The 111,716-nt window shown below is 69.0% G+C and carries 109 protein-coding genes and 1 riboswitch (1 of these 110 running past the window's edge); of the genes, 58 read left to right on the top strand and 51 right to left on the bottom strand.

The genetic code is table 11. The features are described from left to right. The 6 genes from C8P69_RS00545 to C8P69_RS00520 all read left to right on the top strand — a co-directional run. Positions 1-386, top strand: partial view of a UxaA family hydrolase gene (locus tag C8P69_RS00545; RefSeq protein WP_245901811.1) — the final stretch only. 898 nt of this gene lie to the left of the window's left edge; 386 of the gene's 1,284 nt are visible here — the last part of the coding sequence; its start codon lies off the left edge, out of view; its stop codon occupies positions 384-386. After that, positions 383-889, top strand: coding sequence for a GNAT family N-acetyltransferase (locus C8P69_RS23700; RefSeq protein ID WP_170118072.1), 507 nt, complete (start codon positions 383-385; stop codon positions 887-889). Before C8P69_RS00545 ends, C8P69_RS23700 begins: the two co-directional genes overlap by 4 nt. Beyond that, positions 886-1,923, top strand: a complete 1,038-nt coding sequence (locus tag C8P69_RS00535; protein ID WP_108173916.1) for a YeiH family protein — start codon at positions 886-888, stop codon at positions 1,921-1,923. Before C8P69_RS23700 ends, C8P69_RS00535 begins: the two co-directional genes overlap by 4 nt. 9 nt (positions 1,924-1,932) lie before the next feature. Next, on the top strand, positions 1,933-2,868 hold the full coding sequence (locus C8P69_RS00530) for a hydroxyacid dehydrogenase (protein WP_108173915.1): 936 nt from the start codon (positions 1,933-1,935) through the stop codon (positions 2,866-2,868). Then, positions 2,865-3,857, top strand: a complete 993-nt coding sequence (locus tag C8P69_RS00525) for an Ldh family oxidoreductase (protein ID WP_108173914.1) — start codon at positions 2,865-2,867, stop codon at positions 3,855-3,857. The genes C8P69_RS00530 and C8P69_RS00525 overlap by 4 nt, the downstream gene beginning before the upstream one ends. A 113-nt stretch (positions 3,858-3,970) precedes the next feature. Continuing rightward, complete coding sequence (locus C8P69_RS00520) at positions 3,971-5,218, top strand: pyridoxal-phosphate-dependent aminotransferase family protein (RefSeq protein ID WP_108173913.1); 1,248 nt, start codon at positions 3,971-3,973, stop codon at positions 5,216-5,218. Between the two features lie 25 nt (positions 5,219-5,243). Here the strand turns inward: C8P69_RS00520 and C8P69_RS00515 are convergent, their stop codons facing one another. Continuing rightward, on the bottom strand, positions 5,244-6,260 hold the full coding sequence (locus C8P69_RS00515; protein WP_108173912.1) for an NADP-dependent oxidoreductase: 1,017 nt from the start codon (positions 6,258-6,260) through the stop codon (positions 5,244-5,246). A 510-nt stretch (positions 6,261-6,770) separates the two neighbouring features. On the opposite strand from C8P69_RS00515, the gene C8P69_RS00510 reads away from it, so the two are divergent. Beyond that, positions 6,771-7,985 (top strand): DEAD/DEAH box helicase, encoded by a 1,215-nt coding sequence (locus C8P69_RS00510; RefSeq protein WP_108173911.1) that lies wholly within the window; start codon positions 6,771-6,773, stop codon positions 7,983-7,985. A gap of 34 nt (positions 7,986-8,019) precedes the next feature. Then, positions 8,020-8,229 (top strand): cold-shock protein, encoded by a 210-nt coding sequence (locus C8P69_RS00505; RefSeq protein WP_106747540.1) that lies wholly within the window; start codon positions 8,020-8,022, stop codon positions 8,227-8,229. Between the two features lie 80 nt (positions 8,230-8,309). On the opposite strand, the gene C8P69_RS00500 is transcribed toward C8P69_RS00505, so the two are convergent. From C8P69_RS00500 to C8P69_RS00485, 4 genes are all read right to left on the bottom strand, one after another. Beyond that, a complete protein-coding gene (locus tag C8P69_RS00500; RefSeq protein ID WP_108173910.1) occupies positions 8,310-8,579 on the bottom strand; it encodes a hypothetical protein in 270 nt (89 codons plus the stop codon). Between the two features lie 232 nt (positions 8,580-8,811). After that, positions 8,812-9,171, bottom strand: coding sequence for a hypothetical protein (locus C8P69_RS00495; RefSeq protein ID WP_108173909.1), 360 nt, complete (start codon positions 9,169-9,171; stop codon positions 8,812-8,814). A 217-nt stretch (positions 9,172-9,388) separates the two neighbouring features. Further along, a complete protein-coding gene (ileS, locus tag C8P69_RS00490) occupies positions 9,389-12,367 on the bottom strand; it encodes an isoleucine--tRNA ligase (RefSeq protein WP_108173908.1) in 2,979 nt (992 codons plus the stop codon). Positions 12,368-12,570: 203 nt separating this feature from the next. After that, positions 12,571-13,317: a hypothetical protein gene (locus C8P69_RS00485; protein WP_108173907.1), complete on the bottom strand. Its 747-nt coding sequence runs from the start codon at positions 13,315-13,317 to the stop codon at positions 12,571-12,573. A 130-nt stretch (positions 13,318-13,447) separates the two neighbouring features. On the opposite strand from C8P69_RS00485, the gene C8P69_RS00480 reads away from it, so the two are divergent. Both C8P69_RS00480 and C8P69_RS00475 read left to right on the top strand, forming a co-directional pair. After that, a complete protein-coding gene (locus C8P69_RS00480; RefSeq protein ID WP_108173906.1) occupies positions 13,448-13,831 on the top strand; it encodes a hypothetical protein in 384 nt (127 codons plus the stop codon). 68 nt (positions 13,832-13,899) lie between these two features. Next, positions 13,900-14,469, top strand: a complete 570-nt coding sequence (locus tag C8P69_RS00475) for a type 1 glutamine amidotransferase domain-containing protein (RefSeq protein WP_108173905.1) — start codon at positions 13,900-13,902, stop codon at positions 14,467-14,469. A gap of 73 nt (positions 14,470-14,542) precedes the next feature. Here C8P69_RS00475 and gcvPB read toward each other — a convergent pair whose 3' ends face one another. The 5 genes from gcvPB to C8P69_RS00450 all read right to left on the bottom strand — a co-directional run bounded on the left by gcvPB (position 14,543) and on the right by C8P69_RS00450 (position 20,135). Then, positions 14,543-16,117, bottom strand: coding sequence for an aminomethyl-transferring glycine dehydrogenase subunit GcvPB (gcvPB, locus tag C8P69_RS00470; RefSeq protein WP_108173904.1), 1,575 nt, complete (start codon positions 16,115-16,117; stop codon positions 14,543-14,545). 11 nt (positions 16,118-16,128) lie between these two features. Next, on the bottom strand, positions 16,129-17,484 hold the full coding sequence (gene gcvPA / locus C8P69_RS00465; RefSeq protein ID WP_108173903.1) for an aminomethyl-transferring glycine dehydrogenase subunit GcvPA: 1,356 nt from the start codon (positions 17,482-17,484) through the stop codon (positions 16,129-16,131). 59 nt (positions 17,485-17,543) lie between these two features. Further along, entirely contained in the window at positions 17,544-17,918 is a 375-nt protein-coding gene (gene gcvH / locus C8P69_RS00460) for a glycine cleavage system protein GcvH (RefSeq protein ID WP_108174541.1), read from the bottom strand. A gap of 30 nt (positions 17,919-17,948) precedes the next feature. After that, complete coding sequence (gene gcvT / locus C8P69_RS00455; protein WP_108173902.1) at positions 17,949-19,094, bottom strand: glycine cleavage system aminomethyltransferase GcvT; 1,146 nt, start codon at positions 19,092-19,094, stop codon at positions 17,949-17,951. Between the two features lie 197 nt (positions 19,095-19,291). Further along, positions 19,292-19,398, bottom strand: a riboswitch (glycine riboswitch). A 92-nt stretch (positions 19,399-19,490) separates the two neighbouring features. Next, on the bottom strand, positions 19,491-20,135 hold the full coding sequence (locus tag C8P69_RS00450; protein ID WP_146167252.1) for a hypothetical protein: 645 nt from the start codon (positions 20,133-20,135) through the stop codon (positions 19,491-19,493). A 204-nt stretch (positions 20,136-20,339) separates the two neighbouring features. Here C8P69_RS00450 and C8P69_RS00445 point away from each other — a divergent pair, with 204 nt between their 5' ends. The 3 genes from C8P69_RS00445 (at position 20,340) to C8P69_RS00435 (ending at position 23,372) form a co-directional block, all read left to right on the top strand. Further along, the gene (locus tag C8P69_RS00445) at positions 20,340-21,521 is read left to right on the top strand and encodes a pyridoxal phosphate-dependent aminotransferase (RefSeq protein ID WP_108173900.1); all 1,182 of its coding nucleotides are present in this window, start codon (positions 20,340-20,342) and stop codon (positions 21,519-21,521) included. 124 nt (positions 21,522-21,645) lie between these two features. After that, positions 21,646-22,764 carry a PAS domain-containing sensor histidine kinase gene (locus tag C8P69_RS00440; RefSeq protein WP_281260021.1) on the top strand — a complete coding sequence of 373 codons (1,119 nt, stop codon included), beginning with the start codon at positions 21,646-21,648 and terminating at the stop codon, positions 22,762-22,764. Next, entirely contained in the window at positions 22,761-23,372 is a 612-nt protein-coding gene (locus tag C8P69_RS00435) for a response regulator transcription factor (protein WP_245901809.1), read from the top strand. The genes C8P69_RS00440 and C8P69_RS00435 overlap by 4 nt, the downstream gene beginning before the upstream one ends. Positions 23,373-23,381: 9 nt before the next feature. On the opposite strand, the gene cobT is transcribed toward C8P69_RS00435, so the two are convergent. Continuing rightward, positions 23,382-24,410 carry a nicotinate-nucleotide--dimethylbenzimidazole phosphoribosyltransferase gene (cobT, locus tag C8P69_RS00430; protein WP_108173898.1) on the bottom strand — a complete coding sequence of 343 codons (1,029 nt, stop codon included), beginning with the start codon at positions 24,408-24,410 and terminating at the stop codon, positions 23,382-23,384. A gap of 103 nt (positions 24,411-24,513) precedes the next feature. Between cobT and C8P69_RS00425 the strand changes: the two genes are divergently transcribed. The 6 genes from C8P69_RS00425 (at position 24,514) to C8P69_RS00400 (ending at position 29,538) form a co-directional block, all read left to right on the top strand. Further along, positions 24,514-25,314, top strand: a complete 801-nt coding sequence (locus tag C8P69_RS00425) for an adenosylcobinamide-GDP ribazoletransferase (RefSeq protein WP_108174540.1) — start codon at positions 24,514-24,516, stop codon at positions 25,312-25,314. Continuing rightward, positions 25,314-25,505, top strand: a complete 192-nt coding sequence (locus tag C8P69_RS00420; RefSeq protein ID WP_108173897.1) for a DUF1289 domain-containing protein — start codon at positions 25,314-25,316, stop codon at positions 25,503-25,505. The genes C8P69_RS00425 and C8P69_RS00420 overlap by 1 nt, the downstream gene beginning before the upstream one ends. Before the next feature lie 3 nt (positions 25,506-25,508). Beyond that, positions 25,509-26,219: a retropepsin-like aspartic protease family protein gene (locus C8P69_RS00415; RefSeq protein ID WP_108173896.1), complete on the top strand. Its 711-nt coding sequence runs from the start codon at positions 25,509-25,511 to the stop codon at positions 26,217-26,219. A 56-nt stretch (positions 26,220-26,275) separates the two neighbouring features. Further along, on the top strand, positions 26,276-27,802 hold the full coding sequence (locus tag C8P69_RS00410) for a bifunctional metallophosphatase/5'-nucleotidase (protein ID WP_108173895.1): 1,527 nt from the start codon (positions 26,276-26,278) through the stop codon (positions 27,800-27,802). Positions 27,803-27,867: 65 nt separating this feature from the next. Then, positions 27,868-28,686 carry a penicillin-binding transpeptidase domain-containing protein gene (locus C8P69_RS00405; RefSeq protein ID WP_108173894.1) on the top strand — a complete coding sequence of 273 codons (819 nt, stop codon included), beginning with the start codon at positions 27,868-27,870 and terminating at the stop codon, positions 28,684-28,686. A gap of 156 nt (positions 28,687-28,842) precedes the next feature. Continuing rightward, positions 28,843-29,538: an outer membrane protein gene (locus tag C8P69_RS00400; protein ID WP_108173893.1), complete on the top strand. Its 696-nt coding sequence runs from the start codon at positions 28,843-28,845 to the stop codon at positions 29,536-29,538. A gap of 8 nt (positions 29,539-29,546) precedes the next feature. Here C8P69_RS00400 and C8P69_RS00395 read toward each other — a convergent pair whose 3' ends face one another. After that, positions 29,547-30,497 (bottom strand): tripartite tricarboxylate transporter substrate binding protein, encoded by a 951-nt coding sequence (locus tag C8P69_RS00395; protein ID WP_170118071.1) that lies wholly within the window; start codon positions 30,495-30,497, stop codon positions 29,547-29,549. An 84-nt stretch (positions 30,498-30,581) separates the two neighbouring features. On the opposite strand from C8P69_RS00395, the gene C8P69_RS00390 reads away from it, so the two are divergent. Beyond that, on the top strand, positions 30,582-32,006 hold the full coding sequence (locus C8P69_RS00390) for a class I adenylate-forming enzyme family protein (protein ID WP_108173891.1): 1,425 nt from the start codon (positions 30,582-30,584) through the stop codon (positions 32,004-32,006). Positions 32,007-32,008: 2 nt separating this feature from the next. On the opposite strand, the gene C8P69_RS00385 is transcribed toward C8P69_RS00390, so the two are convergent. After that, positions 32,009-32,872 (bottom strand): sulfite exporter TauE/SafE family protein, encoded by an 864-nt coding sequence (locus C8P69_RS00385; protein WP_108173890.1) that lies wholly within the window; start codon positions 32,870-32,872, stop codon positions 32,009-32,011. 279 nt (positions 32,873-33,151) lie between these two features. On the opposite strand from C8P69_RS00385, the gene C8P69_RS00380 reads away from it, so the two are divergent. Continuing rightward, on the top strand, positions 33,152-33,409 hold the full coding sequence (locus tag C8P69_RS00380; RefSeq protein ID WP_108173889.1) for a hypothetical protein: 258 nt from the start codon (positions 33,152-33,154) through the stop codon (positions 33,407-33,409). 58 nt (positions 33,410-33,467) lie between these two features. Here the strand turns inward: C8P69_RS00380 and dusA are convergent, their stop codons facing one another. Then, the gene (dusA, locus tag C8P69_RS00375; RefSeq protein ID WP_245901807.1) at positions 33,468-34,493 is read right to left on the bottom strand and encodes a tRNA dihydrouridine(20/20a) synthase DusA; all 1,026 of its coding nucleotides are present in this window, start codon (positions 34,491-34,493) and stop codon (positions 33,468-33,470) included. Positions 34,494-34,596: 103 nt separating this feature from the next. Continuing rightward, the gene (locus C8P69_RS00370; RefSeq protein ID WP_108173888.1) at positions 34,597-36,000 is read right to left on the bottom strand and encodes an aminotransferase-like domain-containing protein; all 1,404 of its coding nucleotides are present in this window, start codon (positions 35,998-36,000) and stop codon (positions 34,597-34,599) included. Positions 36,001-36,103: 103 nt separating this feature from the next. On the opposite strand from C8P69_RS00370, the gene C8P69_RS00365 reads away from it, so the two are divergent. After that, a complete protein-coding gene (locus C8P69_RS00365; protein WP_108173887.1) occupies positions 36,104-36,967 on the top strand; it encodes a DMT family transporter in 864 nt (287 codons plus the stop codon). A gap of 40 nt (positions 36,968-37,007) precedes the next feature. Here the strand turns inward: C8P69_RS00365 and C8P69_RS00360 are convergent, their stop codons facing one another. After that, complete coding sequence (locus C8P69_RS00360) at positions 37,008-37,784, bottom strand: FTR1 family iron permease (RefSeq protein ID WP_108174538.1); 777 nt, start codon at positions 37,782-37,784, stop codon at positions 37,008-37,010. 281 nt (positions 37,785-38,065) lie between these two features. Between C8P69_RS00360 and C8P69_RS00355 the strand changes: the two genes are divergently transcribed. Genes C8P69_RS00355 through C8P69_RS00345 form a run of 3 tightly spaced genes read left to right on the top strand, consistent with a single transcriptional unit; the run spans position 38,066 to position 41,552 of the window. After that, positions 38,066-39,235 (top strand): acyl-CoA dehydrogenase family protein, encoded by a 1,170-nt coding sequence (locus C8P69_RS00355; RefSeq protein ID WP_170118069.1) that lies wholly within the window; start codon positions 38,066-38,068, stop codon positions 39,233-39,235. Beyond that, positions 39,232-40,092: an amidohydrolase family protein gene (locus C8P69_RS00350; protein ID WP_108173885.1), complete on the top strand. Its 861-nt coding sequence runs from the start codon at positions 39,232-39,234 to the stop codon at positions 40,090-40,092. The genes C8P69_RS00355 and C8P69_RS00350 overlap by 4 nt, the downstream gene beginning before the upstream one ends. Then, positions 40,089-41,552: a class I adenylate-forming enzyme family protein gene (locus C8P69_RS00345; RefSeq protein WP_108173884.1), complete on the top strand. Its 1,464-nt coding sequence runs from the start codon at positions 40,089-40,091 to the stop codon at positions 41,550-41,552. Before C8P69_RS00350 ends, C8P69_RS00345 begins: the two co-directional genes overlap by 4 nt. Positions 41,553-41,556: 4 nt before the next feature. Here the strand turns inward: C8P69_RS00345 and C8P69_RS00340 are convergent, their stop codons facing one another. The 6 genes from C8P69_RS00340 to C8P69_RS00315 all read right to left on the bottom strand — a co-directional run bounded on the left by C8P69_RS00340 (position 41,557) and on the right by C8P69_RS00315 (position 47,365). Next, complete coding sequence (locus C8P69_RS00340; RefSeq protein WP_108173883.1) at positions 41,557-42,186, bottom strand: cysteine hydrolase family protein; 630 nt, start codon at positions 42,184-42,186, stop codon at positions 41,557-41,559. Then, positions 42,186-43,205 (bottom strand): ABC transporter substrate-binding protein, encoded by a 1,020-nt coding sequence (locus C8P69_RS00335; RefSeq protein ID WP_108173882.1) that lies wholly within the window; start codon positions 43,203-43,205, stop codon positions 42,186-42,188. The genes C8P69_RS00340 and C8P69_RS00335 overlap by 1 nt, the downstream gene beginning before the upstream one ends. An 87-nt stretch (positions 43,206-43,292) precedes the next feature. Beyond that, entirely contained in the window at positions 43,293-44,120 is an 828-nt protein-coding gene (locus C8P69_RS00330; RefSeq protein WP_108173881.1) for an ABC transporter permease, read from the bottom strand. Beyond that, on the bottom strand, positions 44,120-44,920 hold the full coding sequence (locus C8P69_RS00325) for an ABC transporter ATP-binding protein (protein ID WP_108173880.1): 801 nt from the start codon (positions 44,918-44,920) through the stop codon (positions 44,120-44,122). Before C8P69_RS00325 ends, C8P69_RS00330 begins: the two co-directional genes overlap by 1 nt. Before the next feature lie 107 nt (positions 44,921-45,027). Then, complete coding sequence (gene glf / locus C8P69_RS00320; protein WP_108173879.1) at positions 45,028-46,194, bottom strand: UDP-galactopyranose mutase; 1,167 nt, start codon at positions 46,192-46,194, stop codon at positions 45,028-45,030. Continuing rightward, positions 46,187-47,365, bottom strand: a complete 1,179-nt coding sequence (locus C8P69_RS00315; protein WP_108173878.1) for a glycosyltransferase — start codon at positions 47,363-47,365, stop codon at positions 46,187-46,189. The genes glf and C8P69_RS00315 overlap by 8 nt, the downstream gene beginning before the upstream one ends. 227 nt (positions 47,366-47,592) lie before the next feature. Between C8P69_RS00315 and C8P69_RS00310 the strand changes: the two genes are divergently transcribed. The 4 genes from C8P69_RS00310 (at position 47,593) to C8P69_RS00295 (ending at position 51,969) form a co-directional block, all read left to right on the top strand. After that, positions 47,593-48,756 carry a beta-glucosidase gene (locus C8P69_RS00310; protein ID WP_108173877.1) on the top strand — a complete coding sequence of 388 codons (1,164 nt, stop codon included), beginning with the start codon at positions 47,593-47,595 and terminating at the stop codon, positions 48,754-48,756. Positions 48,757-48,967: 211 nt separating this feature from the next. Continuing rightward, positions 48,968-49,921, top strand: a complete 954-nt coding sequence (locus tag C8P69_RS00305) for a catechol 2,3-dioxygenase (RefSeq protein ID WP_108173876.1) — start codon at positions 48,968-48,970, stop codon at positions 49,919-49,921. Beyond that, positions 49,918-50,889, top strand: coding sequence for a Bug family tripartite tricarboxylate transporter substrate binding protein (locus C8P69_RS00300; protein WP_108173875.1), 972 nt, complete (start codon positions 49,918-49,920; stop codon positions 50,887-50,889). Before C8P69_RS00305 ends, C8P69_RS00300 begins: the two co-directional genes overlap by 4 nt. A gap of 102 nt (positions 50,890-50,991) precedes the next feature. Beyond that, the gene (locus C8P69_RS00295; protein ID WP_108173874.1) at positions 50,992-51,969 is read left to right on the top strand and encodes an MBL fold metallo-hydrolase; all 978 of its coding nucleotides are present in this window, start codon (positions 50,992-50,994) and stop codon (positions 51,967-51,969) included. A 3-nt stretch (positions 51,970-51,972) separates the two neighbouring features. Here the strand turns inward: C8P69_RS00295 and C8P69_RS00290 are convergent, their stop codons facing one another. After that, complete coding sequence (locus C8P69_RS00290; protein ID WP_108173873.1) at positions 51,973-52,947, bottom strand: Bug family tripartite tricarboxylate transporter substrate binding protein; 975 nt, start codon at positions 52,945-52,947, stop codon at positions 51,973-51,975. 85 nt (positions 52,948-53,032) lie between these two features. Here C8P69_RS00290 and C8P69_RS00285 point away from each other — a divergent pair, with 85 nt between their 5' ends. Together C8P69_RS00285 and C8P69_RS00280 are read left to right on the top strand one after the other, a co-directional pair. Further along, a complete protein-coding gene (locus C8P69_RS00285; RefSeq protein WP_170118068.1) occupies positions 53,033-53,944 on the top strand; it encodes a LysR family transcriptional regulator in 912 nt (303 codons plus the stop codon). A gap of 83 nt (positions 53,945-54,027) precedes the next feature. Continuing rightward, the gene (locus C8P69_RS00280) at positions 54,028-54,846 is read left to right on the top strand and encodes an NAD(P)-dependent oxidoreductase (RefSeq protein WP_108173871.1); all 819 of its coding nucleotides are present in this window, start codon (positions 54,028-54,030) and stop codon (positions 54,844-54,846) included. A 1-nt stretch (position 54,847) separates the two neighbouring features. Here the strand turns inward: C8P69_RS00280 and C8P69_RS00275 are convergent, their stop codons facing one another. Then, the gene (locus C8P69_RS00275) at positions 54,848-55,918 is read right to left on the bottom strand and encodes a 4-oxalomesaconate tautomerase (protein WP_108173870.1); all 1,071 of its coding nucleotides are present in this window, start codon (positions 55,916-55,918) and stop codon (positions 54,848-54,850) included. 233 nt (positions 55,919-56,151) lie between these two features. Between C8P69_RS00275 and C8P69_RS00270 the strand changes: the two genes are divergently transcribed. From C8P69_RS00270 to C8P69_RS00225, 10 genes are all read left to right on the top strand, one after another. After that, positions 56,152-56,874, top strand: a complete 723-nt coding sequence (locus tag C8P69_RS00270) for a PIG-L deacetylase family protein (protein WP_108173869.1) — start codon at positions 56,152-56,154, stop codon at positions 56,872-56,874. After that, complete coding sequence (locus tag C8P69_RS00265; RefSeq protein WP_108173868.1) at positions 56,871-57,554, top strand: 4-carboxy-4-hydroxy-2-oxoadipate aldolase/oxaloacetate decarboxylase; 684 nt, start codon at positions 56,871-56,873, stop codon at positions 57,552-57,554. Before C8P69_RS00270 ends, C8P69_RS00265 begins: the two co-directional genes overlap by 4 nt. A 63-nt stretch (positions 57,555-57,617) precedes the next feature. After that, complete coding sequence (locus C8P69_RS00260; RefSeq protein ID WP_108173867.1) at positions 57,618-58,802, top strand: ABC transporter substrate-binding protein; 1,185 nt, start codon at positions 57,618-57,620, stop codon at positions 58,800-58,802. Positions 58,803-58,819: 17 nt separating this feature from the next. Then, positions 58,820-59,683 carry a branched-chain amino acid ABC transporter permease gene (locus tag C8P69_RS00255; protein WP_245901805.1) on the top strand — a complete coding sequence of 288 codons (864 nt, stop codon included), beginning with the start codon at positions 58,820-58,822 and terminating at the stop codon, positions 59,681-59,683. Further along, positions 59,680-60,684 carry a branched-chain amino acid ABC transporter permease gene (locus C8P69_RS00250; RefSeq protein WP_108173865.1) on the top strand — a complete coding sequence of 335 codons (1,005 nt, stop codon included), beginning with the start codon at positions 59,680-59,682 and terminating at the stop codon, positions 60,682-60,684. The genes C8P69_RS00255 and C8P69_RS00250 overlap by 4 nt, the downstream gene beginning before the upstream one ends. Beyond that, positions 60,681-61,433: an ABC transporter ATP-binding protein gene (locus C8P69_RS00245; protein ID WP_108173864.1), complete on the top strand. Its 753-nt coding sequence runs from the start codon at positions 60,681-60,683 to the stop codon at positions 61,431-61,433. Before C8P69_RS00250 ends, C8P69_RS00245 begins: the two co-directional genes overlap by 4 nt. A gap of 7 nt (positions 61,434-61,440) precedes the next feature. After that, complete coding sequence (locus tag C8P69_RS00240) at positions 61,441-62,157, top strand: ABC transporter ATP-binding protein (RefSeq protein ID WP_108173863.1); 717 nt, start codon at positions 61,441-61,443, stop codon at positions 62,155-62,157. Positions 62,158-62,179: 22 nt separating this feature from the next. After that, positions 62,180-63,289, top strand: coding sequence for a 5-methyltetrahydropteroyltriglutamate--homocysteine S-methyltransferase (locus C8P69_RS00235; protein ID WP_108173862.1), 1,110 nt, complete (start codon positions 62,180-62,182; stop codon positions 63,287-63,289). Beyond that, the gene (locus C8P69_RS00230; protein WP_108173861.1) at positions 63,289-64,125 is read left to right on the top strand and encodes an amidohydrolase family protein; all 837 of its coding nucleotides are present in this window, start codon (positions 63,289-63,291) and stop codon (positions 64,123-64,125) included. The genes C8P69_RS00235 and C8P69_RS00230 overlap by 1 nt, the downstream gene beginning before the upstream one ends. A gap of 12 nt (positions 64,126-64,137) precedes the next feature. Continuing rightward, a complete protein-coding gene (locus tag C8P69_RS00225) occupies positions 64,138-65,112 on the top strand; it encodes a tripartite tricarboxylate transporter substrate-binding protein (RefSeq protein ID WP_108173860.1) in 975 nt (324 codons plus the stop codon). A gap of 36 nt (positions 65,113-65,148) precedes the next feature. On the opposite strand, the gene C8P69_RS00220 is transcribed toward C8P69_RS00225, so the two are convergent. The 10 genes from C8P69_RS00220 to C8P69_RS00175 form a co-directional block, all read right to left on the bottom strand. After that, positions 65,149-66,015: an ABC transporter permease gene (locus tag C8P69_RS00220; protein ID WP_108173859.1), complete on the bottom strand. Its 867-nt coding sequence runs from the start codon at positions 66,013-66,015 to the stop codon at positions 65,149-65,151. Continuing rightward, positions 66,012-66,947 carry an ABC transporter permease gene (locus tag C8P69_RS00215; RefSeq protein ID WP_170118067.1) on the bottom strand — a complete coding sequence of 312 codons (936 nt, stop codon included), beginning with the start codon at positions 66,945-66,947 and terminating at the stop codon, positions 66,012-66,014. The genes C8P69_RS00220 and C8P69_RS00215 overlap by 4 nt, the downstream gene beginning before the upstream one ends. Next, entirely contained in the window at positions 66,947-67,933 is a 987-nt protein-coding gene (locus tag C8P69_RS00210) for an ABC transporter ATP-binding protein (protein WP_108173857.1), read from the bottom strand. The genes C8P69_RS00215 and C8P69_RS00210 overlap by 1 nt, the downstream gene beginning before the upstream one ends. Next, a complete protein-coding gene (locus tag C8P69_RS00205) occupies positions 67,930-68,979 on the bottom strand; it encodes an ABC transporter ATP-binding protein (RefSeq protein ID WP_108173856.1) in 1,050 nt (349 codons plus the stop codon). The genes C8P69_RS00210 and C8P69_RS00205 overlap by 4 nt, the downstream gene beginning before the upstream one ends. Positions 68,980-68,984: 5 nt before the next feature. After that, positions 68,985-70,544, bottom strand: a complete 1,560-nt coding sequence (locus C8P69_RS00200; RefSeq protein ID WP_108173855.1) for an ABC transporter substrate-binding protein — start codon at positions 70,542-70,544, stop codon at positions 68,985-68,987. 62 nt (positions 70,545-70,606) lie between these two features. Then, positions 70,607-72,244: an ABC transporter substrate-binding protein gene (locus C8P69_RS00195; protein WP_108173854.1), complete on the bottom strand. Its 1,638-nt coding sequence runs from the start codon at positions 72,242-72,244 to the stop codon at positions 70,607-70,609. 137 nt (positions 72,245-72,381) lie between these two features. After that, positions 72,382-73,197 (bottom strand): sugar phosphate isomerase/epimerase family protein, encoded by an 816-nt coding sequence (locus tag C8P69_RS00190; protein WP_108173853.1) that lies wholly within the window; start codon positions 73,195-73,197, stop codon positions 72,382-72,384. A 250-nt stretch (positions 73,198-73,447) separates the two neighbouring features. After that, positions 73,448-75,154: a methyl-accepting chemotaxis protein gene (locus C8P69_RS00185; protein WP_108173852.1), complete on the bottom strand. Its 1,707-nt coding sequence runs from the start codon at positions 75,152-75,154 to the stop codon at positions 73,448-73,450. A 160-nt stretch (positions 75,155-75,314) separates the two neighbouring features. Continuing rightward, positions 75,315-76,346: a Bug family tripartite tricarboxylate transporter substrate binding protein gene (locus C8P69_RS00180; RefSeq protein ID WP_108173851.1), complete on the bottom strand. Its 1,032-nt coding sequence runs from the start codon at positions 76,344-76,346 to the stop codon at positions 75,315-75,317. Positions 76,347-76,393: 47 nt separating this feature from the next. After that, on the bottom strand, positions 76,394-77,371 hold the full coding sequence (locus C8P69_RS00175) for an ornithine cyclodeaminase family protein (protein ID WP_108173850.1): 978 nt from the start codon (positions 77,369-77,371) through the stop codon (positions 76,394-76,396). Positions 77,372-77,613: 242 nt separating this feature from the next. Here C8P69_RS00175 and C8P69_RS00170 point away from each other — a divergent pair, with 242 nt between their 5' ends. From C8P69_RS00170 to C8P69_RS00150, 5 genes are all read left to right on the top strand, one after another. Continuing rightward, positions 77,614-78,090: an Lrp/AsnC family transcriptional regulator gene (locus C8P69_RS00170; protein ID WP_108173849.1), complete on the top strand. Its 477-nt coding sequence runs from the start codon at positions 77,614-77,616 to the stop codon at positions 78,088-78,090. 526 nt (positions 78,091-78,616) lie between these two features. After that, complete coding sequence (locus tag C8P69_RS00165; protein WP_108173848.1) at positions 78,617-78,874, top strand: hypothetical protein; 258 nt, start codon at positions 78,617-78,619, stop codon at positions 78,872-78,874. Positions 78,875-78,993: 119 nt separating this feature from the next. Further along, complete coding sequence (locus C8P69_RS00160; protein ID WP_108173847.1) at positions 78,994-80,130, top strand: methionine ABC transporter ATP-binding protein; 1,137 nt, start codon at positions 78,994-78,996, stop codon at positions 80,128-80,130. Next, a complete protein-coding gene (locus C8P69_RS00155) occupies positions 80,120-80,785 on the top strand; it encodes a methionine ABC transporter permease (RefSeq protein WP_108173846.1) in 666 nt (221 codons plus the stop codon). Before C8P69_RS00160 ends, C8P69_RS00155 begins: the two co-directional genes overlap by 11 nt. A gap of 40 nt (positions 80,786-80,825) precedes the next feature. Then, the gene (locus tag C8P69_RS00150) at positions 80,826-81,632 is read left to right on the top strand and encodes a MetQ/NlpA family ABC transporter substrate-binding protein (RefSeq protein ID WP_108173845.1); all 807 of its coding nucleotides are present in this window, start codon (positions 80,826-80,828) and stop codon (positions 81,630-81,632) included. A gap of 34 nt (positions 81,633-81,666) precedes the next feature. Here C8P69_RS00150 and C8P69_RS00145 read toward each other — a convergent pair whose 3' ends face one another. The 8 genes from C8P69_RS00145 to C8P69_RS00110 form a co-directional block, all read right to left on the bottom strand. Further along, positions 81,667-82,374: a GntR family transcriptional regulator gene (locus tag C8P69_RS00145; RefSeq protein ID WP_108173844.1), complete on the bottom strand. Its 708-nt coding sequence runs from the start codon at positions 82,372-82,374 to the stop codon at positions 81,667-81,669. Next, positions 82,371-83,294, bottom strand: a complete 924-nt coding sequence (locus tag C8P69_RS00140) for an aminotransferase class IV (protein WP_108173843.1) — start codon at positions 83,292-83,294, stop codon at positions 82,371-82,373. Before C8P69_RS00140 ends, C8P69_RS00145 begins: the two co-directional genes overlap by 4 nt. An 11-nt stretch (positions 83,295-83,305) precedes the next feature. Continuing rightward, positions 83,306-84,088 carry an amino acid ABC transporter ATP-binding protein gene (locus tag C8P69_RS00135; RefSeq protein ID WP_108173842.1) on the bottom strand — a complete coding sequence of 261 codons (783 nt, stop codon included), beginning with the start codon at positions 84,086-84,088 and terminating at the stop codon, positions 83,306-83,308. Continuing rightward, positions 84,085-84,753 (bottom strand): amino acid ABC transporter permease, encoded by a 669-nt coding sequence (locus C8P69_RS00130; protein WP_108173841.1) that lies wholly within the window; start codon positions 84,751-84,753, stop codon positions 84,085-84,087. Before C8P69_RS00130 ends, C8P69_RS00135 begins: the two co-directional genes overlap by 4 nt. After that, positions 84,750-85,424, bottom strand: coding sequence for an amino acid ABC transporter permease (locus C8P69_RS00125; RefSeq protein WP_108173840.1), 675 nt, complete (start codon positions 85,422-85,424; stop codon positions 84,750-84,752). Before C8P69_RS00125 ends, C8P69_RS00130 begins: the two co-directional genes overlap by 4 nt. Before the next feature lie 7 nt (positions 85,425-85,431). Further along, positions 85,432-86,271, bottom strand: coding sequence for a transporter substrate-binding domain-containing protein (locus tag C8P69_RS00120; RefSeq protein ID WP_108173839.1), 840 nt, complete (start codon positions 86,269-86,271; stop codon positions 85,432-85,434). A gap of 286 nt (positions 86,272-86,557) precedes the next feature. Beyond that, entirely contained in the window at positions 86,558-87,259 is a 702-nt protein-coding gene (locus tag C8P69_RS00115; protein ID WP_108173838.1) for a response regulator, read from the bottom strand. Next, the gene (locus tag C8P69_RS00110) at positions 87,243-88,841 is read right to left on the bottom strand and encodes an ATP-binding protein (RefSeq protein WP_170118066.1); all 1,599 of its coding nucleotides are present in this window, start codon (positions 88,839-88,841) and stop codon (positions 87,243-87,245) included. The genes C8P69_RS00115 and C8P69_RS00110 overlap by 17 nt, the downstream gene beginning before the upstream one ends. Positions 88,842-88,955: 114 nt before the next feature. Here C8P69_RS00110 and C8P69_RS00105 point away from each other — a divergent pair, with 114 nt between their 5' ends. The 6 genes from C8P69_RS00105 (at position 88,956) to C8P69_RS00080 (ending at position 93,567) form a co-directional block, all read left to right on the top strand. Beyond that, positions 88,956-89,495 carry a TRAP transporter small permease subunit gene (locus C8P69_RS00105; RefSeq protein WP_108173836.1) on the top strand — a complete coding sequence of 180 codons (540 nt, stop codon included), beginning with the start codon at positions 88,956-88,958 and terminating at the stop codon, positions 89,493-89,495. A 29-nt stretch (positions 89,496-89,524) separates the two neighbouring features. Then, positions 89,525-91,018 carry a TRAP transporter large permease gene (locus tag C8P69_RS00100; RefSeq protein ID WP_108173835.1) on the top strand — a complete coding sequence of 498 codons (1,494 nt, stop codon included), beginning with the start codon at positions 89,525-89,527 and terminating at the stop codon, positions 91,016-91,018. Positions 91,019-91,102: 84 nt separating this feature from the next. After that, positions 91,103-92,323 (top strand): FAD-binding domain-containing protein, encoded by a 1,221-nt coding sequence (locus C8P69_RS00095; RefSeq protein ID WP_108173834.1) that lies wholly within the window; start codon positions 91,103-91,105, stop codon positions 92,321-92,323. Positions 92,324-92,390: 67 nt separating this feature from the next. Continuing rightward, a complete protein-coding gene (locus tag C8P69_RS00090; RefSeq protein WP_108173833.1) occupies positions 92,391-92,651 on the top strand; it encodes a hypothetical protein in 261 nt (86 codons plus the stop codon). Positions 92,652-92,667: 16 nt separating this feature from the next. Beyond that, positions 92,668-92,922, top strand: a complete 255-nt coding sequence (locus C8P69_RS00085; RefSeq protein WP_108173832.1) for a SemiSWEET family sugar transporter — start codon at positions 92,668-92,670, stop codon at positions 92,920-92,922. Between the two features lie 87 nt (positions 92,923-93,009). Further along, a complete protein-coding gene (locus tag C8P69_RS00080; RefSeq protein WP_108173831.1) occupies positions 93,010-93,567 on the top strand; it encodes a threonine transporter in 558 nt (185 codons plus the stop codon). A 3-nt stretch (positions 93,568-93,570) separates the two neighbouring features. On the opposite strand, the gene C8P69_RS00075 is transcribed toward C8P69_RS00080, so the two are convergent. The 4 genes from C8P69_RS00075 to C8P69_RS00060 all read right to left on the bottom strand — a co-directional run bounded on the left by C8P69_RS00075 (position 93,571) and on the right by C8P69_RS00060 (position 97,807). Continuing rightward, positions 93,571-94,560, bottom strand: a complete 990-nt coding sequence (locus C8P69_RS00075) for a Bug family tripartite tricarboxylate transporter substrate binding protein (protein ID WP_108173830.1) — start codon at positions 94,558-94,560, stop codon at positions 93,571-93,573. Between the two features lie 27 nt (positions 94,561-94,587). Beyond that, on the bottom strand, positions 94,588-95,361 hold the full coding sequence (locus C8P69_RS00070) for a LamB/YcsF family protein (RefSeq protein ID WP_108173829.1): 774 nt from the start codon (positions 95,359-95,361) through the stop codon (positions 94,588-94,590). A 95-nt stretch (positions 95,362-95,456) separates the two neighbouring features. Beyond that, positions 95,457-97,079, bottom strand: coding sequence for an ABC-F family ATP-binding cassette domain-containing protein (locus C8P69_RS00065; RefSeq protein WP_108173828.1), 1,623 nt, complete (start codon positions 97,077-97,079; stop codon positions 95,457-95,459). 86 nt (positions 97,080-97,165) lie between these two features. Then, positions 97,166-97,807 carry a cupin domain-containing protein gene (locus tag C8P69_RS00060; protein WP_108173827.1) on the bottom strand — a complete coding sequence of 214 codons (642 nt, stop codon included), beginning with the start codon at positions 97,805-97,807 and terminating at the stop codon, positions 97,166-97,168. 247 nt (positions 97,808-98,054) lie between these two features. On the opposite strand from C8P69_RS00060, the gene C8P69_RS00055 reads away from it, so the two are divergent. The 5 genes from C8P69_RS00055 to C8P69_RS00035 are packed head-to-tail and all read left to right on the top strand — an operon-like array spanning position 98,055 to position 103,888. Beyond that, on the top strand, positions 98,055-99,743 hold the full coding sequence (locus C8P69_RS00055) for a peptide ABC transporter substrate-binding protein (protein ID WP_108174537.1): 1,689 nt from the start codon (positions 98,055-98,057) through the stop codon (positions 99,741-99,743). Between the two features lie 27 nt (positions 99,744-99,770). Then, positions 99,771-100,724, top strand: coding sequence for an ABC transporter permease (locus C8P69_RS00050; protein WP_108173826.1), 954 nt, complete (start codon positions 99,771-99,773; stop codon positions 100,722-100,724). Positions 100,725-100,727: 3 nt separating this feature from the next. After that, complete coding sequence (locus C8P69_RS00045; protein WP_108173825.1) at positions 100,728-101,603, top strand: ABC transporter permease; 876 nt, start codon at positions 100,728-100,730, stop codon at positions 101,601-101,603. Between the two features lie 18 nt (positions 101,604-101,621). Continuing rightward, positions 101,622-102,950, top strand: coding sequence for an NAD(P)/FAD-dependent oxidoreductase (locus C8P69_RS00040; RefSeq protein ID WP_108173824.1), 1,329 nt, complete (start codon positions 101,622-101,624; stop codon positions 102,948-102,950). An 11-nt stretch (positions 102,951-102,961) separates the two neighbouring features. Continuing rightward, the gene (locus tag C8P69_RS00035; RefSeq protein WP_108173823.1) at positions 102,962-103,888 is read left to right on the top strand and encodes a 2-hydroxyacid dehydrogenase; all 927 of its coding nucleotides are present in this window, start codon (positions 102,962-102,964) and stop codon (positions 103,886-103,888) included. 4 nt (positions 103,889-103,892) lie between these two features. Here the strand turns inward: C8P69_RS00035 and C8P69_RS00030 are convergent, their stop codons facing one another. From C8P69_RS00030 to C8P69_RS00010, 5 genes are all read right to left on the bottom strand, one after another. Further along, positions 103,893-105,296: a TRAP transporter large permease gene (locus C8P69_RS00030; protein WP_245901804.1), complete on the bottom strand. Its 1,404-nt coding sequence runs from the start codon at positions 105,294-105,296 to the stop codon at positions 103,893-103,895. Further along, a complete protein-coding gene (locus C8P69_RS00025; RefSeq protein ID WP_108173822.1) occupies positions 105,296-105,850 on the bottom strand; it encodes a TRAP transporter small permease in 555 nt (184 codons plus the stop codon). The genes C8P69_RS00030 and C8P69_RS00025 overlap by 1 nt, the downstream gene beginning before the upstream one ends. Before the next feature lie 35 nt (positions 105,851-105,885). Beyond that, a complete protein-coding gene (locus C8P69_RS00020) occupies positions 105,886-106,890 on the bottom strand; it encodes a sialic acid TRAP transporter substrate-binding protein SiaP (protein ID WP_108174535.1) in 1,005 nt (334 codons plus the stop codon). A 249-nt stretch (positions 106,891-107,139) separates the two neighbouring features. Further along, positions 107,140-108,060: a hypothetical protein gene (locus C8P69_RS00015; protein ID WP_108173821.1), complete on the bottom strand. Its 921-nt coding sequence runs from the start codon at positions 108,058-108,060 to the stop codon at positions 107,140-107,142. Between the two features lie 121 nt (positions 108,061-108,181). Beyond that, positions 108,182-109,063 (bottom strand): hypothetical protein, encoded by an 882-nt coding sequence (locus C8P69_RS00010; RefSeq protein WP_108173820.1) that lies wholly within the window; start codon positions 109,061-109,063, stop codon positions 108,182-108,184. A 220-nt stretch (positions 109,064-109,283) separates the two neighbouring features. Between C8P69_RS00010 and C8P69_RS00005 the strand changes: the two genes are divergently transcribed. Then, positions 109,284-111,716 (top strand): carbohydrate porin (locus C8P69_RS00005; RefSeq protein WP_245901802.1); only part of this gene is annotated, 2,433 nt, incomplete at its 3' end.

The following is a 111,716-nucleotide window of genomic DNA, read 5'->3' as shown; positions in this document are numbered from 1 at the left end:
ACATCGACATTCTCGAGCCGGCCGAGGCGCCGGCCAAGGGCCCGGGCCTCTACTTCATGGACACGTCCTCGGCAGCGGCGGAATGCGTGACGCTGATGGCGGCCGGCGGCTACGTCATCCACACCTTCCCGACCGGCCAGGGCAATGTCATCGGCAACCCGATCGTCCCGGTCATCAAGATCTCCGGCAATCCGAAGACGATCCGCACCATGCCCGAGCACATCGACCTCGATGTCTCCGGCATCCTGAAGCGGACCATGACCATCCCGCAGGCGGGCGACGCGCTCATCGAGAGCATCGTGCGCACGGCCAATGGCCGCCTCACCGCCTCCGAAGCCCTCGGCCATCGCGAATTCTCGATGACCAAGCTCTACCGCTCGGCGTGAGCCGGCGCGTCACAGAGCGGCTCGTCCTGACGCCGGTCGGCGAAAGCGATTTCGCCGACCTCTGCGCCCTCACCGCGCATCCGGAAGTCGGCGGCAAGCTGAAGCATGGCGTGCTGACGGCGGAAGAGACGCGGGCCCAACTCGACGACTACCTGGAGACCTGGGCGCGCGAGGGCTGGGGTGTCTTCGTCATGCGGCGGCGCGACTCGGGCGCCTTCGTCGGCATCGCCGGTCTCTGGGACCATGATGCGGGGATTGGCGTGGCGATGCGCTATGCGGTGATGCCGGAGCACCGGGGCGCGGGCTTCACCAAGGAAGCCGCAAGATCCATTCTCGATTTTGCGCGTGAGAAGAACATTCATCCTGTCATGGCGGTGACGCGCGACAATAATCTTGTCTCGCAGCGCATTCTGGTCGATCTGGGGTTCCAACTGCGGGAGATCCGTGAGGTGGCTCACGGAAGGCTCGTGGTGTTCCAGCTGGCGACGGAGCCCTCCCCATGACCCTGTCCGCGACGGCGACCGCGCGTCCGCTCATGCCGGGCATGGCCCTCGCGTGTGCCGTCGCCGTGGTGGCTGTCTTTGCCGAACCGGCCCTGAAGCAGGCGACCGGCGGGCGCATCGCCCTCCCCGGCATGGTCATCGCCCTCATCATCGGCATCATGCTGCACGGCCTCGCGGCGCGCCCGCTCTTCGAGCCGGGGCTGACCTTCGCAGTGAAGAAGCTGCTGCGCTGGGCCATCGGCCTGCTCGGGCTTCGCATCGCCTTCGGCGACATCCTCGGTCTCGGAGTGGGAACGCTGGTCGTGGTCGTCGCCTCCATGGCCGCCACGATCGCCGCCGGAATCTGGCTCGCCCGCCGCTTCGGCGTCGCCGATGGCTATGGCGCGCTCGCCGGGGCCTCCACGGCGGTCTGCGGCGCCTCGGCGGCGCTCGCCACCACCACCGTCCTGCCGAACTATCCGCAGAAGGCCGCCGACACGGCCTTCACCGTCGTCGCCGCCAACGCGCTCTCGACGCTGGTCATGCTGGCCTATCCGCCGCTCGCGGTGCTGCTCGGCTTCGACGCTACCAAGACCGGCATCCTGCTGGGCGCCACGATCCACGACATGGCGCAGGTGGTGGGGGCCGGCTATGCCGTCTCCGAGCCGGTCGGCAACACCGCGGTCGTGGTCAAGCTGTTCCGCGTCTTCCTGCTGCTGCCCGTGGTGCTCGCCATCGGCTGGTGGTTCCTCCGCCAGGGCGAACAGGCGCAGGAGGCCCGCGTGCCCGTGCCAGTCTTCGCCCTCGTCTTCCTGGCGCTGGTGGTGGTGAACTCGATCCTGCCGGGCATCCCGGCGCTTGCCGGGTCCTACGCCCTGGTGAAAGGCTGGCTGGTCTCGGTGTCGAATGCCGGCCTGCTCATCGCCATCGCCGCCCTCGGGCTTGGTACCTCCATCACCGCCATCCTCACGATCGGATGGCGGCACGTCGCCATCTTCCTCGGCACGACGCTCGTCATCCTCGGGCTGGTGGTCGGGGGCATCCTCATCACCTGAAGGCCCAGCATGACCGACATCGTCATCTCTGAATTCATGGACGAGGCGGCGGTCGAGGACCTCAGGCGCGACTTTTCCGTCACCTATGACAAGGGGCTGGTGGACCGGCCGGACGAGCTTGCCGGCCTCGTTGCGGGCGCGCGGGCGCTGATCGTGCGCAACCGCACGCAGGTGCGCGGCGCGCTGCTGGCGGCGGGGGCCAGGCTTGAGGCCATCGGCCGGCTCGGCGTCGGGCTCGACAATATCGATGTGGAGGCCGCCACGGCGCGCGGCATTGCCGTGCTGCCGGCGACTGGCGCCAACGACGTCTCCGTCGCGGAATGGGCGGTGACCACCATCATGGTCCTGCTCCGCGGCGCCTACTACGCCACGGACGCGGTCGCCGCCGGCAGCTGGCCGCGCGAGCGGCTGATGGGCCGCGAGATCTCCGGCAAGGTGCTGGGTCTCGTCGGCTTCGGCTCGATCGCGCGCGAGACGGCCGTGCGGGCCAAGGCGCTCGGCATGACCATCATCGCCGCCGACCCCTTCGTGGCAGCCGATGATCCTGCCTGGGCCCGGATCGGCGCACGGCCGGTCACCCTCGACACGCTTGTGGCAGAGGCCCATGCGGTGAGCCTGCACGTGCCGCTGACGGCGGAGACCCGCAACCTCATCGACGCACGGCGCCTTGCGGCCATGAAGCCCGGCGCCGTGCTGGTGAATGCCGCCCGCGGCGGCGTCGTGGACGAGGCGGCGCTTGCGGAGGCGCTGCGCGCGGGCACCCTTGCCGGGGCCGCCCTTGATGTCTTCGACGTGGAGCCGCTGAAGGCGGGATCGCCGCTCGCCGGCTGCCCCAACCTCATCCTCACGCCGCACATTGCGGGGGTGACGGTGGAGAGCAATGTGCGGGTCTCCTCCGTCACCGCCGCCAATGCCCGCCGCGTGCTGCAGGAGCGCCGCCGATGAGCAAGGTTTCGCTGGAGGCGGCCCGCGCCTGGGTCGCCGGGGTCTTCATCGGGAACGGTGCCCGTGCCGAAGCCGCCCGTTCGGTTGCCGCTGCGCTGGTCCGCGCCGAGGCGGAGGGGCTGAAGGGCCACGGCCTGTCGCGCATCCCGACCTATCTGACCATGCTGACGAGCGGCAAGATCGACGGCGCGGCCGTGCCGACGGCCAGGCGCGTGCGCGCCGCGACGCTCGCCGTGGATGCCGCCAACGGCTTCGCCTATCCGGCGGTGGACCTCGCGCTGGCCGAGTTGCCGGCCATTGTCGCGGAGACCGGCATTGCCGCCGCGACCATCTCCCGCTCCAACCACGCGGGGGCGCTGGGCGCCCATGTGGAGGCGCTGGCCGATCGCGGCCTCATCGCCCTGTTCTTCGCCAATACGCCGGAAGCCATCGCGCCGGCCGGCGGCACCAAGGCCGTCTACGGCACCAACCCCATCGCCTTCGCGTGTCCGCTGCCTGGCCGCCCCGCGATCGTGGTGGATCTGGCGCTGTCGACGGTGGCGCGCGGCAACATCGTCGCCGCCAACCAGAAAGGCGAGGCGATCCCGGAGGGCTGGGCGCTCGATACCGAGGGCCAGCCGACAACCGATGCCGCCAAGGCGCTGAAGGGCACGATGGTGGCGCTCGGCGGACCGAAGGGCACGGCGCTGGCACTCATGGTCGAGGTGCTGGCGGCGGCGCTCACCGGCGCGCATCTCGCCTTCGAGGCCTCCTCCTTCCTCGATGACAAGGGTCCACCGCCCGGCACCGGCCAGACCATCCTCGTGATCGATCCTGCAGGCTTCGGCCATGGCGCGTTCGGGGAGCGGATCACCACGCTTGCGGGCGCCATCGAGGCGCAGGCCGGCGCCCGCCTTCCCGGCCAGCGTCGGCTGGCGCTCCGGCAGAAGGCGGAGGCCGAGGGGATCGCACTGCCCGCCGATCTCGTCGCCAAGTACGGACCCGCCTGAGGGTTCGCCGCGCATCCGCGCGACTGCCCCGCCGCTGCGCCGCTTGCGCGCCTCGCGCCCTCCGGCTACCGGAGGAATAGACCCAATTCCCAGCCGCACGCCAGAGGACCCCCATGAGCGTCGCCAACGGCCGCACCCTGCTCGCCATTCCCGGCCCGACCAATGTTCCCGACCGCGTGCTGCAGGCGATGATGCGCCCGGCCGAGGAGATCTATTCCGGGCCGATGGTGGCGCTGACGGACAGCCTGCTCGCCGACCTCAAGACCATCTTCGGCACCAAGGCGCGCACCTATATCTATGCCGCCAACGGCCATGGCGGCTGGGAGGCGGCGATCTCCAACGTGCTGTCGCGCGGCGACAAGGTGCTGGTGCTGGCCAGCGGCCGCTTCGCCATCGGCTGGGGCCAGATGGCCGCCTTCATGGGCGCCGATGTCGAGGTGATGGAGGGCTCGTGGCGGGCGTCCATCGACCCAGCCAAGGTCGAGGAGTGGCTGCGCCGCGACACGACCCATTCCATCAAGGCGATCCTGATGGTGCAGATCGACACGGCCTCGGGCGTCGTCAACGACGTCAAGGCGGTGCGCCGCGCCATCGACGCGGCCGGCCACCCCGCCCTGTTCATGGTGGACGGCGTTGCCTCCCTCGCCTGCATGCCATTCGCCATGGACGAGTGGGGCATCGACGTTGCCATGTCGGCTTCGCAGAAGGGCCTGATGACCCCGCCGGGCCTCGCCTTCGTCGCCGCCAACGACAAGGCGCACAAGGCGCACGAGACGGCGAACATGAAGACGCTCTACTGGGACTGGACGGCGCGCCAGGGCAAGGAGCACTACATGAAATATTGCGGCACGCCGCCGGAGCACCTGCTCTTCGCGCTGCGCGCCGCCCTCGACATGATCATGGAGGAGGGCCTGCCGGCCGTGTGGAAGCGCCATGCGCTCCTTGCCGAGGCCACCCATGCCGCCATCGGCAAGTGGGCCGAGGGTCAGGTCATCGCCTGCAACATCCTGGAGCCGTCGCAGCGCTCCGCCTCGGTGACGCCGGTGCTGGTGCAGGGGGCGGACGCGGAAGCCATCGCCACCTACACCCAGCGCATCTGCGGCGTGACGCTGGGCTCGGCCATCGGCGAGCTTTCGGGCCGGGCGTTCCGGATCGCCCATATGGGCCACACCAATGCGCCGATGGTGCTCGGCACCCTGTCGGCGGTGGAGATGGCGCTGCAGGCACTGAACATCCCGCACGGGTCTGGCGGTGTTGCGGCCGCCGTGGCGAGCCTTGCCAAGGGCGCCGGCCTGCCGGGCAAGCCGGCGGACCATCAGGTGCCGGAAAACGACCTGGCACTCGCCACCGCTCCCGCCTGAGCGGGAGCGGCGGGAGGTCGTCCCGTCAGCTCACCTTCACGACGAGCTTGCCGAAGTTCTTGCCCTTGAGGAGGCCGATGAAGGCCTCGGGCGCGGCGTCGAGGCCCTCGACCACGTCCTCGCGATACTTCACCTTGCCCTCGGCGATCCACCGGCTCATGTCGGTAAAGAAGGCCTTGGACTGGTCGGCGAAGTCGCGGACGATGAAGCCGCGGATGGTCAGGCGCTTGGTGAGCGCATCGCGCATCAGCAGCGGCAGGCGGTCCGGGCCGTCCGGCAGCGAGGTCGCATTGTACTGGGCGATGAGGCCACAGACCGGGATGCGGGCGAAGAAGTTGAGCAGCGGCAGCACCGCGTCGAAGACGTGGCCGCCGACATTCTCGAAATAGACGTCGATGCCGTTCGGGCAGGCCTTCTTCAGGTCCTCCTTGAAGGTCGGCGAGCGGTGGTCGAGCGCCACGTCGAAGCCGAACTCTTCCGTTAGCGCCTTCACCTTGTCGGCGCCGCCGGCAATGCCGACGGCGCGCGCCCCCTTGATCCTGGCGATCTGGCCGACTGCCGAACCGACCGGGCCGGTGGCCGCGGCGACGACCACGGTCTCGCCTTCCTTCGGCTGGCCGATGGTGAGCAGGCCGGTATAGGCGGTCATGCCGGGCATGCCGAGGACGCCGACGGCGGTGGAGATCGGCCCGAGGCTCGGATCGACCTTGCGCAGGTCCTTGGCGTCGGCAATGGCGTGGGACTGCCAGCCGGAATGGGACAGCACGATGTCGCCGGGACGGAAGCGCTCGCTGTTGGAGGCGAGGACCTCGGCGACCGTACCGCCCTCCATGACGCCGCCGATAGGCACCGGGGCGGCATAGGACTTGGCGTCGTTCATGCGGCCGCGCATGTAGGGGTCGAGCGAGAGATAGCGGATCTTCAGCAGCACCTGGTCGGGGCCGGGAGCCGGCAAGGCCGTCTCGACGGTCGCGAAATTGGCGAGCGTCGGCTCGCCGTGCGGGCGGCTGGCAAGGGTGATCTGGCGCGAGATGGTGGACAAGGGACGTCTCTCCCGTTGACGGGCCCGCAGGCGGCGGGCCTTTCGCGTTCCTCCCTTAAAGAGCCGGGGGCGCCGCGACAATCTGCCGGTGGGTCAGGGTGGCGGCGGCCACCAGCGCGGCATGGGTCCGACGAGAACGGTCACCCGACCTTGCGAAAGCGGTGCGCGCTTTTGGTCTCGCGGCGGTGCTGACCATCTCAACTGTATCCCGCAACCGAAAATAATCTTGCTGCCGCCAAGATTTTCCGAAGAAAATCGGAAAAACATCAGCATCGTTTCTGATGTTTGCAGCGCGCTTTTTCGACGACGGGCTTGACGGGGCTGGAAACGTGCCTCATGTTATCAGCACCATCGTCGTGATTGCGCTGCGCCGCCTTCTGTGAGTAACCAGGCGTCGACAACCGGATTTCCGGTGCGACAACGTTGTCTGGGCCGCCCGGCGCGCGGTTCGTGACTGTGAAACTGGAGGACGCAAGAGGCGTTTCCGGTCGACTTGAAAGACTGATTTTCTTGAACAATTCATCCTTCGTGGATCTCGGCCTCGCCGAGCCACTTCTGCGTTCCCTGCGTGATGCCGGGTACGAGACGCCGACGCCGATCCAGGCGAAGGCCATCCCCCATCTCCTGGACGATCACGACCTGATCGGCATCGCCCAGACTGGTACCGGCAAGACGGCGGCCTTCAGCCTGCCGATCCTGCAGCACCTGTCCGAAGACCGCGTTCCCCTGCCCGCCAAGGGCGTTCGGGCTCTCGTGCTCGCGCCGACGCGCGAGCTGGCGCTGCAGATCTTCGACAACGTCACCCGCCTCTCCAAACATCTGAAGCTGCGCCATGCCGTCATCTTCGGCGGCGTCGGCCAGAACCCGCAGGCCCAGGCCATCGCCCGCGGCATCGACGTGCTGGTGGCGACGCCCGGCCGGCTCATCGACCTGATGGGCCAGGGCCTCGTCCGGCTCGACACGGTCACCCACCTCGTCCTTGACGAGGCGGACCGCATGCTGGACATGGGCTTCATCCGCGACGTGCGGAAGATCCTCGCCAAGCTCCCTGAGCAGCGCCAGTCCATGCTGTTCTCCGCCACCATGCCGGCTGAGGTGGCCAAGCTCGCCCGCGACATGCTGTGGGAGCCGATGCGGGTCGAGGTGACGCCGGAAATCGTCACGGTCGAAGCCATCGAGCAGCACGTCTTCCACGTCGGCACCTCCGACAAGCGCCAGCTCCTCGAAAAGCTGCTCGGCGACCCGGCGCTTGCTCGCGTCGTCGTCTTCACGCGCACCAAGCACGGGGCGAACCGCCTCGCCGGCCAGCTCGTGAAGTCCGGCTTCTCGGCCGATGCCATCCACGGCAACAAGAGCCAGAATGCCCGCCAGCGGGCGCTCGCGGCCTTCAAGTCCGGCGAGTGCCGCATTCTCGTGGCGACCGACCTGTTCGCCCGCGGCATCGACGTGGCCGAGGTCACCCATGTGGTGAACTTCGACCTGCCCAATGAGCCCGAGAGCTATGTCCACCGCATCGGCCGCACAGGCCGTGCCGGCCGGACGGGCATCGCCCTTGCCTTCTGTGATCCTTCCGAGCGCGGCCATCTCGCCGCGATCGAGAAACTGACGCGCGTGCGCCTCGCCGTGGCGGCGTCTCCCATCCAGGCCTCGTCGCCGGCACGGACCGAAATCCGTCCGGCAGCGCGTCCTGCCAGGCGTCCGCAGCCCCGCCCACGGGCTGCCTGACAATCCCTCCACCGCCAACATCGAGGAGCATTCCATGGCGACCGGGACCGTGAAGTGGTTCAACCCCCAGAAGGGCTACGGCTTCATCCAGCCGTCCGACGGCGGCAAGGATGTGTTCGTGCACATCTCGGCCGTGCAGCGCGCCGGTCTCAACGACCTTCGCGAGGGCGAGCAGGTGTCGTATGAGCTCGCCACCGACCGCCGCACCGGCAAGCAGTCGGCCGACCAGCTGAAGCTGGCCTGACGACCCGCATCGGGGCCGGACCGGGGATGGCCCGGTCCGCATGACGTCAACCGTGGTGCCGTGCGCGGCGCCGCGCCATCTCAATGCAGCCAGGCGCCGGCCCCCGACAGGCCGGAGCCGATGCGTTCCAGCACGGCGATCTCCGGTTCGTCCTCGCCTTGCATGGGCGCGACCGAGAGCACCAGGACGCCCGGCCGTCGCGCCGCGACGAAACGCGCCACCACCTGCGCCTGTTCGTAGGTGTCGAGATAATGGATGTCCTCGGCCACCATCCGGGGACCGCGCCGGATGAAGGGCACGACCGCGTACCGGGTGCGCGCTGGCACGGATGCCGGCCCGTCGTCTCCCATGATGTCCTCGCGGCGTGGCTCGCACGCCCTGTCTTGAACCATCCATGATGATCGCATGCGCCGGGCGCCCGCGAGACCGGGCTTTGCCCAACGGGATCACGCTTACGGGAAAGACCGGGGTCGGTTTTCCTTGAAGCACTCCGGCTACAACCCCGCATTGTCCTGGCGCGAACAGCCGAAAGCGGCCCGGGTGAACCGCCCGGACCGCCGACCGTGACTGAGCCTTGGCCGGTCAGCACTTGCCGAAGGACTTCTCCAGAATGACCTTCCCGGCGACGCTGATCGTCACCCTGACCCCCGTCGGAATGCCCCAGGTGGTGCAGATGTCGAGGCAGGCCTGGGCCGCCGTCCCGTTCGGGATGATCGAAGGGATGTTGAAACAGAACTTGCCGATGCCGAGCGGCAGGTTGAGGCAGACCTTGCCATCCTCCACGGTCACGCTGATGCACTGCGCGGCAACGCGGAGGTGGCCGTCGTCGATCGGGTTGAGCTCGCGCCGATTGGCTTCGATCGCGGGCGCCTCGTAGTGGGCCCGCGCCGCCTCCAGAGCGGCTTCAATCGCCTTGTCATCAAAGGAATGGAACGTCGCCATGGGGTGTCTCCCTGTGGTCCCTCGTCCGGGCGCACCATGCGCAACGGCAGGACGACTCCCTCATAGCGGGACAGCTTCCCATCTTCTATTTGGGGTTGTAACGAATGACACAAAACTATCTTAGGTTGTATTTTGGCCAAGCGCACGCGCTGCCCGGACGGGGCGGCTCAGCTCATCGGGAGATGGGCGGGAGCCGCGCCGGGCGGCTCCCCACTTGTCACAGCGCGTGGCGCTGCTGCCACTCGCGCATCGCCGCCGCGTCGCGCGGCGTGATGTCCGGGAAGTCCGGATCGGCGGTGGCCGGATCGAAGTACTTCCAGGAGCGGGCGCATTTCACGCCAGCCGCCTTGGCCGGCTCCACAGCCACGCCGCGGATGTCGTCGGCGCGATAGGCCGTGGCCGGCCCCTCGCCCGCAACCACGCGGATGGCGGAGGTGATGGCGACCTCGGCGAGGTCGATGCCCTCCACAGCCGCCATGAGCTCGGGATCGGCAATGTGGACCACCGGGGCCGCCTCCAGCGAGGAGCCGAGCCGCTTGGCGGCACGCTCCAGCTCCAATGCGCCGGTGACGGCGCGGCGGACCTTGCGGATCTTCTCCCAGCGGGCATCGAGGGCCGGGTCGAGCCAGGCCTCGGGCGCCGCGTAGAAGCCCTGGAGGTGCACCGAGCCGTCACGGCCATAGCGATCCCACCAGGCCTCCTCGGCGGTGAAGGAGAGCACCGGCGCAAGCCAGGTCGTCACGGCCTTGAAGATCTCCTCGATGACCGCCAGCGCCGCCTTGCGGGCCGGCGCCGAGACCGGATCGCAGTAGAGGCGGTCCTTGCGGATGTCGAAATAGAAGGCCGAGAGCTCGACATTCATGAACTGCGTCAGCGCGGCGAAGACCTTCTTGTAGTCGTAGTCGCGATAGGCGGCGTGGATCTGCGGCGTGAGCTCGGCCAGCCGGTGCAGCATGAGCCGCTCGAGGTCCGGCAGGGTGGCGACGTCGGGCAGGGCTGAGCCGTCGTGATGGGCGAGCGCGCCCAGCATCCAGCGGATGGTGTTGCGCAGCTTGCGATAGGCATCCGAGGTCGTCTGCAGGATCTCCTTGCCGATGCGCAGGTCGTCCGAATAGTCGGAGGCCGCAACCCACAGGCGCAGGATGTCGGCGCCCGACTGCTTGATGACGTCCTGCGGGGCCACCGTGTTGCCCAGCGACTTCGACATCTTGCGGCCCTCGCCGTCGAGGACGAAGCCGTGGGTCAGCACCACGTCATAGGGCGCACGGCCACGCGTGCCGCAGCTTTCCAGCAGCGAGGAATGGAACCAGCCGCGGTGCTGGTCGGAGCCTTCGAGGTACATGACGGTGTCGGCCCCGCCATCGACCTTGCGCTTGAGGCCGGCGAAGTTCGGGAAGTCCTGCGGCCGCTCCAGCGTGAAGGCGTGGGTGGAGCCGGAATCGAACCAGACGTCGAGCACGTCGTCGACCTTGTCCCAGTCATCCGCCTTGTACTGCGGGCCGAGGAAGCGCTCCTTGGCGCCGGCCTTGAACCAGGCATCGGCGCCCTCCTGGCGGAAGGCCTCGATGATGCGCAGGTCCACGGTCGGATCGCGCAGGATCTCGCCGCTGTCGCGGTTGACGAAGACGGCGATGGGCACGCCCCAGGCGCGCTGGCGCGAAACCACCCAGTCCGGGCGGTTCTCGATCATGCCGCGGATGCGGTTCTCGCCGGATTCCGGCACCCACTGGGTCTCGCCGATGGCCTTGAGCGCCCGCTGACGCAGCGTCGTGCCGTCGTCATAGGGCTTGTCCATGGCGATGAACCACTGGGGCGTGTTGCGGAAGATGACCGGCTTCTTGGAGCGCCAGGAATGCGGATACTGGTGCTTCAGGCGCCCGCGCGCGACGAGGCGGCCAGCGGCCACCAGCGCGTCGATGACCGCCTGGTTGGCATCGCCCTTGTCGCCCTTCTCGGTGATGACCTGGCGGCCCTCGAAGCCGGGGGCCTCCTTGGTCAGGCGGCCGTCGCCATCCACCGTGTAGGGGATGCGGGTCTCGATGGCGCGCTCGGCGAGCATGCGGCCGCTCGCCATCCAGATCTCGAAGTCCTCGCGGCCATGGCCGGGGGCGGTGTGAACGAAGCCGGTGCCGGCATCGTCGGTGACGTGATCGCCGTCGAGCAGCGGCACGTCGAAGCCGTAGCCGAGATTGGCGAGGGGATGGGCGCAGGTGAGGCCGGCGAGTTCGTCCGCCGAGACATCGGCCACGAGCTCGAAGCCCTCGACCTTGGCCTGCTTGAACACGCTCTCGGCCAGGGCCTTGGCGAGGATGTAGGTGTTGCCGACCCGCGCCCAGTTGTCGGCCGGCGAGGCCATGACCCGGTAGAGGCCATAGGCGATGCGGTTCGAATAGGAGATGGCGCGGTTGCCGGGGATGGTCCAGGGCGTGGTCGTCCAGATGACGACGCTGGCGTTCTTCAGATGCGCGAGCTTGTCCCGGGCCGCCGTGTCGGCGACCGCCGGCGAAACCGCCCGCACCGGGAAGGCCGCCCAGATCATGTCGCTCTGGTAGTCGTGATACTCGACCTCGGCCTCGGCCAGGGCGGTCTTCTCCACCACCGACCACATGACCGGCTTCGAGCCGCGATAGAGCTGTCCGCTTTCGGCGAACTTGATGATCTCCTCGGCGATCTGCGCCTCGGCGTGGAAGGTCATGGTCTGATAGGGGTTCGCCCAGTCGCCGACGACGCCGAGGCGCTTGAACTCCTCGCGCTGCACGTTCAGCCAGTGGGTGGCGAAGGCGCGGCATTCCTGGCGGAACTCGACGACCGGCACCTCGTCCTTGTTCTTGCCCTTGGAGCGGTACTCCTCCTCGATCTTCCACTCGATCGGCAGGCCGTGGCAGTCCCAGCCGGGCACGTAGTCGCTGTCGAAGCCGAGCATCTGCTGCGACTTCGTCACCATGTCCTTGAGGATCTTGTTGAGCGCGTGGCCGATATGGAGATGGCCGTTGGCGTAGGGAGGGCCGTCGTGGAGCACGAAGCGGTCGCGGCCGCGGGCGGAGCGGCGCAGGCGACCGTAGAGGTCCATCTCCTCCCAGGACTTGAGGATCTGCGGCTCCTTTTCCGGGAGCCCCGCCCGCATCGGGAAGGGCGTCTCGGGCAGGAGAAGGGTCTTCGAATAGTCGAAGGCGTCGGTGGGGTTCTGGTCGGACATGGTGGGTCGGCCGGGACGAGCGGCAAGAGGCCGCGGAGAAGTCGGAGCGGGTGAAGAGCTTAAACCCCGGACCTCCGGGCGCACGCGACGGGCCGCGCGGCCTTCAGGAGGCCGGGCCGGTAATTCGCGAAGCGGTGCGGGCGGCGAAGCGCATGCCGTCCTTTAAGGGGAAGGCGGGCGGAAAGGCAAGCGCGGCGCTGGCCTCAAGGCGCATCGACACGCTGGGCGAAGGCGACAAGCGCCGGCCTGACCGTGGCCAGGTGGGCGACGCCTGCCGCCTGGCGGGCGCGGGCCGCCACCGCCCGGCGCTGGGCGGGCTCCAGGCCGGCGGCCAGCCGCGGCGCCACCTCTGTCAGCGCAGTGGCGAGGATGGCGGCGTGGGCCGGCGGGATCGGTGACTCGTCCATGGTGGTCAGAAGCCCGCGCGCCACCTGGGAGGCGCCGATCCGCACGCGATCGAGGCCATCCTGCCGCGTCTCGGTCCTCTGATCGGCAGGGAGCCTCGCCAGATAGGCCACGGTTGCCTCCATGAGGGTGGCCGTGCAGCGGGCGGAGAAGGCCAGGCCGGGCATGATCTCGTCGCCGAAGGTGGCGATGTTGGCCTTCACGTCGGCGCGGGCACGACCCCGCGGCACGAAATCGGTGTAGCGCTGCCAGACCGACGCTCCGGCCTCGCAGAACCGCGCGAGAACGAGGACATCGTCGGCTCCCGCACGGCGGCGCGGATCGGTGAGCTTGCGGTCCCACGCTGCCTCGAGCACCTGCCGGACGGCGGGATCGGCAATGCGCGGGAGGCTGCCGGCCTGTGCAGCCGCATTCGCCATCTCATTGAAGCGCCGGACTGCGGCAGCGGCGGAGCGGTCGTCGAGGGGAGCCGAGGCCGCGGGGCCCTGCCCTGCCAGGGAGAGCGTGGCCAGGGTCACCATGACGAGCATCAGTCGGGGCAGCATGCCAACTCCTGCAAGCGGACCATCGTCGGGTGCATCCATACCAACGGTTGCAGAGAACAGAAACAGCTGCGCGACGGCGCGCGGCAGAAACAGGCGGGTCCGACACAGGGGGCCCTCCGGAGCCCCTCCCATGATCCGCCTCGCCCTCGCCCCTCTTCTTCTGGCAGCCGGCCTCGCCGCAGCCTCGGCCGCCGAGACGATCCGCGCCCTGCCGCCCGCCATGGTCGGCACCTGGGGCTATGAGGAGCGATCCTGCTCCGAGGAGACCGATGACGGCCGGGTCGAGGTCAAGCCGCGCGAGGTCACCTTCTTCGCGGCGTTCTGCCGGTTCAGCCGCATCCGCGTCGAGCGCGGCGCCATCGTGGGAAGCGGGCGTTGCCGTGGCGAGGGCGAGACGCAGGTGGACCAGGGCGAGGTGAGCTTCCGCCAGATCAGCCCGACGCGGCTGGAGATCAACGTGCAGAACTCGCCCCACATCTACCAGCGTTGTGATCGGCCGCTGCCCGTTCGTTGACGTCACGGCGGAACCGCGGCGCGGCTCCCTCGTTCGTCCGGGACCTTCCCCCGAACCCGGAGCCTCCCGTGCCGCAGATCGCACAGTCCAAGATTCTCATCCTCGCCACCGACGGTTTCGAGCAGTCCGAGCTCGAGGTGCCGCTGAACAGCCTGCGGGACAAGGGCGCGACGGTGCATGTCGCCTCGCCTGCCAAGACCCTCTCGCCCGGCGAGATCCGCGGCTGGGACAAGGCCGACTGGGGCCGCACCGTGCCGGTCGACCAGACCCTCGAGCAGGTGGACGCCAATGCCTATGACGCTCTCGTCCTGCCGGGCGGCGTGATCAATCCCGACAAGCTGCGCGTCGAGAAAAAGGCGGTCGACACGATCCGCCGCTTCGTTGCCGACGGCAAGGTGGTCGCCGCCATCTGCCATGGCCCCTGGCTGCTGGCCGAGGCCGGCGTCACGGCGGGCTTGCGCATGACCTCCTACCAGTCGATCCGCACGGACATGGAGAATGCCGGCGGCGACTGGGTCGACGAGGAGGTCGTCACCGACCAGGGCATCATCACCTCACGCGCGCCCAAGGACCTGCCGGCCTTCGTCGCCAAGATCGTCGAGGAGATCGAGGAAGGCCGCCACGAGCGCGCCGCCTGAGGCCCTGCGCCCCCTGAAACGACGAAGCCCGGCCATTGGCCGGGCTTCTGCATTCGTGGACGGAACGGAGCGCTTACTCCGCCGCCTCCGCATAGGCCTGCGGCCGGGTCCAGCGCAGGACCGGGTTGCGGGCCGCCCGCGTCTCGTCGAGGCGGCGGCGCGGGGCATGGAAGGGCGCATTCTTGAAGCGCTCGACCTGGCCGCGCTTCGCCGACAGGGCGAGGTCACGCAGCGTGGCGATGAAGAGGTCGAGGGAAGCCTTCGATTCCGACTCCGTCGGCTCGATGAGCATGGCGCCGTGGACGACCAGCGGGAAATACATGGTCATCGGGTGGTAGCCCTCGTCGATCATCGCCTTGGCGAAGTCGAGCGTGGAGACGCCGGTGTTCTTCAGCCACTCGTCGTCGAACAGCGCCTCGTGCATGCAGGGCTGGTTGCCGAAGGGCAGGCTCATCAGGTCCGCGAGCGAGGCGCGGATGTAGTTGGCGTTGAGCACCGCATCCTCCGAGGCCTGCTTCATGCCGTCAGCGCCGTGGCTGAGCATGTAGGCGAGCGCGCGGACGAACATGCCCATCTGGCCGTGGAAGGCCGACATGCGTCCGAAGGGCATCTCGCCCTTCTCCAGCTTGCCGCCCTCCTCGACCAGCGAGAAGCCCTTGCCGGCGCGGATGAAGGGATAGGGCACGAAGGCCGCCAGGCGCTCCGACAGCACGACGGGACCGGCGCCCGGACCGCCGCCGCCATGGGGCGTCGAGAAGGTCTTGTGCAGGTTGATGTGCATGGCGTCGACGCCGAGGTCACCCGGGCGGGCCTTGCCGACGATGGCGTTGAAGTTGGCGCCGTCGCAGTAGAAATAGGCCCCGGCGTCGTGGATCGCCTTGGCGATCTCGACGATCTCCTTCTCGAAGATGCCGCAGGTGTTGGGGTTGGTGAGCATGATCGCCGCGACGTCGGGCGTCAGCGCCGCCTTGACGTCGGAGACGTGGACCGTGCCATCGGCCTGGGCGGGGACGGCCTTCACCTCGAAGCCGATAAGCGCGGCCGTCGCAGGGTTCGTGCCGTGCGCCGATTCAGGCACCAGCACGATCTTGCGATGGCCCTCGCCCTTGGCCTCCAGCGCCGCCTTGATGGCCATCATGCCGGCGAGCTCGCCATGGGCGCCGGCCTTGGGGCTCATCGCCACGGCGGGCATGCCGGTGAGCTCCTTGAGGTAGTCGGCGAGGCGGTCGATCAGCTCCAGCGCGCCCTGCACGGTGGAGACCGGCTGGAGCGGGTGGATGTCACCGAAGCCCGGCAGCCGCGCCATCTTCTCGTTGAGGCGGGCATTGTGCTTCATGGTGCAGGAGCCGAGCGGGAAGAGCCCGGTGTCGATGCCGAAGTTCTTCTGGCTGAGGCGCACGTAGTGGCGCATCGTCTCCGGCTCGGAGAGGCCCGGCAGGTCGATCGGCTCCTTGCGGGCGAGCTTGCCGAGGCGCGACTTCACCTTCTTCGGCTCGGGCAGGTCGACGCCGGTGACCTCGGGACGGCCGATCTCGAAGATCAGCGCTTCCTCGATCTGCAGCGCCTTGTTGCCGGTGAAGGTCGGGTGGGCGGAGGCGGCACCGGCCTCGCCGGCGGCGGTGGGACGACCCTGATTGTTCATGGACATGGGACCGCTCCTCAGAGGCTGGCGCCGAGCGCGGCCACGAAGGCGGCGCGATCGTCGTCGGTGTTCACTTCGGTGTTGGCGACGAGGAGGATATCCTTCAGCGCCTTGTGCTTGGGCCACAGCCGCGCGGCGGGAACGCCCGCCAGCACGCCCTTCTTCGCCATCTTCTCCACGACCTTGGCGGCATCGCCCGGCACGCGGATGGCGAACTCGTTGAAGAAGCTGCCGTTCAGCACCTCGACGCCGTCGACGTCAGCGAGGCGGTCGGCGAGATCGCAGGCATTGGCGTGGTTGATGGCGGCGAGGCGGCGCAGGCCGGTCTCGCCGAGCAGCGTCATGTGGATGGTGAAGGCGAGGCACATCAGGCCGGAATTGGTGCAGATGTTGGAGGTCGCCTTCTCGCGGCGGATATGCTGCTCGCGGGTCGAGAGCGTCAGCACGAAGCCGCGGCGGCCTTCCGCATCCACTGTCTCGCCGCAGAGGCGGCCCGGCATCTGCCGGACATATTTCTGCTTGGTGGCGAAGAGGCCGACATAGGGACCGCCGAAATTGAGACCGACGCCGATGGACTGGCCCTCGGCGACGACGATGTCCGCGCCCATGGCACCGGGCGGGGTCACGGCGCCGAGCGAGACCACCTCAGTGACGACGGCGATCAGAAGAGCGCCGGCATCCTGCGCCTTCTTGGCGATGGCGGTGAGGTCGTGGAGGTTGCCGAAGACATCCGGCGTCTGGATGACGATGCAGGAGGTCTCGGCGTCGATGGCGGCGGCCACCGCCTTGAGGTCGGCGCTGGCATCGGCCGGGTTCGGCTCCAGCGAGACGAGTTCGTCGCCGGCCATGCGGGACAGCGTCTCGATCGTGTCGCGGTAGTGCGGATGCAGGTTGCCGGCGAGGATCGCCTTGCGCCGCTTGGTGACTCGATGCGCCATCAGCACGGCCTCGGCCGCGCCCGTCGAGCCGTCATACATGGAGGCGTTGGCGACCTCCATGCCGGTGAGGAGCGCCACCTGGGTCTGGAACTCGAACAGGTACTGGAGAGTGCCCTGGGCGATTTCCGGCTGGTAGGGCGTGTAGCTCGTCAGGAACTCGGAGCGCTGGATCAGATGATCCACCGAGGCCGGGACATGGTGCTTGTAGGCGCCGGCGCCGACGAAGAAGGGCACCTCGGAGGCCGTGATGTTCTCCGCCGCCATGGCGCCCATGATGCGCTCGACATCGAGCTCGCCCTTGGCCTTCGGCAGGTCGACGAGGCCTTTGAGCAGCTTCGATTTCGGCACGTTGGCGAAGAGGTCGTCGACGGCGGCGACGCCGATCTTGGCCAGCATGTCGGTGCGGTCTTGGGGCGTCAGCGGCAGGTAGCGCATTGCGGTCTCCGGGCAGTCGGATGGGGAGGCGCGGGCCGCAGCGAGCGGCCCGCCGGCACTCACAGCGTGTCGAGGAAGGCCTTGTAGGCGGCCTCGTCCATGAGCTCGTCGAGCTCGGCGGGATTGGCGATCTTCACCTTGAAGAACCAGCCCTTGCCGGCCGGGTCGTCGTTGACGGTGGCGGGCGCGCCTTCGAGGTCGGGGTTGGCCTCGACCACCTGGCCGGAGACCGGCGAGTAGATGTCGGAGGCGGCCTTGACGCTTTCGACCACAGCGGCGCTGTCGCCCTTCTTCACGGCCTTGCCGCTGGAGGGGAGCTCCACGAAGACCACGTCGCCGAGCTGCTCCTGGGCGTAGTGGGAAATGCCCACCGTGCCGACGTCGCCGTCGATGCGGATATATTCGTGGTCCTTGGTGTATTTGGTCGTGGCCATGGTCATCCCCTGGTGAAGTGGTTCGGCGGCTCAGCCGCGGACATAGCGATGCCGTGCGAAGGGCATGGTCACGACCTTGCCCGGCAGGTCCTTGCCGCGGACCTCGAGGAGCACGGGCGTGCCCGGCTCGGCGAAGCGGCGGTTGACGTAGCCCATGGCGAGCGGGCCGTTGATGGTCGGGCCGAAGCCGCCCGAGGTGACCGTGCCGATGGGCTGGCCGTCGGCGGACTTCACCACCGTTCCCTCGCGGGCCGGAGCGCGGCCATCGGGCAGGATGCCGACACGCAGGCGCGACGCACCCTCGGCCAGCTCCTTCTGGATGCGGGCGGCGCCGAGGAAGCCGCCCTCGGCGCGGCGGCGCTTCTGGATCGACCAGGTGAGGCCGGCCTCGACGGGCGAGGTTGTGGTGTCGATGTCATGGCCGTAGAGGCAGAGGCCCGCCTCGAGGCGCAGCGAGTCACGGGCGCCGAGGCCGATCGGCTTGACGCGCGGATCGGCGAGCAGCTTGCGGGTCAGCGCCACCGCATCGCCGCTCTTCACTGAGATCTCGACGCCGTCCTCGCCGGTATAGCCGGTGCGGGAGACATGGGCCCAGATACCGTCGATGGCTAAGTCCACCGAGGTCATGAACTTCAGGCCGGCGAGCGAGGGCGCGAGCGTCGCCACCGCCGCGACGGCCTCGGGGCCCTGCACTGCGATCAGCGCGAGATCGTCGGCGACCTTCAGGGTCACGCCGGCCGGGAGATGCGCCCGCATATGGGCGTAGTCGGCGTCCTTGCAGGCGGCGTTCACCACCAGATAGAGCCAGTGCTCATGGCCGGGATGGCCAAGGCGCGTGATCATCAGGTCGTCGAGGATGCCGCCCTCGGCATTGGTGAACTGGGAATAGCGCTGCTGGCCGAGCTTCAGCGCCATGACATCGGCGGGCACCAGGGCCTCGAGCGCGGCGGCGGCCGTCTCGTAGCGGCCGTCCTCGGGGATGAGGAAGCACTGGCCCATATGGCTGACATCGAACAGGCCGGCGCTGGTGCGGGTCCAGTTGTGCTCAGCAAGGACGCCGGTCGGATACTGCACCGGCATGTCGTAGCCGGCGAAGGGGACCATCTTGGCTCCGAGCTCGCCATGCAGGGCATGGAGAGGTGTGGTCAGCAACGGGCCGTCCTGGGGCTCGCCCATGGGTCCTGCACTCCGGCGCGCGGACGCGTCCGGTCATGCCGAACACGTTCCGATTACGGGCTTGTCGCCCGCTCGCGCCCCTCTGTCGCAGGACCTGAGAGATTCACCGCGGCCCGCAAGGGCCGACGCCCTCGGGCGCCATCGGCTTACTCCGTCGGTGGGCCGGGATTGGACCTCCGGCCGCTTTCCAGAATGCCATTCCCCCGGCGGTCCTTTTGCCTGAGAGGTTCCGGGGCCGTTGCTCCTTCGGCGCCGGGGGATCCCATCAATTCAAAGACCACCCGGACTCTCCCGCCGGGTTCATATGGCACGGCATCGCAATGGCCGGATCATGCGGCGAAGTCAAGGCGAGCCTGTGGGCACGCCTGCCGCAAAGAAAGGCAGGCGCGAAAGGCGTCAGCGCTGGGCGGTGCGGGCGCGGCCGCGGCGCTGGCGCTCGGGCTGCTGGGCCTGGGTGTCGAAGCCGACGAAGATGATGTAGGTGGCCAGTTCCGCAGCCTCCGGCAGGGGGAAGCTCACCTGGTCCTCGACCTGGGTGAAGGAGACGCTCGGCGAGCCCGAGGGGATCTCGATCGGCACCTGATAGAGACGGGTCCAGACTGGCGTCGACAGGCCGCGCGTCACCGCGACGCGGATCGGCAGCGTGACGCGGCCGGCATCACCCTTCGGGCCGACCAGGACGCGGCCCTCGATGCCGACGCGGATGGTCATGGTCTGGCCCTCGATGCGGCACTCGCGGGCAAGATCGGTGATCGTGCCCTGGTAGCGCAGCTCGGTCGGACCCTCGCCCCCCTGGCGCCAGACGGCCGAGCCGTCGCGAACCTCGATGCGCGGGCAGGCGTCGGGGTTGAGGTTCTGCTGGCCCTGCGGGACGGGCTGGCCGAACAGGGCGGTATGGACGGGCGAGCCGACGCCGGGCGGCGTCTGCGGGGCGGGCTGCGCCGCCTGCTGCGGCTGGCCGAAGAGATTGCCGCCGGTCGAGCCGCAGGCGCCGAGCGCCAGAGCCGTCATCAGCACGGCCGTTGCCTTCCAGATACGCACGCCCAAACCCTCGCATTGCCGTCGGGATCGGCGCTTATAGCAAGAGCCGTCGGGCGGAACAAAGGCGTTCATGCTGCCATCCACCGGCAGGCTGCGACGCCGTTCATCGGCTTCGCTGATGGACAAATCGCACGTTTTTCATGAGAAGGGCCGAACGCCGCCGCTAGACTGGCGCGATTGCCCCCGCCCCACAGGATAAGCCGCATGACCGCCGATCTCCTCGCCTCGCTGCGCCCGGAAGCCTCGGGCGCCCCCGCCAGCGGCATCGTCGAGCTGTCGAAATATGCGCGGGCGGCCGGCGACGTGATCCAGCTCTGGGTCGGCGAGGGGGACACGCCCACCCCCTCCTTCATCTACGAGGCGGCGACGCGCTCGCTCGCGGCGGGCGAGACCACCTACACCTGGCAGCGCGGCATCCCGGAGCTGCGCCAGGCCATCGCGACCTATGCCTCCGACCTCTACGGCCGCGAGCTGTCGCCGGAGCGCTTCTTCGTCTGCGGCTCGGGCATGCAGGCGATCCAGATCGCCATGACCATGGTGGCGGGCCCGGGCGACGAGATCCTCATCCCCTCCCCCACCTGGCCGAACGCCCCGGCGGCTGCGGGCCTGCGCGGCGCGACGCCGGTCTTCGTCGCGCTCGACCATGGCAATCGCGGCTGGCAGATCGACCTCGACAAGCTTGAGGCGGCGATCACGCCGAAGACCAAGGCGATGTTCATCAACACGCCGTCCAACCCGACCGGCTGGACCGCGACGAAGGAGGAGCTCGCCGCGATCCTCGCGCTCGCCCGCCGGCACGGGCTGTGGATCGTCGCCGACGAGATCTATACCCGCTTCGTCTGGACCGAGGGGTCGCCGCGCCGCGCTGCCTCCTTCCACGACGTGCGCGAGGACGGCGACCGCATCATCTGGGTCAACACCTTCTCGAAGAACTGGGCGATGACCGGGTGGCGCACCGGCTGGGTGGAGGCCGACCCGTCCCTCGGCGACGTCGTCGAGAACCTCATCCAGTATTCCACCTCGGGCTCGCCGGTCTTCGTGCAGCGGGCCTGCGCCGTCGCGCTGGAGCGCGGCGAAAGCTTCCTCGCCCATCAGGTCGCCAAGGCGCGCAAGGCCCGCGACATCGTCTCCGAGGCGATCGAGGCCACAGGCCGCTGCCGGTTCTCGCGGCCGGACGGCGCCTTCTACCTGTTCTTCGGCATCGACGGCGTCACCGATTCGAACGCTGCGGCGATGAAGCTAGTCGACATCGCCAAGGTCGGGCTCGCCCCGGGGAGCGCCTTCGGGCCCGGCGGCGAAGGCCATTTGAGGCTCTGCTACCTGCGCTCGCAGGAGCAGATCGAGATCGCGGCCGAGCGTTTGCGCACCGCCATCCCCCTTTTGTGATGCATTTTGGGGAAGGAAGCCGCCCTTCCCCGTTGCAATGCGCAAAACTCCGTAGCATGGTCCGGGGGGTGAGGCGAGTTGACGCAGGGGGCCAACCTGCGCAGCGCCACGCGGAGGATCCCCCATCCAGCAGGTCGTCCCCCCACCGGCGAGTGTTTCCGAGGCCCGGCTGTCGAGCGTTCTCGACATGGCCGGCGAAGGCATCGTCGTGCTGGATGCCGGCGGCACGATCCTCGTCTTCAACAAGGCCTGCGAGGCCATGTTCGGCCGCAGCACTGCCGACGTCGCCGGACACAAGTTCGGGCTCCTGCTGGCCGGGCCACGCCAGCCGGAGGACGCGCTGCTCGCGGCCTGGGTCGGCGCGCCGCGTGAGATCGCCGCCCGCCACCGTGACGGCACGGTGCTGCCCATCGAACTGTCGCTGGCCCGCGCCGACACGGCCGAGGGCGCGCAGTTCATCGCCATCCTGCGGGACCTCAGGCCCCGCCGCGCCACGCAGGAGCGGCTGGCCCGCCGCGAGGCGGAGCTCTCGCATCTCGCCCGCGTCGCGGCGCTCGACCAGATGGGCGCGGCCCTTGCCCATGAGCTCAACCAGCCGCTGACGGCGGCGACCCTCTACCTCCAGGCCGCCGACAGGCTGCTCGACCCGAATGGGGCGGCGACCGAGGTCGTCGCCAAGGCGCGCCGCGAGGCGGAACGGGCCGGCCGCATCGTCCGCGCCATGCGCCAGTTCATCGCCAACCGTCCGCCGGAGCAGGTGCCGGTCGCGCTGGTGCCGCTGGTCGAGGAGGCGGTGGAGCTGACGCTGATGGGCCGCCGCGCCTGCGGCGGCGTCGGCATCGAGGAGGCGGTGCCCGGCGTCTCGGTGGTCGGCGACGCCATCCAGATCCAGCAGATCGTCGTCAATCTCGTGCGCAACGCCCTGGACGCGGTCGGCGGCCGCGAGGGCGCGCATGTCACCGTCACCATCGGCGCCGCAGGCGGCAAGGCGATGATCGCCGTTACCGACAACGGCACCGGCGTGCCGCCGGAGGCGGTCGCGGACCTGTTCACGCCCTTCGCCACGTCCAAGCGCTCCGGCCTTGGCCTCGGCCTCGCCATTTCCCGCACCATCGCCGAGGCGCATGGCGGCGATATCCATGTCGAGCCCGGCGGTGACGGCCGCGGCGCAACCTTCACGCTGATCCTGCCGCTTCAGACGGGACCGGTTCCTTACCCTGACGAACGGAGGGCCAATCCGTGAGCACCCATCATCGCAATGACGTCTATGTGGTCGATGACGATCCGGCCGTGCGCGACGCGCTGAGCACCATCCTGTCGATGGAGGGCTTCGGCGTCACCGGCTTCGCCGACGGCCCGTCCTTCGTCACCGCGGCGCGGCACCGCCGGCCGGCCTGCGTCATCCTCGACGTCAACATGCCAGGCACGTCGGGCCTCGACGTGCTGCGCCAGTTGAAGGCCTCCGCCTCCACGGCGCCCGTCTTCGCCATTTCCGGCCAGGCCGACATCCCCATGGCCGTCGATGCGATCCGCAATGGCGCGCTCGACTTCTTCGAGAAGCCGTTCGACGCCGGCCGTCTCGTCAGCCGCGTGCGGGAGGCCATCGCCCAGAGCGAGCAGCCGGCCGCGCAGCCCTCGCGGCTTGCCTCCTACTTCCCCGGTATGGAACTGCTGACGCCGCGCGAGCGCGAGGTGCTGGAGCAGATCGCCGCCGGTTCCTCCAACAAGGAGGCGGGCCGGACGCTCGGCATCAGCCCGCGCACCGTCGAGGTGCACCGGGCCCGCATCATGGAAAAGCTCGGCGCCCGCAACGCGGCGGACCTTGTCCGCATCGTGCTGACCGAGCACTGAGCGGCGGCGTCAACCGCGGCTGACGGCGGCCTGCTCGAAGGTCGCCATGCCCTGGTGGACGGCGAGCGCATTGCGGACGATGCCGCAGGCGAGCGCCGCTCCCGATCCCTCGCCGAGCCGCATGCCGAGATCGAGCAGCGGACGCTTGCCGATCTTCTCGAGCACGCGGCCATGGGCGGCCTCTGCCGAGCGATGGGCGGCGATGCAATGGTCGAGGCTCGCCGGGTCCAGCGCGTGCAGGATGGCGGCGGCCGCGGTCACCACATAGCCGTCGAGCAGCACCGGGATGCGCTGCAGGCGCGCGGCGATGATGGCGCCGACGGTGGCGGCGATCTCGCGGCCGCCGACCCGGCGGAGCACTTCCAGCGGATCAAGGCCGGGACCGCCGGCGCGGGCGACGGCGCGAGCCACGACCTCGGCCTTGCGCGCCAGCCCGGCGTCATCGACGCCGGTGCCACGGCCGACCCAGTCCGCTGCCTCGCCGCCATAGAGGGCGTGATGGACCGCGGCGGCGATGGTGGTGTTGCCGATGCCCATCTCGCCGAGGCAGAGCAGGTCGGCCCCGACAATGGCCTCCATGCCGAAGGCGATGGTGGCGGCGCAGGCGGCCTCGTCGAAGGCGTCCTCCTCGCTGATGTCCGGGGTCGGCACGTCGATGGCGAGGTCAAAGACCTTAAGGCCGATATCGTTGGCGACGCAGAGCTGGTTCACCGCGGCCCCGCCGGCGGCGAAATTGTCGAGCATCTGGCGGTTCACGGCATCCGGGAAGGCTGAGACCCCTTGCTTCGTGACGCCGTGCGACGTGGCGAAGATGGCGACGAGCGGCCGGTCGACGCGCGGCTTGGGATTGGCGCTCCACGCGGCCACCCATTCGACGATCGTCTCCAGACGGCCGAGCGCGCCCGCCGGCTTGGTCAGTTCGGCGTCACGCGCCCGGACGGCGGCGATGGCCGCCTCGTCCGGGCCGGGCATGCGCGTCAACAGGTCGCGGATGTCGTCGAAGGGAAGGCCCGTCGGGCTGTGGGACGGCGAAGGCATGGAGCGCTTTCGAAATCGAATTGGGGGGCGAGCGGTAACAAGAGCGGGTATCGGCGCACAAGCCGTCTGGCGGCGGCGCGCCGCACTGGCTATGCCATTCGCCATGGACAATCCAGCCCTCTGGCGCGACACCGTCATCGCGCTGCGCTTTTTCTCGCGCCTGCCGCTGCCCGCCCTGCCGGGCGAGAAGGATCCCCATGGGCTGCCCGACTTCACCCGGCTCATTCGGGCGGTGCCGCTGGCGGGATTCGTCCTCGGTGGCCTTGCCGGCGCCGTGGTGCTGGCCGCCTCGCTGGTGCTGCCGCCGGTGATCGCGGCGCTGCTTGGCGTTGCGGCGGCGGTGGTGATGACCGGGGCCTTCCACGAGGATGGGCTTGCCGATTCCGCCGACAGCTTCGGCGGCATGACGACCGAGCGGCGCCTCGACATCATGAAGGACAGCCGCATCGGGACCTTCGGGGCCGCCGCCCTCATCCTGGGCCTTGGCCTGCGCGTGGCTGGCATCGCCGCCCTGGTGGCCTCGGTCGGCGGCGGGCGGACGGCGCTCGCCATGGCGGCGATCGGCGCCGCCTCGCGCACCGTGGCGCTCGGCCTGCAGGTCCATCTCGATCCTGCCCGCGTCGAGGGGGCCGCCTATGCGACCGGCCGTCCGCAGGCGGCGGACTGGCATGTGGCGCTCGCCATCGCGGCCGGCCTTGCCCTGCTCCTCATCCCGGCCGGGGGCGTGGCCGGAGGCTTCCTCGCCTTCGGTGTCGCCGGGCTCATCCTGCCGCTCGCCATCCGCTTCGCTGCCGCCCATGTCGGCGGCCAGACCGGCGATCTCACCGGCGCGACCCAGCAGGTCATCGAGATCGCCATGCTGCTGGTGCTCGTGGCCATCGCCGTGCCAGTGGGAGCTGCCTGATGAACGCGCCCCTGCCGCCGGTTTCCAGCCCCTGCGTCCGGATCTGCCGCATCGACCCGCAGGCGCGCATCTGCGAGGGCTGTGGCCGCAGCCTCGACGAGATCGCCAACTGGATGGCCATCGGCGAGGTCCGCCGCCGCGCCGTCATGGCGGAGCTGCCGGGCCGTCTCGCGCGACTGGCGGGGCGCTGAGCCATGCGGCTGGTGCTGTGGATCCTCCTGGTCAGCGTGGTCCTCTTGGTGATGGTCGCGGCGATCCGCTCGGGCGGCCTCGCCGAAGGCAATCTCGATGCCGGCGACTGGGCCTCAATCGTCGGCCTCACCATGCTCGCCACGCTCAGCGGCGCGACGGTGCTCGGCATGTTCCGCGGCCGGGCCGGCGACGCGGTCCAGGCCGCCCTCGCCTGGCTCGGCATCTTCGCCGTCCTCGGCGTCGTCTACACCTATCGCTACGAGTTCGAGTCGGTCGGCCGCCGCGTCCTTGGCAATGTCATCCCCGGCATGGGCCAGGAGGGCGTCACGGGCAGCCGCGAGGTGACCGTTCCTCGCAGCGGTGGATCCACCTTCGTCGCGCGCGTCTCCCTCAATGGCTCCCGCGCCGTGCCCATGCTGGTTGATACCGGCGCCTCGGCGCTGGTGCTGACCGACGCCGATGCCCGCCGCGCCGGCATCGATCCGGCGACCCTCTCCTTCTCCATTCCCGTCCAGACCGCCAACGGGTCGGCGCTGACTGCCGCGACGACCATCGGCACGGTGACGCTCGGCCCCATTGTCGAGCGCAATGTCAGGGCCCTCGTTGCCCGGCCCGAAGCCCTCACCACCAGCCTTCTCGGCCACACCTTCCTCGACCGCCTCGACAGCTACGAGGTGCGCGGCGGGCGGATGGTGCTGCGCGGACGCAACTGACGGCTTGCCAGCGTGACGCCACCGGCGGCATGGTCCGCGCCGCAGAGAGGATGCCCATGAGCCCGATTTCCCGTCGTGACACGCTGACCGCCGGCCTTGGTGCGGGCCTCGCCGTCGTCGCCGGCAGCGAGGTCCAGGCGCAGACCCCTCCCCCGCGCGGGACGATGATCTCGCTGCTGCTGGTCAACGACATCTACAAGATGGGCGACGAGAACGGCCGTGGCGGCTTCGCCCGCCTCAACGCCATCGTGAAGGCCGAGCGCGCCCGCGGCGTGCCCATGCTCTACGTCCATGCCGGCGACATGTTCTCGCCCTCGCTGATGTCTGGATTCGACCAGGGCGCCCACACGGTCGAACTCACCAACATCGCCGCGCCCGATGTCTTCGTGCCGGGCAATCACGAGTTCGACTTTGGCCCTGAGGCCTACATGAAGCGCCGGCAGGAATCGCGCTTCCCCTGGTATGCCTCGAACATGCGCGCGGCCGATGGCGCGCTGCTGCCGGGCCACGAGGACGGCCGGATCATCGATCTTGGCGGCGTGAAACTCGGTGTCTTCGGTGTCGTCCTGCCCAATTCGCCGGAGGTGTCGTCCACCGGCGATTTCCGTTTCCTGCCGACGATGGAGACGGTGCGGCGCGAGGCGGCGCGGCTGCGGCGCGAGGGTGCCGAGCTCATCCTCTGCTGCGCCCATACCGACCGGAAGGACGACCTCGAGATTGTCCGGTCGCGCCTCGTTGACGTGCTGCTGACCGGCCATGACCACGACCTCGCCATCGCCTATGACGGGCGCACCGTCATGGTCGAGAGCTCGGAGGAGGGCTACTACGTTACCGCCATCGACCTGACGATCAGCCGCGTGACCATCGACGGGGTCTCACGGACGACCTTCACCCCCGCCTTCCGCGTCAATGACAGCCGGCAGGCCGTGCCGGATCCGGAGACCGCGGCACGGGTGGCGGATTACGAGAAGATCCTGTCCGAGGAGCTCGATGTCGCCATCGCCACGCTGACCGGCGAACTCGACACGCGCACCGCCTCGGTGCGCTCCGGCGAGCAGGCCATCGGCAACCTCATTGCCGACGCCATGCGGGCCGCCACCGGCGCCGATGTCGGGCTGACCAATGCGGGCGCCATCCGCGGGAACCGCATCTATCCGGCGGGCCATCGCTTCACCCGCCGTGACGCCTTGAGCGAGCTGCCTTTCGGCAACCGCACCGTGGTGGCGAAAGTCTCGGGCGCCGACCTGCGGCAGGCCCTGGAGAACGGCGTCAGCCAGGTCGAGCAGCGCGCCGGCCGCTTCCCGCATGTGTCGAACCTCACCGTGGAGGTGGACCCGCGGCGCCCGTCGGGCAGCCGGGTGGTCTCGGTGCAGGTGGGCGGCCAGCCGCTCGACGATGACCGCATCTACACGGTGGCGACCAACGACTTCATGCTGCGCGGCGGCGACGGCTATACCAGCCTCGGCCTCAGGGCGGCCGACAAGGACGTGCAGGGCAAGCTCGTTGCCTCGGACCTGATGACCCATATGCGCCGGCTCGGCACCGTCGCCCCGGCGCGCGAGGGCCGCATCATCCTCCGCTGAGCCATGCGGGTGCCACGGTGATGCCGCGAAGGGGCGGCACCCCGGGGGAAGCCCAGGAGGTTTCCATGCCGCATGCCCCTGCCCTCACCCGCCGTGCCCTCGCCACCGCCGCGGTGCTCATGCCCCTTGCGGGCGCCTCGCAGGCCGCGGAGACGGTTGAGCGGGACGACCTCCTCTCGGTCTTCCGCGAGAAGGGCCTCACCGGCTGCTTCGCGCTGGTCGACGCGCAGAGCGGCCGCAGGACGCTGGTCGGGGCGGCGCGGGCGCGCCAGCGCTTCGTGCCGGCCTCGACCTTCAAGATCCCCAACAGCCTCATCGCCTTCGAGACCGGCGTGGTGCGCGACGCCGACGAGGTGCTGCCCTATGGCGGCGGGCCTGTCGCGGTGCCGGCCTGGGCCAAGGACATGTCGCTGCGCGAGGCCATGCCGATCTCCAACGTGCCGATCTTCCAGGAGGTCGCGCGGCGGGTCGGCCTTCCCCGCTACCGCGACTGGCTCGCGCGGCTGGACTACGGCAACCGCGATCCCGGCACGGTGGTCGACCGCTTCTGGCTCGACGGCCCCTTGCAGATCAGCGCGCTGGAGGAAGCGCAGTTCAATGCGCGGCTGGGGCGGATGGCGCTGCCGGCCTCACCCAGGGCGCAGGCCCTCGTCCACGACATCACCCGCATCGACAACCGGGACGGCGCCACGCTCCACGCCAAGACCGGTTGGTACGTCCAACGGGGCCACACCTCGATCGGGTGGTGGAGCGGCTGGGTTCGGCGCGAATCGCAGGTCCAGGCCTTCACGCTGAACATGGACATGCCGCAGATCGGCATGGCGCCGCTGCGACTGGAAATCGGCCGTAACCTTTTGGCCCGATTGGCCATTCTTTCCCTGTAATTCCCTGCCACGGGAGCCGTCAGAACGGTCTTCTGATACCTCCTGCCGTGACTTTCCTGCCGCACTGGCAGGTTGTCAGAGGGGGCGGGTTGCAACACGCCTTGTAACTGCCCGTTGCATGAGTACCGTGCCACCATCTTACCTCAGGGCACGCTCATGACCTTTCGCACCAAACTTCTTTCCTCAGCCTGCCTGATCGCGCTGTCGACTGGAGCTGTCCAGGCGCAAGGGCTCTCCGCGCCGAACACCGGCTGGACCGGTGCCTATGTCGGCGGCCTCATCGGCGTCGGCTTCGGCTCGAACCGCATGCAGGAGGATATTTCCGGCAGTCCGGGCGCCTTCAGCCCCGCCGGCACCGTGTACCGGCTGTCCGGAACCGGCGCCGTCTTCGGCGCCTATCTCGGCTACAACTGGCAGGTCTCGCCCACCGGCCTCGTCGGCATCGAAGCTGATCTGACCTACAATACAGCGTCGGGTTCCGCGCCGACCTTCACCCAAGACACCTTTGTCACGGGCAAGCCGCAGTTCGCCGGCAGCCTCCGCGCTCGCGCCGGCCTCATCGTCGATCGCGCCCTCTTCTACGTGACGGGTGGTCTCGCTCTCGGCAATCCGTCTGTCAGCGTCGATCGCGTGGGGTTCCCGGCTTTCGCCCGTCAAAACTCTCTGCGGGCTGGCTTCGTTGTCGGCCTCGGCACGGAGTACATGGTCAGCCAGGCCTGGACGATCCGCTTCGAGGGTCTCTACTACGATTTCGGCTCGTCCCGCGCTGCCGACCTGACCAACAACGGCTACATCTTCCCGACCCGGGCGTCGCAGTTCCAGGCCCGCGTCGGCGCGAGCTATCGCTTCTGACGCTCCGGTCAGCGGCTCGCCAGGTCGAGCGTCTTGAGGAGAGCCTGCATCCGCAGGCTCTCTTCGTTGATGCGGCGGGCAAAGGCCTCCGGTCCGGCGTGGATCGGGCGAATGCCCATCCGGGCGGTCAGGGCGGCGAACGGGGGCTCGGCGATGGCGGCTGCGAAGGCCCGCGCCACTACTGCCGCGACGTCGGAGGAGGTGCCGCTGCGCGCGATCAGGCCGCCAAAAACACGGGCTGTGGGACGATGGCCCACGGCCGCCGTCGTGGGGACACCCGCGTCTGGCGCGTCGGAGATGAGCGCCAGGCCGCGGATCACCGTCGGGTCGAAACTGCCGGGGGTCGTGAAGGCGGCCTGCAACGCGCCACTGGCGAGATCGGCCATGAGCTGGCCGTGCGACCTGTACGGCACCGCCACCACATTGATTCCGGTGGCTCGCGTGAAGCCTATCAGTTCAAGGTGGGTGGCCGAGGCCGGGCCGTAATGGCCGATGGTGAGGGTTCCGGGGGCCGCGCGGGCCGCGGCGATGAGCCCCTCGACATCGGTGACGGCGAGGCGCGGCGAGGCCACCAGCATCAGATCCTGCTCGAAGAGCTGGCAGACCGGCATGTAATCGGCGGGATCGATCCGCGGTTCGCGCGGCAGATGGGGATGGACGGTCAGCGGCCCTGCGGCAGCGAACAGGAAGGTCGCATCGTCGGCGGGCCTTTGGGCGAGTTCGGCGAAGGCCAGCGTCTCCGCGGCGCCATCGCGGTTGACGACGACGGGCCGGTCGCCGAGCGCCGGAGCCACGGCCTCGGCGAGGTGGCGGGCCATGGCATCCGTGTTGGTGCCGGCCGAAAAAGGCACGATGAGGCGGAGCTGGGACAGATCGCGCGCGGGCGCTATGCTGGCCGCCGACAGGATCAGGGGCGCGCCCATCACCAGGCGCCGCGTCAATTCTTTGGACTTCATCATGCCAACCATCAAAATCACATCGGCAAACGGGGTTTAGCCCCGTCAAATCGGCCTCGTCACTAGCGCAAACCGTGTTCTGGTACCATGTCCTTCGTCGATACTGTTCTGTTTCATGGCCGCCTGTTTCCGCGCCGCCCGGCCATCATGACGCTGGACCGCGTCGTGACCTATGGAATGCTGGGCGATGCCATCCACGCCGTCAGCGCCCGCGTCCTCGCCGCGGGCGTCAAGCCGGGCGACCGGGTGCTGCTCGCCATCGACAATCCCGTCCGCTTCGTTGCCGTCGCCTTCGCCCTGATGCGGCTCGGCATCGTCATCATGCCCATCGCCCCAGGCAGCGCCCTCGCCATGCCGATGATCGATGCCGTCGCCCTCATCGGCGAAAGCCCCGGCCTCGTCCCGGCGGGCATGCGGATGATCGTCGCGGGGGACGACTGGTTCCAGCCCTCGGGCGCGGCCTATGCCGTCGATCCCGGCGCCTCCGATCCGAACCGCCTCGCCATCATCGCCCCGACCTCGGGGACGACCGGGACGACCAAGCTCATTCCGCTCTCCGTCGGCGAATTCGACCGGCGGCTGCACGATCTCTATCGCTACCAGCCCGCTCCCGGAACGGAGCGCGACCTCATGCTGGTCGGCTTCACCTCGCTCTGGGCGCTCTCGCAATCGGCCCGCACGCTGGTTGCGGCGCGCACGCTGGGCGTCGCCTCCTCGGCGGAGGACGCGCTGCGGATGATCGACCTCTACCAGATGGGCACGATCCTCGGCTCGCCGAACCAGCTCGCAGCCATGATCGCGGCCCTGGACGCGGTGCCGGCCTCGCTCACCTCGCTCCGCCTCGTCAAATGCGGCGGCGGCCAGGTGACGCCGTCCTTCGCCCGGACCATCCGCGAGCGGCTCTGCCAGAACCTCCTCGTCATCTACGGATCGACGGAAGCCGGCCGCACCGCCATGGCCAATGGCGCGGCGATCGACAGCGTGCCCGGCTGCGTCGGGTGGGTCATCCCCGGCCGGAGCCTCGAGATCGTCGATGATGCCGGCGCGCCGGTGCCCGCGGGCACTGTCGGACGGGTTCGCATCCTGATCGAGGGCGGCGGGCGCCCGCTCCTCGGCTCTGGCATCGAGGCCGACACGACCCCGGACTGGTTCTATCCGGGCGATCTTGGCCACGTCACCGATGACGGGATGCTGGTCATCGTCGGCCGTGCCGACGACGTCATCAATGCCGGCGGCACCAAGGTCGCGCCGGAGCGCGTCGAGGAGCTGGTGGCGGGGCACCCGGCCGTCGCCGAGGCGGTGGCCTTCGCCAAGACGGACGGGTCAGGGATCGCCGAAATCTGGCTCGCCATCGTGCCGCGGGAACCGGTGAGCGCCGAGGCGATCATCGCCCATTGCCGCAGCCGCAGCGAGACGCTGGCCCCGCGGCGCATCCTGTTTCTGGAGACCATGCCGCGGGCGGCGCTCGGCAAGCCCGACCGCGCCCGGTTGCGGGCGCTTGCGGCCCGCTGAGATCAGGCGGCGCCGCGCGTCACGAGGTCCCAGACGAAGCGCAGACAGACGATCAGCAGGAAGATGCCGAAGGACAGCTCGAGCTTGCGCTTCGGCAGGGCGTGGGCGAGGCGCGCGCCCAGCGGGGCGGTCCACATGGATGTCGGGATGAACAGCAGGAAGCCGATCAGCGAGACATAGCCGAGGGCGAAGGGAAACTGGATCGCCGCGACGTTCGGAAACTCCGCCGCCTTGGGCCAGCCGGCATAGATGAAGCCGAGCGCGCCGGGGATGGAGATGAGTACGCCGAGGCCGGAGGAGGTCGCCACGGCATTATGGATGCTGCGGCCATAGGCCATCATCACGAGGTTGCCGAGCTGGCCGCCGCCGATGCCCATGAGGCTCGACAGCACGCCGATGATGCCGCCGGAGACGACCATGCCGGTCGGGCCGGGCATGCCGGTGCCGAAGTTCAGCTCCTTGCCGGTGAGCAGGCGCCAGGCGGAGAGGCCGGCGACCAGGACGAAGACGGCCTTGAAGACGCCGGGCGGCGCATAGCGGGCGATCACCGAGCCGACGATGACGCCGACAATGACGGGAACGGCCCAGGCCTTCAGGATGTCCATGTCCACGGCGCCCTTGGCCCGGTGCGCCTGGAACGAGCGGATCGACGTCGGGATGATGATGGCGAGCGAGGTGCCAACGCAGAGCGGCATGCGCAGCTCAACCGGCACGCCGACCACGCCGAAGAGCTCGTAGAGCACCGGCACGATGACCGCGCCGCCACCGACCCCGAAGACGCCGGCGAGGATGCCCGTCACGGCGCCGGCGGCGAGCAGGCCGACGGCGAGAATGGCGAGTTGGTCGTAGGGAACGCCGAAGAGCATGGGGGACATCCGCGCGCGGGGAACGAAGCGGGCGGCTTAAACCTGCATCCGCGCGCGAACAAGGCCCGCCGCCGCGTGTCCGGCCTGCATTGGGCCACTCGTCGACCTGACAGGGCACCGGACAAGACCGGCAACATGACCGTTACAGGGGAAACGCAGCGGCCACCCCGCGGCGTCAGGCGGCAAAGGAGGCCTGCGACAAGGGCGTCATCGGCGAACGGATCCGCAGGCCAGGACGGCCACGGGACGCACCGCCCCAGTCAAACAGGAGACAGGACCATGACCTCGTTCAAGACCCTTGCCGTCGCCGCCCTCTTCGCCCTCACCGCCGGTTCCGCCATGGCTGCTGCCGTCGGCGGCGGTGGCGGTGCTGCCGGTGGCGAGGCCGGCGGCGTGGCCGGCCACGACCCGTCGATCGCCGCCATCCAGCTGCCGAGCCCGCCCCAGGCCGCTCCGCAGACCCAGCCTGGCCAGGGCACCAACTGCCGCTACGAGTTCTTCCGCGGCCACTTCTGCGACGTGGCTCCGCGTCGCTGAGCCCATCGGCACACCACGCAGTCAGGGCGGCCTCCGGGCCGCCCTTTTCGTTTGCGGATCAGGCGGCGATGTCGCCGGCCCCGCGCCGCGCGGCGACGAGGGCCATCGCATCACGAAGCACATCGAGGCCGGCACCGGGCTTCACCGCCTCGACCGAGAGGTGGCGGCGGAACTGGCGGGCGCCGGGCACGGCCTGGAATAGCCCGAGGACGTGCCGGGTGATCGACGACAGCCGGATGCCCGCGGCCAGCTGGCGCTCGACATAGGGCTGATAGGCCTCCAGCGCGGCCATCCCGTCCGCCACAGGCGCCGGGTCGCCGAACAGCGCCGGGTCGACCTCACGCAGCAGCGCCGGTGACTGGTAGGCGGCGCGCCCGAGCATGACGCCATCGAGCCGAACGCCCTCGCGCGGCGCCAGCAGGGCCTCGGCCTCGGCCATGCTGGCAATGCCGCCATTGATGGCGACGGGGAGCGCCGGGAAGCGCGCCTTCAGGCGGAAGACCCGGTCGTAGTCGAGCGGCGGGATTTCGCGGTTCTCGCGGGGCGACAGGCCCTGCAGCCAGGCCTTGCGGGCATGGACGATCAGCGCATCCGTTCCGGCGGCCACCACGGCATCGGCGAAGCGGTCGAGGGCGGGTTCCGGATCCTGATCATCGATGCCGATGCGGCATTTCACCGTGACCGGCACGCGGACCGCGGCCTTCATCGCCGCGACGCAATCGGCCACGCGCTCGGGCTCCGCCATGAGGCAGGCGCCGAAATGGCCGCCCTGGACGCGGTCCGAGGGACAGCCGCAGTTGAGGTTGATCTCGTCGTAGCCGAAATCCTCACCGATGCGGGCGGCCTCCGCCAGGGCCGCCGGATCGGAGCCGCCGAGCTGCAGCGCCACGGGGTGCTCGACCGCGTCGAAGCCGAGCAGGCGCTCCCGGTCGCCGTGAATGACCGCGTTGGCCGTCACCATCTCGGTATAAAGCCGTGCCCGGCGCGACAGCACGCGATGGAAGACGCGGCAATGCCGGTCCGTCCAGTCCATCATCGGCGCAACGGAAAAGCGCCAGGGGCTCATGTCAGCGTCGGATGTCATGCCGTCGTTCGTCGTCGCAGCGGGTTGGCGGGGCCTTCCCGCCCACGCCGATTGTCCGGCCTGTCTGGCCTCGTCCGGGGCGTCCATAGCACATCTGGAACGCTCATGCGGCAGCGCGGATCGCCTTGCGCAGCACGGCGAAGATGCGCGGGTCGGCACATTGCGCGACGTTGAAGCGCAGGTGGCTGCGGGCCGTCTGGGAGAGGCTGAAGGCATTGCCGGGAGCGAGCACGACATTGTCGACGAGCGCCCGGCGGGCGACGGCCGCGGCATCGATCTCGCCGGGAAGCCGGCACCACAGGAACATGCCGGCCCGTGGCTCCAGCCAAGGCATGACGCCGAGATCCCGCAGCTTGTCGCTCGTCTCGGCGCGGGCCTTGGCGAGGCGCGAGCGCAGGGCCGCGACATGGCGGCGATATCCGCCATCGGTCAGGGCGGCATGGACCAGTTCGGCCGCGAGCCCCGCGCCGCCGAAACTCGTTGCGACCTTCAGGTCCGTCAGCCCCTGGATCCATGCCGGCTTTACCACGAGGTAGCCGCAGCGCAGCCCGGCCGAGAGCGTCTTGGAGAAACTGCCGCAGGACATCACCCGCTGCAGGCCGTCGAAGGCGGCGAGCCGCGGCGAGGCCTCGTCCTCGAAATCTGCGAAGATGTCATCCTCGACGATGGTGAGGTCGGCGCGCTCGGCCAGCTTGAGCAGCCGGTGGGCGACGATCGGAGACAGGGTCGCGCCGGTCGGATTGTGGATGCCGGCATTGGTGACATAGAGGCGCGGCCGGTGCTCGGCGAGCGCCCGCTCGAACCGGTCGAGATCCGGCCCCTGCGCGGTGTAGGGCACCGGCACGACCTTGGCGCGATGGGCGCGCAGCAGGGCGTGGAAATTGAAATAGCAGGGATCGTCGACCAGCACGGTATCGCCGGGTTCGAGAAGAAAGCGGCAGGCGAGATCCAGCGCCTGCGTGCCTGACTCCGTGAGGATGACCTGATCGGCGGTGGCCTCGATGCCCTGTCCGGCGATCCGGCGGGCGAGGAGCTGCCGCAGCGCCGGCAGGCCCTGCGGCGTGCCGTAGTCGGTGAGGGCGAGCGCATCGCCGCGCGCGAGACCGCGCAAAGCTCGGCGCAGGCTGTCCTGCGGCATCCAGGACGCCGGCAGCCAGCCGCAGCCCGGCATGAGCAGCGCGGGATTGCGGCCGAGCGCCTGCCGCGTGATCCAGAGCGGGTCGACCTCCTGGTCGAGCTTCGGCCCGAGATCGGCCAGGGACAGCGGGGCGAGCGGCGCATCGACATAGAAGCCCGAACCGGGGCGCGACGTGATGATCCCCTCCGCCGAGAGGCGGTCATAGGCCTCGACGACGGTCGACTTCGACACTTTCATCGCCGCCGCGAAGGCGCGGATGGAGGGCAGCCTGGCGCCGGGCGTGAGCGCCCGCTGGGCCACGCGCTGCTTGACCTCGCGCACCACGCGGTCGGTCAGGGTCTCGGTCGCCGCTTCATCCGTCGCCAGCATCCGTACTGCTCATCACCACCGGACAGTTTGACCAAATTGTACTGAAGTGTCCCTTGAGGCGCCAGCGCCCGCCTGCCACTCCTGCCGCGACACGGAGGAGTGCATGGACAGGACGACGGACGGCTGGATCAGCGGCTTCACCGGCATGGTCATCTTCAGCGGGTCGCTGCCGGCGACGCGCGTCGCGGTGACGGATTTCGACCCGGTGTTCCTGACGGGCATGCGCGCAACCATCGCCGGTGTCCTGGCCCTCGCGCTGATCGGGCTGGTGCGGGTCGACCGTCCGCGCGCCAGTGACCTCCTGCCCCTCGCGCTGGTCTCGGCGGGCGTCGTGATCGGCTTTCCTCTGCTCACCGCGCTCGCGCTGCAGCACATCAACGCGGCCCATTCCGTGGTGTTCATCGGCCTTTTGCCGCTGGCCACGGCGACATTTGGCGTGCTGCGGGCGGGCGAGCGACCGCGGCCAGTCTTCTGGCTGTTCTCAGGCCTCGGCAGCGCGCTCGTCGCCGGCTTCGCCCTGAGCCAGGGCGGACGGGCCTCGCTCGTTGGCGACGGCCTGATGATCGCCGCGGTGCTGGTTTGCGGCCTCGGCTATGCGGAGGGGGCGAAACTGACGCGCTGGCTGGGCGGCTGGCAGGTCATCTGCTGGGCGCTGGCGCTGTCCCTGCCGGTCATGGCGGTGCTCACGGCACTCACCTGGCCGCCCACTTTCGCCAGTGTCACCGGGACGGCCTGGATCGGGCTTGGCTATGTGTCGCTGTTCAGCATGCTCATCGGCTTCGTGTTCTGGTATCGCGGGCTCGCGCTCGGCGGCATCGGTGCCGTCGGCCAGCTGCAGCTGCTCCAGCCCTTCTTCGGTCTGGCGCTCGCGGCGACCCTGCTCGGCGAGCCGGTGAGCGGCACGATGATCGCGGTGACAGTGGCGATCGTCGGCTGTGTGGCCGGCGCGAAGCGCTATGCGGGCTGACGCAGGCGCAGGGGCGCACCCCAGGGTGGCCGCGGCGACCTCAGGCGGTGACCGGGCGGCGGCTGAGCCAGGCCATGCTCACTGCCGCGAGGAGCGCGATGGCTGCCTGCGCCAGGATCGCCTCCCAGGTCGGATTGAAGCCGAGGGCGATGAACCAGTCGGGCACCGCGGCTGAATCGACGGGCAGGATGGTCTGCTCCTGCAGCTCCTGGACGGCGCCGCCGATGAAGCGCATGCCCATCAGGAAGAGGAAGGCCGAGGTGACGAGGAACAGCGGCCGCAGCGGCAGGCGCAGCGCCAGCCACTGCATGGCCGCATACAGCGCTGCCAGCAGCACGGCCGCGCCGGCAAGGCCGGTGAGGAGCGCCAGGGTCCAGCCGCCGCTGGTCTGGGCGAGGGCATGGAGGAACAGCACGGTTTCCGCCCCTTCGCGGAAGACTGCGAGGAAGGCGACCATCCCCATGGAGACGGCGGTGCCCGAGGAGACGGCGCGCCGGGCGCTGCGCTCGATGCCGGCCTTCCACGCCTTCGGGTCCTGCCGCAGGAACAGCCAGCCGCTCATGTAGAGCATGAGGGTGGCCGCGACGATCATGACACCCGCCTCGATGAGGTCGTTGTGGTTGCCGTCGAAATAGAGCTGGAACACCACGCCGGCGGCGATGCTGGCGAGCACGGCGAGGCCCGCACCGAGATAGAGCGGGCGCAGGCCGGTCTCGACGCCGCCGCGCCGGAGGGCCGCGGCCAGCGCCGTGATGATCAGCATGGCCTCGAGCCCCTCCCGCAACAGGATGGAGCCGGACTGCAGGGAAATGCTCATGCCGTTCACGACGGTGACCCTCGCTGGGTGACGATCCGTCCACCATGGGCCCGGTGAAACACGAGGGGCAACGAAAATTCCTGTGATAGAACAACATCATAATTAGACCAATTCCAGACAAGGGGACACCCAGCGGGATCCGTCCGGTCAGGCGCACAGACCGTCGACCCGCAGAGCGGACTTCAAGGGCCATTGCGCCGCGCAGGTGAATGGCAGCCCCCTCCGGACCGCACTTGTCTGATCTTGTCTTATTGCCCACCGTGGGGGTCGGATGGCTGTGGATGAGGCGGATGGACGCGCTGCTGACCGAGGACGAGCGGGCGATCCTGGCGAGCGTGGACGGCTTTGCGTCCAGGCACTTGCCGCCTGACGAGGTTCGCCGGCGCGACCGCGAGCACCAGCCGCCCTATGACCTGCTGCCAGCCATGGGCGAGGCCGGCTTCTTCGCCCTGCCCGTGCCGGACGATCACGGCGGTCTCGGGCGCAGCTGGCGCGAGGTGGCCCTGGTGCAGGAACGCCTCGGCTGGCACGGCTACATGGCCGCCTCCATCTACAACCGCGTCGTCGGCTTCGGCGTCATGTCGGTGCTGACCTATGGATCGCCGGCGCAGAAGCGCGACCTGCTGCCGGGCCTCCTGTCCGGCTCCTTCTTCATGGCCCTCGCCCTGACCGAGCCGGGCGCGGGAAGCGATGCCGGCGCCCTCAAGACGCGGGCGCGCCGCACGGCCGGCGGATACGTCATTTCGGGCAGCAAGATCTGGATCAGCGACGCGGAAGGCGCCCGCTTCCTGCTCACCGCCGCCCGCACCGGCGACGCAGCCAAGGGCAGCGACGGCATCACCCTGTTCCTTGTTCCCAGCGATGCGCCGGGGGTCACGCTCTCGCCGCTCGCCAAGGTCGGCAACAACGCCATGCCGAGCTTCGAGGTGGGCTTCGCCGACGTCGAGGTCGGCGATGACGCGGTGATCGGCGAGGTCGGCGGCGGCTTCCGGCACCTCATGTCCACCTTGCACTATTCGCGCGCCAGCATGGCGGCGACCGTCACCGGCGCGGCCCAGGCAGCGCTCGATGGCGTCATGTCCCATGCGCGCGAACGCCAGCAATTCGGCAAGCCGATCGGCTCCTTCCAGGTGCTTGCCCACCGGCTCGCCGACCTGCAGACGCGGGTCGACCTCTCACGCCTCATGGTGCGGCATCTCGCGACGCTGATTGCCCGCGGGCTGCCCTGCAAGCGCGAGGCGGCGCAGGCCAAGGTCGTCGCCACCGAGACGCTGCGCGACGTCGCCGACCAGGGCATGCAGATCATGGCCAGCGCCGGCTATGCCGCCGACAGCGACATCCAGCGCTTCTGGCGGGATTCCCGCCTCTACACCTTCGGCGAAGGCACCAACGAGATCCTGCGCGACGGCATGGCGCGCGAACTGGGACTGACCGGGAGACAACCGTCATGAGCGGCGTGAAGGCCATCGACACCGTCGTCAACATCTGGACGCCGGAGGCCCTTGCCGGCCGGCCCGACCGCACCGGCTTCTACACCGAGAAGATGCGGGTCAACGCCCAGACCTTCGCCGGCGTCACCCACAAGGAGATGCTGGAGCGCATGGACCGGGCCGGCATCGAGAAGAGCTTCCTCATTGCCGCCAAGGTGGGCCAGCTCGGCCATCCCGCCTGCTATCACGTGCCCTACAAGCTGGTGGCGGATGCGGTGCAGGCCTATCCCGACCGCTTCTACGGCCTTGCCGGTCTCGATCCGACCGAGGGCATGACCGGCGTGCGGGAGCTCGAGCGCTCCGTGCGCGAATATGGCTTCATCGGCGCCCACTTCTATCCGCACTGGTTCGAGCTCGCCCCCGACCATGCCAAATGGTACCCGTTCTACGCCAAATGCGTGGAGCTCGACGTGCCGATCCAGCTCCAGGTCGGCCAGTCCATGGTCTATGACCCGCGCTATCCGCGCCGCAGCGTCGGCCGGCCGATCACGCTGGACACGGTCGCCTGCGACTTCCCCGAGCTGAAGATCGTCGGCATCCATGTCGGCATTCCCTGGACCGACGAGATGATCGCCATGGCGTGGAAGCACGCCAACGTCTACATCGGCTCGGACGCCCACAGCCCGAAATACTGGCCGGCCTCCTTCGTCCATTTCATCAAGAGCTTCGGCAAGGACAAGGTGCTCTTCGGCACCGATTTCCCCGTCCTCGATTTCGAGCGGACGATGAAGGAGATCGACGCCCTCGGCTTCTCCGACGAGGTCCGGGCGAAGTTCCTGCGCGACAACGCCATCAAGCTCTACAAGCTCGACCAATGATGAACCTTGCCGACGCCCTCGACATCCACGCCCGGGCGCGGCCGGACCATCCGGCCATCATCGAGAACGGGCAGGTCATCACCCATGCGGCCTTCGCCGACCAGGTTCGCCGCCTGGCGGCGGTGATCGCCGCGCAGGTGCCGGACGAGAGCGCCGTCATCGGCCTCTGCCTTGCCGACAGCGCGCGCTATGTCGTGGCGCTCTATGCGCTCGCACGGGGGGGCCGCGCCATCCTGCCCATGGACCTGCGCTGGACGCAGGCCGAGCGGGAGAATGTCGCGGTGCATTTCGGCGCGGCTCTGGTCCTCACCGAACCCGGCGAACCGGCCATCGCCGGCATCCCCATGCTCGCCTGGGATGCCTCACTCGACGCGGCGATCGCGGCCGCCGATCCGGCCACGGCCTTCACCTCCGATGGCGAGACGCCGCTTGTCCTGTCTCTGTCCTCCGGGACGACGGGGCGGCCGAAGGGCCCGCTCATCACCCACCGGCACTTCTTCCGCCGCTTCATGACGCACTGGATCAATCTCGGCCTCAACGGCCGGGACCGCTTCGTCATGGCGACGCCGCTCTATTTCGGCGGCGGGCGGACCTTCGCCATGTCGGTGATCTTCTCCGGCGGCACGGTCATCATGAAGCCGCCGCCCTGTTCCGCCGAGGACCTCATCGCGACCATCGCCCAAGAGGGCGGGACGAGCCTCTTCCTTGTGCCGACGCAGTTCCGGCGGCTGCTCGAGCTCTCCGATGAGGCGCTAGCGCCGTTGAAGGGTCTCAACCTGCTGTTCTCGTCGGGGGCGCCGCTGTCCCGGGAGGAGCGCCACGCCATCCGCGACCGCATGTGCGAGCGCTTCTTCGAGTACTACGCCTCCACCGAGGGCGGCGGCGTCACGCTGCTCGGTCCCGGCGACATCGAGGGCCATGGCGAGAGCGTCGGCCGCCCGGTCTTCGCGGTCGAGGTCGAGGTCGTCGATGACGAGGACCGGCCGCTCCCCGCCGGCATGATCGGCAAGCTGCGCTATCGCGGGCCGGGCGTCGCGACCGCCTATCACCGCGACCCCGAGGCCTCGGTGGAGGCTTTCCGGCACGGCTGGTTCTATCCCGGCGATCTCGCCGAGATCGATGCCGAAGGCTTCGTCACCCTCAAGGGCCGCGCCAAGGACATGATCATCCGCGGCGGTATCAACATCTATCCGGCCGATGTCGAGGCCGTGCTCACCACCCATCCGGCCGTGGCCGAGGCGGCGGTGGTCGGCTGGCCGTCGCGCGAATTCGGCGAGGAGATCGCTGCCTTCGTGCGCCTCACGGGCACCGCCTCCGAGGCCGAGCTGATTGGCTTCGTCCGCGAGCGGCTGGCCCGCGCCAAATGGCCCCTCGGCGTCTTCGTCGTCGATGACCTGCCGAAGAACGGCGCCGGCAAGGTCCTGAAGCGCGAGCTCGTCCAGCGGCTCGCGCTGCTCTGAGGGTTCAGGCAGCGGGGAAAGTCGCCTCGCCGCCGGCCATCGCCGCGGCCATGGCATCGATGCCCACCACCCGGCCGAAGCCGAAGGCGATGGCAGAGAGCGAGGCCTGGTGGCGCGCCTCGTCGAAATCGGCGACGGCCTCGCGCACCACGAAGGTCCTGAGGTCGCGCTGGGCGGCATCGCGGGCCGTCGTCTCCACGCACATGGAGGTCGTGACGCCGCCGATCACCAGGCTGCGGATGCCGTTGGCGGCGAGGATCACGTCGAGGTCCGTGCCGAAGAAGGCGGAATAGCGGGGCTTGTCGACGATGATGTCGCCGGGCTGGGCGTCGGCCCCCTCGAAGAGCTCGATATCCGCCGTGCCGCGCTTCAGCGCGCCGAGTTCGCCGAGGCGGGGACGGATCTCGGTGACGAGCAGGCCGCCATCGGCATAGTCGGCGCGCAGGACATGGCGGGTCCAGATCACCTTCATGCCGGCGGCGCGGGCCCGGGCGGCGAGGTCGACGCAGCGCAGCGCTGCCCGCTTGCTCGCCGAGACGTCCCGCCCCTGGACCGCGACGAAGCCTTCCTCGTCGACGAAGCCGCGCTGCAGGTCGATGAGGACGAGGGCCGCCTCCTCCGCCTTGAACCGCATCAGCGCAGCGCCTGATCGACGAACTCGTTGGTGTAGAGGCCGTCCGCCTTGCCGGGGGGCGTGAATCCGGCCGCGGCCATCAGGTCGTAGCCCTGCTGCCAGCGCTCCGGCACGTGGCGCAGGATGTTCTCCCGGCCCGCGGTGAGCCAGAACTGCATCTCGTTGCGCAGGATGTCGGGCGCGACGGCGCGGTTGCGCATCTCGGCGATCTCGAAGCCCTCGATACGCTTCAGCGTGGTGGAGAGGTCGGTGTCGGCGAGCATGTCGTCGATGGAGCGCTTCACCGCCTTGAGGAAGCTCACCACGAGGGGGCCGTCGCGGCGCACCGACTCGCGCTTGGCGATGTAGCACTGGCCGGGGATCGGGGCGTATTCGTCGGTGTTCCACGACAGGAAGCGCTCGTTGGCGGCCTTGAGCGCGACCGGCACGCCGGCGCTGACGATATATGCGTCGATACGGCCCTGGGCGATCAGCGCCATGCCGGCGGGGGTGTTCGGCGCCTGCACGCGCTGGACCTGGGCCTTGTCGACGCCCTGGGCCACCAGCATGCAGTCGAGGGTGATCTCGGTGGCGCCGCCGACCGAGAGAACGCCGATGGTCTTGCCGACCATGTCCTTGGGGTTCCGGATCGGCTTGTCGGGCGAGGAGATGACGAAGAAGGGCGAGCCCTGGCTGATCGTGCCGACCGAGATGAGCGCATCGCCGCCGGGGCGGCTGGAGGCGCGGATATGGTCCGAGCCGCCGGTGCGCGACAGGAGCCCGCCGCCGCCCAGCACCTGCTGCACGGCCATGGCGGAGCCGCGGCCCTGCTCGATGGTGACGTTGAGGCCCTCGCGCTCGAAATAGCCGCCGCCCTTGGCGTGCAGGATGTCGACGAAGGCAAGGATGTAGGAGAAGGGCGTGATGAAGGTCATGGGCCGGGCGGCCTGGGCGCCGGCGCGGCTGACCGTGAGGGCCATGAAGCCACCGGCCCCAACGGCGAGGGCGGAGCGGCGGGAGAGGGTGACGTCGGTGCTCATGGTTCTCTCCGTCCTCGGAACGATGGTGAAGCTTACGGGACGCTCAGCGCAGGGCAATCGGATCGCACATGGGACAGGTCGAGGGGCTCAGGATGCGCCCGTGGCGTGCCAGGGGATCAGGATGCGCTTGAGCAGGCCGATGGCGAAGTAGAAGGCGAAGCCGATCAGCGACATCTGGATCAGCACGGCGAACATCTGGCTGGTCTCGAAGCCGTTCATCGCCTGGATCAGCAACTGGCCGAGGCCCTGGTTGCCGCCGAGATATTCGCCGACGACCGCGCCGATGATGGCGAGCACGATGCCGACCTCGAAGCCCGTGAGGATGTAGGGCAGCGCCGAGGGCAGCTCGAGCCGGCGGAACACCTGCCAGCGCGTGGCATTGAGCGCCGTCATCACGTCGCGGTGGCCCTCGTCGATGGATTTCACGCCCAGCACCGTGTTGGTGAGGATGGGGAAGAAGGCGAGCACCCCGGCGACGATGACCTTCGAGGTGATGCCGAAGCCGAACCAGACGACGAAGAGCGGCACCAGCGCCACCTTCGGGATGACCTGGGTGGCGATGATGAAGGGGTTCAGCGTCAGTTCGAGCCAGCGGATGCGGGCGATGAGCACGCCGAGGACCACGCCGATCAGCGCCGCCCAGAAGAAGCCGACAAGTGTCGCGTAGACCGTCATGCCGGTATGGAACCAGGCGCGGCGATTGCCGAGCAGGGCGATCCAGTCGGCGAAGACGGCGCCAGGCGCCGGCAGGATGAAGGGCGAGATGCCGCTCATCCGCACATAGGCATGCCAGATCAGCACGATGACCGCGAGGAGCAGCGGCGTGGTGATCCAGGGAATGCGCGCCTCGCGGCTGGCAAGGAAGCCGCGCCGGGCGGCGAGCTGGGGCGGCGGGGTCGGGTTTTCGGCACTCATCACGAAATCTCCGCCAGGCGCTCGCGCAGCGACAGGACGATCTCCTGGAATGCTGTGGTGGCCTGCAGCTCCAGCGTCCGCGGGCGTGGGAAGGGCACGTCGACGATGCGGTCGATGCGACCGGGCCGCGGCGACAGCAGCACGATCCGGTCGGCGAGGAACACCGCCTCGGTGATGGAATGGGTGACGAGGACGATGGATTTTGCGGTGGCGAGGAAGATGCGCTCCAGCTCGATGTTGAGGGCGTCGCGCGTCATGGCGTCGAGCGCGCCGAACGGCTCGTCCATGAGCAGGATCTTCGGATCGTAGGAGAGCGCCCGGGCGATGGCCGCGCGCTGGCGCATGCCGCCGGAAAGTTCGCGGGGCCAGCGGCGCTCGAACCCGCCGATGCCGACCAGCTTCATCAGCTCGTGGGCGCGGGCCCGGCGCTCGGCATGGCCCATGCCCTTCAGCTCCAGCGGCAGGGCGATGTTGTCCTCGATGGAGAGCCAGGGAAAGAGGTTCGCCTCCTGGAAGACCATGCCGAGATCGGCGAGCGCCTCGCTCTGCCGCTCGCCCCGCGCCCAGAGCGGCTTGCCCACGATGGAGAGTTCGCCGGAGGTCGGCTCGATCAGGCCGCCGATCATGCGCAGCAGCGTGGTCTTGCCGCAGCCGGAGGGCCCCAGCAGCACCACCAGTTCGCGGGCACCGACATCAAGGTCGGTGGATGAGAGGGCGTGAACGGGACGGTCGCGCGTCCCGTACCATTTCTCGATGGCGCGGAGAGCAATGACAGGAGAGGGAAAGCGATCAGACAACATAATACAAAGCAATCACGGACGGGGGTTGGCCACAACCACCGAATTCGTCCGCCGTCGCGCAAGAGCCATGCGCCGGGCGCGTCCCGCAGTGCGGAAAGCTCCCGACGTCAGGCGATCGCGTGCGGGCGCCGCGCGTCGCCGTTCAGTCCCCGCGGCGGCGCTGCCGCCTCAGCCCTGCCGAGAGACTCGTCGATCCGCCGGAAGGTCGCCAGCGCCTGCCCCACGACCTGGTCCATGTTGTAGTAGCGATAGGTGGCAAGACGGCCGACGAACCAGACATCGGGCGTCGCGCGCGCGAGCGCCTCGTAGCGGGCGTAGCGCTCCTGGTTCTCGGGCCTCGGCACGGGGTAGTAGGGATCGCCCGTGGCGGAGGGGTACTCGTAGGTCAGGGCCGTGCGCGCATGCTGCTGGCCGGTCAGGTGCTTGTACTCCGTGACGCGCGTGAAGGCCTCGCCCTGCGGGTAATTCACGACCCCCACGGCCTGGTGCTGGGGCTCGTCGAGGGTCACGTGCTCGAAGCGCAGCGAACGATAGGGCAGAGGCCCGAAGCGGTGGTCGAAGAACTCGTCGATCTGGCCGGTATAGATCAGCCGCCGATGGGGAACGAGATCGCGGATGTCGCGATAATCGGCCTGCAGCATCAGGGTGATGGCGGGGTTGGCCACCATGCGCGAGAACATGGCGGTGTAGCCGTGCTTCGGCATGATCTGGTGCTTGTCGGCGAAGTAGCGGTCGTCCGTATCGGTGCGGGTGGGCACGCGGGCTGTGACGGACTTGTCGAGCTCGCTGGGGTCGAGACCCCATTGCTTGCGGGTGTAGCCGCGAAAGAACTTCTCGTAGAGCTCGCGGCCGACCTTGCTGACCACCACGTCCTCGGAGGTCTCGATCCGCTCCACCGGTTCGGCCCGCGCGGCGAGCCAGGCCTCGGCCTCCGCATCGGTGGTCAGGGCGAGGTCGTAGAGCGTGTTGATCGTCGTGCGGTTGATGGGGATCGGCACGAGCTTGCCGTCCACCGCCGCAAGGACGCGGTGGGTGTAAGGCCGCCACGCCGTGAACCGCGACAGGTAGTCGACGATCATGTCGGAGTTGGTGTGGAAGATGTGCGGGCCATATTCATGGATGAGCAGCCCATCCTCATTGTAGCGGTCATAGGCATTGCCGCCGATATGCGGCCGGCGGTCGATGAGCAGGACGGTCGCGCCCCGCTCCGTGGCGAGCCGCTCGGCGAGGACGCAGCCGGCAAAGCCGGCGCCGACGATCATCCAGTCAAACATGGGCCTCCTCCCCCACCATGACCTGGCGGGCGGTGGAGCGGGCGGCCTCGACCTTCGGCTGTGTCGCTTGCCCGACGCCCAGCATCAGATGCTGCATGTCGGCCCAGGTGCGGTCCCAGGACATGCCGGCGAGGTGTCGGTCGACCGCCGCAAGCCAGGGGGCACGGGGACGGCGCCGCAGCGTCTCGAGGCTGTCGGCGAGGCCGGCATCATCCCCGGCAATGGCAACGAGACCCTTGTCGCCATAGGGCGAGACGACGTCGGTGATGGCGGTGGAGACGACGGGCACGCCGGCGGCGAGGAATTCCGGCGTCTTGGTGGGGCTGATGAAGCGCGTCGCCTCGTTGAGTGCGAAGGGCATGAGGCCGACCGTCCAGCCGGCGATGTAGTCCGGCAGGTCGCGATAGGCCTTGGGCCCGAGCCAGTGGATGTTGGGCTGCCGCGGCAAGCCGGCGGGGTCGATCTTCACCACAGGCCCGATCATGACGAACTGCCAGTCCGGGCACCGCGCTGCGGTGCGCGCCAGGAGGCCCACATCCATGCGCTCGTCGATGACGCCGAAGAAGCCGGCGCGCGGACCGGGAATGGCGCGCTGGTCGGCGGGCTCGGCGACGGTACCGCGCGCCCGGGCGAAATGCGCCTTGTCGATGCTGGAGGGAAAGGCATGGACCGAGGGGTGACGGTGGCGCTTCGCCCGGTAGAGGCTCATGCCGCCGGTGAAGACCAGATCCGCCCGGGCAAAGAGCTCCGCCTCGAGCGCGAGGAGATGAGCCGGGGCGCCGAGGAAGCCCGTGAGCTCGTCCATGTTGTCGTAGACGACGACGTCAGCAGGGATGTCGCGGCTGAAGGCCACGGCCATCGGCGTGTAGTACCAGAGCGTCCGGCGGGCGGGCCCGGACGGCAGCAGCCGCCGCAGCAAGGGGCGCAGGGCCTCGGCCATGCCAGCCTCGCTGCCCGTGGGCAGCACAGGCAGGACGACGGTCACGCCCTCGGGTCGCGGCGAGGTCCGAAGATGCGGCGTTGCGCCGGCCTCGAAGACCGGCTCCTCGATGAAGTAGACGTCATGGTCGCGCGCTGCGCGGGACAGGAGATGCTGGGGCCGCTGGTACACGAAATCCCACCGCAGGTGAGAAAAGCAGACGAGCTGCGGGCGGCAGGTGGTGCCATGCATGGAGAATCCCCTTCTGGGAGAGAGCCCTGAATTGTCGGATGGCGCGGCCAGCGGACAGACCGACGGGAGGCGCACCGATGGAAAGCTCAGGGGAGCGGGGATGTTCCTACTGCTGCAGTGCGAAGACGCCGGGGCCTGACGGGCGGCGTCCCTGACCGGCGCCATTGGAACGGCTTGCCTCCCGCGGCCGTTGGCTCGGGGTGTCCGTGGCCGGGGAGGTCCAGCGTTTGCGAGACGAGGGACCGTTCCGAAGTTTTTTCCAGGCCGGGTTTGAATGTGCGAGCCACCGGCGGCGTGACGGCCGGCGCCTCGACCTGATCGCCTCCACCGGCCACGACCGCTTCTGCGAGCAGGACTACCAGGCCGTCGCCGCGCATGGCCTGCGCTCGGCGCGCGATGGCTTCCGCTGGCACCTGATCGAACGCTCTCCGGGCCGCTACGACTGGTCCAGCGTGCTGCCGATCATCCGCGCCGCCCGGCGGAACGGCGTGCAGGTCACCTGGGACCTCTGCCATTTCGGCTGGCCCGATGACGTCGACATCTGGTCGGCGGCCTTCGTCGAGCGCTTCGCTGCCTTCGCCGCGGCCGCAGCGCGCGTGCTGGTCGCAGAGACCGGCGAACCGCCGATCCTCTGCCCGATCAACGAGATATCGTTTTTCGCCTGGGGCGGCGGCGATGTCGCTGCCATCAACCCGGCGACACGGGGCCGCGGGCAGGAGCTGAAGCGGCAGCTGGTGCGGGCGGCCATCGCCGCGATCGATGCGGTCCGGGCCGTGGCGCCGGCGAGCCGCTTCATCAGCGCGGAGCCTGCCATCCACATCCACAGCTATTCCCGCAGCGCGGCGGTGCGCGCCGCGGCGGAGGCCTACCGGCTGGCGCAGTACGAGGCGCTGGACATGCTCATCGGACGGGTGGCGCCGGACCTCGGCGGCCGCGACGACCATGTCGACATGGTCGGGCTCAATTTCTATCCGCGGAACCAGTGGCTGCACCGCGGCTCCACCCTGCCGCTCGGCCATCACGGCTACCGGCCCTTCTCGGAGATGTTGCAGGAGGCGCATGAGCGCTACGGGCGGCCGCTACTGGTGGCCGAAACAGGCGCCGAGGGCAGCGCGAGGGCCGCCTGGCTCCACTATGTCGGGGACGAGGTGCGGGTCGCCATGGATGCGGGCGTGCCGGTCCTTGGCATCTGCCTCTATCCGGTCATCGATTATCCTGGATGGGATGACGACCGACTGTGCCTGACCGGCCTGTTCGGCCCGGCGGATGGCGAGGGACGGCGGGCGGTGCACAAGCCGCTGGCGGAGGAACTGGCCCGTCAGGCCTTTCTGCATGCAGGCTCGCCGCCAGGCGCCAATGGTTTCACCGCGCGTGCCTCCACCAGTGGATGATCGCCGGTGACGGCGTGAGCGGGACGCATCGCTCCGCCTTCCCGCCCGCGATTGATGCACCGGGTTCAGCAAAGAGGCCGGAGCTTTCCTTTGCCTGCAAGGCGTCGCCATGGCGACATGCGCCACCCTGGCCGGCGCAGTCCGGCACGGGGATATGGCGCGCGCAGAGGGCGGCCGGACGAGGCAGGGTGAGGGAATGTCGGGTCACAGCATGTCAGGATCCCCGGAAACACCACGGGATCTCGCCCATCTCGGCCATGTCGAGATGCTCACGCCCCGCATAGAGGCGAGCCTTGCCTTCTTCACTGACGTGTTCGGCATGACGGAAGCGGGACGCGAGGGCCAATCGGTCTATCTGCGCGGCTGGGACGACTATGAATTCGCCTCGCTGAAGCTCACCGAAGCCCCCCTCCCCGGCCTTGCCCATGTCGCCTTCCGCACCTGGAGCCGCGAGGCGCTGGCGCGGCGCGTGGCCGTGCTGGAGGCCTCTGGCCACGGCATCGGCTGGACGGACGGCGACATGGGCCACGGGCCCTCCTACCGCGCCCACGGTCCGGACGGCCATGTCTTCGAGATCTATTTCGAGACGCGGAAATACCAAGCGCCCGACGCCCTGAAGCCCGCCCTGAAGAACCAGGCCCAGCGCTTCCCCGCGCGGGGCATGTCGGTGCGCCGGCTCGATCACCTGAACCTTCTCTGCTCGGAGGTCGAGCCGACCCGCGACTTCCTGCGCGACCAGCTCGGCATGCGACTGACCGAGGCCATCGTGCTCGATTCCGGCATCTGGGGCGGGGCCTGGATGACGGCGACGAACAAGACCTACGACATCGCCTTCACCCGCGACCATTCGGGCCGTCGCGGCCGCTTCCACCACGTGACCTATGCCATCGACAGCCGCGAGGAGATCTTGCGCGCCGCCGACATCGCGCTGGAGGCGGGCGTTCCGATCGAAACCGGCCCGCACAAGCACGCGGTGCAGCAGACATTCTTCCTCTATCTCGAAGAGCCCGGCGGCAACCGCGTCGAGGTGGCCAATACCGGCGCGCGCCTGATGCTCGATCCCGACTGGGAGCCGGTCATCTGGACCGAGACGGAGCGCAAGAAGGGCCAGGCCTGGGGCCTGAAGACCGTCGAGAGCTTCCACACCCGCGGGACCCCGCCATGACCGATCGCCGCCGTTTCACCACCCTCCTCGCCTCGGCCCTCGCCGCCTCCGCCTTGCCGGCGCGGGCGCAGACCTTCCCCGCCCGTCCCGTGACGATCATCGTCCCCTTCGCGGCGGGCGGTGCCGTCGACATCGTGGCAAGGACCATCGCCGACCGCCTCGCCCAGCGCTGGGGGCAGCAGCCCGTCATCGAGAACCGCCCCGGCGCCGGCGGCATCGTCGCCTCGCAGGCGCTGGTGCGCGCTGCGCCCGATGGCCACACGCTGATGGTGGTGGCGAACGGCCATCCGCTGAACCCGTTCTTCCACGAGAAGCTGCCCTACGACACCGACCGCGACTTCACGCCGATCACCCAGATCGGCGCCTCGCCGCTGGTGATCTCGGTGCCGCCGGGCGAGACCGCGCGGGACGCCAAGGCCTTCTTCGAGGCGGCCAAGGCCAAGCCCGACGGCATCGTCTTCGGCGTCTCGGGATTCGGTACCTCAGCCCATCTCGCCGGTGTGCTGGCCTCGCAGGTGACGGGGGCGAAGCTTGTGGCCGTGCCCCACCGCTCGGGCTCGCAGGCGCTGCAGACGGTGATGACCGGCGGCCTGCCGATGAGCATCAACCCGCTGCTGGAGGTGATCGAGCTCGCCCGGGCCGGCAAGGTCCGCCCGCTGGCGGTGACCACCGCGGCGCGGTCGGCCATCCTGCCGGACGTGCCCACCATGGCCGAGCAGGGCTATGCCGGTTTCGACACCGGCGTCTGGTGGGGTGTGGTGGCGCCGGGGAGCCTCGCGCCCGAGATGGTCGAGCGCCTGTCGCGCGATCTCACCGAGGCCATCCGCTCGCCCGAGGCGACGGCACGGCTGCAGCAGCTCGGCGCAACACCTGTCGGCTCCTCGCCGGAGGCCTTCCGGGCCTTCCTCGCCAGCGAGACGGCGACCTGGGGGCCGGTGATCCGCTCCGCCAATATCCGGCTGGAATGAGACCTCTGGTCAAGACACGCATCAACTCCATGTGCATTGCGTCGGGTTCCCAAACGTCATGGACTTCCCGGCGCAGATAACGAAACCCTCGAGGAGGCTCCGATGACAGACACATCCCGCCGCACCGTTCTCGCAGCCTCCGCCGGCCTCGGCGCCAGCATCGTCGCCGGTCCGGTCGAGGCCCAGACGGCTGCCCCCGCCGCAGACGGCACGCGCCAGCAGCCGGGCTTCTACCGGATCAAGGTGGGCGACGCCGAGATCACGGTTCTCCATGACGGCTTCGTCGGCCGCCGCGCCCAGGGCCTGGTGCGCAACGCTGCCCAGCCCGAGGTCGAGGAGCAGCTGCGCACCCATTTCGTCGATCCGGAGGCGATGGAGAATCCCTACAATATCGCCGTCGTGACCATCGGCGCGCGCCGGTACATCATCGACTCGGGCTTTGCCGACAACGGCCCGCCGACCACCGGCCAGCTCGCCGCCAACATGCGCGCCGCCGGCATCGACCCGGCCTCGATCAATGCGGTGCTCGTCACGCATTTCCATCCCGACCACATCAACGGCATCCGCAAGAAGGACGGCACGCTGACCTATCCCAATGCCGAGATCATCGTGCCGGAAGCCGAGTGGGCCTTCTGGATGGATGACACGCGCATGGGCCAAGCGCCCGAGGGGCAGCGTGCCAATTTCGCCCTGGCGCGCCGCGTCTTCGGGCCCAATGCGGCGAGCGTCCGGCGCATCACGCCCGGTGGCGAGGTCGTCCCTGGCATCCAGTCCATCGCCACCCCCGGGCACACGCCGGGCCACACCTCCTTCGTGGTGACCTCGGGCTCCGCCAAGGCGCTCATCCAGGGCGACGTGTCGGGCATTCCCTCGCTCTTCGTGGAGCGGCCGGGCTGGCATTCCATGTTCGACATGGACGGCGCGACGGCGGAAGCGACGCGTCGGCGCACCTACGACATGGCAGCCTCCGAGCGGATGCCGATCGTCGGCTACCACTTCCCCTTCCCGGCGGTGGGTCGCGTGTCGAAGCAGGGCGATGGCTATCGCTTCGGCCTCGCCCAGTGGCGCTCGACCATCTGAGCGCTATTCGGCCTTGAGATTGGCGGCGCGGGCGACCGCGCCCCAACGGGCGAGTTCCGACGCGATGTGAGCGGCGAAGCCGTCGGGCGTCGACGGCATCGCATCCGCGCCTTCCTGTTCGAGCCGCGCCGCCATGGCTGGCGTCGATAGCGTCGTGCGGCAGATGGCATTCAGCGTGTCGATCACCGGCGCCGATGTGCCGGCGGGTGCCACGAGCCCATACCATTGCGAGGCATCGAAGCCCGGCAGCGCGGCTTCCGCGATGGTCGGCACATCGGGGAGCGCGGCGAGCCGCCGGGTTCCCGAGACCCCCAGCGCGAGGAGCGAGCCGGCCCTGACCTGCGGCAGCAGGATTGGCGCGCCGGTGAGCGCCATCTGGATGCGTCCGGCGAGCAGGTCGCTCACCGCCGGCCCCGTGCCGCGATAGGGCACGTGCTGCAGGCGGATGCCGGCGGCGACCTCGAAGGCGGCGGTGGCGATATGGGCGGCCGAGCCGACGCCGCCCGTGCCGTAATTGAGGCTGCCGGGGGCGGCTTTCGCCAGTGCGATGAGGTCCGGCACCGAGCGGGCGGCGACGGAGGGATGGATGGCCAGCACATTGTGGACGGCCGCCAGCAGGCTCACCGGCGCGAAGGACTGCACGGGGTCATAGGGCAGGCGCGCATAGATCCAGGGGTTCACCGCCAGCGTGCCGATATGGGCGATCAGCAGCGTCTGGCCGTCCGGGGCGGCCTTGGCGACGGCGCCCGAGGCAATGCCGCCGCCGGCGCCCGGCCGGTTCTCCACCACCACGCCGACGCCGAGCGCATCGGTGATCGACTGGCCGAGGAGGCGGGCGAGGAAATCGGTCGAGCCGCCGGGCGTGAAGGGCACCACGAGCGTGACGGGCCGCGTCGGCCGCCATGCCTCCTGCGCCCGTACGAGGGCCGGTGCGGCAAGACAGGCGGCGAGAAGGGAACGGCGGGAGAGACGCGGCATAGTTCCGATATCGCCGCGGCTCGACAATGAATCAAATGCGAAACATGGTGCGATCCGTGAATCGTCTGCATCATCGGGGGGCGCCGTGCGGATCGACTTTCCCGGCCTCGAAGCCTTCGTCGCCATCGCCGAGCGCGGCTCGTTCAACCGTGCCGCCGTCCATCTCAACCTGTCGCAGACGGCGCTGAGCCACCGGATGCGCAAGCTGGAGGACGACCTCGGCGTCCGCCTGCTGATGCGCACGACGCGGCAGGTGACGCTCACTCCCGCCGGGCTCGAACTGCTGCCAAAGGCGCGGGCCGCCATCGACGGGCTCACCGTGTCCATCGACGCGCTGCGGCGGCAGGCGCGGGCCGGCCAGCAGCACATCGCCATTGCCTGCCTGCCGACCATCGCCGTTACCTACCTGCCGCAGGTTCTCGCCGCCTTCGCCCGCAAGCACCGGGGCGTGAGCGTGCAGGTGCTGGATAATTCGGCCAGCGAGATCGCCGACCATGTGCAGTCGGGCCGGGCGGAGTTCGGGCTGACCATCGTCTCCTCCAACCGCTGGGACCTCGACATCACGCCACTGATGAAGGAGCCCTTCGTGCTGATCTGCCCGAAGGGGCACCGGCTCGCGGGCGTGGAGGCGGTCCAATGGCCGGATCTCGAGGGCCAGCCGCTGGTGCGCATCAGCCCGCAGACCGGCAACCGGGTGCTCATCGACGATGCGCTCGGCACCCGGCGCGAGGCACTGGACTGGCGCTACGAGGTGCAGCACCTCGCCACCGCCGTGAGCCTCGTGCGCGCCGGCATCGCGCTCGCCATCGTGCCGCGCCTTGCGCTCGGCATCACCACGACGGAGGGCATCGTCACCGTGCCGCTGCGCAATCCCGCGGTGACCCGCACGCTCGGCATCATCGCCCGCCATGGCGTGCCGATCAGCCGGACGGCGAAGACCCTGCACGACCTCATCGTCAAGACGCTGAAGTCGTCGGATGCGGATCCGCAGGGCTGAACCGATTGCATCAGTCGGGGGCCGCCTTTCACTCGACAAGCAGCCTGGGCCCGGGGCCTCATGGGGGCAGAGGAGTGCAGCGCATGAAGAATTCCGTCTCCGTCGCGTTCATCGGCTTCGGCGAGGTGGGCCGCACCTTTGCAACCGGCTTCCGCATGACGCCCGGCGTGTCGCTGGCCGCCTATGACATCCTGCTCGACGATCCCGTGCGCGGCGAGCCGCTGCGGCAGGCGGCAGGCCCCCTGGACGTTACGCTGCGCGAGGCGGCAGCGGGGGCCGCGGCGGGCGCCGACATCGTCTTCTCCGCCGTCACCGCGTCTGACGTGATGACCGTCGCCGAGGAGGCGGCGGGTTACATCCGCGCCGGCCAGTTCTTCGTCGACGTCAATTCGGCCTCGCCCAACACCAAGAAGGCGGCGGCGGCCCTCATCGAGGCCAAGGGCGGTCGCTATGTGGAAGCCGCGGTCATGGCGCCGGTGCGGGCGCCGGGCCTCGCCGTGCCGATCCTCGCCGGCGGACCGCATGCGGCGGCGGCGGCCGATCTGCTCAATCCGCTGGGCATGGCGATCACCCCGGTCGCCACCGAATTCGGCCGTGCCTCGGCGATGAAGCTGTGCCGCTCCATCATGATCAAGGGCATCGAGGCGCTGATCGTCGATGCGAGCCGGGCGGCGGCTGCCTTCGACGTCGAGGCGGAGGTCTATGGCAGCCTCGGCGAAACCTTCCCCTCCATCGACTGGCGGGCGCTCGCCGGGATGATGGCCGAGCGCGTCGCGACCCACGGCATCCGCCGCGCCGCGGAGATGCGCGAGGCCGCCGACATGATCGCCGAGCTCGGCCTCGATCCGGAACTTTCGCGCGCCGTGGCAAACGCCCAGCAGCGCGGCGCCCGGCCGAAATAGGCTAGCCGCGCGGGAAGACGACGCCGTCGAACAGCGCCCGCGCCGTGCGCAACAGGCCTGCCCGTTCGACAACAGGGGCCTCCTCCGTCCCACCGACGGTCAGCCGCACCGTGAACTCGCCGGTCGGATGTTCACAGGACATCAGCTTCTCGCGGCCCGGCGGGACCTTGGCCAGCCGATGGGCGGGGGAGCCTGGCAGCACGCAGGCGGTCGCCACCGACACGGCGGCGAAGACGCCGATGGCGGCGTGGCACTCGTGCGGAATGAACGAGCGTGTGTTGATCGCGCCGCCCTCGCGCGGCGGGGAGACCAGCGCGAGCTTGGGGATGTTCTTCGAGCCGGCATCGGCGATGTTCATGAGGGGTGCGGCAGCGAGGCGAATGGCCTCGAGCCGCGCCTTCAAGGCGGCGTCGGCATTCAGCACCGCATGGGGTTCGGCGCCGGTGACGCCAACGCTCTCCGCCGCCAGCACGATGACCGGCATGCCGTTGTCGATCAGCGTCACCTCGACGCCCTCCACCACATCGACGGCGCGGCCGGTCGGCAGCAGCGCGCCGCAGACCGAGCCCTCGGCGTCGAGGAAATCGATGGGGATGGGCGAGGCCGTGCCCGGCACGCCGTCGATCGCCGCATCGCCGGCATAGGTGACGCGGCCGCCGGGTGTCGCGACGCGCATCTCCGCGACGGTCCCGGTATTGACTGTCCGCACCGTCACGGTGGTGACCGGGTCAGCGGCGGCAATCAGGCCGCGCTCGATGGCGAAGGGGCCGATCCCGGCGAGGATGTTGCCGCAGTTCTGGTTGTAGTCGACGCGCGGCCTGTCGACGAGGACCTGGGCGAAGAGGAAGTCGATGTCGACGCCCGGTTCCTCCGACCGGGAGACGATGGCGACCTTGGAGGTCAGCGGGTGGGCGCCGCCGACGCCGTCGATCTGGCGGGGATCGGGCGACCCCATGACCGAGAGGAGCACGGCATCGCGGGCGGCCGGATCGGAGGGAAGGTCGTCCTTCAGAAAGTAGGCGCCCTTCGAGGTGCCGCCCCGCATCAACATGCACCGAATGCCCGTCGCCATGGTTCTCCCCTCGCGATGAGCCCGGACCATGGGTCCACTGGCCGGGCCGGGCAAATGAATGATGGTCGGCGATGGGTGAAGGTGCCGCATCAATGGCGCGTGGCTTTGATGGGCCGCATTCATCAATGGGCGCAGAATGCTCACTTGATGCTTCAATCGCATCGGGCAGAGTGCGCGCCGCGGGACAGCCCTTCGCCTTGCCCGCGCATGTCCATTGGAAACGGATCCCGCGCATGTCGGATGCCAAGACCGGCCTCGTCATCACCGCCCATCCCGGCGACTTCGTCTGGCGCGCCGGCGGCGCCATCGCGCTCCATGCGAAACGCGGCATGCGGGTGAAGATCCTGTGCCTGGCCTATGGCGAGCGCGGCGAGAGCCAGTTCGCCTGGAAGAAGGCGGGCGTCAGGATGGAGGACGTCAAGGCGCAGCGCCGCGACGAGGCCGAGCGGGCCGCCGCCGTGCTCGGCGCCGAGATCGAGTTCATGGATGCCGGCGACTATCCGCTGCGGACCACCGACGCGATGCTCGACCGCGCCATCGACATCTTCCACGAGCTGAAGCCGTCCTTCGTGCTGACCCACTCGCTCGAGGATCCCTACAACGTCGATCATCCCGAGGCGACGCGATTCGCCCAGGAAGCCCGCATCATCGCCCAGGCCGCCGGTCACAAGCCGGACCCGGATCGCGCCTATGCCGCCCCGCCGGTCTTCCTGTTCGAGCCGCACCAGCCCGAGCAGTGCAACTTCAAGCCGAACGTCATCCTGAACATCGACGAGGTGTGGGAGACGAAGCGCAAGGCCTTCGAGATCCTCGCCGCCCAGAAGCACCTGTGGGAGTACTACACCCGCGTGGCGCTGAACCGCGGCATGCAGGGCGGGCGCAATTCCGGCAAGGCCATGACCTATGGCGAGGCCTACCAGCGGCTCTTCCCAGAGGCGCTCGAGGCGCTGGCATGACCGGCGTCGTCGTCCGCTCACGAAAGCGCGCCGATGCCGCCGACATGGCCACGCTGGCCGCGCTCGGCGTGTCGACCACCCACGAGGCCATGGGGCGCACGGGGCTCATGAAGCCCTATATGCGGCCGATCTATCCCGGCGCGCAGATCGCCGGCGGCGCCGTCACGGTGCTCGCCCAGCCCGGCGACAACTGGATGATCCATGTGGCCATCGAGCAGGTCATGCCGGGCGACGTGCTGGTGGTGGCCTGCACCACCGACAATACCGACGGCATGTTCGGCGACCTCTTGGCGACCTCGCTGAAGGCGCGCGGCGGCATCGGCCTCGTCATCGATGCCGGCGTGCGGGACGTGAAGACGCTCACCGAGATGGGCTTCCCGGTCTGGTCGCGGGCGATCTCCGCCAAGGGCACGGTCAAGGCGACGCTCGGCTCGGTCAACGTGCCGGTCGTCTGCGCCGGCGCCATCGTGAACCCCGGCGATGTGGTCGTGGCCGACGATGACGGCGTCTGCATCGTGCCCCGGCTCGACGCCGCAACAGTGGCGGCGGCGGGCAAGGCCCGCGAGGCGGCCGAAGAGGACAAGCGCCGGAGGCTTGCCGCGGGCGAGCTCGGGCTCGACATGTACCGCATGCGCGAGGGGCTGGCGAAAGCCGGGCTCGTCTATCGCGACGAAGACTGACACAACTTGCGAACGGCGCGGCACAAGCGCCGATCCCCAACGAACGCCCGAGGAACCGCCCCCATGACCTCCCTCACCGCTCCCGGTCGCCGCACCGTCCTCAAGGGCGCTGCCGGCCTTGCCCTCACCACCGCCTTCGCCCCGGCCCTGCGCGCGCAGGGCGAGCCGATTCGCATCGGCCTCATCCTGCCGATGACCGGTCCCTTCACCTCCACCGGCCGGCAGATCTCGGCGGCGGTGAACCTCTACGTCCAGCAGAACGGGGCGAGCGTCGCCGGCCGTCCGGTCCAGGTGATCCTGCGCGACGACACAGGCGTCGCCGACGTCACCCGCCGCATCGCCCAGGAGCTGATCGTCAACGAGCGCGTCACCGCGCTGGCCGGTTTCGGCCTCACCCCCCTCGCGCTTGCCACCGCGCCTCTCGCGACGCAGGCCCGGATGCCGATGGTGGTCATGGCGGCCGCGACCTCCGTCATCGTCGACCGCTCGCCCTTCGTGGTGCGCACGAGCCAGGTCATCGCCCAGATCGCCGCGCCCTTCGCCACCTGGATGGCCCAGCAGGGCACCAAGCGCGTCATCTCCATCGTCTCCGACTATGGCCCTGGCCATGACGTCGAGACCTCCTTCACCGCGGCCTTCCGCGAGGCGGGCGGCACCATCGACAACATCCGCGTGCCCCTGCAGAACCCGGACTTCTCGCCGTTCCTGCAGCGCGTGGCCGATGCCAAGCCCGAGGCCCTGCTGGTCTTCGTGCCCTCGGGCGTCGGCGCGCAGTTCATGAAGCAGTTCGTCGAGCGCGGCATGGACAAGTCCGGCATCCGGCTCATCGGCACCGGCGACGTGGTCGATGACGACATCCTCAACGGCATGGGCGATGCGGCGCTCGGCGTCATCACCGCGCACCACTATTCCGCCGCCCATCCGAGCCCGGCCAACCGCGCCTTCGTCGAGGCCTTCCGCAAGGCCAACAACAACATGCGCCCGAACTTCATGGCGGTCGGCGGCTATGACGGCATGCACGCGCTCTACGAGGGCCTGAAGAAGACCAGCGGCCAGGGCGGCGAGGCGCTGGTGAATGCGATGAAGGGCATGGCCTGGGAGAGCCCGCGCGGGCCCATGTCGATCGATCCGCAGACCCGCGACGTCGTCCAGAACGTCTATATCCGCAAGGTCGAGCGCGTCGACGGCGAACTCTACAACGTCGAGTTCCACACGATCCCCAACGTCCGCGACCCCTCGAAGCGCTGAGCCTCGGGCCGCACCGGATGACATTGCTGACCATCCTGATCGACGGCATCGCCTACGGGATGGTGCTGTTCGTGCTCGCGAGCGGGCTGTCCGTGACGCTGGGGTTGATGAACTTCGTCAACCTCGCGCACGGCGCCTTCGCCATGGTCGGCGGCTATGTCACGGTGCTCCTCATGCAGCGTCTCGGGGTGCCGTTCCTCGCGACGCTGCCCGCAGCCTTTCTCGTCGCCGCGGCGGCGGGGCTGGTGCTGGAGCGCACGCTCTACCGGCCGATGTACGCCAAGAGCCATCTCGACCAGGTGATGTTCTCCATCGGCCTCGTCTTCATGGCCGTGGCGGCGATGAAATATGCGGTGGGCTCGCAGCAGCAGATCATTTCGCTGCCCTCGTTCCTGCTCGGGCGCTTCGACGTGTTCGGGGTCAGCGTCGGGCGCTACCGGCTCTTCGTCATCGTCCTCTGCGGGTTGCTCGCCCTCGCCCTGCACTGGGGCTTCGTGAAGACCCGCTTCGGCAGCCGGCTGCGCGCAGCGGTGGATGACGCGCGGGTGGCACGGGGTCTCGGCATTCCCGTCACGGCGCTCTTCGCCGTGACCTTCGCGGTCGGTTCGGGCCTTGCCGGGCTCGGCGGCGCGCTGGGCGTCGAACTCCTCGGTCTCGACCCGACCTTCCCGCTGAAGTTCATGATCTACTTCCTGATCGTCGTGACGGTCGGCGGCACGACGACGATCACCGGCCCCTTCTTCGCCGCCATGCTGCTTGGGGTCGCCGATGTCGGCGGCAAGTATTTCATCCCCCAGGCCGGCGCCTTCATCATCTACGGGGTGATGGTGGCCCTGCTGATCCTGCGCCCCGAGGGCCTGTTCGCGCGGAGCCGGTCATGAGCACCGCCGACCTGACCGCGCGCGTCCGCGGCTCGCTCGTCCTCGCCCGCAAATGGCACCCGGCTGAGTTCGTCGTCTGGGTGATGGCGGCGGCGGCCTTCGTGCTCTTTCCGCGCCAGCTCCTGCTGCTCAACGAGATCGCGATCCTCGCGCTCTTCGCGCTCTCGCTCGACCTCATCCTCGGCTATGCCGGCATCGTCTCGCTCGGCCATGCCGCCTTCCTTGGCATGGGCGCCTATACGGCCGGTCTCATCGCCCTGCATGTCACCGCCGACCCGCTCGTCGGGCTCGTCATCGGCATGGCGGCCTCGGGCCTCCTGGGCCTCGTCACCTCGCCGCTGGTGCTCAAGGGCAACGACCTGACGCGCCTCATGGTGACACTCGGCATCGGCCTGCTCATGCTCGAACTTGCCAATTCGCTGGGCTGGCTCACGGGCGGCGCCGACGGACTGCAGGGCATCGCCATGGGCAAGATCCTCGGCCTGTTCGAGTTCGATCTCTTCGGCAAGACGGCCTATGCCTATTCGCTGACCGTGCTGTTCCTGCTCTTCGTGCTGGCGCGGCGCATCGTCCATTCGCCCTTCGGCCTGTCGCTCCGGGCGGTGCGTGACAACCCGCTGAGGGCGGCCTCCTCCGGCGTGCCGATCCCGTGGCGACTGGCGGCGGTCTATACCCTCTCGGCGGCCTATGCGGGCGCGGCAGGCGCGCTGCTCGCCCAGACCACGCAGTTCGTCTCGCTCGACGTACTGGACTTCCACCGCTCCGCGGACGTCATGCTGGTGCTCATCATCGGCGGCGCGGGCTGGCTCTATGGCGGCATCGTCGGCGCCGCGGTGTTCAAGCTGCTGCAGGATTGGATCGCCTGGTTCACGCCGCAATACTGGCAGTTCTGGATCGGCCTGTTCCTCGTCGCCTTCGTGCTGGGCGGTCGCGAGATCCTGCATGGCGGCATCCGGGCGCTGGTCGCCCGCGTCAGCGGCCGGCGTGGAGGCGGGTCATGACCGCCGCGCTGGAAACCATCGGCCTCATCATGCGGTTCGGCGGCATCACCGCCACGGACGACGTGTCGTTCAGGCTGGAGCGCGGCGTGCGCCACGCCCTGATCGGCCCGAACGGGGCGGGCAAGACCACCTTCGTCAACCTCCTCACCGGCGTGCTGACGCCGAGCGCCGGCACGGTCCTGCTTGGCGGCCAGGACATCACTGCGCTCAACCGCGAGGCCCGGGTGAAGCGCGGCATCGCGCGCACTTTCCAGATCAACCAGCTCTTCGGCGCCATGACGCCGCTGGAGATGATCGCCCTCGTCGTCTCCGAACGCCTTGGCGAGGGCGGCCGTCCGCTGGCGCGCCTCGATGCCTCTCCGCGCCTTGTGGAGGAGACCGCGGACATCCTCGCCCGCTTCCGCCTCGACGACATCATGGACGAGCGCATCTCCACCCTGCCCTATGGCAAGCAGCGGCAGATCGAGATCGCCGCGGCCTTCGCGGCGAAGCCCTCGGTGCTCCTGCTCGACGAGCCGGCGGCCGGCGTGCCGGAGGCCGAACGGCGCGAGTTGCTCGACCTCGTCGCGAGCCTGCCGGAGGACGTCTCCGTGCTGCTCATCGAGCACGACATGGACCTCGTCTTCCGGTTTGCGACCCGCATCACCGTGCTCGTCAACGGCCGGGTGCTGGCCGAGGGCGAGCCTGCCGATGTCGCGCGCGATCCAGCGGTGAAGGCCGCCTATCTCGGCGAGGGCGCCCATGGTTGAGACGCCCATGATTGACGCGCCCCTCCTGTCGCTCACCCGCCTCAGCGCCGGCTATGGCGAGGCCGCCGTGCTCTTCGACGTCGACCTGACGCTGGCCGAGGGACGGTCGCTGGCGCTGCTCGGGCGCAACGGCGTCGGCAAGACGACCCTGGTCAATTCGATCATCGGCGTGACCCGCTGGCGCGGCGGCAGCATTTCCCTCGCAGGGCGCGACATCACCCGCCTCGCCCCGGAGGAGCGCGCCCATGCCGGCATCGGCTGGGTGCCGCAGGAGCGCAACATCTTCCGCTCGCTCACCGTGGAGGAGAACCTCACGGCCGTGGCCCTGCCAGGGCCCTGGACGCCCGCCCGCGTCTTCGAGATGTTCCCGCGTCTTGCCGAACGCAAGACCAACATGGGCAACCAGCTCTCGGGCGGCGAGCAGCAAATGCTCGCCATCGGCCGGGCGCTGGTGCTGAACCCCAAGGTCCTGCTGCTGGACGAGCCGACCGAGGGCCTCGCGCCGATCATCGTCGAGGAACTCCTCAAGGCGCTGACGCGGCTGTTCCGCGAGGAGGGCCTCGCCGGCATCGTCATCGAGCAGCACGCCCGCAAGATCCTCGAGATCACCGACGACGCTCTGGTGCTGGAACGCGGCCGGGTCGTCCTCTCCGCGCCCAGCGCCGAGCTCATCGCCCATCCCGATCGCCTCGAGCGCCATCTCGGCCTCGGGGCCGCCCACTGATCTTCCCACCACAGGACAGAGCATGACCGCCCGTACGACCCCGCCCTTCCGCGCCGACATGGTCGGCAGCCTTCTGCGCAGCGCCCCGGTGAAGGAGGCGCGCGACAAAAAGGCCGCCGGCACGATCTCCGATGCCGAGCTCGCAGCGATCGAGGACCGCGAGATCGCCGACCTCGTCAAGAAGCAGGTGGCCGTCGGCCTCCAGGCCGTGACCGATGGCGAGTTCCGCCGCTCCTTCTGGCATTTCGACTTCCTGGAGAACCTCGACGGCGTCATCGGCGTGGAGACCGAGGGCATCGCCTTCGCCGGTGTCACCACCAAGGGTCATGGCGTGCGCGTGAAGGGCAAGATCGACTTCACCGAAGCCCATCCGCATCTTGCCCACTTCAAGTTCCTGAAGTCGGTGACGCCTGCCGGCCATGTCGCCAAGATGACCATCCCCTCGCCGTCGATGCTGCACTATCGCGGCGGCCGGAAGGCGGTGGAGTTCGGCGCCTATCGCGAGATGGACGCCTACTATGCCGATCTCGGCGCGGCCTATGCCAAGGCCATCAAGGCCTTCTATGAGGCCGGCTGCCGCTACCTGCAGCTCGACGACACCTCGCTGTCCTATTTCTGCGATCCCGCCCAGCGGCAGATGCTTGCCGAGCGCGGCGATGACCCGGACCGTCTGATCCACGTCTATCGCGACATCATCAACACCGCGACGGCGGCCAAGCCCGCCGACATGGTCATCACCACCCACACCTGCCGCGGCAACTTCAAGTCGACCTTCATCGCCTCCGGCGGCTACGAGCCGGTGGCCGACCTCGTCTTCAACCAGATCAATGTCGACGGCTATTTCATGGAGTGGGACGACGACCGCTCCGGCGGCTTCGAGCCGCTGCGCTTCCTGCCCAAGGGCAAGCATGTCGTGCTCGGCCTCGTCACCTCCAAGGTCGGCGCCATCGAGAGCAAGGACAACCTGAAGCGCCGCATCGAGGAGGCCTCCAAATACGCCCCGCTCGACCAGCTCTGTCTGTCGCCGCAATGCGGCTTCGCCTCCACCGAGGAGGGCAACGTGCTGGCCGAGGACGAGCAGTGGGCGAAGCTCTCCCGCATCGTCGAGGTCGCCAAGGAGGTCTGGGGCTGATGGGCATCGACGGTCGCACCCCAAATCTCGCGCTGCCGCCGCTCTCTTGCGACGCGCATTGCCATGTCTTCGGCCCGGCGGCGGTCTTTCCTTATGCGCCGGACCGCCGCTACACGCCGGAGGATGCGCCCAAGGAAGCGCTGATCGCCCTGCATGACCGGCTCGGCCTGCAGCGCGCCGTCATCGTCCAGGCGAGCTGCCACGGCGCCGACAACCGCGCCATGGTCGACTGCCTCCGCCATGATCCCGCGCGGTTCCGCGGCGTCTCGATCCTCGACGGCATGGCGACCGAGGCGCTGGTCGCAGAACTCGACGAGGCCGGCGTGCGCGGCGTGCGCTTCAACTTCGTCAAGCATCTCGGCGGTGCGCCCGACATGGCCGTGTTCGACCGGGTGCTGGCGATGGTCCGGCCCTTCGGCTGGCACGTCGTGCTGCATCTCGATGCTCCGGACATCGCCGAACTCGCGCCGATGATCGAGAAACTGCCCATGACCAAGGTCATCGACCATATGGGCCGCGCCCCGGCGAAGGCGGGAATCGACCAGGAGCCCTTCCGCATCCTGCTCGGCCTCGCCCGCCGCGAGGATGTCTGGGTGAAGGTCTCGGGCGCCGAGCGCATCGCCGATCCACCCTTCACCGCCGCGGTGCCCTTCGCCCGCGCGCTGATGGAGGTCGCGCCCGACCGGGTGCTCTGGGGCACGGATTTCCCGCATCCCAACCTCAAGCATGAGGTGGACGAGGCCGATCTCGTCGACCTCCTCGCCGACTATGGCGACGCCGATGCGCTGCACCGGCTGCTCGTCGCCAATCCCGCCCGCCTCTACGGCTTTGCCTGACCGGAGATCCCCATGCGCCTCTCCCGCCGCGCCGTCACCGCCGCCGCCTTCGCCCCTGCCCTTGCCCCGTTCATGGCGCGGGCGCAGGGCCGCTATCCCGACCGACCGATCCGCGTCACCGTGCCCTTCGGGCCGGGCGGGCTCGCCGATGTGACGATCAGGCTCGTCGGCGAGCGGCTGTCGCAGCGGCTCGGCCAGCAGGTCGTGGTGGTGAACCAGCCGGGTGGCGCCGGCGCCATCGCGGCGCGGGCGGCGACCTCCTCTCCTGCCGATGGCTACACGCTGGCGCTGCTGACCAACGGCACGGCGGTGAGCGCCGCCACCGCCCGCTCGCTCGGCTTCGATCCGCTCGGTGATTTCACGCCGATCTCCACTCTCGGCTTCTTCGAATTTGTGCTGGCGACCAGCAGCGCCCAGCCCTATCGCAGCTTCCGCGACCTCCAGCAGGCGGCCCAGGCCTCGCCGGGCAAGCTGAACATCGGCACGATCCAGCCGGGCTCGACCCAGCATCTCGCCGCCGTCCTGCTGCGCTCGCTGGCGCGGATCGACGCCGTCATCGTGCCGTTCCGCACCACGCCGGACGCGCTCACCGCGCTGCTGCGCCGTGACGTCGATCTCGTTATCGACGGCTTCTCGGCCATGGGCGGGATGCTGCGCGAGGGTCAGTTGCGGGCCCTTGCCACCACAGGGGCCCGCCGCAGCGCGGCCCTGCCCGACGTGCCGACGATGATCGAGAGCGGCTTTGCCGACTACGACGTCACCTCGTGGAACGCGCTCTTCGCTCCCGCGGCGGTGCCGGCCGACATCGTCACGCGGCTCAATGCCGAGCTTCAGGCGGTTCTCGCCGATCCCGCCCTCGGGGCGCGGCTGGCGGAACTCGGCATTGCCGCCCGCGGCTCGACGCCGGCCGAACTCGGCCAGCGCCTGCGCGACGACATCGCGCGCTGGTCGCGGGTCGCCGAACAGGCCGGCCTCGAGAAGCTCTGAGGCGCGCGGGCACTCATCCCGCGGGTCGAGAGGACATCAGCGCAGCGTCGGATCGAGTCGGTCGCGCAGCCAGTCACCGAGGATCGACACGGCGAGGGTCGTGACCACGATGGTCATGGCCGGCGCCAGCATGATCCACGGCGCGCGGGTGATGTATTCGCGGCCATAGCCGACCATGTTGCCGAGGCTGGTCATGGGCGGCTGCACGCCGAGGCCGAGGAAGGACAGCCCGCTCTCCAGCAGGATCACCTCGGGGAAGACCAGCGTCATCGAGACGATGAGGGTCGAGGCGATGTTGGGCAGGATGTGCTTCAGGTAGACCCGCGTCGGCGATGCGCCGAGCTGCGTCACCGCGGAGGCATAGCCCTGGGCGCTGGCGGCAATGGCAAGGCCCCGGGCGATGCGGGCATAGCGCTCCCAGCCGAAGAGCCCCATCAGCCCGATGAGCAGCGGCAGGGACGAGCCGAAGAAGGCGAGGACGGCGAGCGCCATGATGAGGAAGGGCATGCTCGCCTGGAAGTCCGCCAGCATGAGCACGAGCTGTTCGACGAAACCGCGGAAATAGGCCGCGAGGAACCCGAGCGTCGTGCCGACCACGGCCGACATCAGGCTGGCGCCGAAGGCGATGAGCAGCGAGATGCGGATGGAGGCGATGAGGCGGGAGAGCACGTCGCGACCGAGCTCGTCGGTCCCGAGCCAGTGCAGCGGATGGCCGGGCGCGACGAGCCGGTTGCGCAGGTTCGGCGCCGTGTAGGAATAGGGGCTGACGAGGTCAGCGAGGAGCGCCACGGCCACCATGGCGATGAGCCAGGTGAGCGCGATCCAGACGAGGACCGGCACGCCGGCAAGCCGCTGGCGCAGGCCGTAGGACGCGGCGGCGGTGTCAAGGGCGCGATCGGTCATGAGCCGCTCCTGCCGCCGGCGTGACGCAGGCGCGGATCGAGGAAGCCGTAGAGGAAATCGACGATCAGGTTCGAGACGACCATGGTCGCGGCGACCAGCAGCAGGATGCACTGGACCACCGCGAGGTCGCGGTTGGAGACGGCCACCACCAGAAGCCGGCCGACCCCGGGCCAGGAGAAGACGCTCTCCACCACCACCGCGCCGGCAATGAGCGAGCCGACCATGAAGCCGATGATGGTGACGGTCGGGATCGTCGCATTGGGCAGCGCATGGCCGATGACGACCTGCCGCCAGGGCACGCCCTTGGCCGACGCCGTGCGCACGTAGGGTTGCCCCAGCACCTCCAGCATGGCGCTGCGGGTGAAGCGGGCGAGCACCGCCGCGCCGCCGATGCCGAGGGTGGCGATGGGCAGGATGGCGTGGCGCCAGCTGTCCTGGCCGCCGGAGGGCAGCCAGCCCAGCTGCACCGCGAAGATCAGCACCAGCACCAGGCCGAGGACGAAGCTCGGCACGGTGAAGCCGGCGACCGAGAGCAGCATGACGAGGCGGTCGGTGAGGCTGCCGCGATTGAGCGCGGCGATGATGCCGGCAGGAATGCCGATGCCGAGCTTGATGATGAGGGCCGGAATGGTCAGCGCCAGGGTCGCCGGGATGCGCTCGGCGACGAGGTCGATGGCCGCCCGGCCATCGCGCATGGAGCGGCCGAGCTCGCCCTGGGCGATGGCGCCGAAATAGCTGAGGTACTGGCGCCAAAGCGGCTCGTCGAGGCCCCAGGCCTTGCGGAAGGCGGCGATGGCCTCGGGCGCCGATTCCGGACCGAGAATGATGAGCGCGGGATCGCCTGAGAGCCGCAGCACTACGAAGGCGAAGGTGACCACGAGGCCGATCGTGATGAAGGCGCGCAGCAGGCGCAGCGAGAAATAGCGGAGCATCAGGCGGCCTCTCGCGTCGCGGCGGCGGGTCCGGCCACGACGTGGCAGGCGACCCGCCGGCCGCCGCCGAGCGTCATCAGCGCCGGTGCGGTCTCACGGCAGCGGGCCTCCGCCAGCGGGCAGCGCGGATGGAAGGCGCAGCCGGGCGGCCGCGCGGCGGGATTGGGCGGCTCGCCGGTGAGGATGATGCGCTCGCGCTTGCCGCCGGGCGCCGGCGCCGCCGAGACGAGCGCGCGGGTATAGGGATGGCGGGGATCGGCGAAGAGATCGTCGGCATCGCCTTCCTCGACGATGCGGCCGAGATACATCACGGCGACGCGCCGGCTCACCTGCCGCACCACCCGCAGGTCGTGGCTGATGAAGAGCATGGCGATGCCGAGGCTCTCCTGCAGGTCGACGAGGAGGTTCACCACCTGCGCCTGGATGGACACGTCGAGGGCCGAGACCGGCTCGTCGCAGACCAGGAAGGCCGGGTCGGTCATCAGGGCCCGGGCCAGCACGACCCGCTGGCGCTGGCCGCCGGAGAGTTCGTGCGGATAGCGCATGGCGACATGGCGGGAGAGGCCGACGCGGCCGAGCATGGCCAGCGCCTTCTCCATCCGTTCGGCCGGCGCGCCGAGGCCATGGATGGCGAGCGGCTCGGCCACCTGGTCGCGCACGGTGAGCCGACGATCGAGGGCGCCGAGGGGGTCCTGGTAGATCATCTGCATGCGGGCACGCGAGCGCCGCCAGGCCGCCGTCAGCGGTTCCGGCATGGGAGCGCCATCGAAGGTGACCGCGCCGCCATCCGGCTTCTCGAGGCCGAGGACCATGCGGCCGAGCGTCGACTTGCCCGAGCCGGATTCGCCAACGATGCCGAGCGTCTCGCCGGCGCCGACATGCAGGCTGACGCCATCGACGGCACGGACCGCGACCGGGCGGCCGAAGACGCCGCGGCGGAGCTGGTAGGTGCGCGCAAGGTCGCGGGCGGTGACGAGGCTGATCATGAGGTAAGCGCCATGGCGGGGGTCGCGGTGGTCGCGGCAAGGGTCGCCGCGGCCGCAGGGACCGGCACGGCCGCCTCGGCGCCGGGGTGGAGGCAGGCGACCCGATGGGCCTCGCCCGCCGCCGCGAGGCGCGGATCGGTCTCGCGGCAGCCGCTGCTGGCGACCGGGCAACGCGGCGCGAAGGCGCAACCCGCCGGCAGATGGCGCGGATCTGGCACCGTTCCGGGGATGGAGGTGAGCCGCCGGCGCGGTCCGTCGAGCGGCGGCAGCGAGCCGACAAGGCCGCGGGTGTAGGGATGCAGAGCCTCGCCGAAAAGGGGCGCCACCGGCGCCTCCTCGACGATGCGGCCCGCATACATGACCGCAACGCGCTCGCAGGTCTCGGCGATGACGCCGAGGTCGTGGCTGATGAGCACCAGCGCCATGCCGAACTCGCGGCGCACGGCGCGCAGGAGGTCAAGGATCTGCGCCTGGATGGTGACGTCGAGCGCCGTCGTCGGCTCGTCGGCGACGAGGAGGTCGGGCTTGCCGGCCAGGGCCATGGCGATCATCACGCGCTGGTTCTGGCCGCCGGAGAACTCATGCGGATAGGCATCGAGGCGGCGACCTGCATCGGGAATGCCGACGAGCTCCATCAACCGCCTTGCCTCGGCCCGCAGGGCGCCGCCGGAGAGCCCGGCATGCAGCGCCAGCGCCTCGCCGATCTGGCGTCCGACGGTGAGCACGGGATTGAGGGCGCTGGCCGGGTCCTGGAAGATCATGGCGACGCGGCCGCCGCGGACGTCGTCGAGACGGGCGGGCGGCGCGCCGATCAGTTCCTCGCCGGCGAGGAGGACGCTCCCGGTCACGCGCGCCTTGGCCGGCAGCAGGCTGAGAGCGGCAAGCCAGGTGACCGACTTGCCCGAGCCGGATTCGCCGACGAGGCCGACGGCCTCGCCCGGCGCGACGGTGAGGTCGATGCCGCGCAGGGCCGGCACGCCGGCAAAGCTCACCTGGAGATCGCGGATGGCAACGAGGGGCTGGGCCGGGGGATTCACGGTCGCCATGCCGGTCAGCCCATGTTGCCAGCGCGGAAGTCCATGTACTCGATCGGATAGGGCTGCCAGGCGACATCCTTCCGCTTGCCGTAGAACATGGTGAGGTCGTGCAGCACGGTTCCGGCCGGGTCGTCGCGGTCGAAGATTTCCAGCATCCGGCGGAAGGCGGCCTTGCGCGCGGCCGTGTCGAGGCTGGAGGAGAGGATCTCGCTCTGGGCGTTGAACTCCTCGTTCGACCATTCGCGGAAGACGCGCTGCGTCGGACCGTTGGGGCCGAAGAGGCGGACAAGGACGCCGGCGGGGTCGTTCCAGAAGATTGTATTGGACCAGTCGCGAATGCCGCGGCCCTCGGCCGGGCTCGTCACCGCCCCGACATTCTCGCGCACCTGCATGTCGACGTTGAGACCGACGGCCTTCCACATCTCCACGAGGATCTGCGCGGTCTGGAGCTGGAGCGTGTAGTAGTTCGGCAGGATCCGGTAGGGGATCGGCTGACCGCCGTAGCCGGCGGCGCGCACCAGCGCGCGGGCCTCGGCCGGATCGAAGCGAGGCGCCGGATAATCCGGCATGTAGAGGTCGCCATAGGCCGGGTTCTGGTGGCCCGGCGGGATGGTGGTGCGGCCGGCATAGAGCGCATCGACGATGGCCTTGCGGTCGATGGCCAGACCCAGCGCCCGGCGGATGCGGGCATCGGCGAGAACCGGGTGGTTCTTGTCGTAAGCGAGAGCGCGGATGTTCTGGATCGGCCCGCCGACCACCTCACGGCCTGCCATGGCGGCAACGGTCGAGAAATGGTCCGGCGAGAGCTCGGTGACGATGTCCGCCTCGCCCGTCGACAGGGCGTTGAGACGGCTTTGCAGTTCCGGCACGACGCGGAAGACCAGTTCGCGCACTGTGGGGGCGCCGCCGAAATAGGCGTCGTGGGCGCGCAAAGTCAGCTGCTGGTCGAGACGGAACTCGGCGACCGAGAAGGGGCCGGTGCCGACCGGGGCCTTCTCCCAGGCCTCGAAGGAGGGGGCGGCCTCGAAGGCGCGCTTCGAGATGATCTGGGAGGCCCAGCCGGCGAGGCGCTGCTCGATGAGCGGATCGGGCGCCCGGGTCACGACCCGCACCTGGCGCTCGCCGATGGCGGTGACGCTCTCGATCGTGCCGAGGAAGGGCCGGCTCAGGGCATGGCCGGGGGCGGCGGGATCAGAGACGCGCTTTGCGCCGAAGGAGAAGGCGACGTCCTCGGCGGTCAGAAGGTCACCGTTGTGGAAGCGCACACCCTCGCGCAGGTCGAGCTCAAGCACGCGCGGCTCGGTGCGGCGCCACGCGGTGGCAAGGCCCGGCTTCAGGCGCGAATTGTCGCGGAAATCGACGGTGATGAGCGTGTCGAAGATGTTGTAGGCGGTGCGGAACAGGACGTTGGAGACCTCGCGCACGGGCTCCAGCACCCGCGGCCCGACGGGCACCGCGACCGTGATCCGCTGGCGCGCCTGGGCCGACACCGGGGAGATGCCGCCGGCAAGGGCGAGGGCGCTGGATCCGGCGAGCAGCGTGCGGCGCGACAGGGCGGGAGAGTGAAGGGCCATGCGGGCTCCATGCAAAAAAAGAGAGCCGGCCGCGGAAAGCGGCCGGCCCGAGGCCAGAGGGATCAGGCGCCGTAATTGCCGGGACGGAAGTCCATGGCGAAGGCCGGGGCGGTCTTCCAGCGGATGGCCTTCGCCTTGGCGGTGAAGGTCGCGTTCTGGTGGAGCACCGTGTAGGCGGGGTCTTCGCGCTCGCAGATCTCGAGCATGCGGCGGAAGGACTTGCGGCGGAGATCCCGGTCCGTCGAGGTCTCCAGCACCTCGCAGAGCTGGTTCATCTCGGCATTGGTCCACTCGCCGATCTGCTGCTGCTGGCCGTTGGGGCCATGCTGGTTGACGATCGAGGAAACCGGATCATTGAAGGGCGCGGAGTTCGACCAGTCGCGCACCGCACGCTGGGCGCCGCGCTCCATGATCTGGCTCCAGTTCTCCACCGTCTGCATCTGGACGTTCAGGCCGACGGAGCGCCACATCTCCGTGAGGATCTGCGCGGTCGGATTCTGGTTGGTGTAGTAGTTGTTCAGCACCCGGTAGACGATCGGATCGCCGCGATAGCCGGCCTGGCGGAGCAGGTCGCGGGCGACCTTCGGGTCATAGTCCGGCACCTTCCAGTCGGCGTGGAACATGTCGCCGTAGAACTCCCACTGCAGGCCCGCCGGCACCTTGGTGCGGCCGGCCCAGAGCGTCTCGACGATGGCCTGGCGGTCGATGGCGTGGGTGAAGGCACGGCGCACCAGCGGATTGGCGAGCTGGGCGTTGTTCTTGTCGAAGACGGTGAGGCGGTGGTTCTGGATGGTGCCGCCCTGGACCTCGAAGGCGGCGTTTTTCTCGATCTCGCCGATCTGGTCCGGCGGGATGTCGCAGGCGAACTGATACTGGCCGGAGAGCAGGCCGGCGACGCGGCTGGCGACCTCGGGGACCTCGACGAAGCGGATGGACTTCAGCGGCGGGCGGCCGCCCCAGTACTCGTCATGGGCCTCGAGGGTGAGCGACACGTCGGGGCGGAACTCGACGACCTTGTAGGGGCCGGTGGTGATGGGCTTGCGGGCCCAGTCGAGATAGCTCGCCGCCTCGTCCCAGCCGCGGCGGCTCATGATGTCCGAGCCGTAGCGGGACAGGCGTCCCTCCAGCGTCACGTCCGGCGTCGCGTTGATGAAGCGCACGGTGTAGCGGTCGACGATGTCGATGCGCAGAAGGTCCGGCCAGATGCGGCGGGCCGTCGCCGCCACATCCGGGGGAAGCTCCTTGCCGGCGCGCGGGGTCGGGATCTGCTCGAAGGCCCGGATGGTCGAGCGGTTCTTCGCCTCGGTATTGGCGAACATGCGCTCGCGCGAGAAGGTGAAGACCACGTCCTCGGCGGTCATCTCGTCGCCATTGTGGAACTTCACGCCCTGGCGCAGCTTCAGCTCGACCGTCTGGTCGTCGACGCGCCGCCACTCGGTGGCAAGGCCGGGGCGCGGCGCGAGATTGCCGAGCCAGTCACGGCCGATCAGGCTCTCCCAGAGCGAGGTGTAGAACACCCGCTCGCCGACATTCGATTGCTCGCGGAGCACGTCGAGCACGTTGGAATTGACGATCTTCTGCACCGCGATGGTGATGCGCGGGCGGTTGTCGGCCTGGGCCACGGCGAAGCGCGGCACGAAGGGCGCGGCGACTGCGGCGCCGCCGAGAAGAAGCACGGAACGACGTGAGGCCTGGCTCATGGGCGGATGCTCCTGATGGGATGGAAGCGCGGCGAAACGTCGCCGGGTCATCCGCAGAGCTAGACCTCCGGGACGACACGGCGGTGAACCCGCCGTGTCGGATCGATGACGGGGCGATCCCGCCCCGCGGGACGGCGTCAGACGGCGAGGCCGAGGCCGATCAGGTGGTCCGCACCGGCGCGGACGAGGTCCTTGTTGCGGACCTCAAGGATCAGGCGGGGATTGCTGGTGAGCGTCGCCAGGGTGCGGAAAACCTGCGGCCAGACGATGCTGCCCTCGCCCGGGTTCCAGTGCCGGTCGGCATAGCCGTCGGAGTCCTGGAGGTGGACGTGGTGGAGCATGTCGCCAGCGGCGGTGACGTAGAAATCGACCGGCGGCGCGCCGGTGGACACGTGGGCGTAATGGGCATGGCCGGTGTCGATGGAGACCCGCACCGCCGGGCTGTCGAAGGACCTGGCGAGCGCCACGCGGTCGGCCGGATCGCAGTCCTCGATGTTCTCGATGACCAGCGTCACGCCCATGTCCTCGGCGCGGCGGACAGCGGCGGCAAGGGTGTCATGGGTGCGCTCGACGACCTTGGCGCGGGCGCCGGGATTGTAGTCGAGATTGTTGTAGTCCCAGGTCGTGTAGGGCGAGTGGATGACCATCTGCGTCGCGCCAAGGGCGGCGCAGACATCGAGCCCCTGATCCATGCGGCGGCTTACGAGGGCCCGCACGTCGGGATCGAGGCTGGCGATGGTGAAGCCCCAGAACGGCCCGTGGATGCCGAGCCGTCCCTGATAGCCGTCGAGCTCCTTGCGGATGCCCTCGGCGAGCGGTGCCCAGTCGCCATTGAGCACCTCGGCCCAGAAGAAGTCCTGGATCTCCAGGTCACGCTGGCTCTCGATGATCCAGGAACGGTGAAGGCGCAGGCCGTCGAGCGGCAGGGCGACGCCGAGTGTGGGCAGGGACATGGCGGTGGATCCGTTGGCAGGCGGCGCAGGGCCGCGACCCTCCCGGCATGTCGCGGTCAGACGACGGGCCGATGACGGTGACCGGAATGCCGGCCATGCGCCGGCCCCTCGTCTGTGGGTCCGGGACTCTGAACCAGCACCCCTTCCCTATCGTAAGGACCATGCGCGTTCGGGCGATCCCCGTTCCCCTGGGACATCGGGCGCGCCGCGGCCGCTCCACTCGAGAGCGGCCGCGACAGGTCTTGCGCGATCAGGCCGCGCGGACGTTGGAGAGGAAGGTCTGCAACTCGCCCCGCAGCCTTTCGGCGTTCCGCGACAGCTCCGCCGCCGAGCCCAGGACCTGAGCGGCCGCAGCACCCGTGCTGGAGGCCGCCTGGTTGACGCCCTCGATGTTGGAGGACACCTCGGCGGTGCCGGCGGAGGCCTGCTGGACGTTGCGGGCAATCTCGTTGGTGGCCGAGGTCTGCTCCTCCATGGCCGCGGCAATGGAGGTGGAGATCGCGCTCATGTTCCGGATCGTCTCGGTGATCGCCTCGATGGCCTGGGCTGCTGAGCCCGAAGCGCTCTGGATCTGGGAGATCTGCGCGCCGATCTGGGCGGTCGCCTTGCTGGTCTGGTCGGCGAGCTGCTTCACCTCGGCGGCGACGACCGCGAAGCCCTTGCCGGCCTCGCCCGCGCGCGCCGCCTCGATCGTGGCGTTGAGGGCGAGGAGGTTGGTCTGGCCGGCAATGGCCTCGATCAGGCTGACGATGGCGCCGATCGACTGGGTCGCCGAGGACAGGTCCTGCATCTTGCGGGCGGTGTCGCCGGCTTCGTGAACCGCCTTCTCGGCGATCTCGGTGGAGCGCGTCACCTGGCTGGCGATCTCGCGCGCCGAAATCGACATCTCCTCGGTGGCGGAGGCGACAGTCTGGACGTTGTTGGCCATCTGCTCGGAGGCCGAGGACACGGCCGAGGTCTGGATCGAGGTTTCCTCGGCGGTGGAGGTCAGGGTTTTCGCTGCGGCTTCCAGCTCGGTCGCAGCGGAGGAGACCGAACCGACGATACCGCCCACGGCGCGATCGAAGCGGTCGGCGAGATCGTTCATCGCCTTGCGCTTCTCTTCGGCGGCACGCAGGCCGGCCGCGGCCTGCTCTTCCTCGAGACGCAGCTTCTCAAGACCGTTTTCGCGGAAGATGACCGCAGCGCGGGCGACATCGCCCACCTCGTCGCGGCGCGTCTCACCTTCGACGGTCACATTGTAGTGGCCGGCGGCCAGCTGCTGGAGGGTGGCGACGATCTTGGCGATCGGGCCGGCAATGCCGAACTGGCCGATCATGACGCCGAGGGCGAGACCGACGACGATACCGATGCCGGCGACCATCTGCATGAAGAAGGCGCTGGCCTTGTACTCGGCGGTGGCTGCGGACGAGACCGAGGCAACATTGCGCTCGAGCGCGTCGGAAAGGGACCGCACAGCGCCACCGAGTTGCTCAGCCACGACACGGCTCGATTCAACGGACTTGTGGAGGTTTGCGAGATCGTCGTTCACCTCGAACCGCTTCACCTTGGCGGCCTGCACGAAGGTGTCGTCGAGCTCGACCTGATAGGCCTTGATCGACTCGTCCACCTTGGCGAGCTGGGCGAGGTAGTCGGCAGGCAGATCGCGCGCCAGGCGCTGCCGCAGCTCGGTGAACTCCCGCTGGAGGGTGGCGATCTGCTGCTTCAGCTGCGCCACGTTCTCGGGCCGCGGATCGGCGGCAATGGCATATTCGTTGCGGTTGAGCAGGGCGACGAGGCGGTTCATCCGTGAGGAGAGCAGCGCCTGGTTGGCCGACCGTTCCATGACGTCGGTGGCGTCGCTGAGCGACCGCAACGAGGTCGAGCCGACATAGGTGATGACGCCGGACACGGCGGCGAGGATGGCGATCAGCCCGAGAATCTTGGGCAGCACCTTGACGTGCGAGAGGAAGTGCATCGGATGGACAGTCCGCTGGCCTGGGGGGCTGCAGAATCCCTGCGCATGTCTTAATGACACCTCATCAGCCGCGTAAATTCGGCATTATTTCTGAGCGTTACGCCTTTGGGCGTCCTGTGGCACGGTGCCGCACAAAGCCCGCCGGTGGGCGACGCAAGGGTCACTGCAACCGGACGTTCGTCTCGTCCACGACCTTCTTCCAGAACGCCATTTCCTCGACCAGCCGCGCCGCGAAGGCGTCCGGTCCGGCATTGACCACGTCGAAGCCGACCTCGCCGAGGCGCTGGCGGGAGGCGGGCATGGCGAGGTAGCTCCCGATCTCCCGGTTGATCGTCGTGACGATCTCGGCCGGCGTGCCCTTCGGCGCGAGGATGCCGACCCAGGTGTCGCCCTCGATCTCCGGGAAGCCCTGCTCGATCATGGTGGGAACGTCGGGCAGCAGGGCGGAGCGCGTCTTGCCGGTGACGGCCAGGGCCTTGAGCTTGCCGCCGGCAATCATCGGCCCGGCCGAGGCCATGGTGGTCCAGGCGCTGGGGATCTGGTTGGCGACGACCGCCTGCACGGCCGGCCCGGCGCCGGGGAAATTGATCGCCACCATGTCGAGCTTCTGGGTCACCTTCAGCCGCTCGGCGAGCAGGTGCCCCTGGGTGCCGAGGCCGCCATGGGCATAGTTCTGGTTCGGCCGCGCCCGGAGGTCGGCGACATATTCGCGCGCATCCTTGGCCGAGACCGAGGGATGGACCGACAGGACGTGGGTCGAGGACACCGACAGGTTGATCGGCGCGAAGTCGCCGATGGGATCATAGGGCAGCGTCGGAAAGACCGAGGCGTTCACCGCGTGGGTGCTCAGCGCGAAGAGCAGCGTGTAGCCGTCCGGCGTCGAACGGGCGGCCTGCTGCGTGCCGCGGTTGCCGGTGGCGCCGGCAACGTTCTCGACCACGAACTGCTGGCCGAGGGTCTCGGACAGGTGGCGGCAGGCAAGGCGGGCATAGACGTCCACGGTGCCACCGGGGGCGAAGGTGACAATGGCGCGCACCGGCCGTGACGGGTAGGCCTGGGCGCGGGCGACCATCGGCGCGGCGAGGACGAAGGCGGCCGAGCCGGCGGCCAGGGTGAGGGCCTGCCGCCGATCCAGGGCCGCGGTTGACGCGGAAACGAGTCCCGCCAGACGTCCTGTCGATTTGTTGCTCATCACCGCATCTCCCCTGCCTGTCCTGGTGGCGCTCCGGCCCACGCGTGTCAGCGCTGGAGCCAGGTGCCGATGCCCTTTGCGCGGGCCGCCTCATAGACGATCACCGCCGCGGCAAGGTCAGCAAGTCCCGTGCCGGAGAAAATCAGCGCATTGCGCTCGGCGGAGCTCTCGCGGCCCGGCTTCGCGCCAGCGACGAGTTCCGACAGCTCGGCGAAGAAGGGACCGTCATAGTTGAGCGTGCCGCCCGGCCCGGTGGTGCTCTGCTCGTGGTCGTCCGTCACGGTGCGGTCGAAGGCCGCGAGGCTGTCGCGGCGCCAGCCAAAACCGAGATCGACGGAGGCGACGAAGGTGCCGGGGTCGACCCATCCGGCATCGAGCTGACCGGTGGCCGTCGCGCCATGCGGGATGGACGAGACGACGATATCGCAGCCCGCGATGGCCTCGCGCGGGTCGGTGACGGCGCGGGCATCGAGCCCGGCCTCGCGCGCGCCTCGCGCGAAGGCTTCCGCCGTCTCGATGCGGCGGCTGTAGGCGACGACCTCGGTGAGCGGCAGAGCCTTCGAGAAGACCGCGAGATGGCTGCGGGCCTGGGCGCCACAGGCGAGGAAGCCGATGCGGCGGGACCCCGGTCGGGCCATGTGGCGGGCGGCGATGAGCGAGATGAGGGCGGTGCGGATCTCGGAGATCCAGATGCCGTCGATGATGGCGACGAGCTGCCCCGTCGTCGCCTCGCTGAGCAGGATGGTCGGCATGAAGTCCGGCAGGCCGGCGCGCTCATTGCCCGGAAAATAGCCGAACCATTTGAAGGCGCCGAAGGCCGGCTCGTCCATGACGCCCCCCTTGCCGCGGAAGACGTTGCGGCCACCGGCGGGGATCGTGACCTTGCGGTGCGACCAGGCGCGGCCGGCGGCCCGGCGCTGGAAGGCCTGGGTCAGCCCGTCCTCGAGGGCCTCGGGCGTCACGCCGCAAGCGGCCACGTCGGCGCGCGAGAGATAGAGAAGGCTGTCCGGTCCGGTGGATGTCATGTCGCCTCCTGCAGGCGAGGCCGAGACTGGAGAAGTCCGGCGCGGCGCGCCAGAGGCAGGGGCGCGCGGAGGCGACAAGGCAGATGCGCGGTGACGAGGGTCACCATTCCCGTGGAGCCCACGGGAGGAGAAAACCGTCGCTCATAGCGATCGAATTTTAGGTCTTGGTTCTATTTACCCGGCACCGATCTCCGGCGAAGATAAAAATATTCTCCGAACACGCCCGCCGGACATTGCCTGCCATGGACGCCATCGACCGCAAGATCCTGACCATCCTCCAGGAGGATGTCAGCATTTCCATCGCGGAACTCGCCTCGCGGGTCCACCTGTCGCAGACCCCCTGCTGGAAGCGCATCCAGAAGCTGGAGGCGAATGGCGTCATCCAGAAGCGTGTCGCGCTGGTCTCGCCGGAGAAGCTCGGGCTGGGGCTGACGGTCTTCGTGTCGATCGAGACGGCCGACCATTCGAAGGACTGGCTGGCCCAGTTCGCCGAGACGGTAGCGGCGATGCCCGAGGTCATGGAGTTCTACCGGATGGCCGGCGACGTCGACTACATGCTGCGCGTCGTGGTCACCGACATGGCCGCCTATGACACGTTCTACAAGCGGCTCATCGACAAGGTGCCGCTGAAGAACGTCACGTCGCGCTTCGCCATGGAGCGCATCAAGGCGACGACGGCCTATGCCGTGCCGCCGGCCCCGCGGCCGGCCGAGGCCTGAGCCCAGGGGCCGACCGCGAGCGCGCGGACGACAGGCCCGACCATTTCAGCAGCGTCCTCTCCATATCGTTCTTTCTGGCGAACGATTGGTGGAGACGCGCATTGGCATGGTATTGATGATGCTGGCCTTATCGACAAAAAAGGCCGCACATTCTCCCGCCATCGTTCTTTTTAGAGGATGATTTCATTGACGGGGCGGCGAGCGGCGGGCATGATGAGGGCACGGTTGGTTGATCACTCGACCCGTCGTCGCGGCTTTTGATGGAGCAGCTTGCACCGCGTCACCAAGGGCTAAAGCGCCACGAAGGACATTCGTGGGCTCCCCTCTTTGGAGTTGGTCCGATGAATTCCGTCGTCTGCGGGGTGCACGCCCCGGTCTCTTCCTCCCAAACTCAATCCTGCCGCCGGACGGGTGGCGCGACGGATCGCTGTCGTCTCGCCTGACGACCACCCCGCGCCTTCGACTTCCCCTCGTCCAGGTTCCCTTCTGTTCAGGAGACGCCGGCCCGTCCGGCGGCAGCTTTTCCATGTCCCATTCGACGCCCCTCCCCGCCCATCCGCCGCTCAGGTCCGACGTCACGCTGATCGAAGTCGGCGATGACGCCGTCGGCCTCGCCGTGCGCGAGCGCACCGGCTACCGCTTCTTCTCGGCGGTTGCGTCCCTCAACGCCCTCGACAGCCAGCTCTTCGCCTCGCTGAAGGAGCTGCGGCGCGCCGCGGCGGAGACCCATCGCGCCGGCCGCACCCGCGTCGGCACCATGCCGCGCCAGGCCCTCGCCGCCTGAGATTCCCCGGCCGGGCGGCGCTCCTGCTGCCGGCCGCTGCGCTTTCCCCAAGGATTCCCCATGTCCCGTTCTGATGAGCCGTCGGCGGCGTACCGCCCGGCATCGGTGAGGCCGTCCCGATGAACGCCCTCACGCCTTTTCCCGACGCGGTCCCGCTGGCGGCCGCGTCACCCCCGCCTGATCACCGCGAGGATGCCTCTCGCCCGCACGGCGCGGCGATCGCCTTCTCCGGCGTCACCAAGCGTTTCGCCGCCACAGGCGCTGCCGCCGAGGTCGTCGCGCTCGACGATGTCACGCTCGACGTCGCGCCGGGATCGATCACCGGCATCATCGGCCGTTCCGGCGCCGGCAAGTCGACGCTGCTGCGCACGATCAACGGCCTCGACCGTCCGACCGCCGGCACGGTGCGGATCGACGGCCTCGATGTCGGCGCGCTCGACGGCGGCGACCTCAGGGCGCTCCGGCGGGAGATCGGCATGATCTTCCAGCATTTCGCCCTGCTCTCCTCGCGCACGGTGTTCGACAACATCGCGCTGCCGCTGGAACTCGCCGGGACACCGCGCGACGAGATCACCCGGCGCGTCGATGAGCTCATCGAGCTCGTTGGCCTCACCGACAAGCGCGGCCGCTATCCTGCCGAACTCTCCGGCGGGCAGAAGCAGCGTGTCGGCATCGCCCGGGCGCTGGCGACGCGGCCGCGCGTGCTGCTCTCGGACGAGGCGACCTCCGCCCTCGATCCGGAGACGACGCATTCGATTCTCGCCCTGCTCAAGCGCATCAACGCGCTGACCGGCGTGACGATCGTGCTGATCACCCACGAGATGCAGGTCATCAAGGCAATCTGCGACCGCGTGGCGGTGATCGAGGCGGGCCGCATCATCGAGGCGGGCGATGTCTACGAGGTCTTCGCCCGGCCCCAGGCCGAGACGACCCGCAACTTCGTCGCCTCGGTGACGGGCGCGGCCCTGCCGGAGGCGATCGCCGCACGGCTGAGGCCCGATCCCGAGGGCGCCAGCCAGACCGTGCTGCGCATCGTCTTCACCGGCGAGAACGCCACGGCGCCGGTCATCTCGCGGCTGTCGCGCTCGCTCGATGTCGACGTGACGGTCCTCGCCGGCCAGGTCGACGCCATCGCCGGCAAGCCCTTCGGCAATCTCATCGTCGCGATCCCGGCGCGCCCGGATGTCGTGGACGCCGTGGTGGCGCTGGCCGGCGCCCACGGCCTGCAGGCGGAGGTGCTCGGCCATGTCGCCTGAGATCGCACGACTGCTCGTCGAGGCCCTCGGCCAGACGCTCTACATGGTGGCCGCCGCCGGCCTGATCGGCACGGCGCTCGGCCTGCCGCTCGGCGTGTTCCTCGCGACCTCCGGGCGCGGGGAGCTGTTTGAGGCGGTGGCGCTCAACCGGGTGCTCGGCCTCATCGTCAATGCCACGCGCTCGACGCCCTTCATCATCCTGGTGGTGGCGATCATCCCGTTCACGCGGCTGGTCGCCGGCACCTCGATCGGTACGACGGCGGCCATCGTGCCGCTGACGGTCGCGGCGACGCCCTTCATCGCCCGCATCATCGAGGCGGCCATCCGCGAGGTCGATGCAGGCCTGATCGAGGCCTCGCGCGCGATGGGCGCAACGCCGCTGCAGATCGTCCGGAAGGTGCTGCTGCCCGAGGCGCTGCCGGCCATCGTCCTCGGCCTGACGCTCACCGCCGTCAGTCTCATCGGCTACTCGGCCATGGTGGGGGCGGTCGGCGGCGGCGGCCTCGGCGATCTCGGCATCCGCTTCGGCTACCAGCGCTTCATGCCCGAGGTCATGGCGGCCGTCGTCATCGTCCTCATCGCCCTCGTCCAGGCCGTGCAGAGCCTCGGCGACTGGATCGCCCGGCGCGTCAACAAGCGCCTGCGCTCCGCCTGACCTCCCCCTTCCCATCCCAACTCCCTTGAAAGGACTTGCCATGACCACGTTCATCGACCGCCGCACGCTCCTCGCCGGCGCCGCTGCCGGCCTCGTTGCCGCCCCCGCCATCGTCCGGGCCCAGGCCCGCACGGCGCTGCGCGTCGGCGTCACCGCCGGCCCGCACGCCCAGATCCTCGAGGCGGTGAAGCCGGTTGCCGCCGCCCGGGGCCTCGACCTCAGGATCGTCGAGTTCTCGGACTACATCCTGCCGAATGCGGCGCTGGCCGGTGGCGACCTCGACGTCAATTCCTACCAGCACAAGCCCTTCCTCGATCAGCAGAATGCCGACCGGAAATACGGCCTCGTCGGCGTCGGCTTCACCGTCAACTTCCCGATCGGCGTCTATTCGAAGAAGCACAAGAGCTTCGCGGAGGTGCCGGCCGGCGGGCAGGTGTCGATCCCCAACGACCCGACCAATGGCGCCCGCGCGCTGCTGCTCTTCCAGGACAAGGGCATCATCAAGCTGAAGGACGGCGTCGGCCTGAAGCCGACCGTCGCCGACATCATCCAGAACGAGAAGCGCCTGCGCTTCATCGAGCTGGAGGCGGCGCAGACGGCCCGTTCGCTGGACGATGTGGCGGCCGCCGTCATCAACACCAACTACGCGCTGTCCGTCGGCCTCAATCCCGGCCGTGACGCCATCCTGCGCGAGGACCCGAAGGGCCCTTACGTGAACCTCATCGCCGTGCGCGAGGCGGACAAGGACAAGCCCTGGGTGAAGCCCTTCGTCGAGAGCTACCAGTCGGCGGAGGTGAAGGCCTTCATCGAGCGGACCTTCCAGGGCTCGGTGCTGCCGTCCTGGTGAGGCCGAGGGGCCTTCGCGCGGGAGCGCGGGGGCCTCAGCAGCCCGGCGAGCCCGCCACGCCCGCCACATAGTCGCGGAGGCGTTGGAGCCCGCGGCTCATGTGGTGGTCGATCTCGGCCAGCATAAGGTCGAGGTGGTCGCCGCTGGCCAGGTCCACATAGGCGCGGTGGGCATCGTCGAGCGGGCCGGAGCGGCCATGGGCCTTCTGGTGGACGGCAAGATAGAGATGGAGGCGCGGGGCGATGCGGTTCCAGGTCTCGAGCAGCAGCCGGTGGCCGCAATGCTCATAGACCGCGCCGTGAAGGCGGACCTCGGCGAGCGCCGCCTCATAGCCATCACGGCCGCCGAGGGCTGCGAGCAGCGCCTCGTGGCGCGCCTTCAGCGTGGCCGCGAAGGCCGGGGTGCGGCGCGGCCAAATCTGCTCGAAGGCGAGGCGTTCGAGGGCGATGCGCAGCGAGTAGATCTCGCAGACATCGCCCGGCGACAGGCTGACGACGCGGGTGGCGGTGTAGGGCACCGAGACCAGCAGCCCCTCCTCCACGAGGAGCCCCATGGCTTCGCGCAGGGGACCGCGGCTCACCCCGAACTCGGCGGCGAGCTGCTGTTCGGTGACTGTCGCGCCCGGCGCGAACTGCCCGTCGATGATGGCATGGCGCAGGCGCTCGGCGACGCGGTCGCGGAAGGTCTCGCGCTTCAGCGGCGCGACCGTGCCGTCACCCGTCAGCAGCGCCGCGCGGCTCATCGCGTCACCCAGGCCTGGTAGCGCTCGGAGGCGAGCTGGGTGACCGGACCGGGCTGGCCGGTGCCGATGGTGCGGCCGTCGATCCGCGTCACCGGCGTGACGCCGCCGAGCGTGCCAGTGATGAAGGCTTCGTCCGCGGCATAGGTCTCAGCGAGGGTGAAGGGCCGCTCCTCGGCCGTGCCGCCGGCCGCGCGCCAGGCGTCGAGCACGGCCTGCCGGGTGAGGCCCTTGAAGCAGAAGGCGCCGGTGGAGGTCCACAGGGCCCCGCGGCGGACGATGAAGAAATTGGTGGAGTTGCAGCTCGCGACGAAGCCCTGCGGGTCGAGCATCAGCGCCTCATCGGCGCCGGCGTTGATCGCCTGGATCAGCGCCTGGATGAGGTTCAGGCGGCTGTGCGAGTTGAGGCGCAGGTCGAAGACATCCGGCGTGCTGGTACGGAAAGTCGAGGTGAAGAGCGAAATGCCCTTCGCCTTGGTCTCGGGACGCGGCGTCTTGTACTCGGCGACGATGACGACGGTCGCCTTGCCGAGGATGAAGCGCGGATCCTGGTTGACGGTCTTCTTGATGCCGCGGGTCACCATGAGGCGCACATGCGCGCCGTCGGTCATGCCGTTGCGGTCGAGCGTCGCCTGGACGGCGCCCGCGACCTCCTCGCGGCTCATGCCGATATCCAAGGCAATCGAGTTGGCGCCTTCGAACAACCGGTCGAGATGGGCATCGAGCTGGATCAGCCGGCCGTTCTTGAGGCGCAGGCCTTCCCAGACGCCATCGCCCAGCACGAAGCCGCTGTCGAAGACCGAGACGCGCGCCTCAGTCCGCGGCACGAAGGCGCCGTCGACATAGACGAGGACGTGGTCGTTGCGCGGGTCGTCCTGGTAGCCCTGGGCACTGCCCGCGGTGGAGGTCGAGGCGCTGGTCATGGCATGTCCGTTCAGAAGCTGAACCGGCGGTGGCCGGCAATGAAGGCCTGGGTGAGCGGCCGGCGCGGGTTCTTCAGAACCTCGTCGGGCGTGCCCTGCTCGTAGATGCCGCCCTCGGCGAGAAAGAGGACGCGCGTCGCCATGTGGTAGGCGAAGCCGATCTCGTGGGTGACGAGCAGCATGGTGCGCCCCTCCCCCGCCAGCGCCTGGATCGTGTCGAGCACCTCACCGACGAGAGCGGGGTCGAGGGCCGAGGTCGGCTCGTCGAAGAGCAGGACCTCGGGCTCCATGGCGAGGGCGCGGGCGATGGCGACGCGCTGCTTCTGGCCGCCGGAGAGATGGGCCGGATAGGCCTCCGCCTTGTCGGCAAGGCCGACGCGGGCGAGTTCGGCCAGCGCCTGGCGGGCGGCGGCATCACGCCCCATCCGCTTCACGGTCACCAGGCCCTCCATGACATTGCCGAGCACGGTCATGTGGGGGAAGAGGTTGAACTGCTGGAACACCATGCCGATGCGCTGGCGCAGGCGGACGAGGGCCGCCTCGCTGTAGCGCGTCTCGGTGCGGTCGCCGCGCCGGACCTCCTCGCCGACCGGCTCGCCGCCGAGGACGACACGGCCTTGATCCGCGCGCTCCAGCACGTTGATGCAGCGGAGCAGCGTCGACTTCCCCGAGCCCGAGGCGCCGATGATGGCGATGCGGTCGCCGCGCGCGACCTCGAGGTCGACGCCCGAGAAGACGGTGCGGTCGCCGAAGCTCTTGCCGAGGCCTTCGATGCGCAGGAGCGGTTCCGTCATGCGTCGCTCCGCGCCAGGCGCCGCTCCAGCGCGTAGGTGGCGCGCACCAGCGGGTAGAGGAGCAGGAAGAACAGTGCGCCGATGACGGTGTAGACCTCCAGCGGGTTGAAGTTCAGCGAAGCGACGAGCTTGCCCTGCTGGAGCAGCTCGACATAGGCGACGACGGAGGCCAGCGTCGTCATCTTGAAGATCTCGATGCCGCGGTTTGTCAGCGCCGGCAGGACACGGCGCAGCGCCTGCGGCAGGACGATCCGGCGGAGCACCTGCAGGCCGGTCATGCCGATTGCCCGCGCCGCCTCCCACTGGCCCGGCTCGATGGACTGGATGCCCGCCCGGTAGATCTCCGCGGAATAGGCGGCGGAGTTCAAGGAGATGCCGAGGATCGCCGCGCCGAACGGGCTGATCTCCACGGGGACCAGCATGGGCAGGGCGAAGTAGAACCAGAGGATCTGCACGAGGACCGGCGTGTTGCGGAACAGCTCGATGAAGCCGATGGCGAGCCAGCGCAGAACGCCGTGGCGCGAGCGGCGCATCAGCGCGACGAGAAGCCCCAGGGCGAGGCCAAGGACCAGGCAGACCAGGAACAGCCGGACCGTGCCGATGGCGCCGAAGGCGAGCGCCTGCCAGTTGTCGAGGACGGGCGCGAAATCCCAGCGATAGGTCATCGCGCCATCTCCCCGCTCATCGCCATGCGGCGTTCGACGAGGGCGGCGATGGCGCTGACCAGCGAGATGGTGACGAGGTACATGAGGGCCGCGGCGGTGAAGACCTCCAGCGGCCGGAAGGTCTTCTGGGCGAGTTCGTTCGCCTGGTAGAGCACGTCGGCATAGGAGACGGTCGCCACCAGCGTGGTCGTCTTCATCAGCTCGATCGAGCGCTCCATCATGGCCGGGAACATGCGCTTGACCGCCTGCGGCAGGACGATACGGCGCATGGCCTGCGCCTCCGTCATGCCGATGGCGCGGGCGGCCTCGCGCTGGCCGCGGTCCACCGAGACGATGCCGGCGCGGAAGATCTCGGCGAAGAAGGCTCCGGACTGGATGGTGAAGGTGAGCGCTGCCGCCAGATAGGGCGTCATCTCGACCTTCAGCACGATGGGCAGGCCAAAATAGAACCAGAAGAGCTGGACGAGCGGCGGCGTCGTGCGGAACACCTCGATCACCACGCCGGCGGGAGCCGAGAGGAACCGGCTCCCGGAGAGCCTTGCCAGAGCGAGGGCAAGGCCGACGGGAATGCCGCCCGCCAGCGCCACGCCGGTCAGCGCGAGCGTGTTGGCGAGGCCCGCGAGCAGCAGGTCGCCATTGGCGATGACGGGCGAGAAGTCCCAGCGATACACGGCCGCGTCAGCCGAGCATTTCCTTGATGATGGGCGGCGCCGCCTTGGGATCGAGGCCGAAGCCGGTGAGGAACTCCTCATACCAGCCCTGGATCTTGCGGCTGCGATAGTACTCGGCGACCTGCTGCTCGACGAAGGCGAGGAAGGGCGCATCGCCCTTGCGCACGGCGGCGCTGGACGGGTTCGACTGGGTCGGCTGCGGCACGACGATCTTGCCGGAGCCGAGGCGCTGGCGGGCGGCGATCAGCGGCGGGTGGAACAGGCAGACGGCCTCGACGCGGCCGGCCTGGAAGGCGGCGATGGCCTCGGTATTGCCAGGGAAGCGCTGGATGGCGGCCTTTGCCACGGAGTTGGTGAGGAAGCGGTCCATGCTGGTCGCCTGGGGCACGGCAACGCGCACCTCCGGCTTGTTGAGGTCTTCCCAGGTGCGCACCGCGAGGTCGTCCTTCGCCAGGACGGCGAGCGAATAGTAGAGCAGCGGCGAGGCCGGGAAATCGACCGCCTCTGCCCGCTCGGGCGTCGCATCCAGCACGTACATGATGTCGATGCGGTTCGCCTGCAGGGCGGCGATGGCGGTGCCCCAGGTCACCTCGACCGGCTCGAAGCGCACGCCCAGCGCCGCGGCCATGGCCTTGCCGACCGCGACGCCGACGCCGGAGGACCATTCGCCGGTGCGGGCATCCTTGGAGTACCAGGGCGGCGCCTGGGTCACGCCGACGCGCAACGAGCCGCGGCGCTTCACCTCGTCGAGGGTGCCCGTGCCCTGCGCGAAGGCCGGCGCGGCCAAGACGCCGCCCGCGGCGGCGGCGAGAGTGGTGGTGAAGGTCCGCCGGTCGATCCTGCTCATGCCCGCCCTCTTGGCTGGTGTGTCTGTGGCGACCAGTGAACGGGCGAGATTGTCGATTGTCAACAATCGACCGGACGCCCCTCTCCCGCGATTTCCGGTGGGTTGGCTTCGAGCGGAGACCGATGAAAAAAGCCCGCAGCTGGCTGCTGCGGGCTCGAGTTCAGAGATAGAATGTCCAAAGGCAGTTCAGCGGGACTGGGCTGCCAGAACGCCCAAGACTTGGGCCTCACCGACCGCCGCCTTCAAGTAAAATGTCCATATCCCGGCACCTCCCGCCCCCCCCTTGTCACTCCGTGCCAAGGGCGAGGCGGTAGCCAACGCCGAGCTCGGTCAGCACATAGATGGGCGAGGCGACATTCGGCTCGATGCGGCTGCGCAGCTTGCGGACGAGGATGCGCACATAGTGCACGTCATCGTCGTGGTGCGGGCCCCAGAGGGCGGTCAGCAACTGCTTGTGGGTCAGCACGCGGCCGCGGTGAGCCGCGAGCATGGCGAGAAGCTGGTACTCCTTGCGGGCGAGCGTCACCGGCTCGCCGCGCAGCGTCACCCGTCGAAACGCGAAATCGATGGTGAGGTCGCCGACCGTGACGGCCGGCTCGTCCTCCACCACCGCGGCGCGGCGCAGCACGGTGCGTGCGCGTGCGATGAGCTCGGCCGAGCCGAAAGGCTTGGTGATGTAGTCGTCGGCCCCGAGTTCCAGGAGCCGCACCTTTTCCTGCTCGTCCGCCCTCACCGACAGGACGATGACCGGCGTTTGGGTCCATTCGCGCAGCCGCCGCAGCACGTCGGCGCCGGGGATGTCGGGCAGCCCCAGGTCCAGCACCACCAGTTCCGGCCGGCGCACCGCGACGGCGTCGAGGGCGGCGCCTGCAGTCTCCGCCTCGGCCACCCGCCACCCCGCCATCTCGAACAGGGTGCGCAGCAGGCGACGGATCGGCGGTTCGTCATCGACGAGGAGCACAAGGCCAGGGTCAGAGGTCGTCGGCATGGTCGTCCTGCGCGGCCTGTCTGGGGAGGAGAAGGGTGAAGGTGGTGCCACGGCCGGGGCCGTCGCTGGCGACGGAGATGGAGCCGCCGCTGGCATCGACGAAGGCGCGGGCGATGCTGAGCCCGAGGCCGGACCCTGCGATCGTCCGGCCCTGGTCGCCCCGGTAGAAGCGACCGAAGATCTCGTCGACCTCGCCAGGCGCCAGTCCGGCCCCCTGGTCGGTCACGGCGATGGCGACCTGCTCTGCGCGCGCCTCCACCAGGACCGTGATGGTGGTGCCGGCGGGAGAATATTTCGCGGCGTTCTCGAGGATGTTGACGAGGGCCTGCTCGACCAGCACGGGATCGACGCTGACAAGCGGCGGATCGGCGGGCAGTTGGCGCACGACCGTGTGGTCCCTCAGGCGCAGACTGGAATGGCGCAGGGCGACATCGACGAGGTCGGTGCTCTCCACCACGGTCGGGCGCACCACGATCTCGCCGCTGCGGATGCGACCGGCATCGAGGATCGTCTGGATCACCCGGTCGAGCCGGCGGCATTCGTCGGCCGCAAGGTCGGCGATGTCGCGGAGCGGGCCCTCCTGCTCGACCGGCGGCGCCTGCCTGAGGGCCGTCAACGTGCCGAGGATGGTGGCCAGCGGCGTGCGCAGTTCGTGCGAGGCGGCATCGAGCAGCGAATTGCGGACCGCCTCGGCCTTGTCGCGAAGCTGCTGCTGCTCAAGGGCATGGGCGACGCCCAGGCGTTCCATCGACGAGGCTGCATCGGCGAGCATGGACCTGATCCGCCCCATGGCCTCGCCATCGGCGGCATCGGCCTCCTCCAGTCGCGCGGCAACGGCCAGCGGCTGCCCACTGGCCTGGCCGATGGCCGCCACGACCCAGACCTCGGCGCCCGAGCGGATGATGGCGGTCTCATGCTCGGTCGCAGGCAGGACCTCGGGCACGGCCGCCCGCACCGCTTCCGGCAGGACAGGCGCCCCCTCGGCCGCCGACTGGCTTCCGAGGTCGATGACGGCGACGGGGTGATCGACGGTGCGCGAGAGATGGGATGCGAGGACCGCGAGCAAAGCCTGGCGATCGGCGGCACCCGCCATGTCGTGGCTGAGCGCGTAGAGGCTGCTGAGATCGTCCTGGCGGCGGCGCAGGGCGAGCGTCGTTCGGCGGAGGCCATCGCCCAGCAACGACAGCGTCACGCCGATCACGGCAAAGACCGCGAGATCGACGACGTCACGGGGTTCGCTCACCTCGATCGCGAGGAAGGGCTCGTAGAAGAGCATCCCCGACAGCAGGCCGATGGCCGTGGCCGCCAGGGCCGGGACCAGGCCGAGACGCAGCGAGACAGCGACCACCGGCAGCAGGAACAGGTTGGTGATGCTGAGGAAGGGCAGGACAAAGGCGAGGACGATGCCAAGAATCGCGGTGCCGGTGCACCACGCCGCGACCTCGAGCACCTGCAGCCAGACATCCGCCGCGCCGCGACGCCGGGGCACGGCCGGAGCGAACACGGCGGCGCGCGGGGCGACCTCGTGCCCCGGTTCCGGCGTCTCCGCGGCACCGCGTAAACTGCGCATAACGGCACTCATCGTGCGCATAAACTTCCCGTAAATTATTGGCAGAAGGGGGATAAATGGCTTGCCGCTCCCGCAACATCCCTTCTATTTCGCCGGCAAGAACAAGACCAGAGACATGAGGACGGGATGGGCGCTCTCTTGGCTTTCAGCCGGGGCATCGACTCGGTGAACGGCGTGTTCGGCCGCGTTGCCGACTGGTGTGTCCTGCTCGCCTGCCTCATCAGCGCCGGCAACGCCTTCTCGCGCTACCTGCTCAACCTGTCGTCGAACTCCATGCTGGAGATCCAGTGGTACCTGTTCGGCGTGATGGTGCTGCTCGGCGCCTCCTACACGCTGCAGGTCAACGAGCATGTGCGCGTCGACCTGGTCTACGGATCGGTGAGCGAGCGCAAGCGCCTGTGGATCGACGCCATCGGCATCGCGGTCTTCCTGCTGCCGGTCACGATCTACATGACCTACCTCAGCTGGCCGTTCTTCACCACGTCGCTGCGCCAGTGGGAGCAGTCCCAGAACGCCGGCGGCCTTCTGGTCTGGCCGATCAAGTTCGTCCTGCCGCTGGGCTTCGCCCTGCTGACGATCCAGGGCGTCTCCGAACTCATCAAGCGCATCGCGGCGCTCCGCGGCGAGATCGAGTTCGATTCCAAATACGAAAAGCCGCTGCAGTAAGCCGGCGAGATCTTCGAGGGGATTAGGGGATGTTCTCGCACGGCATCATGCCGCCGCTGATGTTCTTCGGGATGATCTGCTTCATGCTGGTCGGCTTCCCGGTGGCGTTCTCGCTGGCGGCCGTCGGCCTCATGTTCGGCGCGCTCGGCGTCATGACCGGCCATTTCGACTGGGTGTTCCTGCAGGCGCTGCCGCTGCGCTTCCACGGCATCATCTCCAACGACCTGCTGCTGGCGATCCCCTTCTTCACCTTCATGGGCGCGATCCTCGAGCGCTGCGGCCTCGCCGAGGACCTGCTGGAGGGCACCGGCAAGCTGTTCGGCGGCATTCCCGGCGGCCTCGCCTATGCGGTCATCGTGGTGGGCGCAATCCTCGGCGCCATCACCGGCACGGTGGCCGCCTCGGTCATCGCCATGGGCGTGATCTCGCTGCCCATCATGCAGCGCTATGGCTACGACATGCGGCTCGCCACCGGCGTCATCGCGGCCTCCGGCACCATCACCCAGCTGATCCCGCCCTCGCTGGTGCTCGTGGTCCTTGCCGACCAGCTCGGCCGCTCGGTCGGCGACATGTATCTCGGCGCCATCGGCCCGTCGCTGCTGCAGGTCGGCATCTTCATCCTCTACATCGTGTTCCTGTCGATCGTGAAGCCGCAGACGATGCCGCCGCTGCCGCCCGAGGCACGCGGCGAGATCGGCTGGCCGCTGATCCGCCAGGTGCTGTGGGGCATGGTGCCCTCGATCGTCCTGATCTTCCTCGTGCTCGGCACGATCTTCATGGGCCTTGCGACCCCGACCGAAGCCGGCGCCATGGGCGCGGTGGGCGCGCTGGTGCTCGCCGCCCTGCATCGCCGCCTGACCTGGCCGCTCGTCGACCAGGGCATGCGCTCGACCATGCGCATCACCTCGATGGTGGTGTTCATCCTCATCGGCTCGACCGTGTTCAGCCTCGTCTTCCAGGGCATGGACGGCTCGCGCTGGATCGAGCACATGCTGATCAACCTGCCCGGCGGCCAGACCGGCTTCCTGATCTTTGTCAATATCTTCGTCTTCTTCCTGGCGTTCTTCCTCGACTTCTTCGAGATCGCCTTCATCGTCGTGCCGCTGCTGGCGCCGGTCGCCACCAAGCTCGACATCGACCTCATCTGGTTCGGCGTCCTGCTCTGCGTGAACATGCAGACAAGCTTCATGCACCCGCCCTTCGGCTTCGCGCTGTTCTACCTGCGCGGCATCGCTCCGCCGGAGGTGAAGTCGAGCGACATCTACATGGGCGCGATCCCGTGGGTGTTCATGCAGCTCATCCTGGTCGCCATCGTCATCTTCTGGCCGGCCTCGGTGACCTACTGGCTCGACAAGGGTCCGAAGGTCGATCCGTCCAAGGTCGAGATCCGCATCGAGATGCCGGGCCTTGGCGGCGGCGGGCTCCCCGGCCTCGACAGTCCCGGCGGGTTGCCGGGCCTCACGCCGCCCCCGGGCCTTGCGCCGCCTCCGGGCCTTGCGCCGCCCCCCGCACCCAGCCGCTGACGCTTCATTCCGCCGGGCTCGTCCCGGCGGCTTGATTTTGGCGAGCGCCGATCCACTTCCCCGCCTCCACGGAAGAGGCATGGCATGACGGATCGATGGGTCGGCACGCGGGCAGCGGGGCTTCAGGCGATGGAGGGCTTCGTGCCGGCCATGGGCCGGCGCTATGCCAATGGCCGCAACTACGATGATGGCCCCGGCAACCATCGCGCGGTGTCGCGGCTTTCGCCCTATCTCCGCCGCCGCCTCCTCACCGAGCAGGAGGTGATCGCCGCCGCGGTCGCCGCCCATGGCGCCGAGGGAGCGGAGAAGTTCGTCCAGGAGGTGGTCTGGCGAACCTATTTCAAGGGCTGGCTGGAGCGCCGCCCGCAGGTCTGGAACGCCTATGTGGCGGGGCTCGCCGGCGACCTCGCTGCGCTGGAGTCCGACCGGCGGCTGCGGCGCGATGTCGAGCGGGCGGAAGCCGGCGGGACCGGCATCGCCTGTTTCGACGCCTGGGCGGAGGAGCTCGTCGAGACGGGCTATCTCCACAACCACGCGCGCATGTGGTTCGCCTCGATCTGGATCTTCACCCTGGGCCTGCCCTGGCGGATCGGCGCGGATTTCTTCCTGCGCCATCTCCTTGACGGCGATGCAGCCTCCAACACGCTGGGATGGCGCTGGGTCGCCGGGCTCCACACCCGCGGCAAGGCCTATCACGCCGAGGCCTGGAACATCGCGACCTATACCCGCCAGCGCTTCACCCCGCGCGACAGCGACCTCTCGCGCGGCGCCGAGACGCTGGAGCATCTGGAACCGGAGGGCCTGCCGCCGGTCCAGCCGCTGAGGGCCGTCCGCGCGCCGGAGCCGGGGCGGCCGACGGCCCTGCTCATCACCGATGAGGACGGCCTCATCGGGGATTTCGATCGCGATGGCCTGACCATCGTCGCCACCGCGACACTCGCCACGACGGCGCTGCGATCGCCGCGCGCCGTGGCGGAGCCCGTGGCCGGCTTCGAGGCGGAGGCGCTCGCCGATACGACCGCGCGAGCGGGCGTCGATGCCACGCCGCTGACCGCGCTTCACCCGGATGACCTCGCGCGCTGGGCGGCAGCAGCGGGCGCCACCCAGATCGTCACGCCCTATGTGACCTGCGGCCCCGCGAGCGATTGGCTGCGCGCGGCCATGCCGGCGCTGAAGCGCCACGGCATCGCCCTGGCCGAATGGCGGCGCGACTGGGACGCCGCGGTCTGGCCTCATGCGACCGCCGGCTTCTTCAAGGTGAAGAAGCAGATCCCGGTCGTGCTGGAGCGTTTCGGCATCGGCTGACGCCGTTCGGAACCGGACCGGCTCGCGCCTCGTTCAGCTGGCACACCCGCCTCACGAGGAGAGAGCCATGACGTCCAAGACCGACGGCCAGCAGCCCGAAGCCCTGGCGACCTTCGCCGCCGCGGCGCGCGCCGACGGCGAGAAGCCCAGGGATGTCGGGCTCACCGCGACGGCGGAGACCTCGCCCATCCCGACCTCGTCGGAGGCCAAGGACGAGGCTGCGACCAAGGTGCTCCAGCGCGGCGCAACGGGCGAGGACCGCGGCGTCGAGGAAGCGGTGGACCGCCTCCCCGATCGGACCACGGAAGCCGGCAAGACGACGCGCTGACGGGCAAGGAACCGTCATGCTGACGACGCTCATCGGCGGGCTGGCGGCCACGCTCACCTCGCTGTCCTACATCCCGCAGATCTGGAAGGCGTGGAAGACGCAGGAGACCTCCGACATCTCCTACGGGATGCTCGCCGTCCTCGGATCGGGACTGGCGCTGTGGGTGGTCTATGGCCTCAAGCAGGGCGACTGGGTGATCGTGATCTCCAACATCGTGGCGGTCTCGCTCCTCGGCGTCCTGGCGACCATCAAGGCCTTCGCCAAGGGCTGAGGCTCCGACGGATTGAGCCATCGCAAGGGACGGGCCGACCGCAACGCCTAGAAGGCGTCATCGGCCTTCCCTTGCCTGGCGCATCCTATGTCCGTCATCGCCTTCACCAGCGCGTCTGTGCTCATCCTGCTGACGCCCGGCCCGACCAACACATTGCTGGCGGCGGCTGGCGCGACGGCGGGCCTGCGCCGCAACCTTGCCCTGCCGCTGGCGGAGTCGCTCGGCTATGCCCTCGCCATCGCGGCCTATGTCGTTCTCTCCGGCGCCCTGGCGGACCATCCGACCGCCCTCGCCCTCCTCAAGCTCGTCAATATCGGCTGGCTGGCCGTGACCGCAGCCCGGCTCTGGAGGCGCGCGCCGGGGGCCGCCCCAGGGACGCGCGCGCCCTATGGCGTCGTGCTCCTCGCGACGATGCTGAACCCGAAGGCCATGCTGGTCGGCGTGATCCTCATCCCCGCCATGATGGCGTCGGCGCCAATCACCGCGACGCTCGCCTTCTCAGGTCTATCGTTCCTCGCCGGCCTGGCCTGGGTGGCGGTCGGCGCCAGCCTGCCGCCGACGATGAAGCGGCATGCCAACCGGGCCGCGGCCGCCATCGTGGCCGCCTTCGCCGTCCTTGGGGCGATCAGCCTCGGCCAGGCCTGAGGCTCAGCGCGACAGCCGGTCGCCCAGCTCGCCCTGATAGGCGCGGTAGCGCTCGACCTCGGCCTTGAGATAGCTGCCGGTCTCGGCGGGCGTTGCGGGCGTGTAGGTCTCGATGCCGGCCCGCTGCAGCCGCTCCCGGACGGCCGGGTCGCGCAAGGCATCGTTGATCGCGGCATTGAGCTTCACCACGACATCGTCCGGCATGCCTTTCGGTCCGATCATGATGACCCAGGAGGTCATGGTCGTGCCGGGGAAGCCGAGGGTTTCCAGCGATGGGACCGCGCCGACGGAAGCGGTGCTGCTGGGGGCGGCCAGCGCCAGCGCCCGGACGCTGCCCGCCTCGATGAAGGAGACAGCCGAGGCCAGAACCGCCACGCCGAAATACGCCTCGCCCTTGTAGAGGGCCTCCATCATCGGCGCGCCGCCGCGATAGGGCACGTGCAGGGCCGTGAGGTCGCCGGCGCGCTTGAGGTAGAGCTCGGCGCCGAACTGCGTGATGCCGCCATTGCCGGAGGAGGCATAGGAGGTGCGGGCGGCGTTGGCGCGCAGGTGGGCGTTCAGGTCGGGAAGCGTGCGGAAGGGCCGGTTCGCCGGCACGACCAGCACCAGCGGCGACTGGCCGACAAGGGCGATGGGCGTGAAATCGGCCAGCGGGTCGTAGCGCGCCGTCTGCGGGAAGACGATCGGATTGATGGCGAAGGCGCCGGGATCCGACAGCATGATCGTGTAGCCGTCGGGGGTGGCGCGGGCCGTCGCGGCGGCGGCCACCGAGCCGCCGGCGCCAGCGCGGTTCTCGACGACCACCGGCGTCTCCAGCGAGCGGCTGAGCCGCTCGGCGAGGATGCGGGCGGCGACATCGCTGGTGCCGCCGGCCGCGAAGCCGACGGTGATGGTGATCGGCCGGTTCGGATATTGCGCCAGCGCCGGGGATGCGCCCGCAGACGCCACGAGGACGAGGGCGGCCAGCGTCCGCCTGAAGGCCTTCATCGTCATGGTCCCGTCCCCCTCATGCACGTCCTGTCAGGCCATCATCTCCGGCAGCGTGACCACCGCGATCCCGGCAGCTTCCAGCCCCTTGCGCACATGGCCGGCGACGGCGACCGCGGTCGGCTCGTCGCCGTGGACGCAGATCGTCTCCACCGCCACCTTCACGGTCGTGCCCTGGCGCGAGACGACCGTACCCTGCCGCACCATGGAGAGGCACTGGGCGAGCGCGGTGTCGCCATCCTTGTAGACCGAGCCCTTGATCTTGCGCGGGGTCAGGTTGCCGTCCTCCTCGTATTGACGGTCGGCAAAGCCCTCTCTCGCAAGCTTCAGGCCAAGCTTGAGCGCCGCTGCCTCCATCTGCGAGCCGGCCAGCGCCACATAGACCAGCTCCGGCGCCACCACCTGGATGGCGCGGCCGATGGCCAGCGCATAGTCCTCCCGCACCGCCGCCATGTTGTTGAGGGCGCCGTGGGGCTTCAGATGCGTCACGGGCAGGCCGGCATAGCGCGCCATCGCCTGCAGGGCGCCGATCTGGTAGGCGACCATGTGCTCGAGGTCGCGCGGATCCATGTCGATGTTGCGCCGGCCGAAGCCCCAGAGGTCGTTGAAGCCGGGGTGGACGCCGATGGACACGCCCTCCTGCTTCGCCAGCATGACAAGGCGCTGCATCGTGTTCGCGTCGCCCGCATGGAAGCCGCAGGCAACGTTGGCCGACTTGATGATGGTCATCAGCGCGGCATCGTTGCCGATGTCATAGGCCCCAAAGCCCTCGGCAATATCGGCGTTCAGGTTGATCTTGAGCGTCATGGCGGCCCCTCCCCATCGCCGGAGTGTAGTCGGCCATGGGCGCAAGGCCCGCGCGTTTTTCGCAGGGCGGCATCGCCCGCAGGCGCGCTTCTGCGTCAGCTCCTGAGGCCGGGGGCTTCCTGGCCGGTGCGGGCGACATATTCGAGATAGCCGCCGCCATAGACATGCGGCCCCTCGGGGGTGAGCTCCAGCACGCGGTTCGACAGCGCGGCAAGGAAGTGCCGGTCGTGCGAGACGAAGAGCATGGTGCCCTCGTAGTCGCTGAGCGCCTGGATCAGCATTTCCTTGGTGGCCATGTCGAGGTGGTTGGTCGGCTCGTCGAGGACCAGGAAGTTCGGCGGATCGTAGAGCATCCGCGCCATGACGAGGCGGGCCTTCTCGCCGCCGGAGAGGACGCGGCAGCGCTTCTCGACATCGTCGCCGGAAAAGCCGAAGCAGCCGGCAAGCGCGCGCAGCGAGCCCTGGCCCGCCTGCGGGAAGGCGTCCTCCAGCCATTGGAAGACGGTGGCCTCGCCGTCGAGCAGGTCCATGGCGTGCTGGGCGAAATAGCCGAGCTTGACGCTGGCGCCGACCTGCACCGTGCCGCGGTCCGGCTCGGTCGCGCCGGTCACGAGCTTGAGCAGCGTCGACTTGCCGGCACCGTTGACGCCCATGACGCACCAGCGCTCCTTGCGGCGGATGCCAAAGTCGAGCCCCTCGTAGATGGTGCGGCTGCCATAGCGCTTGTCGACGCCCTTGATGTTGACCACGTCCTCGCCGGAGCGGGGAGCCGGCTGGAACTCGAACATCACGGTCTGACGGCGGCGCGGCGGCTCGACGCGGTCGATCTTGTCGAGCTTCTTCACCCGGCTCTGCACCTGCGCAGCATGGGAGGCGCGGGCCTTGAAGCGCTCGATGAAGGCGATCTCCTTGGCGAGCATCGCCTGCTGGCGCTCGAACTGCGCCTGCTGCTGTTTCTCGGCGAGCGCCCGCTGCTGCTCGTAGAAGGCATAGTCGCCGGAATAGGAGGTGAGCGCGCCGCCATCGATCTCGATGATCTTGCCGACGATGCGGTTCATGAACTCGCGGTCGTGCGAGGTCATCATGAGGGCGCCCTCGAAGCCCTTGAGGAAGGATTCGAGCCAGATGAGGCTCTCGATATCGAGATGGTTGGAAGGCTCGTCGAGCAGCATGGCATCGGGGCGCATGAGCAGGATGCGGGCGAGCGCGACGCGCATCTTCCAGCCGCCGGAGAGCTTGCCGACGTCGCCGTCCATCATCTCCTGCGAGAAGCCGAGGCCGGCGAGGACCTCGCGCGCCCGGCCATCCAGCGCATAGCCATCGAGCTCCTCGAAACGGGCCTGCACCTCGCCGTAGCGGGCGATGATCTCGTCCATGCGATCGGCCTGGTCGGGATCGGCCATGGCGGTCTCGAGCGCCTTGAGCTCGGCGGCGACCTCGCTGACGGGGCCTGCGCCCTCCATCACCTCGGCGACGGCGCTGCGGCCGCCCATCTCGCCGACATCCTGGCTGAAATAGCCGATGGTGATGCCGCGATCGACGGCGACCTGGCCCTCGTCGGGCTGTTCCTGGCCGGTGATCATGCGGAACAGCGTGGTCTTGCCCGCGCCGTTCGGGCCGACGAGGCCGATCTTCTCGCCCCGCTGCAGCGCAGCCGAGGCCTCGATGAAGATGATCTGCTTGCCGTTCTGCTTGCCGATGTTTTCGAGGCGGATCATGCGCGGGAGGCTGCCGGGTCAGTTGCTGTCGCCCGGGGCCATACGCCATGCCGCGCCGCAGCGAAAGGGCAGAGGCGCCGCGCGGCTCAGCGCGGGCCGAGCGTCGTGACCCAGATCACCCGCGCCACCTGCTGGGTCGGGTTGTCGAACATGTGGGGGACGGTCGAGGGAAAGCGGAAGCTGTCGCCCGGTTCCAGCACATGGGCCTCGTGGTCGAGCCAAAGGCGCAGCTTGCCGGCCAGCACATAGCCAGCCTTCTCGCCGGTGTGGCGGACGAAGTCGCTGCCGGAGGAGCCGCCGGGGTTCAGCGTTAGCTCGTAGAACTCGATCTCGCCCTTCTCGGCAGGCGTCAGCGCCTCCTTGACCACGCCGCTGGCGGTGAGCCGAAGCAGGCGGCGGTCGTTCTTGCGGACGATGTAGCGGGCGGGCGAGACAGGCTCGTGCTCCTCGAAGAAATAGGAAATCGGCACGCCGAGCGCGATGCTGAGGAGGCGGAGCGTGCGGACCGACGGCGTCGCCAGCGCCCGTTCCACCTGGCTGATCATGCCGGAGGACAGGCCGGTGCGCTTCGCCACCTCCTGGATGGAGAGACCGGCACGCTGGCGCATGAGGCGGATGGTCTCGCCAAGGCGCTGGTCGCCGTCATCGGCGATGGCAACGGGGGGCTCGCCCAAGGCCTCGGGCCCCGGCGCGGCCCCTGCCCGCCCTGCGCTGCTGCGACCGCTCATGCGACGTCCTTCTCCCGCTCGTACCGACGGCAGGACCTGCATCCTGCCACGCTGAAATGCAGGGGTGATCTTCTGCTACGGCAGGCGTGGGCAGCGCCCCGCGGCATTGACAGCCCTGTTTAGCAGTGTTGAAGTTTGCCGACGATTATTCAAGCGCATTGAACGCCGCGGACGGGGATCCGCCGGGCGCCGGAGCTCTTCCGGCGAACGGGAGAGCCATGCCGCGCGTCACCTCAAGGGGTCGATGATGAGCGACGAGACGAACCGCGTCAAAGCAGTGCCGACCCTCGCCACCGGACCGAGCCGCCGCGTGCTGATGGTGCTGGGCGCCGGGGCCGCAGCCGGCCTCGCCGCCCCTTCCGCGCTCCTCGCGCAGGGCGCCCGTCCCGCGGGTCCCCCGGAACGGCCGCGCGGCCAGATCGTTGCCGCCCTGTCGCAGGAGCCGACGGCCTTCAACCCGCTCATGCCCGGCATCGAGGTCGACCAGGCGGTGTGGTGGCAGGTCTTCTCGACGCTATGGATCATCGATCCCGACGGCAATTTCGTCCCCGACCTCGCCCGCGAGGTGCCGACGGTCGCCAATGGCGGCCTGTCGGCCGATGGCCTCACCTGGAAGATCAAGCTGCGCAGCGACGTGAAGTGGCATGACGGCACGCCCTTCACCGCCGAGGACGTGAAGTACTCGCTGGAGCTCATCAACAACCCGAATTTCCGAGTGCGCAACCGCGTCGGCCACAGCCTCGTCAAGGACATCAAGGTGGTGGCGGCGGACGAGATCCACTGGCGGATGGAGAGCCCCTATTCGCCCTACCTGTCGATCCTCGCGCTCACCTATCTCGTGCCGAAGCACGTGATGGAGAAGGCACAGGACATCAATGCCTCGGTCATGAACACCGCGCCGATCGGCACCGGCCCCTTCCGCTGGGTGTCGCGCCAGCCGGGCGACAACATCCAGCTCGCCGCCAACACCGCCTATCACGGCAAGGGCCCCTACGTGGAGCGGCTGATCTTCAAGTACATCCCGGACCTGACGGTGCTCTACACCCAGTTCCGCACCGGCCAGGTCGACTACACCGGCATCCAGGGCATCCTGCCGAACTTCGTGCGCGAGGCGAAGACGCTGCGCGACCGCACCGTCGTTGTCTCCTCGACTTCCTCGGTCGAGCACATCGCACCGAACCTCGATTTCGGCCCGCTCGCCGACAAGGCGGTGCGCGAGGCGCTCTACATGGCCGTGAACAAGAAGGCGATCATCGACGCCCTGAACTACGGCCTGCCGACGCCGACCGAGACCTTCGTGCCGCAGGACGGCTGGGCCTTCCAGAAGGGCCTGCCCGCCCATGTCTTCGACCCGGCCAAGGCCAATGCGCTGCTGGATGCCGCCGGCTGGGCGCGCGGCTCGGATGGCGTGCGCGCCAAGGGCGGCGTGAAGCTGGAATTCACCAACTCGACCACCTCCGGCAACGCCGTGCGCGAGCAGACGCAGCAGCTCCTCATGCAGGACTGGCGCGCCATCGGCGCGGCGATGCGTATCCAGAACATGCCGCCGGCCGTCATGTGGGGCGAGTTCTGGCAGCAGTCGAAGTACAATTCCGCGCTGGTCTCGGTGAACTTCATGCTGGGCGCCGATCCCGACGTGACGCCGCGCTTCGGCTCTGGCGCGATCCCCGCCAAGGGCGGCCGCGGCTTCAACACCTATCAGTACCAGAACCCCGAGGCAGACAGGCTGCTTGCCCTCGGCGCCACGCAGTTCGACCTCGCCGAGCGCAAGCAGACCTATGGCGCGCTGCAGACGCTGATCCGCAACGACCTCGCCATCCTGCCGCTCTACCAGGGCGTCATCGCCGAGGGCCTCAAGGCGAACCTGCGCGGCTTCCGGCCGAACGGCAACGCCTCCACCAACACCTGGAACATCCGCGAATGGTACTGGGCGTGACGACGCGCGCCGGCGGGTCGGTCTGACATGGCGCGGTTCCTCGTCAACCGGCTGGGACAGGCGGTGCTGCTGCTCGCCATCGTCTCCATGCTCGGCTTCGCCATCCTGCATCTGGCGCCGGGCGGGCCGCTGTCGCAGTTCGCCCTGTCATCGCAGATGACGCAGGAGGACCTCGACCGCATCACCCGTCAGCTCGGCCTGGATCGGCCCCTGCCGGTCCAGTACGCCGACTGGCTGTGGCGCATGCTGCGCGGCGACTGGGGCGTGTCGTACCGTGACGGCGAGCCGGTGCTGAAGATCATCGGCGCCCATCTCGGCGCGACCTTCGAGCTCATGGCCACCGCCACCGTCATCGCCATCCTGCTGGGCTGCTGGGTGGGCATTCTCGGCGCGATCCGCCGCTACTCGATCTTCGACCAGCTGGCGACGGTCGGCGCCATGGTGGCGCTGTCCATCCCGACCTTCTGGTTCGGGCTGATCGCCATCTACCTCTTCTCGGTGCAGCTGGGCTGGCTGCCCTCGGGCAACCGCCACACGGTCGGGGAAGAAGGATCGCTCCTCGACATGATCCATCACCTCATCGCGCCCGCCCTGGTCCTGGCGCTGGTGGAGACGGCGATGTGGGGGCGTTTCATGCGCTCCTCCATGCTGGACGTCATCAACCAGGACTATATCCGCACGGCCCGCGCCAAGGGCCTACCGGAATGGCGGATCCTGTCGCAGCACGCGCTGCGCAACGCGCTGCTGCCCATGATCACCGTCGCGGGCCTGCAATTCCCGACGCTCCTCGGCGGCGCGCTGGTGACGGAGACGGTCTTCACCTGGCCGGGCATGGGCCGGCTCTTCCTCGATTCCATCGGCTACCGCGACTACCCCGTTGTGATGGGCATCCTGATGTTCTCCGCCACCATGGTGCTCATCGGCTCGCTCATCGCCGACATCCTCTACGCGGTCGTCGATCCGCGCATCCGGGTGGGCTGAACCATGACCGTCGCCGTCCTGCCCGTCGAGCACGTCACCCCGGCCCAGGCCGCCTGGCGCCGCTTCCGCCGCCATCGCCTCGCCATGGCCGGCGCGGTGGTGATCCTGGTGCTGATCCTCGGCTCGACGATCGGGCCCTTTCTCCTGCCCTTCGACGACAAGTTCATCGACATCATGCACCGCTTCGCCCCGCCGCTGACGGGCGCGCATGTGCTTGGCACGGACGAGCTCGGCCGCGACGTGCTGGCGCGCCTGATGATGGGCGGGCGGGTGTCGCTCGCCATCGGCATCGTCGCCATGCTCATCGCCATGGGGGTTGGCATCGTCATCGGCACCTTCGCCGGTTTCTATGGCGGCGTGCTGGGCGCGGCGCTGATGCGCTTCGTCGATGCGGTCCTCTGCTTCCCGGCGATCTTCCTGCTCCTGGCGCTCGCCGCGCTGATCGAGCCGGGCATCGTCGCGACCACCATCCTCATCTCGGCCACCGCCTGGATGAGCGTCGCCCGCATCGTCGAGGCGCAGATGCGCGCCCTGCGTGAGCGCGACTTCGCGGCGGCGGCGGTGGCCTTCGGCGCCTCGGACCTGCGCATCATGTTCAAGGAGCTGCTGCCCAACGCCATGGCGGCGATCGTCGTGGCGGCGACGCTCAATGTCGCCAAGGCGATCCTGCTCGAATCCTATGTGAGCTATCTCGGCTATGGCATCCAGCCGCCCGCCGCGAGCTGGGGAAACATGCTCAACAACGCGCAGATCTACATGACGAGCGCGCCCTGGCTCGCCATCGTGCCGGGCATCGCCATCACGCTGGCGGTGACCAGCTTCAACTTCCTCGGCGATGGCTTGCGCGACGCGCTCGACCCGCGCCTCGACATTCACTGAACGCATCCGGAGCCGCCGATGTCCCCGCCCCTCACCCGCATCGAGAGCGATGCCCGCCTGCCCGAGAGCGCCGACGTGGTCGTCATCGGCGGCGGCGTCATCGGCGTCTCCTCGGCCTATCAGCTCGCCCGCAAGGGCCTGTCGGTGGCCCTCGTCGAGAAGGGCCATGTCGGCTGCGAGCAGTCGAGCCGCAACTGGGGCTGGTGCCGCCAGCAGGGCCGCGCCCGCGCCGAGATCCCGCTCGCGCGCGAGAGCCTGCGCCTGTGGGAGGAAATGCAGGCGGATGCGGGCGAGGATGCCGGCTTCCGCCGCACCGGCGTGCTCTTCCTCACCAAGAACCCGGCCGAACTCGCCGCCTGGGAGAAGTGGGCGGAGATCGCCCGCGAGATGCAGGTCCACTCGACCGTGCTGACCCCGTCCGAGGTGCAGGAGCGGCTGCCGCATAACACCGACACCTGGGTCGGCGGCCTCGTGACGCCGAGCGACGGCCGTGCCGAGCCTTCCATGGCGGTGCCGGTGCTCGCCAAGGCGGCGCGCAAGCATGGCGTGACGATCCACCAGGACTGCGCCGCGCGCGGGCTCGAGACCTCGGCCGGCCGCGTCTCGGGCGTCGTGACGGAGAAGGGCACGATCCGCGCCTCCTCGGTGCTGCTCGCCGGCGGGGCCTGGTCGTCGCTGTTCTGCCGCCGCCACGGCATCGACCTGCCGATCGGCCTCGTCAACGCCACCGCCTGCCGCACGACGCCGGCGCCGGAGATCACCGATGGCGCGCTCGGCACCGATTTCTTCTGCGTCCGCCGCCGGCTCGATGGCGGCCTGACCCTGGCGCTGCGCGGCCGCGGCACGGTGGAGCTCACGCCCGACCTCATCCGCTATGCCCGCACCTTCCTGCCGACCTACCGGCAGCGGCGAAAGGGCCTGAAGATCTCCTTCGGCAAGCCCTTCCTCGACCAGCTCCTGCGCGGCACCAGCTGGCGGCTCGACCAGCCTTCGCCCTTCGAGGCCGAGCGGGTGCGCGATCCCGCGCCCGACATGACCCTGGTCGAAGAGGCTCTCGCCGCGCTGATCAAGGCCAATCCGAACCTCGAAGGCATCGGCATTGCCGAGGCCTGGGGCGGCACGATCGACACGACGCCGGACACGATCCCGGTCATCTCGGCGGTCGACACTCTGCCCGGCTTCTTTCTCGCCACCGGCTTCTCCGGCCACGGCTTCGGCATTGGCCCCGGCGCCGGCCGGCTCGCCGCCGACATCGTCACAGGCGACACGCCGCTCATCGACCCGGCCGCCTATTCGCACCAGCGCCTCGTCGACGGCCGGCCGCTCGCTCCCGTCGGCCTGTTCTGACAGGCGCCACGATGAGCTTCCTCTACAAGGCCAACCCCGTTCGCGGCGCCGAATGGGGCCGCCACTTCGCGGCTCTCGCCCCGGATATCCCCTTCTCGCTCTGGCCGGGGGATGGCGACCCGAAGGATGTGCGCTGGCTCGCCACCTGGGTGCCGCCGGAGGACATTGCCGGGACCTTCCCGAACCTCGAACTGGTCTTCTCGGTTGGCGCCGGCGTCGACCAGTTCGACCTCACTAAGATCCCCGCCCACGTCCCGCTGGTGCGGATGCTCGAGCCGAACATCGCCGAGAGCATGGTGGAATATGTCTGCCTCGCCGTGCTGGCGCTGCACCGCGACCTGCCGCTCTTCTTCGCCCAGCAGCGGCAGGAGGTGTGGAAGGAGTTCCAGATCACCACGGCGGCGCGGCGGCGGGTCGGCGTCATGGGGCTCGGCCAGTTGGGCCAGGCCGCGCTCGAGCGGCTCAAGGCCTTCGGCTTTCCGCTGGCGGGCTGGAACCGCTCGCCCCGCGCCATCCCGGGGATTGAGGTCTTCGCCGGCGTCGAGGCCCTGCCCGCCTTCCTCGCCCGCACCGACATCCTGGTCTGCCTGCTGCCGCTGATCGACGAGACCCGCGGCATCCTCAATGCCCGGCTCTTCGCGCAGCTTCCCGATGGCGCGATGCTGGTCAATGTCGGGCGCGGCGGCCACCTCGTGCAGGAAGCGCTGATCGCCGCCCTCGACAGCGGCAAGCTCGCCGCCGCCATGCTGGACGTCGCCGATCCCGAACCGCTGCCGGCGGGCCATCCGCTCTGGCGGCACGACAAGGTGATCCTCACCCCCCATGTCGCCAGCATGACCCACCCCGAAACGGCGGTGCGCTTCGTCCTCGACACCATCGCCCGCCACAGGCGCGGCGAGCCCCTGCCGGGCCTCGTCGACCGCAGCCGCGGCTACTGAAGGCTCACTTCAGCAGCGTCGGCAGCCAGAGGCTGATCGCCGGCACGTAGGTGACCAGGACGAGGCTGAGCAGAAGCGGCACCAGCCAGGGCAGGATCGCCATGGTGGTGCGTTCGAAGGACAGGTTCGCCACCCTTGCCAGCACGAAGAGCACCAGCCCCATGGGCGGGTGAAGGAGGCCGATCATCAGGTTCAGCACCATGATCAGGCCGAAATGCACGGGATCGATGCCGAGCTTGAGGACGATCGGCATGAGGATCGGCGTCAGGATGGTGATGGCGGCCGTCGGCTCGAGGAAACAGCCGACGAAGAGCATCAGGAGGTTCGCCAGCAGCAGGAACATGTGCTTGTCCTGGGTGAAGGCGAGCACCCATTCAGCGATCATCTCGGTGGTGCGCGAGACGGTGAGCATCCAGCCGAAGACCGAGGCAGCCGCGACGATGAAGAGCACCGTGGAGGTGGTCTCGACCGTCTCCAGCGAGGCTTTCAGGAACATCTTCCAGGTCAGGGTGCGATACCAGACGAGGCCGAGGAACAGCGCCCAGACGCAGGCGGCGATGGCCCCTTCCGTCGCCGTGAAGAGGCCGGAGGTCATGCCGCCGATGAGCAGGACCGGCGTCATCAGGGCGAGCACGGCCTGAAGCTTCAGCACTCGCTCGAGGACCAGCAGCAGCACGAAGCCGCCGATGATCGTCGGACGGGCCGGGGCGCCGGCCGAGATCAGCGCCCAGAGCGCCAGGGGAAAGACGATGATGACCGCAAGTTCGAGCAGGGCGCCGCCGACCTTGCGCCACTGGAAGACGATGTCGGCGCCCCAGCCGTTGCGATGGGCGTAGTAGGACACGGTCAGCATCATCAGTGCCGCCATGACCACGCCGGGGACGATGCCGGCGAGGAAGAGCTGGCCGATGGAGACGCTTGCCATCATCCCGTAGATGACGAAGGGCAGCGAGGGCGGAATGATCGGGCCAAGCGTCGCCGAGGCCGCGGTCACGCCGACGGCGAACTCGACGTCGTAGCCGTGCTCCTTCATCGCCTTGATCTCGATCGTGCCGAGGCCCGCCGCGTCGGCGACCGCCGTGCCGGACATGCCTGAGAACACCACCGATCCCACGACGTTGACGTGGCCGAGGCCGCCCTTCAGCCAGCCGACAAGGGCAAGCGCGAAGTTGTAGATGCGGTTGGTGATGCCGGCGGAGTTCATTAGGTTGCCGGCGAGGATGAAGAACGGGACGGCCAGGAGCGGGAAGGAATCGATGCCCGCGAACATGCGGTGGATGATGATGAAATCGGGCGCGATGCCCGTCATCATCACATAGACCAGGGACGAGCCGGCCATGGCGATGGCGACGGGAATCCCCGAGCCCATCATCGCGAGGAAGAGGAGCTTGAAACTGGTGGCTGTCATCAGATGATCCGCCCCTCCTCGGGGCGCTCGAGGACGGAATAGCCGCGGCGCCAGTGCAGGACGGCCAGCAGCACGGCGCGCACGGTCATCAGCGCGAAGCCGGTCATGACCACGGCGTAGACGACGCCGACGGGCACATCGACCACCGACATGGGCTGGCGGCCGATACGCTGGATGAGCTGCCAGGTGAGCCAGGTCGCGTAGCCGAGGAAGGCGATGCGGACGAGATCGACGAGGGTCGACATGACCCGCATCACCGGCTTCGGCAGCACGTGGTAGAAGAAGTCAATGTGGATGTGGCTGTTGCGCCGGACGGGCCCTGCCGCGCCCAGGAAGACGACGCAGACCAGGAGATAGCGCGCGACCTCCTCCGTCCAGGCGGCGGAGGAGTTGAGCGCGTAGCGGGTGAAGAACTGGTAGAAGACGGTGGCGCCCAGCACCCAGAAGAAGCCGGCGGCGAGATAATCCTCGAAACTGTAGGACGACAGGTCGATGGGCTCGTCCTCGACGGCGAATTCGCCGTCGGAACTCAGGACCGGTGGATCGGAGGCCATGGCATTCTCCCTGACGGCGCGGCCGTCAGTTGTCATCACTTGAGGGCGATGATCTTGTCGTAGTCGGCGCGCTGGTAGCCGAAATCCTCGGGCTTGGAGGCCGCGAGCACCGCCTGGCGGAAGCGCTCCTTGTCGACCGTGTGGATGGTCGAGGTATTGGCCTTGCGCACCTCTTCCATCAGCACCTTGTCCTGGTCGCGGATCTCCTGGCTCGCCTGCTGCGCACCCTTCTGCATGGCCTCGGCGAAGATGGTCTTGTCGGCGGCCGACAGGCGGTTCCAGAGCAGGCCCGAGACGATGGAGTTCAGCGAGTCGATGACATGGCCGGTGAGCGAGATGTGCTTCTGCACCTCGTGGAACTTGCGCGACCAGATGGTGTTGAAGGCGTTCTCCTGGGCATCGACCACGCCGGTCTGTAGGGCGAGATAGACCTCGCCGAGGGCAATGGGCGTCGGATTGGCGCCGAGCGCCTTGGGGAAGGCCATGTAGGCGGCCGAATCCGGCACGCGGATCTTCAGGCCCTTCATGTCCTCGGGCGTCAACACCGGCTTGTTGGAGGTCACCTGCCGCTCGGCGGCATAGGTCAGCGCGACGATGCGGTTCGAGGTCGCCCTCTGGTAGTCCTCGACGAAGGAGCCGTACACGTCGCTCTTGGCGTAGAGCATGACGTGGTCATAGTCGCGGAAGACGAAGGGGAAATAGGCCACACCGATGCGCTTGGCGACCTGCGCCTGGAAGCTCGCGGCGCTGATGGTCATGTCGATCGAGCCGAGCGACAGGCCCTGGTTCAGGTCGGATTCCTTGCCCAGCGTCCCCGAGGGGAAGAGCTGGATCTTGTAGCGCCCGCCGGTGCGCTGCTCGATCTCGGCGGCGGCGGTCACGGCGCCCTTGTGATGGGGCTCGCCGGGCTCATAGACATAGGCGAATTTCAGCACCTGCTGGGCCGAGGCGGTCCGCACGAAGGCCGCGGTGACGGCGCCGCCGGCAAGGAGCCCGAACGTTCTGCGGCTCAGGCGGCTCCCCGAGGCAGTGGCGGACATTGTCGTCGTCGTCGGCATAGGTCCCTCCATCGGGCCCATCCCGCAGCGATGCGCGGTAGCCCGTCAAACTCTTGCAATCACGGGTGTGCAAGCGGCGTGCCGCACCGAACCCGCCATGGAACCAAGGGTTTCGCCGCAAGGCCCACCACCCACACGCCCAACAATGCGGCGCGATGGCGGCAATGTATGCAGAGCGTATGCAACGGGAAGCGGCAGGGTCAATGCGCGGGGAACTACGGGGGTTGTCGCCTATAGCATTCCGCCGATGCGCAGGCGGAACTGCTGTCGCTCGGCATTGACGAGGTCGTAATTGCCCGTCACGCCTCCGGCGGCACGGCCCCAGAGCTGGGGCGTCCAGGCCACCGACAGGAAGACATATTGCAGCGGCCCGACCGTCCCGAACTCGTGGTAGAGGGTCGGACCGGCCAGGACCGCGTGGCCCGACCATCGACCGTAGAAGGCATTGCCGAACGACGCCGCATAGCGGGCGTTGACGCCAATGAAGGTGTTGCCGCCATGGGTCAGCCGATAGGTGGCGGCAAGGCTCAGTTCGAGGGCTGAATCGGCGACATAGCCCGGCGTCAGACGGACGCGCTCCGTGCCCGGCCCCAGGCTGAAATTGAACGCGCCATAGAGCCGGTCTCCCGACAGGGCCATGTCGATGGCGCCCTTGATCGCCACGGAATAGCGATCAGCGGAAAAGGCCGTTCCCTCCGAGAACTTCGCGTAGCGGGTCTCGATGCCGACGGAGAAGCCAGGGTCGAAGGCATGTTCCCCGCGTTCGCGGAACTGGTAGGCCACCTGCACGGCTGCGCCGTCGAAGGCGGAACGGTTGTGGTTCGGATAGCCCGGCACCGTGTTGTCGCGGATGGCGTGAAACGCATGCCAGAAGGCCACCGAGATCATCCAGCGCGGCGCGGCGAGCCAGGTCGCCTCGACCTTCGAGTTGAGCGAGGTGAAGCGCCCGTCCCGCTTGCCGTGATGGCCGACGATCTCGGTCTGGACGTCGACGGTGCAGGGGTCGGAGAGCGCCGTGCCATCCAGGAAGCCGAAGGCATCGTCGGGCTCGGCAGGGCTCGGAGGGTGCTGAACCGGCTGGCAGGTGACCGCCAGCGCCGGTGAACCGGCGAGTGCCAAAAGGAGCGCCATGGCAAGGAAGAGGCGGGGCATGGTGACAGCCGTCTCGACTTAGGGACCCAATTCCCTGGAGGGACGGTATCCGAAGGCTCCGCGGCTTCACAAGCGCAAGCGTCTCAAAGGCTCACCATTGCCGACATGGACATGGGGACGGTCAGAACCGCCGTCCCACCACGGCCAGGAACTGGTGGCGCTCGAAGTCCCTGAGGTTGAGCGGTCCGACGCCGCCGACCTCGCGGCCGGCAACCTGCGTCGTCCATGACAGGCTGATCCACCCCTTCTCGATGGGGGCGTAGAGGATCGGGCCGACATGGATCGCGTCGCCCTGGAAGCGGCCGAAGGTCGAGCCGGCATAGGCGCGCTGATAGATGACCTCGGCGCCGAGCCACAGGCTGTCGGTGATGCGCGTGGCGCCGGACAGGCTCAAGCCCGCATTCGACGTCATCTCGAAGCCGCCGCTGCCCGAGACGTAATTCCGGCCGCTGGCCATGATGATGTTGCCGGCGAAAAGCAGGCGGTCCCAGATGGGCTCGATGTCGAAGGCAAGCCTGCCCTCCAGCTGATCGGACCGGCCGCGCTCGCCCGTCGCCATGTTGCGCTGGTCGGTCGTGGCGGAGAGCTGCAAGGTCATGCCGAAGGGCGCGCGCTCCCGGTCGAGAAAGCGATAGCGGCCCTGGATGCCGAAGCCCGTGGCAAAGGCGCCCCGCGTGTCGGCCATCCCGGGCACGTTATGCGTGTTGGCCGTCAGGCCGCGCAGCGACACGGAGCCGGAGAAGTTCTCCATGACGCCGTATTTGAGCTCCAGCGTCGGGCTCGTGATGGCGAAGGAGCCGGACCGGCGGCCGAGCCGGGAGGGCAGCACGAAGTGGGGCACGAAAGCGCCGGGTTCCTCGGTATCGGCACCGACCGTCTGACCGAAGAGGTGCTCGGTGTCGACCTCGCCCGCGCGCTGGCGGGTTGGAGCCGGCGTCTCGGCAAGCGCCGGCAGGCATCCGGACCACAGGGCGAGAGCGATGAGCGGCCAGCGACGCGACACGATTACCTCCAGAGCCGCTTGCGCGACCTTCCTGCAAATGCGAATTGTTCGCAATCTAACAGCTGCGGCTCCGTTGTCCAGCGATTGGCATCCAGCACATGAGGGGTCCGTGCCGCTGTCGCATTTCTGTCGTAGTGTCTCCTGCATAGGTCGTCGTGGCCCTTGGGCTACGCCCGTTTTGCGTGACACGAGCAGGCGAATCCGTTCTCCAGGTTGACCGATGCGCCTGTTCCCTCACCTCGCGCCCGTCAGCGGCCTCAGCCTCGTTCTGGCCCTCGCGATCATTCCGCAGGCCGGTGCCGACGAGCGGCCATCGCAACCGGCTGACGGGAACGGCGTCTATGTCGGCGGATTTGCCGGCTACAGCCGTGGCTCCGTGCGGCCGGTCATCGTCGATGCCGGCATCACGGCGGTCCCGGGCACCTATGGCAATCTCACGGGCGGTCTGATCGCCGGCTACCGCAGGATGATCGGCAGCCGCTGGGTGGCCGGCGTCGAAGCGGACGTGGCCTTCCCGAACTATCTCGACAGCGACGCGATCGCCCATGGCCAGACCGTCGGCGCAAACCGCTACGTCGAGCGCATGAATGCCGTCGGCACGCTGCGCGGCCGCATCGGCTATGTGTTCGGCGACTGGACCCTGTTCGGCACGGGTGGCCTCGCCTGGTCGATCGGCCGTGTCAGCCGCACGCCCTTGGGCGCCGGCACGGCCGAAGAGCACGAGCGCCGTCGCCTCGGCTGGGCGGCCGGCGCCGGCATCGAGCGCGCCATGGGCGGCGGCTGGGCGGCGCGAGCCGAGTATCTCTACACCGATCTCGGTGCCATCGACGCCGCCTTTGCGGGCGGGGCGCGCTACCGCTCGACGCTCGGCGCCCATTATGTCCGCCTCGGCCTCACCTACCGGCCGGGCGCCGCCGGGCCGGAGGGCATCCCCAATGCCCTGCCCGACCTGCCGCGGGTCGAGGTCAAGGGGCAGACCACGCTCATCTACCAGGGCTATCCGAGCTTCTCGGCGGCCTATACGGGCCCCAACAGCTTCCTGCCGACATCGCAGATCCGCCAGACCTGGACGGGTTCGCTCTTCATCGGCGTCCGCCTGTGGGAGGGCGCGGAGCTCCACTACAGCCCCGAACTCGCCCAGGGCTTCGGCCTCGCTGGGACCTTTGGAGCCGGCGGCTACCCGAATGGCGAGGCTCAGAAGTCGTCCTTCCTCTACCCCCGCTACAACACCTCGCGGCTGTATCTGCGCCAGACCTTCGGGCTTGGCGGGCCGCGCGAGGAGCTGTCGAGCGAATGGGGCCAGATGAGCGGCAGCCGCGACATCTCCCGCGTGACGGTGCAGGTCGGCAAGTTCTCGGTGAAGGACATGTTCGACAACAATGCCTATGCCCAGGACTCGCGGACCGACTTCCTCAACTGGTCGATCTGGGCCGGTGGCGCCTTCGACTATCCGGCCGATCTCGTCGGCCTCACCTATGGTGCGGCGGCCGAGCTGAACCAGCCGAACTTCGCGCTGCGCAGCGGCTATTTCCTCATCGGGTCGACGCCCAACGCCAACCATTTCGACCGCGCCGTCTTCCGGCGCGGCGGCTATGTCGGCGAGGTCGAGCTCCGCTTCCAGATGTTCGGCCAGACCACGAAGCTGCGCCTCACGGGATTCGTGAACCATTATCTGGCGGGCAGCTATCGCGAGGCCCTGGGGCTCGTCGCCTCCAATCCGGGCCTCGATCCGACCGACGCCATCACGCAGACGCGCCGCAGCCGCGTGAAGTACGGTTACGTGGTCAATCTCGAACAGCCGATCACCGAGGACCTCGGCGTCTTCGCGCGCTGGAGCTGGAACAACGGCCGCACCGAGATCGCCGCCTTCACCGACATCGACGCCAGCTTCTCCGGTGGCCTGCAGCTGAAGGGCACCGTCTGGAACCGGCCGCAGGATCGGATCGGCCTCGGCTTCGCGATCAACCAGCTGTCGCGGGACCATCGCGATTACCTTGCGGCGGGCGGCCTCGGCATCCTCGTTGGCGACGGGCAGCTGACTTACCGCGCCGAGCGTGTCTTCGAGGCCTTCTACTCCGCCGCCCTGCCCTACAACACGACGCTGACGCTGAACTACCAGCTGCTCGTCAACCCGGCCTACAACGCCGATCGCGGCCACTGGTGTCGGTCTTGTCCTCGCGCCTGCGCGTTACCTTCTGACGCGTTCCTGCGATCTGGATGGACGCCAGCCAAGTGCGCCGTCTGTCCCGTTGGCGGCACGCCGGCAGCGCTGCACGCCGACACGGTGAGGCCTTCCCGCATCTCCCGGAAAGGCCTCTGCCAACCTGGCCCCGACCATCGGGCAACAGGCTGGCCGCATCCTGACCGCCTTGACGGTAACAGTTTGCAACGCAGCACCGAAGAGCGTATGCGGGCGACCAGCCTGTCTTCGCGAATCCGGTTCGACCGTTTGTCCCTGTCTCCCGTTCTCTGGCGCTCGGAGCCCCATGTGGCCGCGGCGGTGCTGCAGGCCTCGCTGGCAGCGCTGCTGGCGCGGCATGGCGGCCGCGTCTTCTGGGCCCTGGCGCTGACCCACGCCATCCTGTCGGTGGTCGCGCCGGCCATCGGCTTCCACACCCTGCCGCGCGACACGATCGAGGGGTTCCTCTGGGGC

The organism is Phreatobacter oligotrophus (assembly GCF_003046185.1).
GTDB lineage: Bacteria > Pseudomonadota > Alphaproteobacteria > Rhizobiales > Phreatobacteraceae > Phreatobacter > Phreatobacter oligotrophus.
This window is presented reverse-complemented; position numbering and strand designations above follow the sequence as displayed.

Coding starts and splice junctions, on each gene's coding strand:
- C8P69_RS00535 (WP_108173916.1), top strand. CDS start 886: ATGACCCTGTCCGCGACGGCGACCGCGCGTCCGCTCATGCCGGGCATG.
- C8P69_RS00530 (WP_108173915.1), top strand. CDS start 1,933: ATGACCGACATCGTCATCTCTGAATTCATGGACGAGGCGGCGGTCGAG.
- C8P69_RS00525 (WP_108173914.1), top strand. CDS start 2,865: ATGAGCAAGGTTTCGCTGGAGGCGGCCCGCGCCTGGGTCGCCGGGGTC.
- C8P69_RS00520 (WP_108173913.1), top strand. CDS start 3,971: ATGAGCGTCGCCAACGGCCGCACCCTGCTCGCCATTCCCGGCCCGACC.
- C8P69_RS00505 (WP_106747540.1), top strand. CDS start 8,020: ATGGCGACCGGGACCGTGAAGTGGTTCAACCCCCAGAAGGGCTACGGC.
- C8P69_RS00500 (WP_108173910.1), bottom strand. CDS start 8,579: ATGGGAGACGACGGGCCGGCATCCGTGCCAGCGCGCACCCGGTACGCG.
- C8P69_RS00495 (WP_108173909.1), bottom strand. CDS start 9,171: ATGGCGACGTTCCATTCCTTTGATGACAAGGCGATTGAAGCCGCTCTG.
- ileS (WP_108173908.1), bottom strand. CDS start 12,367: ATGTCCGACCAGAACCCCACCGACGCCTTCGACTATTCGAAGACCCTT.
- C8P69_RS00485 (WP_108173907.1), bottom strand. CDS start 13,317: ATGCTGCCCCGACTGATGCTCGTCATGGTGACCCTGGCCACGCTCTCC.
- C8P69_RS00480 (WP_108173906.1), top strand. CDS start 13,448: ATGATCCGCCTCGCCCTCGCCCCTCTTCTTCTGGCAGCCGGCCTCGCC.
- gcvPB (WP_108173904.1), bottom strand. CDS start 16,117: ATGTCCATGAACAATCAGGGTCGTCCCACCGCCGCCGGCGAGGCCGGT.
- gcvPA (WP_108173903.1), bottom strand. CDS start 17,484: ATGCGCTACCTGCCGCTGACGCCCCAAGACCGCACCGACATGCTGGCC.
- gcvH (WP_108174541.1), bottom strand. CDS start 17,918: ATGGCCACGACCAAATACACCAAGGACCACGAATATATCCGCATCGAC.
- gcvT (WP_108173902.1), bottom strand. CDS start 19,094: ATGGGCGAGCCCCAGGACGGCCCGTTGCTGACCACACCTCTCCATGCC.
- C8P69_RS00445 (WP_108173900.1), top strand. CDS start 20,340: ATGACCGCCGATCTCCTCGCCTCGCTGCGCCCGGAAGCCTCGGGCGCC.
- cobT (WP_108173898.1), bottom strand. CDS start 24,410: ATGCCTTCGCCGTCCCACAGCCCGACGGGCCTTCCCTTCGACGACATC.
- C8P69_RS00425 (WP_108174540.1), top strand. CDS start 24,514: ATGGACAATCCAGCCCTCTGGCGCGACACCGTCATCGCGCTGCGCTTT.
- C8P69_RS00420 (WP_108173897.1), top strand. CDS start 25,314: ATGAACGCGCCCCTGCCGCCGGTTTCCAGCCCCTGCGTCCGGATCTGC.
- C8P69_RS00415 (WP_108173896.1), top strand. CDS start 25,509: ATGCGGCTGGTGCTGTGGATCCTCCTGGTCAGCGTGGTCCTCTTGGTG.
- C8P69_RS00410 (WP_108173895.1), top strand. CDS start 26,276: ATGAGCCCGATTTCCCGTCGTGACACGCTGACCGCCGGCCTTGGTGCG.
- C8P69_RS00405 (WP_108173894.1), top strand. CDS start 27,868: ATGCCGCATGCCCCTGCCCTCACCCGCCGTGCCCTCGCCACCGCCGCG.
- C8P69_RS00400 (WP_108173893.1), top strand. CDS start 28,843: ATGACCTTTCGCACCAAACTTCTTTCCTCAGCCTGCCTGATCGCGCTG.
- C8P69_RS00395 (WP_170118071.1), bottom strand. CDS start 30,497: ATGATGAAGTCCAAAGAATTGACGCGGCGCCTGGTGATGGGCGCGCCC.
- C8P69_RS00390 (WP_108173891.1), top strand. CDS start 30,582: ATGTCCTTCGTCGATACTGTTCTGTTTCATGGCCGCCTGTTTCCGCGC.
- C8P69_RS00385 (WP_108173890.1), bottom strand. CDS start 32,872: ATGCTCTTCGGCGTTCCCTACGACCAACTCGCCATTCTCGCCGTCGGC.
- C8P69_RS00380 (WP_108173889.1), top strand. CDS start 33,152: ATGACCTCGTTCAAGACCCTTGCCGTCGCCGCCCTCTTCGCCCTCACC.
- dusA (WP_245901807.1), bottom strand. CDS start 34,493: ATGACATCCGACGCTGACATGAGCCCCTGGCGCTTTTCCGTTGCGCCG.
- C8P69_RS00370 (WP_108173888.1), bottom strand. CDS start 36,000: ATGCTGGCGACGGATGAAGCGGCGACCGAGACCCTGACCGACCGCGTG.
- C8P69_RS00365 (WP_108173887.1), top strand. CDS start 36,104: ATGGACAGGACGACGGACGGCTGGATCAGCGGCTTCACCGGCATGGTC.
- C8P69_RS00360 (WP_108174538.1), bottom strand. CDS start 37,784: ATGAGCATTTCCCTGCAGTCCGGCTCCATCCTGTTGCGGGAGGGGCTC.
- C8P69_RS00355 (WP_170118069.1), top strand. CDS start 38,066: ATGAGGCGGATGGACGCGCTGCTGACCGAGGACGAGCGGGCGATCCTG.
- C8P69_RS00350 (WP_108173885.1), top strand. CDS start 39,232: ATGAGCGGCGTGAAGGCCATCGACACCGTCGTCAACATCTGGACGCCG.
- C8P69_RS00345 (WP_108173884.1), top strand. CDS start 40,089: ATGATGAACCTTGCCGACGCCCTCGACATCCACGCCCGGGCGCGGCCG.
- C8P69_RS00340 (WP_108173883.1), bottom strand. CDS start 42,186: ATGCGGTTCAAGGCGGAGGAGGCGGCCCTCGTCCTCATCGACCTGCAG.
- C8P69_RS00335 (WP_108173882.1), bottom strand. CDS start 43,205: ATGAGCACCGACGTCACCCTCTCCCGCCGCTCCGCCCTCGCCGTTGGG.
- C8P69_RS00330 (WP_108173881.1), bottom strand. CDS start 44,120: ATGAGTGCCGAAAACCCGACCCCGCCGCCCCAGCTCGCCGCCCGGCGC.
- C8P69_RS00325 (WP_108173880.1), bottom strand. CDS start 44,920: ATGTTGTCTGATCGCTTTCCCTCTCCTGTCATTGCTCTCCGCGCCATC.
- glf (WP_108173879.1), bottom strand. CDS start 46,194: ATGTTTGACTGGATGATCGTCGGCGCCGGCTTTGCCGGCTGCGTCCTC.
- C8P69_RS00315 (WP_108173878.1), bottom strand. CDS start 47,365: ATGCATGGCACCACCTGCCGCCCGCAGCTCGTCTGCTTTTCTCACCTG.
- C8P69_RS00305 (WP_108173876.1), top strand. CDS start 48,968: ATGTCAGGATCCCCGGAAACACCACGGGATCTCGCCCATCTCGGCCAT.
- C8P69_RS00300 (WP_108173875.1), top strand. CDS start 49,918: ATGACCGATCGCCGCCGTTTCACCACCCTCCTCGCCTCGGCCCTCGCC.
- C8P69_RS00295 (WP_108173874.1), top strand. CDS start 50,992: ATGACAGACACATCCCGCCGCACCGTTCTCGCAGCCTCCGCCGGCCTC.
- C8P69_RS00290 (WP_108173873.1), bottom strand. CDS start 52,947: ATGCCGCGTCTCTCCCGCCGTTCCCTTCTCGCCGCCTGTCTTGCCGCA.
- C8P69_RS00280 (WP_108173871.1), top strand. CDS start 54,028: ATGAAGAATTCCGTCTCCGTCGCGTTCATCGGCTTCGGCGAGGTGGGC.
- C8P69_RS00275 (WP_108173870.1), bottom strand. CDS start 55,918: ATGGCGACGGGCATTCGGTGCATGTTGATGCGGGGCGGCACCTCGAAG.
- C8P69_RS00270 (WP_108173869.1), top strand. CDS start 56,152: ATGTCGGATGCCAAGACCGGCCTCGTCATCACCGCCCATCCCGGCGAC.
- C8P69_RS00265 (WP_108173868.1), top strand. CDS start 56,871: ATGACCGGCGTCGTCGTCCGCTCACGAAAGCGCGCCGATGCCGCCGAC.
- C8P69_RS00260 (WP_108173867.1), top strand. CDS start 57,618: ATGACCTCCCTCACCGCTCCCGGTCGCCGCACCGTCCTCAAGGGCGCT.
- C8P69_RS00255 (WP_245901805.1), top strand. CDS start 58,820: ATGACATTGCTGACCATCCTGATCGACGGCATCGCCTACGGGATGGTG.
- C8P69_RS00250 (WP_108173865.1), top strand. CDS start 59,680: ATGAGCACCGCCGACCTGACCGCGCGCGTCCGCGGCTCGCTCGTCCTC.
- C8P69_RS00245 (WP_108173864.1), top strand. CDS start 60,681: ATGACCGCCGCGCTGGAAACCATCGGCCTCATCATGCGGTTCGGCGGC.
- C8P69_RS00240 (WP_108173863.1), top strand. CDS start 61,441: ATGATTGACGCGCCCCTCCTGTCGCTCACCCGCCTCAGCGCCGGCTAT.
- C8P69_RS00235 (WP_108173862.1), top strand. CDS start 62,180: ATGACCGCCCGTACGACCCCGCCCTTCCGCGCCGACATGGTCGGCAGC.
- C8P69_RS00230 (WP_108173861.1), top strand. CDS start 63,289: ATGGGCATCGACGGTCGCACCCCAAATCTCGCGCTGCCGCCGCTCTCT.
- C8P69_RS00225 (WP_108173860.1), top strand. CDS start 64,138: ATGCGCCTCTCCCGCCGCGCCGTCACCGCCGCCGCCTTCGCCCCTGCC.
- C8P69_RS00220 (WP_108173859.1), bottom strand. CDS start 66,015: ATGACCGATCGCGCCCTTGACACCGCCGCCGCGTCCTACGGCCTGCGC.
- C8P69_RS00215 (WP_170118067.1), bottom strand. CDS start 66,947: ATGCTCCGCTATTTCTCGCTGCGCCTGCTGCGCGCCTTCATCACGATC.
- C8P69_RS00210 (WP_108173857.1), bottom strand. CDS start 67,933: ATGATCAGCCTCGTCACCGCCCGCGACCTTGCGCGCACCTACCAGCTC.
- C8P69_RS00205 (WP_108173856.1), bottom strand. CDS start 68,979: ATGGCGACCGTGAATCCCCCGGCCCAGCCCCTCGTTGCCATCCGCGAT.
- C8P69_RS00200 (WP_108173855.1), bottom strand. CDS start 70,544: ATGGCCCTTCACTCTCCCGCCCTGTCGCGCCGCACGCTGCTCGCCGGA.
- C8P69_RS00195 (WP_108173854.1), bottom strand. CDS start 72,244: ATGAGCCAGGCCTCACGTCGTTCCGTGCTTCTTCTCGGCGGCGCCGCA.
- C8P69_RS00190 (WP_108173853.1), bottom strand. CDS start 73,197: ATGTCCCTGCCCACACTCGGCGTCGCCCTGCCGCTCGACGGCCTGCGC.
- C8P69_RS00185 (WP_108173852.1), bottom strand. CDS start 75,154: ATGCACTTCCTCTCGCACGTCAAGGTGCTGCCCAAGATTCTCGGGCTG.
- C8P69_RS00180 (WP_108173851.1), bottom strand. CDS start 76,346: ATGAGCAACAAATCGACAGGACGTCTGGCGGGACTCGTTTCCGCGTCA.
- C8P69_RS00175 (WP_108173850.1), bottom strand. CDS start 77,371: ATGACATCCACCGGACCGGACAGCCTTCTCTATCTCTCGCGCGCCGAC.
- C8P69_RS00170 (WP_108173849.1), top strand. CDS start 77,614: ATGGACGCCATCGACCGCAAGATCCTGACCATCCTCCAGGAGGATGTC.
- C8P69_RS00165 (WP_108173848.1), top strand. CDS start 78,617: ATGTCCCATTCGACGCCCCTCCCCGCCCATCCGCCGCTCAGGTCCGAC.
- C8P69_RS00160 (WP_108173847.1), top strand. CDS start 78,994: ATGAACGCCCTCACGCCTTTTCCCGACGCGGTCCCGCTGGCGGCCGCG.
- C8P69_RS00155 (WP_108173846.1), top strand. CDS start 80,120: ATGTCGCCTGAGATCGCACGACTGCTCGTCGAGGCCCTCGGCCAGACG.
- C8P69_RS00150 (WP_108173845.1), top strand. CDS start 80,826: ATGACCACGTTCATCGACCGCCGCACGCTCCTCGCCGGCGCCGCTGCC.
- C8P69_RS00145 (WP_108173844.1), bottom strand. CDS start 82,374: ATGAGCCGCGCGGCGCTGCTGACGGGTGACGGCACGGTCGCGCCGCTG.
- C8P69_RS00140 (WP_108173843.1), bottom strand. CDS start 83,294: ATGACCAGCGCCTCGACCTCCACCGCGGGCAGTGCCCAGGGCTACCAG.
- C8P69_RS00135 (WP_108173842.1), bottom strand. CDS start 84,088: ATGACGGAACCGCTCCTGCGCATCGAAGGCCTCGGCAAGAGCTTCGGC.
- C8P69_RS00130 (WP_108173841.1), bottom strand. CDS start 84,753: ATGACCTATCGCTGGGATTTCGCGCCCGTCCTCGACAACTGGCAGGCG.
- C8P69_RS00120 (WP_108173839.1), bottom strand. CDS start 86,271: ATGAGCAGGATCGACCGGCGGACCTTCACCACCACTCTCGCCGCCGCC.
- C8P69_RS00115 (WP_108173838.1), bottom strand. CDS start 87,259: ATGCCGACGACCTCTGACCCTGGCCTTGTGCTCCTCGTCGATGACGAA.
- C8P69_RS00110 (WP_170118066.1), bottom strand. CDS start 88,841: ATGAGTGCCGTTATGCGCAGTTTACGCGGTGCCGCGGAGACGCCGGAA.
- C8P69_RS00105 (WP_108173836.1), top strand. CDS start 88,956: ATGGGCGCTCTCTTGGCTTTCAGCCGGGGCATCGACTCGGTGAACGGC.
- C8P69_RS00100 (WP_108173835.1), top strand. CDS start 89,525: ATGTTCTCGCACGGCATCATGCCGCCGCTGATGTTCTTCGGGATGATC.
- C8P69_RS00095 (WP_108173834.1), top strand. CDS start 91,103: ATGACGGATCGATGGGTCGGCACGCGGGCAGCGGGGCTTCAGGCGATG.
- C8P69_RS00090 (WP_108173833.1), top strand. CDS start 92,391: ATGACGTCCAAGACCGACGGCCAGCAGCCCGAAGCCCTGGCGACCTTC.
- C8P69_RS00085 (WP_108173832.1), top strand. CDS start 92,668: ATGCTGACGACGCTCATCGGCGGGCTGGCGGCCACGCTCACCTCGCTG.
- C8P69_RS00080 (WP_108173831.1), top strand. CDS start 93,010: ATGTCCGTCATCGCCTTCACCAGCGCGTCTGTGCTCATCCTGCTGACG.
- C8P69_RS00075 (WP_108173830.1), bottom strand. CDS start 94,560: ATGACGATGAAGGCCTTCAGGCGGACGCTGGCCGCCCTCGTCCTCGTG.
- C8P69_RS00070 (WP_108173829.1), bottom strand. CDS start 95,361: ATGACGCTCAAGATCAACCTGAACGCCGATATTGCCGAGGGCTTTGGG.
- C8P69_RS00065 (WP_108173828.1), bottom strand. CDS start 97,079: ATGATCCGCCTCGAAAACATCGGCAAGCAGAACGGCAAGCAGATCATC.
- C8P69_RS00060 (WP_108173827.1), bottom strand. CDS start 97,807: ATGAGCGGTCGCAGCAGCGCAGGGCGGGCAGGGGCCGCGCCGGGGCCC.
- C8P69_RS00055 (WP_108174537.1), top strand. CDS start 98,055: ATGAGCGACGAGACGAACCGCGTCAAAGCAGTGCCGACCCTCGCCACC.
- C8P69_RS00050 (WP_108173826.1), top strand. CDS start 99,771: ATGGCGCGGTTCCTCGTCAACCGGCTGGGACAGGCGGTGCTGCTGCTC.
- C8P69_RS00045 (WP_108173825.1), top strand. CDS start 100,728: ATGACCGTCGCCGTCCTGCCCGTCGAGCACGTCACCCCGGCCCAGGCC.
- C8P69_RS00040 (WP_108173824.1), top strand. CDS start 101,622: ATGTCCCCGCCCCTCACCCGCATCGAGAGCGATGCCCGCCTGCCCGAG.
- C8P69_RS00035 (WP_108173823.1), top strand. CDS start 102,962: ATGAGCTTCCTCTACAAGGCCAACCCCGTTCGCGGCGCCGAATGGGGC.
- C8P69_RS00030 (WP_245901804.1), bottom strand. CDS start 105,296: ATGACAGCCACCAGTTTCAAGCTCCTCTTCCTCGCGATGATGGGCTCG.
- C8P69_RS00025 (WP_108173822.1), bottom strand. CDS start 105,850: ATGGCCTCCGATCCACCGGTCCTGAGTTCCGACGGCGAATTCGCCGTC.
- C8P69_RS00020 (WP_108174535.1), bottom strand. CDS start 106,890: ATGTCCGCCACTGCCTCGGGGAGCCGCCTGAGCCGCAGAACGTTCGGG.
- C8P69_RS00015 (WP_108173821.1), bottom strand. CDS start 108,060: ATGCCCCGCCTCTTCCTTGCCATGGCGCTCCTTTTGGCACTCGCCGGT.